Source organism: Streptomyces sp. V2I9 (genome assembly GCF_030817475.1).
Classification (GTDB): Bacteria; Actinomycetota; Actinomycetes; order Streptomycetales; family Streptomycetaceae; genus Streptomyces.
This window is the reverse complement of sequence record NZ_JAUSZJ010000002.1, coordinates 3,969,410-4,081,686: the sequence shown is the minus strand read 5'-3', so window position 1 is coordinate 4,081,686 and position 112,277 is coordinate 3,969,410. Positions and strand designations below refer to the sequence as shown.

The 112,277-nt window shown below is 72.8% G+C and carries 97 protein-coding genes and 6 pseudogenes (2 of these 103 running past the window's edge); 44 read left to right on the top strand and 59 right to left on the bottom strand.

Annotated features, from left to right (window positions below; genetic code table 11):
• The 5 genes and pseudogenes from QFZ71_RS18090 to QFZ71_RS18070 all read left to right on the top strand — a co-directional run.
• A protein-coding gene (locus QFZ71_RS18090; RefSeq protein ID WP_307669244.1) for a 2-oxoacid:acceptor oxidoreductase subunit alpha crosses the window boundary here: on the top strand, positions 1-1,458 show its 3' portion. 507 nt of this gene lie to the left of the window's left edge; the window shows 1,458 of its 1,965 coding nt (coding positions 508-1,965); its start codon lies off the left edge, out of view; the stop codon is at positions 1,456-1,458.
• The gene (locus tag QFZ71_RS18085) at positions 1,451-2,524 is read left to right on the top strand and encodes a 2-oxoacid:ferredoxin oxidoreductase subunit beta (RefSeq protein ID WP_307669243.1); all 1,074 of its coding nucleotides are present in this window, start codon (positions 1,451-1,453) and stop codon (positions 2,522-2,524) included. The genes QFZ71_RS18090 and QFZ71_RS18085 overlap by 8 nt, the downstream gene beginning before the upstream one ends.
• Before the next feature lie 258 nt (positions 2,525-2,782).
• A complete protein-coding gene (gene rarD / locus QFZ71_RS18080) occupies positions 2,783-3,832 on the top strand; it encodes an EamA family transporter RarD (protein WP_307669242.1) in 1,050 nt (349 codons plus the stop codon).
• Positions 3,833-3,927: 95 nt separating this feature from the next.
• A pseudogene (locus tag QFZ71_RS18075) lies at positions 3,928-5,815 on the top strand (FAD-dependent monooxygenase).
• Positions 5,816-5,823: 8 nt separating this feature from the next.
• Positions 5,824-6,321 (top strand): hypothetical protein, encoded by a 498-nt coding sequence (locus QFZ71_RS18070; RefSeq protein WP_307669241.1) that lies wholly within the window; start codon positions 5,824-5,826, stop codon positions 6,319-6,321.
• A gap of 69 nt (positions 6,322-6,390) precedes the next feature.
• Here QFZ71_RS18070 and QFZ71_RS18065 read toward each other — a convergent pair whose 3' ends face one another.
• Positions 6,391-7,077, bottom strand: a complete 687-nt coding sequence (locus tag QFZ71_RS18065) for an ABATE domain-containing protein (RefSeq protein WP_307671501.1) — start codon at positions 7,075-7,077, stop codon at positions 6,391-6,393.
• Positions 7,078-7,188: 111 nt separating this feature from the next.
• On the opposite strand from QFZ71_RS18065, the gene QFZ71_RS18060 reads away from it, so the two are divergent.
• Both QFZ71_RS18060 and QFZ71_RS18055 read left to right on the top strand, forming a co-directional pair.
• On the top strand, positions 7,189-7,644 hold the full coding sequence (locus QFZ71_RS18060) for a VOC family protein (RefSeq protein ID WP_307669240.1): 456 nt from the start codon (positions 7,189-7,191) through the stop codon (positions 7,642-7,644).
• Positions 7,645-7,934: 290 nt separating this feature from the next.
• Positions 7,935-8,072, top strand: coding sequence for a hypothetical protein (locus QFZ71_RS18055; protein WP_199876356.1), 138 nt, complete (start codon positions 7,935-7,937; stop codon positions 8,070-8,072).
• A gap of 113 nt (positions 8,073-8,185) precedes the next feature.
• On the opposite strand, the gene QFZ71_RS18050 is transcribed toward QFZ71_RS18055, so the two are convergent.
• Complete coding sequence (locus QFZ71_RS18050; RefSeq protein WP_307671500.1) at positions 8,186-8,656, bottom strand: flavodoxin family protein; 471 nt, start codon at positions 8,654-8,656, stop codon at positions 8,186-8,188.
• A gap of 176 nt (positions 8,657-8,832) precedes the next feature.
• On the opposite strand from QFZ71_RS18050, the pseudogene QFZ71_RS18045 reads away from it, so the two are divergent.
• Positions 8,833-9,112, top strand: a pseudogene (locus QFZ71_RS18045) (transposase); the annotation flags it as partial.
• Positions 9,113-9,295: 183 nt separating this feature from the next.
• Here QFZ71_RS18045 and QFZ71_RS18040 read toward each other — a convergent pair.
• The 5 genes and pseudogenes from QFZ71_RS18040 to QFZ71_RS18020 form a co-directional block, all read right to left on the bottom strand.
• Complete coding sequence (locus tag QFZ71_RS18040; protein ID WP_307669239.1) at positions 9,296-10,885, bottom strand: MFS transporter; 1,590 nt, start codon at positions 10,883-10,885, stop codon at positions 9,296-9,298.
• Positions 10,886-11,113: 228 nt separating this feature from the next.
• Positions 11,114-11,584 (bottom strand): MarR family winged helix-turn-helix transcriptional regulator, encoded by a 471-nt coding sequence (locus tag QFZ71_RS18035; protein WP_307669238.1) that lies wholly within the window; start codon positions 11,582-11,584, stop codon positions 11,114-11,116.
• Between the two features lie 162 nt (positions 11,585-11,746).
• Positions 11,747-13,093: pseudogene (locus QFZ71_RS18030) on the bottom strand (TROVE domain-containing protein).
• 443 nt (positions 13,094-13,536) lie between these two features.
• Positions 13,537-13,968: pseudogene (locus tag QFZ71_RS18025) on the bottom strand (hypothetical protein); the annotation flags it as partial.
• Positions 13,969-14,127: 159 nt separating this feature from the next.
• A pseudogene (locus QFZ71_RS18020) lies at positions 14,128-14,355 on the bottom strand (hypothetical protein); the annotation flags it as partial.
• 315 nt (positions 14,356-14,670) lie between these two features.
• Between QFZ71_RS18020 and QFZ71_RS18015 the strand changes: the two are divergent.
• Genes QFZ71_RS18015 through QFZ71_RS18005 form a run of 3 tightly spaced genes read left to right on the top strand, consistent with a single transcriptional unit; the run spans position 14,671 to position 15,959 of the window.
• Positions 14,671-15,507, top strand: coding sequence for a helix-turn-helix transcriptional regulator (locus QFZ71_RS18015; protein ID WP_307669237.1), 837 nt, complete (start codon positions 14,671-14,673; stop codon positions 15,505-15,507).
• Positions 15,504-15,713 carry a DUF397 domain-containing protein gene (locus QFZ71_RS18010; RefSeq protein WP_307669236.1) on the top strand — a complete coding sequence of 70 codons (210 nt, stop codon included), beginning with the start codon at positions 15,504-15,506 and terminating at the stop codon, positions 15,711-15,713. Before QFZ71_RS18015 ends, QFZ71_RS18010 begins: the two co-directional genes overlap by 4 nt.
• A gap of 36 nt (positions 15,714-15,749) precedes the next feature.
• Positions 15,750-15,959: a DUF397 domain-containing protein gene (locus tag QFZ71_RS18005; protein ID WP_307669235.1), complete on the top strand. Its 210-nt coding sequence runs from the start codon at positions 15,750-15,752 to the stop codon at positions 15,957-15,959.
• Between the two features lie 118 nt (positions 15,960-16,077).
• Here QFZ71_RS18005 and QFZ71_RS18000 read toward each other — a convergent pair whose 3' ends face one another.
• From QFZ71_RS18000 to QFZ71_RS17990, 3 genes are all read right to left on the bottom strand, one after another.
• Positions 16,078-16,521: a hypothetical protein gene (locus QFZ71_RS18000; RefSeq protein ID WP_373465127.1), complete on the bottom strand. Its 444-nt coding sequence runs from the start codon at positions 16,519-16,521 to the stop codon at positions 16,078-16,080.
• Positions 16,522-17,022: 501 nt separating this feature from the next.
• Positions 17,023-17,799 (bottom strand): SDR family NAD(P)-dependent oxidoreductase, encoded by a 777-nt coding sequence (locus QFZ71_RS17995; protein WP_307669234.1) that lies wholly within the window; start codon positions 17,797-17,799, stop codon positions 17,023-17,025.
• Positions 17,800-18,067: 268 nt separating this feature from the next.
• Entirely contained in the window at positions 18,068-18,865 is a 798-nt protein-coding gene (locus QFZ71_RS17990) for an enoyl-CoA hydratase-related protein (RefSeq protein ID WP_307669233.1), read from the bottom strand.
• Between the two features lie 85 nt (positions 18,866-18,950).
• On the opposite strand from QFZ71_RS17990, the gene QFZ71_RS17985 reads away from it, so the two are divergent.
• Entirely contained in the window at positions 18,951-19,979 is a 1,029-nt protein-coding gene (locus QFZ71_RS17985) for a 3-oxoacyl-ACP synthase (protein ID WP_307669232.1), read from the top strand.
• A gap of 54 nt (positions 19,980-20,033) precedes the next feature.
• On the opposite strand, the gene QFZ71_RS17980 is transcribed toward QFZ71_RS17985, so the two are convergent.
• Together QFZ71_RS17980 and QFZ71_RS17975 are read right to left on the bottom strand one after the other, a co-directional pair.
• Positions 20,034-20,519, bottom strand: a complete 486-nt coding sequence (locus tag QFZ71_RS17980; RefSeq protein WP_307669231.1) for a MarR family winged helix-turn-helix transcriptional regulator — start codon at positions 20,517-20,519, stop codon at positions 20,034-20,036.
• 24 nt (positions 20,520-20,543) lie between these two features.
• On the bottom strand, positions 20,544-20,918 hold the full coding sequence (locus tag QFZ71_RS17975; protein WP_307671499.1) for a hotdog fold thioesterase: 375 nt from the start codon (positions 20,916-20,918) through the stop codon (positions 20,544-20,546).
• A gap of 187 nt (positions 20,919-21,105) precedes the next feature.
• Here QFZ71_RS17975 and QFZ71_RS17970 point away from each other — a divergent pair, with 187 nt between their 5' ends.
• A complete protein-coding gene (locus tag QFZ71_RS17970; protein ID WP_307669230.1) occupies positions 21,106-22,065 on the top strand; it encodes an aldo/keto reductase in 960 nt (319 codons plus the stop codon).
• Between the two features lie 101 nt (positions 22,066-22,166).
• The gene (locus QFZ71_RS17965; protein ID WP_307669229.1) at positions 22,167-23,168 is read left to right on the top strand and encodes an aldo/keto reductase; all 1,002 of its coding nucleotides are present in this window, start codon (positions 22,167-22,169) and stop codon (positions 23,166-23,168) included.
• 122 nt (positions 23,169-23,290) lie between these two features.
• Here the strand turns inward: QFZ71_RS17965 and QFZ71_RS17960 are convergent, their stop codons facing one another.
• Entirely contained in the window at positions 23,291-23,824 is a 534-nt protein-coding gene (locus QFZ71_RS17960; protein WP_307669228.1) for a cysteine hydrolase family protein, read from the bottom strand.
• Between the two features lie 65 nt (positions 23,825-23,889).
• On the opposite strand from QFZ71_RS17960, the gene QFZ71_RS17955 reads away from it, so the two are divergent.
• The 3 genes from QFZ71_RS17955 to QFZ71_RS17945 all read left to right on the top strand — a co-directional run bounded on the left by QFZ71_RS17955 (position 23,890) and on the right by QFZ71_RS17945 (position 29,770).
• Entirely contained in the window at positions 23,890-24,750 is an 861-nt protein-coding gene (locus QFZ71_RS17955; RefSeq protein WP_307669227.1) for an alpha/beta fold hydrolase, read from the top strand.
• Between the two features lie 230 nt (positions 24,751-24,980).
• Positions 24,981-28,430, top strand: coding sequence for an AfsR/SARP family transcriptional regulator (locus QFZ71_RS17950; RefSeq protein ID WP_307669226.1), 3,450 nt, complete (start codon positions 24,981-24,983; stop codon positions 28,428-28,430).
• Positions 28,427-29,770 carry an MFS transporter gene (locus tag QFZ71_RS17945; protein WP_307669225.1) on the top strand — a complete coding sequence of 448 codons (1,344 nt, stop codon included), beginning with the start codon at positions 28,427-28,429 and terminating at the stop codon, positions 29,768-29,770. Before QFZ71_RS17950 ends, QFZ71_RS17945 begins: the two co-directional genes overlap by 4 nt.
• Before the next feature lie 68 nt (positions 29,771-29,838).
• Here the strand turns inward: QFZ71_RS17945 and QFZ71_RS17940 are convergent, their stop codons facing one another.
• From QFZ71_RS17940 to QFZ71_RS17890, 11 genes are all read right to left on the bottom strand, one after another.
• The gene (locus QFZ71_RS17940; RefSeq protein WP_307669224.1) at positions 29,839-30,228 is read right to left on the bottom strand and encodes a PPOX class F420-dependent oxidoreductase; all 390 of its coding nucleotides are present in this window, start codon (positions 30,226-30,228) and stop codon (positions 29,839-29,841) included.
• A 19-nt stretch (positions 30,229-30,247) separates the two neighbouring features.
• Positions 30,248-31,909 (bottom strand): FAD-dependent monooxygenase, encoded by a 1,662-nt coding sequence (locus QFZ71_RS17935; protein WP_307669223.1) that lies wholly within the window; start codon positions 31,907-31,909, stop codon positions 30,248-30,250.
• Positions 31,906-33,501: an MFS transporter gene (locus tag QFZ71_RS17930; RefSeq protein WP_307669222.1), complete on the bottom strand. Its 1,596-nt coding sequence runs from the start codon at positions 33,499-33,501 to the stop codon at positions 31,906-31,908. Before QFZ71_RS17930 ends, QFZ71_RS17935 begins: the two co-directional genes overlap by 4 nt.
• A 219-nt stretch (positions 33,502-33,720) precedes the next feature.
• Positions 33,721-34,428 (bottom strand): HAD family phosphatase, encoded by a 708-nt coding sequence (locus QFZ71_RS17925; RefSeq protein ID WP_307669221.1) that lies wholly within the window; start codon positions 34,426-34,428, stop codon positions 33,721-33,723.
• Positions 34,425-35,168, bottom strand: coding sequence for an SDR family NAD(P)-dependent oxidoreductase (locus QFZ71_RS17920; RefSeq protein ID WP_307669220.1), 744 nt, complete (start codon positions 35,166-35,168; stop codon positions 34,425-34,427). Before QFZ71_RS17920 ends, QFZ71_RS17925 begins: the two co-directional genes overlap by 4 nt.
• Positions 35,169-35,185: 17 nt before the next feature.
• A complete protein-coding gene (locus tag QFZ71_RS17915) occupies positions 35,186-36,169 on the bottom strand; it encodes a 3-oxoacyl-ACP synthase III family protein (protein ID WP_307669219.1) in 984 nt (327 codons plus the stop codon).
• Positions 36,170-36,205: 36 nt separating this feature from the next.
• Positions 36,206-36,919 (bottom strand): 3-oxoacyl-ACP reductase FabG, encoded by a 714-nt coding sequence (gene fabG, locus QFZ71_RS17910; protein ID WP_307669218.1) that lies wholly within the window; start codon positions 36,917-36,919, stop codon positions 36,206-36,208.
• On the bottom strand, positions 36,916-38,154 hold the full coding sequence (locus QFZ71_RS17905; RefSeq protein WP_307669217.1) for a beta-ketoacyl synthase: 1,239 nt from the start codon (positions 38,152-38,154) through the stop codon (positions 36,916-36,918). Before QFZ71_RS17905 ends, fabG begins: the two co-directional genes overlap by 4 nt.
• A complete protein-coding gene (locus tag QFZ71_RS17900) occupies positions 38,151-38,393 on the bottom strand; it encodes a phosphopantetheine-binding protein (protein ID WP_307669216.1) in 243 nt (80 codons plus the stop codon). Before QFZ71_RS17900 ends, QFZ71_RS17905 begins: the two co-directional genes overlap by 4 nt.
• Complete coding sequence (locus QFZ71_RS17895) at positions 38,390-39,547, bottom strand: 3-oxoacyl-ACP synthase (RefSeq protein ID WP_307669215.1); 1,158 nt, start codon at positions 39,545-39,547, stop codon at positions 38,390-38,392. The genes QFZ71_RS17900 and QFZ71_RS17895 overlap by 4 nt, the downstream gene beginning before the upstream one ends.
• The gene (locus QFZ71_RS17890) at positions 39,547-40,569 is read right to left on the bottom strand and encodes a ScbA/BarX family gamma-butyrolactone biosynthesis protein (protein ID WP_307669214.1); all 1,023 of its coding nucleotides are present in this window, start codon (positions 40,567-40,569) and stop codon (positions 39,547-39,549) included. Before QFZ71_RS17890 ends, QFZ71_RS17895 begins: the two co-directional genes overlap by 1 nt.
• 487 nt (positions 40,570-41,056) lie before the next feature.
• Between QFZ71_RS17890 and QFZ71_RS17885 the strand changes: the two genes are divergently transcribed.
• From QFZ71_RS17885 to QFZ71_RS17875, 3 genes are all read left to right on the top strand, one after another.
• On the top strand, positions 41,057-41,863 hold the full coding sequence (locus tag QFZ71_RS17885; RefSeq protein WP_307669213.1) for an HAD-IIB family hydrolase: 807 nt from the start codon (positions 41,057-41,059) through the stop codon (positions 41,861-41,863).
• A 273-nt stretch (positions 41,864-42,136) separates the two neighbouring features.
• On the top strand, positions 42,137-42,652 hold the full coding sequence (locus QFZ71_RS17880) for a lytic polysaccharide monooxygenase auxiliary activity family 9 protein (RefSeq protein ID WP_307669212.1): 516 nt from the start codon (positions 42,137-42,139) through the stop codon (positions 42,650-42,652).
• Positions 42,653-42,785: 133 nt separating this feature from the next.
• Positions 42,786-43,559 (top strand): calcium-binding protein, encoded by a 774-nt coding sequence (locus QFZ71_RS17875; protein ID WP_307669211.1) that lies wholly within the window; start codon positions 42,786-42,788, stop codon positions 43,557-43,559.
• 102 nt (positions 43,560-43,661) lie between these two features.
• Here the strand turns inward: QFZ71_RS17875 and QFZ71_RS17870 are convergent, their stop codons facing one another.
• Positions 43,662-45,746, bottom strand: a complete 2,085-nt coding sequence (locus tag QFZ71_RS17870; RefSeq protein WP_307669210.1) for a SpoIIE family protein phosphatase — start codon at positions 45,744-45,746, stop codon at positions 43,662-43,664.
• A gap of 438 nt (positions 45,747-46,184) precedes the next feature.
• Here QFZ71_RS17870 and QFZ71_RS17865 point away from each other — a divergent pair, with 438 nt between their 5' ends.
• The gene (locus tag QFZ71_RS17865; RefSeq protein ID WP_307669209.1) at positions 46,185-47,519 is read left to right on the top strand and encodes a serine/threonine-protein kinase; all 1,335 of its coding nucleotides are present in this window, start codon (positions 46,185-46,187) and stop codon (positions 47,517-47,519) included.
• A 77-nt stretch (positions 47,520-47,596) separates the two neighbouring features.
• Here QFZ71_RS17865 and QFZ71_RS17860 read toward each other — a convergent pair whose 3' ends face one another.
• From QFZ71_RS17860 to QFZ71_RS17850, 3 genes are all read right to left on the bottom strand, one after another.
• Positions 47,597-48,187, bottom strand: coding sequence for a TetR/AcrR family transcriptional regulator (locus QFZ71_RS17860; protein WP_307669208.1), 591 nt, complete (start codon positions 48,185-48,187; stop codon positions 47,597-47,599).
• Positions 48,188-48,677: 490 nt separating this feature from the next.
• The gene (locus QFZ71_RS17855; protein WP_307669207.1) at positions 48,678-49,931 is read right to left on the bottom strand and encodes a DUF2092 domain-containing protein; all 1,254 of its coding nucleotides are present in this window, start codon (positions 49,929-49,931) and stop codon (positions 48,678-48,680) included.
• Positions 49,932-50,219: 288 nt separating this feature from the next.
• On the bottom strand, positions 50,220-51,230 hold the full coding sequence (locus QFZ71_RS17850; RefSeq protein ID WP_307669206.1) for a polyprenyl synthetase family protein: 1,011 nt from the start codon (positions 51,228-51,230) through the stop codon (positions 50,220-50,222).
• A 359-nt stretch (positions 51,231-51,589) separates the two neighbouring features.
• On the opposite strand from QFZ71_RS17850, the gene QFZ71_RS17845 reads away from it, so the two are divergent.
• From QFZ71_RS17845 to QFZ71_RS17835, 3 genes are all read left to right on the top strand, one after another.
• Positions 51,590-53,584, top strand: a complete 1,995-nt coding sequence (locus QFZ71_RS17845; protein ID WP_307669205.1) for a CocE/NonD family hydrolase — start codon at positions 51,590-51,592, stop codon at positions 53,582-53,584.
• Positions 53,585-53,745: 161 nt separating this feature from the next.
• The gene (fahA, locus tag QFZ71_RS17840; protein WP_307669204.1) at positions 53,746-54,975 is read left to right on the top strand and encodes a fumarylacetoacetase; all 1,230 of its coding nucleotides are present in this window, start codon (positions 53,746-53,748) and stop codon (positions 54,973-54,975) included.
• Positions 54,972-55,691, top strand: coding sequence for a GPP34 family phosphoprotein (locus QFZ71_RS17835; protein WP_307669203.1), 720 nt, complete (start codon positions 54,972-54,974; stop codon positions 55,689-55,691). Before fahA ends, QFZ71_RS17835 begins: the two co-directional genes overlap by 4 nt.
• Here QFZ71_RS17835 and QFZ71_RS17830 read toward each other — a convergent pair.
• Positions 55,688-56,098, bottom strand: coding sequence for a VOC family protein (locus tag QFZ71_RS17830; protein WP_307669202.1), 411 nt, complete (start codon positions 56,096-56,098; stop codon positions 55,688-55,690). The genes QFZ71_RS17835 and QFZ71_RS17830 overlap by 4 nt on opposite strands.
• Before the next feature lie 116 nt (positions 56,099-56,214).
• Between QFZ71_RS17830 and QFZ71_RS17825 the strand changes: the two genes are divergently transcribed.
• Together QFZ71_RS17825 and QFZ71_RS17820 are read left to right on the top strand one after the other, a co-directional pair.
• The gene (locus QFZ71_RS17825) at positions 56,215-57,183 is read left to right on the top strand and encodes a tetratricopeptide repeat protein (protein ID WP_307669201.1); all 969 of its coding nucleotides are present in this window, start codon (positions 56,215-56,217) and stop codon (positions 57,181-57,183) included.
• A 111-nt stretch (positions 57,184-57,294) separates the two neighbouring features.
• Positions 57,295-57,903, top strand: a complete 609-nt coding sequence (locus QFZ71_RS17820) for a Uma2 family endonuclease (RefSeq protein WP_307671498.1) — start codon at positions 57,295-57,297, stop codon at positions 57,901-57,903.
• A gap of 36 nt (positions 57,904-57,939) precedes the next feature.
• Here QFZ71_RS17820 and recQ read toward each other — a convergent pair whose 3' ends face one another.
• From recQ to QFZ71_RS17745, 15 genes and pseudogenes are all read right to left on the bottom strand, one after another.
• Entirely contained in the window at positions 57,940-60,051 is a 2,112-nt protein-coding gene (gene recQ / locus QFZ71_RS17815; protein ID WP_307669200.1) for a DNA helicase RecQ, read from the bottom strand.
• Positions 60,052-60,209: 158 nt separating this feature from the next.
• Positions 60,210-61,874, bottom strand: a complete 1,665-nt coding sequence (gene nuoN, locus QFZ71_RS17810) for an NADH-quinone oxidoreductase subunit NuoN (protein ID WP_307669199.1) — start codon at positions 61,872-61,874, stop codon at positions 60,210-60,212.
• Positions 61,871-63,442, bottom strand: coding sequence for an NADH-quinone oxidoreductase subunit M (locus tag QFZ71_RS17805; protein ID WP_307669198.1), 1,572 nt, complete (start codon positions 63,440-63,442; stop codon positions 61,871-61,873). Before QFZ71_RS17805 ends, nuoN begins: the two co-directional genes overlap by 4 nt.
• Positions 63,443-63,446: 4 nt before the next feature.
• Complete coding sequence (nuoL, locus tag QFZ71_RS17800) at positions 63,447-65,342, bottom strand: NADH-quinone oxidoreductase subunit L (protein WP_307669197.1); 1,896 nt, start codon at positions 65,340-65,342, stop codon at positions 63,447-63,449.
• 12 nt (positions 65,343-65,354) lie between these two features.
• Positions 65,355-65,654, bottom strand: a complete 300-nt coding sequence (gene nuoK / locus QFZ71_RS17795; RefSeq protein WP_307669196.1) for an NADH-quinone oxidoreductase subunit NuoK — start codon at positions 65,652-65,654, stop codon at positions 65,355-65,357.
• Complete coding sequence (locus tag QFZ71_RS17790) at positions 65,651-66,520, bottom strand: NADH-quinone oxidoreductase subunit J (RefSeq protein ID WP_307669195.1); 870 nt, start codon at positions 66,518-66,520, stop codon at positions 65,651-65,653. Before QFZ71_RS17790 ends, nuoK begins: the two co-directional genes overlap by 4 nt.
• Positions 66,517-67,215, bottom strand: coding sequence for an NADH-quinone oxidoreductase subunit NuoI (gene nuoI, locus QFZ71_RS17785; RefSeq protein WP_307669194.1), 699 nt, complete (start codon positions 67,213-67,215; stop codon positions 66,517-66,519). The genes QFZ71_RS17790 and nuoI overlap by 4 nt, the downstream gene beginning before the upstream one ends.
• On the bottom strand, positions 67,208-68,611 hold the full coding sequence (gene nuoH / locus QFZ71_RS17780; protein ID WP_307669193.1) for an NADH-quinone oxidoreductase subunit NuoH: 1,404 nt from the start codon (positions 68,609-68,611) through the stop codon (positions 67,208-67,210). Before nuoH ends, nuoI begins: the two co-directional genes overlap by 8 nt.
• Positions 68,608-71,118 carry an NADH-quinone oxidoreductase subunit G gene (locus QFZ71_RS17775; protein ID WP_307669192.1) on the bottom strand — a complete coding sequence of 837 codons (2,511 nt, stop codon included), beginning with the start codon at positions 71,116-71,118 and terminating at the stop codon, positions 68,608-68,610. The genes nuoH and QFZ71_RS17775 overlap by 4 nt, the downstream gene beginning before the upstream one ends.
• The gene (gene nuoF, locus QFZ71_RS17770) at positions 71,115-72,491 is read right to left on the bottom strand and encodes an NADH-quinone oxidoreductase subunit NuoF (protein WP_307669191.1); all 1,377 of its coding nucleotides are present in this window, start codon (positions 72,489-72,491) and stop codon (positions 71,115-71,117) included. Before nuoF ends, QFZ71_RS17775 begins: the two co-directional genes overlap by 4 nt.
• Positions 72,491-73,366: an NADH-quinone oxidoreductase subunit NuoE gene (gene nuoE / locus QFZ71_RS17765; RefSeq protein WP_307669190.1), complete on the bottom strand. Its 876-nt coding sequence runs from the start codon at positions 73,364-73,366 to the stop codon at positions 72,491-72,493. The genes nuoF and nuoE overlap by 1 nt, the downstream gene beginning before the upstream one ends.
• 29 nt (positions 73,367-73,395) lie before the next feature.
• Positions 73,396-74,719, bottom strand: a pseudogene (locus QFZ71_RS17760) (NADH-quinone oxidoreductase subunit D).
• Positions 74,719-75,444: an NADH-quinone oxidoreductase subunit C gene (locus tag QFZ71_RS17755; RefSeq protein WP_307669189.1), complete on the bottom strand. Its 726-nt coding sequence runs from the start codon at positions 75,442-75,444 to the stop codon at positions 74,719-74,721. The pseudogene QFZ71_RS17760 and the gene QFZ71_RS17755 overlap by 1 nt, the downstream one beginning before the upstream one ends.
• Positions 75,441-75,995, bottom strand: a complete 555-nt coding sequence (locus tag QFZ71_RS17750; protein WP_030112935.1) for an NADH-quinone oxidoreductase subunit B family protein — start codon at positions 75,993-75,995, stop codon at positions 75,441-75,443. The genes QFZ71_RS17755 and QFZ71_RS17750 overlap by 4 nt, the downstream gene beginning before the upstream one ends.
• Before the next feature lie 18 nt (positions 75,996-76,013).
• Positions 76,014-76,373, bottom strand: coding sequence for an NADH-quinone oxidoreductase subunit A (locus tag QFZ71_RS17745; RefSeq protein WP_003967084.1), 360 nt, complete (start codon positions 76,371-76,373; stop codon positions 76,014-76,016).
• 837 nt (positions 76,374-77,210) lie between these two features.
• Between QFZ71_RS17745 and QFZ71_RS17740 the strand changes: the two genes are divergently transcribed.
• Positions 77,211-78,065: a C40 family peptidase gene (locus tag QFZ71_RS17740; protein WP_307669188.1), complete on the top strand. Its 855-nt coding sequence runs from the start codon at positions 77,211-77,213 to the stop codon at positions 78,063-78,065.
• A gap of 82 nt (positions 78,066-78,147) precedes the next feature.
• On the opposite strand, the gene QFZ71_RS17735 is transcribed toward QFZ71_RS17740, so the two are convergent.
• Positions 78,148-78,630, bottom strand: coding sequence for an ATP-binding protein (locus QFZ71_RS17735; protein WP_307669187.1), 483 nt, complete (start codon positions 78,628-78,630; stop codon positions 78,148-78,150).
• Between the two features lie 265 nt (positions 78,631-78,895).
• Between QFZ71_RS17735 and QFZ71_RS17730 the strand changes: the two genes are divergently transcribed.
• The 3 genes from QFZ71_RS17730 to QFZ71_RS17720 all read left to right on the top strand — a co-directional run bounded on the left by QFZ71_RS17730 (position 78,896) and on the right by QFZ71_RS17720 (position 80,606).
• Positions 78,896-79,750, top strand: a complete 855-nt coding sequence (locus QFZ71_RS17730; RefSeq protein WP_307669186.1) for a helix-turn-helix transcriptional regulator — start codon at positions 78,896-78,898, stop codon at positions 79,748-79,750.
• Positions 79,751-79,761: 11 nt separating this feature from the next.
• Positions 79,762-79,959: a DUF397 domain-containing protein gene (locus QFZ71_RS17725; protein WP_307669185.1), complete on the top strand. Its 198-nt coding sequence runs from the start codon at positions 79,762-79,764 to the stop codon at positions 79,957-79,959.
• Between the two features lie 191 nt (positions 79,960-80,150).
• On the top strand, positions 80,151-80,606 hold the full coding sequence (locus QFZ71_RS17720) for a hypothetical protein (RefSeq protein WP_307669184.1): 456 nt from the start codon (positions 80,151-80,153) through the stop codon (positions 80,604-80,606).
• On the opposite strand, the gene QFZ71_RS17715 is transcribed toward QFZ71_RS17720, so the two are convergent.
• Both QFZ71_RS17715 and QFZ71_RS17710 read right to left on the bottom strand, forming a co-directional pair.
• Complete coding sequence (locus QFZ71_RS17715; RefSeq protein WP_307669183.1) at positions 80,503-81,723, bottom strand: Cmx/CmrA family chloramphenicol efflux MFS transporter; 1,221 nt, start codon at positions 81,721-81,723, stop codon at positions 80,503-80,505. The two genes, QFZ71_RS17720 and QFZ71_RS17715, sit on opposite strands and share 104 nt — an antisense overlap.
• Positions 81,724-82,391: 668 nt before the next feature.
• The gene (locus tag QFZ71_RS17710) at positions 82,392-82,568 is read right to left on the bottom strand and encodes a hypothetical protein (RefSeq protein WP_307669182.1); all 177 of its coding nucleotides are present in this window, start codon (positions 82,566-82,568) and stop codon (positions 82,392-82,394) included.
• Positions 82,569-82,921: 353 nt separating this feature from the next.
• Here QFZ71_RS17710 and QFZ71_RS17705 point away from each other — a divergent pair, with 353 nt between their 5' ends.
• Together QFZ71_RS17705 and QFZ71_RS17700 are read left to right on the top strand one after the other, a co-directional pair.
• On the top strand, positions 82,922-83,536 hold the full coding sequence (locus tag QFZ71_RS17705; protein WP_307669181.1) for an ABATE domain-containing protein: 615 nt from the start codon (positions 82,922-82,924) through the stop codon (positions 83,534-83,536).
• 139 nt (positions 83,537-83,675) lie between these two features.
• Positions 83,676-85,001: an MFS transporter gene (locus QFZ71_RS17700; protein WP_307669180.1), complete on the top strand. Its 1,326-nt coding sequence runs from the start codon at positions 83,676-83,678 to the stop codon at positions 84,999-85,001.
• Here the strand turns inward: QFZ71_RS17700 and QFZ71_RS17695 are convergent.
• Positions 84,967-86,250 (bottom strand): geranylgeranyl reductase family protein, encoded by a 1,284-nt coding sequence (locus QFZ71_RS17695; protein ID WP_307669179.1) that lies wholly within the window; start codon positions 86,248-86,250, stop codon positions 84,967-84,969. The genes QFZ71_RS17700 and QFZ71_RS17695 overlap by 35 nt on opposite strands.
• Before the next feature lie 97 nt (positions 86,251-86,347).
• On the opposite strand from QFZ71_RS17695, the gene QFZ71_RS17690 reads away from it, so the two are divergent.
• Positions 86,348-86,875 carry a GNAT family N-acetyltransferase gene (locus tag QFZ71_RS17690; RefSeq protein WP_307669178.1) on the top strand — a complete coding sequence of 176 codons (528 nt, stop codon included), beginning with the start codon at positions 86,348-86,350 and terminating at the stop codon, positions 86,873-86,875.
• Positions 86,876-86,890: 15 nt separating this feature from the next.
• On the opposite strand, the gene QFZ71_RS17685 is transcribed toward QFZ71_RS17690, so the two are convergent.
• Positions 86,891-87,583 carry a demethylmenaquinone methyltransferase gene (locus QFZ71_RS17685; RefSeq protein ID WP_307669177.1) on the bottom strand — a complete coding sequence of 231 codons (693 nt, stop codon included), beginning with the start codon at positions 87,581-87,583 and terminating at the stop codon, positions 86,891-86,893.
• A 378-nt stretch (positions 87,584-87,961) separates the two neighbouring features.
• On the opposite strand from QFZ71_RS17685, the gene QFZ71_RS17680 reads away from it, so the two are divergent.
• Genes QFZ71_RS17680 through QFZ71_RS17670 form a run of 3 tightly spaced genes read left to right on the top strand, consistent with a single transcriptional unit; the run spans position 87,962 to position 90,384 of the window.
• Positions 87,962-88,471, top strand: coding sequence for a SigE family RNA polymerase sigma factor (locus QFZ71_RS17680; RefSeq protein WP_307671497.1), 510 nt, complete (start codon positions 87,962-87,964; stop codon positions 88,469-88,471).
• A gap of 9 nt (positions 88,472-88,480) precedes the next feature.
• Entirely contained in the window at positions 88,481-89,407 is a 927-nt protein-coding gene (locus QFZ71_RS17675; protein ID WP_307669176.1) for a hypothetical protein, read from the top strand.
• Positions 89,404-90,384, top strand: a complete 981-nt coding sequence (locus QFZ71_RS17670; RefSeq protein ID WP_307669175.1) for a DUF3152 domain-containing protein — start codon at positions 89,404-89,406, stop codon at positions 90,382-90,384. Before QFZ71_RS17675 ends, QFZ71_RS17670 begins: the two co-directional genes overlap by 4 nt.
• Before the next feature lie 120 nt (positions 90,385-90,504).
• Here the strand turns inward: QFZ71_RS17670 and QFZ71_RS17665 are convergent, their stop codons facing one another.
• The 4 genes from QFZ71_RS17665 to QFZ71_RS17650 form a co-directional block, all read right to left on the bottom strand.
• Positions 90,505-91,194: a hypothetical protein gene (locus QFZ71_RS17665; RefSeq protein ID WP_307669174.1), complete on the bottom strand. Its 690-nt coding sequence runs from the start codon at positions 91,192-91,194 to the stop codon at positions 90,505-90,507.
• 7 nt (positions 91,195-91,201) lie between these two features.
• Complete coding sequence (mqnC, locus tag QFZ71_RS17660) at positions 91,202-92,401, bottom strand: cyclic dehypoxanthinyl futalosine synthase (RefSeq protein ID WP_307669173.1); 1,200 nt, start codon at positions 92,399-92,401, stop codon at positions 91,202-91,204.
• Between the two features lie 72 nt (positions 92,402-92,473).
• Positions 92,474-94,528: a serine/threonine-protein kinase gene (locus QFZ71_RS17655; protein ID WP_307669172.1), complete on the bottom strand. Its 2,055-nt coding sequence runs from the start codon at positions 94,526-94,528 to the stop codon at positions 92,474-92,476.
• A gap of 377 nt (positions 94,529-94,905) precedes the next feature.
• Positions 94,906-95,787 carry a menaquinone biosynthetic enzyme MqnA/MqnD family protein gene (locus tag QFZ71_RS17650; RefSeq protein ID WP_307669171.1) on the bottom strand — a complete coding sequence of 294 codons (882 nt, stop codon included), beginning with the start codon at positions 95,785-95,787 and terminating at the stop codon, positions 94,906-94,908.
• A gap of 401 nt (positions 95,788-96,188) precedes the next feature.
• Here QFZ71_RS17650 and QFZ71_RS17645 point away from each other — a divergent pair, with 401 nt between their 5' ends.
• The 4 genes from QFZ71_RS17645 (at position 96,189) to QFZ71_RS17630 (ending at position 101,069) form a co-directional block, all read left to right on the top strand.
• Positions 96,189-96,392, top strand: coding sequence for a cold-shock protein (locus QFZ71_RS17645; protein ID WP_003967102.1), 204 nt, complete (start codon positions 96,189-96,191; stop codon positions 96,390-96,392).
• A 196-nt stretch (positions 96,393-96,588) separates the two neighbouring features.
• Positions 96,589-97,416 carry a MerR family transcriptional regulator gene (locus QFZ71_RS17640; RefSeq protein WP_307669170.1) on the top strand — a complete coding sequence of 276 codons (828 nt, stop codon included), beginning with the start codon at positions 96,589-96,591 and terminating at the stop codon, positions 97,414-97,416.
• Between the two features lie 317 nt (positions 97,417-97,733).
• Positions 97,734-100,688, top strand: coding sequence for a BTAD domain-containing putative transcriptional regulator (locus QFZ71_RS17635; protein ID WP_307669169.1), 2,955 nt, complete (start codon positions 97,734-97,736; stop codon positions 100,686-100,688).
• Between the two features lie 204 nt (positions 100,689-100,892).
• Positions 100,893-101,069: a hypothetical protein gene (locus QFZ71_RS17630; protein ID WP_307669168.1), complete on the top strand. Its 177-nt coding sequence runs from the start codon at positions 100,893-100,895 to the stop codon at positions 101,067-101,069.
• A 324-nt stretch (positions 101,070-101,393) separates the two neighbouring features.
• Here QFZ71_RS17630 and QFZ71_RS17625 read toward each other — a convergent pair whose 3' ends face one another.
• The 3 genes from QFZ71_RS17625 to QFZ71_RS17615 form a co-directional block, all read right to left on the bottom strand.
• A complete protein-coding gene (locus tag QFZ71_RS17625; RefSeq protein ID WP_307669167.1) occupies positions 101,394-102,104 on the bottom strand; it encodes a TetR/AcrR family transcriptional regulator in 711 nt (236 codons plus the stop codon).
• 70 nt (positions 102,105-102,174) lie between these two features.
• Positions 102,175-103,392 (bottom strand): serine hydrolase, encoded by a 1,218-nt coding sequence (locus tag QFZ71_RS17620; RefSeq protein WP_307669166.1) that lies wholly within the window; start codon positions 103,390-103,392, stop codon positions 102,175-102,177.
• Positions 103,393-103,505: 113 nt separating this feature from the next.
• Complete coding sequence (locus QFZ71_RS17615) at positions 103,506-104,036, bottom strand: hypothetical protein (protein ID WP_307669165.1); 531 nt, start codon at positions 104,034-104,036, stop codon at positions 103,506-103,508.
• A gap of 205 nt (positions 104,037-104,241) precedes the next feature.
• Here QFZ71_RS17615 and QFZ71_RS17610 point away from each other — a divergent pair, with 205 nt between their 5' ends.
• Positions 104,242-104,928, top strand: a complete 687-nt coding sequence (locus QFZ71_RS17610; RefSeq protein ID WP_307669164.1) for a hypothetical protein — start codon at positions 104,242-104,244, stop codon at positions 104,926-104,928.
• A 48-nt stretch (positions 104,929-104,976) separates the two neighbouring features.
• Here the strand turns inward: QFZ71_RS17610 and QFZ71_RS17605 are convergent, their stop codons facing one another.
• Both QFZ71_RS17605 and QFZ71_RS17600 read right to left on the bottom strand, forming a co-directional pair.
• Complete coding sequence (locus tag QFZ71_RS17605; protein WP_307669163.1) at positions 104,977-107,406, bottom strand: PQQ-binding-like beta-propeller repeat protein; 2,430 nt, start codon at positions 107,404-107,406, stop codon at positions 104,977-104,979.
• A 391-nt stretch (positions 107,407-107,797) separates the two neighbouring features.
• A complete protein-coding gene (locus QFZ71_RS17600; RefSeq protein ID WP_307669162.1) occupies positions 107,798-108,607 on the bottom strand; it encodes a VOC family protein in 810 nt (269 codons plus the stop codon).
• Positions 108,608-109,035: 428 nt separating this feature from the next.
• On the opposite strand from QFZ71_RS17600, the gene QFZ71_RS17595 reads away from it, so the two are divergent.
• Positions 109,036-109,683, top strand: a complete 648-nt coding sequence (locus QFZ71_RS17595; protein WP_307669161.1) for a TetR family transcriptional regulator — start codon at positions 109,036-109,038, stop codon at positions 109,681-109,683.
• Positions 109,684-109,869: 186 nt separating this feature from the next.
• Here the strand turns inward: QFZ71_RS17595 and QFZ71_RS17590 are convergent, their stop codons facing one another.
• Complete coding sequence (locus QFZ71_RS17590) at positions 109,870-110,148, bottom strand: type II toxin-antitoxin system Phd/YefM family antitoxin (RefSeq protein WP_307669160.1); 279 nt, start codon at positions 110,146-110,148, stop codon at positions 109,870-109,872.
• 84 nt (positions 110,149-110,232) lie between these two features.
• Between QFZ71_RS17590 and QFZ71_RS17585 the strand changes: the two genes are divergently transcribed.
• Both QFZ71_RS17585 and QFZ71_RS17580 read left to right on the top strand, forming a co-directional pair.
• The gene (locus QFZ71_RS17585) at positions 110,233-110,928 is read left to right on the top strand and encodes a pyridoxal 5'-phosphate synthase (protein WP_307671496.1); all 696 of its coding nucleotides are present in this window, start codon (positions 110,233-110,235) and stop codon (positions 110,926-110,928) included.
• Between the two features lie 173 nt (positions 110,929-111,101).
• Positions 111,102-112,277 carry the 5' portion of an NAD(P)/FAD-dependent oxidoreductase gene (locus QFZ71_RS17580; protein ID WP_307669159.1) on the top strand. Its footprint extends 36 nt past the window's final position, so only the first 1,176 of its 1,212 coding nucleotides appear in the window; it begins with the start codon at positions 111,102-111,104; the stop codon falls past the right edge of the window.

Genomic DNA, 112,277 nt, shown 5'->3' with positions numbered 1-112,277 from the left:
TACAACGTGCATCCGGTGCCGTTGACAACGCTGACGCTGGAGGCGCTGAAGGAGTTCGGGCTCCCCCGCAAGGAGGCCGAGCGCTCCAAGAACATGTTCGCGCTGGGTCTGCTGTCGTGGATGTACCACCGTCCGACCGAGGGGACGGAGGCGTTCCTGCGGCAGAAGTTCGCGAAGAAGCCGCAGATCGCGGAGGCGAATGTGGCCGCGTTCCGGGCGGGGTGGAACTTCGGCGAGACGACCGAGGACTTCGCGGTCTCCTACGAGGTCGCCCCGGCCTCCCATGCGTTCCCCACCGGCACGTACCGCAACATCTCGGGGAACCTGGCACTGTCCTACGGTCTGATCGCCGCCGGGCAGCTGGCGGACCTGCCGCTCTACCTGGGGTCGTATCCGATCACCCCGGCCTCGGACATCCTGCACGAGCTGTCACGGCACAAGAACTTCGGCGTGCGGACCTTCCAGGCGGAGGACGAGATCGCCGGGATCGGTGCGGCGCTCGGTGCGGCGTTCGGCGGGTCGCTGGCGGTGACGACCACCTCCGGGCCGGGGGTGGCGCTGAAGTCGGAGACGATCGGCCTCGCGGTCTCCCTGGAGCTGCCCCTGCTGATCGTCGACATCCAGCGCGGCGGTCCGTCGACCGGGCTGCCGACCAAGACCGAGCAGGCCGATCTGCTCCAGGCGATGTACGGGCGCAACGGCGAGGCCCCGGTGCCGATCGTGGCCCCGCAGACCCCGGCCGACTGCTTCGACGCGGCGATCGACGCGGCCCGTATCGCCCTGACCTACCGCACCCCGGTCTTCCTGCTCTCCGACGGCTATCTCGCCAACGGCTCCGAGCCCTGGCGCATCCCGGAGACGGACACGCTGCCCGACCTGAAGACCCCGTTCGCCACCGGGCCCAACCACACGGCGGCCGACGGCACCGAGGTCTTCTGGCCCTACAAGCGCGACCCGCAGACGCTGGCCCGCCCCTGGGCCGTACCGGGGACGGCCGGTCTCGAACACCGCATCGGCGGAATCGAGAAGCAGGACGGCACCGGCAACATCTCCTACGACCCGGCCAACCACGACTTCATGGTCCGCACCCGGCAGGCCAAGATCGACGGCATCGAGGTTCCCGACCTGGAGGTCGACGACCCGGCCGGCGCCCGCACGCTGGTGCTCGGCTGGGGTTCGACGTACGGGCCGATCACCGCCGCCGTACGCCGTCTGCGCGCCGCCGGGGCACCCATCGCCCAGGCGCATCTGCGCCACCTCAACCCCTTCCCGAAGAACCTCGGCGAGGTGCTGAAGCGCTATGACAAGGTCGTCGTCCCGGAGATGAACCTCGGTCAGCTCGCCATGCTGCTGAGGGCGAAGTATCTGGTGGACGCCCACAGCTACAACCAGGTCAACGGAATGCCGTTCAAGGCCGAGCAGCTCGCCACGGCTCTCAAGGAGGCCATCGATGCCTGACACCCAAGAACTGCGGCACAACGAACTGCTGCAGCTGGTGCCCAAGGCCGAGGCGAAGCAGTCCATGAAGGACTTCAAATCCGACCAGGAAGTGCGCTGGTGCCCCGGCTGCGGCGACTACGCGGTGCTCGCCGCCGTCCAGGGCTTCATGCCGGAGCTGGGCCTCGCCAAGGAGAACATCACCTTCGTCTCCGGCATCGGCTGCTCCTCCCGCTTCCCGTACTACATGAACACGTACGGGATGCACTCCATCCACGGCCGTGCCCCGTCCATCGCGACCGGGCTCGCCACTTCCCGCCGCGACCTGTCGGTCTGGGTGGTCACGGGTGACGGCGATGCGCTCTCCATCGGCGGCAACCACCTCATCCACGCCCTGCGGCGGAACGTCAACCTGAAGATCCTGCTGTTCAACAACCGGATCTACGGGCTCACGAAGGGCCAGTACAGCCCCACCTCCGAGCTGGGCAAGATCACCAAGTCGACGCCGATGGGGTCGCTCGACGCGCCCTTCAACCCGGTGTCCCTCGCGCTCGGCGCGGAGGCGACGTTCGTGGCCCGGACCGTCGACTCCGACCGCAAGCACCTCACCAGCGTGCTGCGCGCCGCCGCCGAGCATCCGGGCACGGCGCTGGTGGAGATCTACCAGAACTGCAACATCTTCAACGACGGCGCGTTCGAGGTGCTCAAGGACAAGGAGCAGGCCGCCGAGGCGGTCATCCGCCTCGAACACGGGCAGCCGATCCTCTTCGGCTCCCAGGAGCCCAAGGGCGTGGTCCGCGACCAGGCCACCGGTGACCTGGAGGTCGTCGCCGTCACCGACGAGAACCGTTCCCGGGTCCTCGTCCACGACGCCCACGCCGACTCCCCCACCACGGCGTTCGCGCTCTCCCGGCTCGCCGACGCGGACACCCTGCACCACACCCCCATCGGGGTGCTGCGCAGCGTCCAGCGGCCCGTCTACGACACGCTGATGGCGGACCAGCTGGACGCCGCCGTGGAGCAGAACGGCAAGGGCGACCTCGGTGCGCTCCTCGCCGGGGCCGACACCTGGACCGTCGTCGGCTGAGGCAGGGCGGAGGCGGGGGAAGCAGGACGGAGACGGCCGCGACCGCCCGCCCACCCACCCGTCCGGGGCCCGGAACCGATCCCTCAGCGGATCGGCTCCGGGCCCCGCCTCGTGAGGGTTCCGCCCCATGTCATGAGTGTTCCGCTCCCTGTCATGAGTGTTTCCGTGAGACGGCTATGACACGGAGTCCTTCCGGCGCTACCGTCGTGCCGTCGGCCGGTCGGCCGGCACAGGCGGGGTGGGCCGGGAGGACACACGGTGAAGGGGAAGAACGAACAGCGGGCTGGCCTGCTGTACGGAATCGGCGCGTACGCGATGTGGGGCCTGGTCCCCCTGTTCTGGCCGCTGCTCAAACCGTCCGGGGCGATCGAGATCCTGGCCCACCGGATGGTCTGGTCGCTGGGCGTCGTGGCCGTCGCGCTGCTGGCGGTACGCCGCTGGGCCTGGATCGGCGAGCTGGTCCGCGACCGGCGCAAACTGGGGCTGATAGCGGTCGCGGCGGCGACGATCACGGTCAACTGGGGCCTCTACATCTGGGCTGTGAACAACGGCCAGGTCGTCGAGGCGTCGCTCGGCTACTTCATCAATCCGCTGGTCACCATCGCCATGGGCGTCCTGCTGCTGGGCGAACGCCTGCGGCCCGTCCAATGGACCGCCGTGGCCACGGGCCTGGCGGCCGTTCTCGTCCTGGCGATCGGATACGGCAGGCCGCCGTGGATCTCGCTGGTGCTGGCCTTCTCCTTCGCCACGTACGGCCTGGTGAAGAAGAAGGTCAACATGGGCGGCCTGGAGTCCCTGGCCGCCGAGACCGCCGTGCTCTTCGTGCCCGCGCTCGGCTTCCTGCTCTGGCTCGCCGCGACCGGGAGGTCGACGTTCACGGCCGGCGGGGCCGGGCACGGGTTCCTGCTCGCCGCGACGGGCATCGTCACGGCGGTCCCGCTGATCTGCTTCGGCGCGGCGGCGATCCGGGTGCCGCTGTCCACCCTGGGGCTGCTCCAGTACCTGGCCCCGGTCTTCCAGTTCGGGCTGGGCGTCCTCTACTTCAAGGAGTCGATGCCGCCCGAGCGGTGGGCCGGGTTCGCCCTGGTCTGGCTGGCGCTGTCGCTGCTGACCTGGGACGCGTTGCGGACCGCGCGGAACAACCGGGCCCTGGCGGTGAAGCTGCTGGCGACGGCGGCCGCCGCACCGGCGACCGCGACCCCGGCGGCCGAGACGACCGGGACGGCCGCACCGCCGACGACCGGGACCCCGAGTGCCGGGACCGCCCTGTCCGACGCCCCGGACCCGACCCAAGAAAAGGTTACCTAGTTGCTTTTCTGACTGGGCTACTTTTCCCTGTTTCCGTGGGGACGCCGGGAGGGCGTGCCCGGAGGAGTGGCATGGGGTTGGCGATGGACCCGGACATGGGCGTGACCGACGTACTCGTCGTGGGAGCGGGTCCCACCGGACTGGTGCTGGCCTGCGATCTGGCACGGTGCGGTGTCGCCGTACGGATCGTGGACCGGTCCCCCGCCCCGCCACGCACCTCGCGCGCCAAGGGCCCCAACCCCCGTTCGCTGGAGATCCTGGCCGATCTCGGGGTGGCGGATGAGGTGCTCGCCGCCGGTTCGGCCCCGCCGCCGATGCTCAAGTACCGCGACCGCGCCCCCGTCGAGGCGGTCGATCCGTGGGCCGGCTCCTCGCCGTCCCCGGACGCCCTCGACGACCGGGGACGGCTGATCGCCCAGTGGCGGCTGGAGGAGATCCTGCGCGAGCGCCTGGCCGGGTACGGCGTACAGGTCGCCTACGGCCGCGAGGTCGTGGGGCTCGCACAGGACCCGGACGACGCCGGGGACGAGGGCCGGGTCGAGGTCACGTTCGCCGAGGGAAGCGAACGGACCGACGGAGACGCGAGCAGGAGGGTGCGGGAAGGGGCGGGCGTGCGGGCCCGGTACGTCGTGGGCTGCGACGGTGCGCACAGTTCCGTACGGAAGCTGCTCGGGATCGGGTTCGAGGGGACCACCGAGGAGGACCAGGTGATGGTCTGCGGCGATGTCGATCTGGCGGAGGACGCCCTGGACCGCGGCCTCTGGCACCAGTGGTTCGACGAGGACGGCGCGGTGATGCTCTGCCCGATCCCCGGTACGCGGACGGGCTGGTGGTTCCAGGCCGGGCCCGAGCGGGACGGGCGGGGGCGGCCCCTCGCACCGACCGCCGACGGTTTCCGGCGGCTGCTCGCCCACCACACCGGGCTGCCCGGCCGGACCCTCACGCGGGCCGAGCTGCTGTCGACGTACCGGGTCGACGTGCGGCTGGCGGACCGGTTCCGCGCGGGGCGGGTCTTCCTCGCGGGCGACGCGGCGCACGTGCACGCCATCGCGGGCGGCCTCGGGATGAACACCGGCATCCAGGACGCGTTCAACCTGGGCTGGAAGCTGGGCCTGGTGCTCGCCGGACACACGGACCCCGCGCTGCTGGACACGTACGAGGAGGAGCGCCTTCCAGTGGCCGTCCGGACGCTGGACCTCACGTCGGAGCGGCTGCGGGCCACCCTGGCGGCGATCCGCCGGCCCGGCGGCGGCCTGGACACGGCGATCACCGCCGACACCACCGGCCCGGGCATCGGCTACCGCTGGAGCTCCCTGGCCGCCCCCGCCCGCACGGGCACCGCCGACGACGGAGCCGACACCGCCGCCGTTCCGCCCGCCGGAAAGGGGGCCGACGGGCGGGGCGAGGCGCGGGCCGAGGCGGGCCCGCTGCCCGGCGACCGCGCGCCGGACGCCCCGTGCACGGACGCCGCGACCGGGGCGCGCACCCGGCTGCACCGCGTCCTGGCGGGTCCCCGCACCACTGTCCTCGGCTTCGGCGACGGGAGCGCGGCGGTGCTGCGCGAGGTGGCGGAGGCGTACGGCGACACGGAGGTACGGGTCTGCCGGGTCTACGCGGTGCACGAGGACCGGGGGGGACCACCGGACCGGCGCGGAAGCCGGGCCCGCGCCCCGCGCGGTGGTCGACGACGAGGGCCACGCGGCAGCCGCGTACGGAACGGGTACCTCCGGAGGTACGCGGACGGGTACGGGAGCGGGCACCGGCACGGCTGCGGGCGTCCCCGCCCCTCCGCGCACGGGCACCGTGGTGGTCGTCCGGCCCGACCACCACGTGGGCCTTCTCGTTCCTGCCGACGACGTCCGCTCCGTACGGGAGTATCTGCGTCGCCTGTACGGAACGGGCCGCTCCGGCGCGCGGTTCCCGGAACGGTCCCACGGACCGGTCCCCGGACATGGTGGACGCCGTGCGGCAAAGGCTGATTGAGTGCCCGGATGGGGACTGTCCTGGGCGCCATGAGGAACGTGCGGTGGCACGAGTTGCAGCACGCGTACGGCTCCGCCTCCCAGGTTCCCGTGGTGCTGTCCCGCATCGCCTGGGGGGACGCGCCGAACTCGGACGAGGCCCTGAGCGACCTGGAACGCTGGATCGGCACCCCGCCCGTCTTCGATTCGACGGCGGCGACGGTGCCGTTCCTCTGGGAACTGGCGCGGACGGACACGGTCAGGAGCCGGGCAGGCGTCCTGGACCTGCTGGCCAGAGTCCTGGCCACCGGGAATGCCGACCATCCGGCATGGACCCGTGCGGCCCACGACGCCGTGGCGGCGGGCCGGGAGACCGCCGCACGCCTCGCCGGCCCCCCGGCCCTCACCGCCGCCACGCCCCCCGCGTCCCCCGCGCCGGCCGTGCGTACGGCCGCCGCCCGCCTGGCGGCCGCGATCGACCGGCACGCCTGCCCGGCCTGCCCGGCTCCCGGCCCGCGCGGGGCGTAGGGCCCGTCCGGCCCGGGCGTGGGGCGGAAGCGCTCCGCTACGGCGACGACCACCATGGGCGGGGGCCGCTCATTCGTCGGCTGCGGTGAGCCGGGCGCGGTGAGCACGGACCTTGTGGCGGTTGCCGCACCGTTCCATCGAGCACCAGCGACGTCGGCCGGGCCGGGACGTGTCGACGAACAGCAGGCGGCAGTCGTGCGCGCCGCAGACGCGGATGCGGTGGGCGTACGCCCCGGTGAACAGGTCCACCGCGTCGCGGGCCACGGTGGAGAGCAGCCCTGACCCGGTGCCGCCGGGGGCCCACGCCCACGTCCCGTCCGCCGTCAGCCGGGGCGTCAGCGGCGGGTGCGCCGCCGCGTCGTTCAGGGTGGCGAGGTCGTCCGGGTCCGGCCGCCCGCCCCCCGCCCGCGCTTCCGCCAGCCGCCACAGCGCATCGCGCAGCGCCCGCGCGCCCGCCACCTCCGCCGCGCTCACGACCAGCGTGGCCCCCGCACCGGAACCGGAGCCGGAGCCCTCCACTTCCTCCGCGCCGGACCCGGCCCCCTCCCCCGAACCGGAGGCGGAACCCGGCTCATCCGTCGCCCCCGCACCGAGTCCCCCTGGCAGCCGGCTCTCCTCCGCCCAGCGCACCAGGTCGGCCGGCTCGCGCAACACCTCGAAGTACGCCAGGGGCCCCGGCCCTCCGGTCGGCAGCAACTCCAGGCAGAGCGCGCCCGGATCGAACCGGAACGAGCTTCCGTCCGGATGCCGCAGCACCAGCCCGGCGGGCCCCGGCCGCTCCTGACGACCGCTCTGCTCAGGTCGCCCCTCGGGCAGTTGCGGCGTGTCCGTTGCACTTCCACTCATGTAACCACTATAAACGGTTCCATGACGCAGACACTCTCCTGGAAGCTCGTGATCGACAGCGCCGACCCGCATGCGCAGGCCGGGTTCTGGGCGGAGGCCCTGGGCTATCTCGTCGAAGACAACAGCCCGCTGATCGAACGGCTGCTGACGGCCGGTGCGGTACCGGAGGCCGCGACGACCCACTCCCACGGCCGCAGGGCCTGGCTCGACCTCGCGGCGGCCCGGCACCCTGACGACCCGTACGACGAGGTCAGCGGGACGGGGCAGGGGCGGAGGCTGCTGTTCCAGCGGGTGCCGGAGCCGAAGACGGGGAAGAACCGGTTGCACATCGACGTGCACTCCGCGCCCGGACAGCGCGACGCGGAGGCGGAGCGGCTGGTGGCGCTGGGCGCGCGGGTGGGGCGTACGGTCGACGAGCAGGGCGGGAGCTGGATCGTCATGACGGACCCCGAGGGCAACGAGTTCTGCCTGTCCTGACCCCGTGGTCCTGTCCTGACTCCGTGAGCCTGTCCTGACTTCCTGCCCTGACTCCGTGAGCCGCCCCGCCTCCGCGCGCTGACCTGACTCCACGACGAACGTCCCGCCCGCTCGCGCCGCGCAGCGGCCCCGCCCGCCGGGTGATCCAGGCCGTCGCGCGCGGGCGGGCGCGCACTTCTGCCGTTCGGCAGGCCCCCGGACCACCGCGACGCACCCGGCCGGAGCAACCTGCCTTACGGTAGGTGCGTCATACAGGAAGACGACGCACAGCGGAGAGAGAGACACACGCGATGGATGAGCAGCTGGTCAGGGCGTTCAGGTGGGCCGCTCGCGGCGTGGGCAGCGCCCTCGACTACATCGCGCTGCGCACCGGCGTCGGCACGCTGACCAACGGCGTACGGAACGCGGTCGGCCGCAAGCGCCGCTAGGCACGGCCCGCTCCGGCTACCCCTGACGGCTCCGGGACTTCGCCAGGATCAACCGCGCCTCGCGGAGCGCGATCTTGCTGGTGGGGACGCGGGAGAGCTCCCGGGGGCAGGTGTCAGGACACCGACTGCCGCCCGCCCCGCAGTCGCGCGGCGAACGCCCGCGCAGCGGCCAGATCCCCGTCGTTCGGCCGCTGTTTCTGGATGCCGCCGACGAGCGTGAAGGGCATCATGGTGTCCAACGCCCGACACGAGAAGGTCCCGACCACCTCGAAGCCCTTGCCTTCGAGGAGCCGGGCCAGGGGGCGGGTGAAAGGCACCAGCGGCAACTCGGGGAGCCCGCTGGTGGCGAACACGAATGCCTGGCCCCGCCGGGTGGGAAGCGCCTTGACGCACTCGGTCAGTCGGGGGTGGAGCCTCTGATAGAAGACACCCGAGCCGAATCCCACAAGGTCGGCTCCGGCCAGCTCCGCCAGGTCGGCCTGCTCCGGCAGGACGACCTTCGCACCCAGTACCTGGGCCATGCTGTCGGCGACACGTCGCGTATTTCCGTGCGACACGGAGGCGCACACGATGACGGCCTTCATCTTCACGATCCCTTCTTCGGCTTCAGCACTAGGACAGGACAGCGGCCCCGGACATGACACCTCCCGAGTGTGATGGCCGCCACACCATGCCGGAGTGGCGTCACGTCCTCGTGATCTCGGTGCGGACGGGCTTGATGTCGGGCCTGCCGCGCAAGAACTGCGGGACACCGTCGGAGGTCCAGCCGCAGTACACGGGCACCGTCGGCCGGATCGAGAACTCCAGGTCGCCGTCCACCTCGTCCATGCGGGGATGCGTGGGCACGCGGCGGTGGACCGGGAGGTGGACGTCCCGCGTTCGTGGACCGATCCGCAACGGTGCCGGGCGGCCGGGCCCGGCGAGGAAGCCGTCTTCGCCACCGGCCGGAGCCGGTCCGCGTGATGATCGAACGGTTCATGGACGCCGGACACCGCATCGGCTCGGTGACCGGCGACGAGCTCTACGGCCGAACGGCCTTGCTCAACTGCTCGGCCGGTGCGCCTGGCGACACCGCCACCAGGCGCGATCACAGACCGGCCGTCACCGGCGGCAACCGGAATCAGGGCCGACATCCTCCGACCGCCGACACCCTTGCCGCCATCCTGAAGGCCGGCACCGTCATCCGGTGCCGGAACGGCAGAAATCCACCGTCGGAAATCCCCCTACCGCTGGTGGGCGTGGCCAGGGGCTCGCCGGACGCCCACGACGGCCAGGACGGCGCCGGCGACGCAGAGCACTCCGGCGGTCAGGACGGCCGTGTGGACGCCGTTCATGAAGGCGTTGTGGCTGCCCTCGACGATGGCCGCCGCGAGCTGCGCGGGCGTACCGGTGGCGACGGGTGCGACGCCCATGGACACCGCGTCCTTCGCCTCCAGGAGTGCGGTGGCGGCGGGGGCGGGGACGCCTGCCGAGGTGAGTTCACCGGTGAGGGTCGTGCCGACGCGGCCGGCGATGAGGGAGACGAGGACGGAGGTGCCCAGCGCACCCCCGACCTGGAGGGCCGTGGCCTGGAGCCCGCCGGCGACACCGGCGTCCCGGACGGGGGCGTTGCCGACGATGGCGTCGGACGAGGAGGCCATCACCATCCCGACGCCGAGGCCGAGGGCGATGAACGGCGGCCACATGAGGCCGTACGCGCTGTGGGCGTCCCAGGTGAGCATGGCGAAGCAGGCGACGGCCTGGAGGCCCATACCGAGGGGCATGGTGAGGCGCGGTCCGAACCTGTCCGTGAGCGCGGCGCCGAGCGGGGAGGCGACGACGGACGCGAGGCTGAGGGGAAGGGTCCGGACACCTGCCTCGACGGGGGTGAAGCCCCGGACGTTCTGTAGGTAGATCATGACGAAGAAGATCACGCCGAGCAGGACGAAGAAGTTCAGCGCGGTGATGATCGTGCCGATGGTCAGCGCCGGGTTGCGGAACAGGCGCATCGGCAGCAGCGGTGAGGCGACCCGTGTCTGCCACCAGCCGAAGACCACCAGGACCAGGAGTCCCGCGCCGATGGCGCCGAGGGTTCCGCCGGACGTCCAGCCCCAGGTCTCCCCCTTCACCACGCCGAAGACGAGCGCGAGAAGCCCGACGGCGAGCAGGACGACGCCGGGGACGTCGAACCTCTCCCGGGCGGCGTGCTCGTTCCGGCTCTGCGGCAGGACGGCCGCGCTGAAGGCGAGGGCGATGACGCCGATCGGGGCGTTGATGTAGAAGACGGACTCCCAGCTGACGTGCTGGACGAGGAAGCCGCCGACGATGGGGCCGAGGGCGGTGGAGACCGAGGAGACCATGGCCCAGATACCGACGGCCATGCCGAACTTCTTCGGCGGGAAGACGGCGCGGAGCAGGCCGAGGGTGTTGGGCATCAGCAGGGCGCCGAAGAGGCCCTGGAGGGCCCGGAAGGCGATGACGCCCTCGATGGAACCGGCCAGCCCGATGGCGACGGAGGCGAGGGTGAAGCCGACGACTCCCACCAGGTAGAAGGTGCGGCGGCCGAAGCGGTCGCCGAGTTTGCCGCCGAGGATGAGGGCTCCGGCGAGGGCGAGCAGGTAGGAGTTGGTGACCCATTGCAGGTCGGAGGTGGAGGCGTTGAGGTCGCGGCCGATCTCGGGGTTGGCGATCGAGACGACGGATCCGTCGAGACCGACCATGAACAGGCCGAAGGCGACGGCGATCAGGGTCAGCCACGGGTTGGAGCGACGGTCGCGTGCCGTTGCGGCGGGCGGGGCGGGGGACGGTTCGGCCAGGGTGCCGACGGGTGCCATGAGGAGGTGTTCTTTCGTCGTGACGCAACGCCGAGTCGGCGCGCGGCGCCTCGGGGGCGGCCGGTTGCGGCTGGCGAGCAGGGAAGGGGGGAAGAGAGGCGCGAAGGCCCACGGCGTACTGACGGGCGCACCACCGGCGTGCTGACGGGCACACCGTGGCGGCTCCGTGAGCACGCCGCGCGCCGGCGAAGCTCAGTGCGCCGCAGAAGTCGGCGCGTCGGAGGAAGGTCAGCTCGCGGTGTGCAGGTGCTCGCTGAGCGACCGGAGGGACCCCAGGGCGGAGCCGAGGGCGTCGAGTTCGCCGTCGGTCATCGACCGCAGGACCTGCGCGGCACGGTCCCCCATGAGCCGCGTGACCTCGACGAGCCGCTGCCGCGCGGCCGGGGTGAGGTACAGGCGGGCGATCCGCTTGTCGGCGCCGTCCTGACGGCGTTCGAGGAGCCCCTGTTCGGTGAGCTGGGTGACCAGTGCGCTGACGTTGTTCGGCTTCATCCGCACCGCGTCGGCGGCCTCACGGACCGTGGTGCCGCCGTGGGTCTCGACGTACCGCAGCAGCGTGAGCTGGGCGTCGGAGGGCTTGGGGTGCGGATAGTGCTGGTCGACGTGTCGCTCGAAGGCCCTGGTCAGCGCGGGCAGGCACGCCACGAGGCCGAGGGCCAGGCGGTCGATGTCCCGGGGGGACGCGCTGTGCGGGGGCATACGCGGGACTTTAGCTATCCAGAGATACGTATGTCAAAGGATCCATTGGCTCCGGCGAGCGGCGCGTCGGCCGAGCCGGACAGCACCGCACCCCCGCACCTCGCTCCCCGCTCCCCGCTCCCCGCGATGCGCCGAGGGGAGCGGGGGCGCGGACGCGGTCGTTCAGGCGGGCCGGTGCTCCCACGGCCAGGTCGCGTCGCGGCCCGCCTCCAGGAGCGGGATCGCGTGGAACGCCTGGTCGGTCAGGCCGCCCGTGGCGTGCCGGTTACCGGTTCCGCTGGGCATCGCGCCGGCCTTGTAACCGGCCATGTTCCACAGGTAGACGGGAACGTCCTTCGTGACGAGGGCGTCAATATCCGTCTCGCGCATCCCGCCATGGCCCGACATGTTGGAGGGCAGCCAACCGGGACGGCTCTGTTCGTCGGTGACGATGACGATGCGGTCGTGGGCGGCCCCGTGCTTCTTGACGGCGGTGGGGATGTCGGTGCCGTCGATCTGCCCGTACCGCTCGATGAGCCGGAGGACGCTTCCGCCCGCTGGAACGTCGATCTTCCGGGAGTCGCCGCCGAACTCGACCAGCGTCGGCTTCTCGGCCCGCAGCGCGAGCGCGGACCCGAAGACGGCGGCCTGCTCGGCCAGGGTGATGTCCGACCGGTTCGGGGTCGAGAAGCCGAAACCGGGGAACATCGACGGCGACCGGTCCACGAGGATCAGGGTGCTGCCCGTGAGCCGCGGCACGTTGGCCAGGGCGTGCCCGAGGGCCTGTTCCAGCGCGTGGCCCCACCGCAGCGACGGCGCGTGCTTGTACGCCGCCCACCAGCGGAACGGGAACATGCGGGACCGGCCGACCTGCGCGGGGTCGGCGAACCGGGCGCAGATACGGGCGGCGACCGCGTCGGAGACACCGGCCTCGTCGAAGTTCCGCAGGTTCCGGGCCAGTGCCATCAGGCCCATGGAGGGGATGACGGCCTCCCATGCCGCCGCGTCCATCGGCCCCTGGAGCCAGCCGGCCAGCCGCTCCCACGTGAACCCGCGCCCGCGAGCCCGCCGGGTGACGTGACCAGCGCGGGGTCCCGCACGGAGGAGCGGCGCTCCTGGACGGGCAGGGAGGTGAGCATCCGGCTGGCCCGGAGAAGCGGAAGGGTGTCGGGGATGGGTCCCTCGCGCTTCATCCTGCGGTCGAGGGCGTGCTGGAACAGGTCTCCCTGCCACGGCTTGTCGTCGGCGGGGCCGGGGTGGACGAGGTTGAGGACGTCGCCGAACCGATCGCTTCCCCTCCCCCGTAAACGGGGGAGCACTGCGATTATCCCGGTAGCGGTCGTCGCGCTGCTCGCCCCGCTCGTAGAAGGTGTCGGTGCCGACGAAGTTGCCGACCGCGAGCAGGAAGAGCTCGGACCTGGCGTCGCGGAGGTGGCCGGCGCCGCCCTCGTGGGTGGTGGCGCGCTCCCCGGTCGTGGCCACGGGCGAGCCGGCGGCAGACCGCGCACGGCGCCGGTTGAAGCGGGACATGGAGAACCCCTCACGTGGAGGGGAGGTCCAGCAAGGGGGTGCCCGAGATCGAACTGGCGATCCGGACCAAGCGCTCTGGCCCGCTGAGCTACCAGCCCGCAAGGGCTGGACGGGATGCGAACCCGCGTCTCTCTCTTCACAGGAGAAGTAAGGATCGCCTGCGCACCGGGCACCCCGATGCCGTGCCTCCCGAGATCAAGGTGGGCGGTTCGGCGTGATTCATGAGAAGAAGTAGCCGAGGTTGCCCTGCGCACCGGGAGGTGCAAGAAGTCGTGCCGCCACGGTAATCCGTACGGTTGACAACGCCACGGCATTTTCGCGGCTCCGCCGACGCACCCGCCGTGCCCCAAAACGCCCTAGGATTCCTCTCCTTGGGCTCCCTCGCCACCGCCCCTGCCCCGCTCCCGCCCGTCACGGTCACCACCCTTCCCGTCCCGGTCGCCCCCGGCCCCGCCATCGCCCTCACGGTCCCGCCGCACCTCGTCCCGGATGCGCTCGGTCATCAGATCGGCGAGCGGGTCCTCCACGTCCCAGGAGTGCGCGCCCGGGTGCCGGTCGTACAGCACGCACGCCTCGCCGTCCTTGACGGACAGCCGGTGGATGACGGCCGGGCACGGCAGCAGCTCGGCGAACCGGAACGTCCGGCTCTCCTCGCCGTCGAGCCAGAACATCCACAGGTCCCGGCCCGCCCGGGGCGCGGCCGACCAGAGCTGGGCCGCGTGCTCGGTCGCCTCGTCGTGCTCACCGAGTTCGCAGAGCAGGAAGGTGTCCAGGTCGGGCGCTTCGACCTCGTGGCCGGGCAGATCCTCCAGCCCCATCAGCGCGACGCGCGCGCCCATCTCGGGGAGTTCACTGACTGCGGTGCACTGCAACATGGGTCTCATCCTTGCCGGTTACGGACGGGGGCATGCGGGAAGCGGGCGGCGCGGCGGGGACACCCGGCGGGGCGACTGCGACACGACGGCACCGGGGCGGAGTCGGGGCCGCGTCGGGGCCGCGATGCGACGGCGTCGCGGTCGCGTCGGGCCCCGCGTTCACAGGACCTCGCCCCGGCTGCGGGCGTTGAGGCGGGCGGTCCGGGCCCGGAGTTGCTCCATGAGGAGGGCGGGGCGGACCCGGTGCGGCTCCGCCTCCCACTCGGTCCCGCCACCCACGGGGCGCAGCGACCAGTAGGGACCGGCGAGCCCGCGGAACTCCCCCACCCGGTCACGCCGACCGGTGTCCACCACGAGCGCACCGAGAGCAGGCGGGGCGGGAGGCTCCGGTTCCGGGGCCGAGGACGCGGCCCGGGTCGCGGCCGAAGCCTGAGCCGCGAGGCCGGCCGGGGTCGGACTCGCAGGGCCGGCCGGGGCCGGGGCCGGGAGATCGGCCGGGGCCGAGGGTTCCGAGGGTTCCGGGGGTTCGGCAGGGGTCGGGTTCTGGGGGTCGGGAGGTTCCTGCGCGTTCGGGCAAACGTTCTCGCCATACACCTATCGCTCCTCTCTGTAGCCGAACGACTACCGGGGCGATTCAGCGTGACCTACCGTGAGAGGGCATTCAACTTGCCCGTTCCGCACGGAAGATTGGGTCCGCAACCCATGAACATCAAGCCGTTAAATCCGGAAAGTTCCGCGAAGGCCGCCTACGGCGCACGTCTGCGCGGTCTCCGCATCGAGCGAGGCTGGACGCAGGAGGGGCTGGGCATCGAGATCGGCTACTCCAGCACGCACATCTCGTCCGTCGAAACTGGCCGCAAACTTGCTACCTTGCGCTTTTCGCGCAGTACGGACCGCGCGCTCGGACTCGTCGGAACGGAGGCCTCGTTCGAGCGCGAGCTGAGCCGGATCAAGCACGGCAGCCTGCTGGAGGGCTTCCCGGAGTTCCTCATCTACGAGGGACGGGCGGCGGAAATCCGACTGTACGAGGTCGGCGTGATGCCGGGCCTGCTCCAGACCCCGGAGTACGCCCGGGTCCTAGCCGACAGCGCGGTCAAGCGGAAGGCCATCACGCCCGCCCAGGCGGAGGAGCGCGTCGCGCTGGTCGCGGAGCGCCAGGCGGCCCTGGTCCGGGACAAGCCCCCGCTCGTCTTCGCGCTGCTCGACGAGAGCTGCCTGCGCAGGCCGGTGGGCAGCCCGGCGGTCATGCGGGCGCAGATGGAGCGGCTGATCGAGTTCGCCGAGCAGCCCAACACGGTGATCCAGGTGGTGCCGTTCACCATGGGCGAGCACCGCCCGTTCGATCTGCCGATCACCATCCTGACCATGCCCGACCGCTCGCTCATGTCGTACGCGGAGTCCGCGCAGCAGGGGTACCTGGAGCGTGAAAGTGGCTCGGTGGTAACGCATCTGACGGCCTACCATCAGTTGCAGGCGGTTGCGCCCTCCCAGGCCGCGTCCGTTGACATGTTCAGGCAGTTGCGAAAGGGCACACCGTGACAACCGAGACCCCCCGTTGGTTCACGTCCTCGTACAGCAACAACGGCGGCCAGTGCGTCGAGGTCGCCACCAACCTCGCCGCCCCGCACGGCATCGTCCCCGTCCGCGACTCCAAGGACGTGGCCCGGCCCGCCCTGAGTGTGCGGTCCGGTGCGTTCTCCGCCTTCGTGACGGGTATCAAGTCCGGCGAGATGCAGCACCCGTAACGACGGACCCCGGTATCGACGGAAGGGCAGCTACCCATGACGGCCGAGACTCCCCGCTGGTTCACGTCCTCGTACAGCGACAACGGCGGCCAGTGCGTCGAGGTCGCCACCAACCTCGCCGCCCCGCACGGCATCGTCCCCGTCCGCGACTCCAAGGACGCGGCCGGGCCGGTCCTCACCGTCCCCGCCGCCGCGTTCCGCACCTTCGTGGCGGGCGTCCGGGCCGGAGACCTCGGCACGGTCTGAGCCGCCGATCCGCCCGCCGTACAGCGGGCTCCGTACGGAGGTCTCCGTACGGCGTACTCGTACACCGGCGCCCCACCGCGTTCGACCCGCGCGGTGGGGCGTTGCCGTGGGCCCGTCCTCATCCCTCGGCGGCGGGGCCGCCGGCCCTGCGGCGGCGCTGGTAGTACCCGACCGTCAACACGGCCAGCAGCGGCCCCCAGAGGAGCAGCGGCGTGTAGCAGAGGTGGAACCAGACCCCTTCCCAGCCACCGGCCAGACCGGGGAAGTCGCTCGGCAACGCGTCGCCGCGGATCGTGGTGCCCCGGACCTCGCTGACGACGGTCAGGGCGGTGAACACGAAGGTGACGGCGGCGGCTCCGAGGGCGGCGGGGACGACCGCGGCCGGGGTCGGCACCCGCCGCCCGCCCAGGTACGGGACCCAGCGCGGGACGACCTCGCCCCAGCGGGCGACCAGGCCGATCGCGGTGAAGGCGAGGAGTTCGGAGACGACCGAGAGCAGGACGACGTACATCCGCTCCCCGAAGGTGATCCCGTGGTCGAACGCCGCCGGGATTCTCCACACGCTGGACGGAAGGACCACGAGGGGCACCGCGCAGGCGGTCAGCCACCAGCCTCGGGACACGCCGGGCGCCGGGGCGTGAGCGGCCCGCCAGGCGGCGCGGAGACGTCCGGGAGGAGGGGTGGCAGGGGTGGCCGGGGTACCAGACGGGCCAGAGGTGCCAGAGGTGGCCGGGGTACCAGAGGGGCCAGCGGTGTCGGTGCGGGTGGCGGCGGCACGGTGGTCGGTACGCGTCGGAAGGGGCACGGGGACTCCTCGGTGGTGGCCGGCCGGGGTGGCTGGTCCGTTCAGTCACCGACGATCGCAACCGGGCGGGCGCACGGAATCGCGCCGCGGACGGACTCCGCTCCCCCGCGCGGCGGAGGGCGGGTCCGGCTGAGGGGTGAGGGGCGGCGCGCTGCCGTGCGGCTCTCCGGGGAGAGCGGAAACCGGGCGTGGGTCAGGTGCCGGTCCGAGGCGCGGATGAGCCGGGGCGGGTGAGTCCCACGTCGTCCTCGTGCCCGGCTATTCAGGGAAGGGGCCGCGGACCGAGACTCCGCCGTCCAGCACGATCTGCTGGCCCGTGATGTAGCGGGCCTCGTCCGAGGACAGGTAGACGGCCGCAGCAGCCATCTCCTCCGACGTGCCGTAGCGGCCCGCCGGGATCTCCGGAACCCAGGTGTCGGAGTGGCCGGTGTTGACGGCAGTGCTGATCGCCCCGCCCGCGACGACGTTCATCCGGATGCCGTCGGCCGCGTACTCGGCGGCGACGGTCCGGGCCAGGCTGTACAGGCCGGCCTTGGCAGCGCCGTAACCGGCCTGCTTCGGAGCGGCCATGAATCCGGTGACAGAGCCGATGCTGACGATGTTCCCACCGGTGCCCTGTTCCAGGAACAGCCGCAGCACGCGCCGCACCGCGCGAGCCACGTAGCGCAGATTCACGTCATAGACGGTGTCCCAGTCGTCGTCGGTCATCTCATGCAGCCTGACCGCGGGGACGAACGCGACTTGCCCGCCGACCACCGTGATCAGGGTGTCCAGTCCACCGAGTTGATCGGCCGCGCCGACGATCACGCCGTCGAGCTGCTCGATGGAGCGGACGTCGCCGCTCAGCGCACAGGAGACGTGCCCGGCCGCACGCAACTCGTCCGCCGCCTCGGTTGCCCGCGCGGGGTCCACGTCGGCCACCGCCACCGCCGCCCCCGCGGCCGCACAGGAGCGGACGATGGCTCGGCCGATCCCGGCGCCGCCGCCCCCGATCACCAGAATCCGTTTGCCGTCGAGCCCGCTCAACCCGGCCATGTACCCTCCACCCTCACTCAAGTCGCCCCAAGCTAATCGCAACGAGGCGGACGAAGAAACAGGAAAGCGGTGGCGGTCCACGACACCGCCGCACTGATCGCGCTCAGCGACGGCCGTACGTCCGCACCCCGCCACGCAGGGCACCACGCCACCGAACCGTGGCCGACGACGACAACGGATATGCCCGGCGGGGGGGCAGGCACGGCTCGTCCGAACATCGGCCCGTCACGGTATCGGTCGGGGTCGCGCACGAGGCCCCGACCCCGCGTCAGCGCGGTGTGAAGTCCGGCCTGCGGCGCTCCCGGACGGCGGCCATGGCCTCGGGGAAGTCGGGGCGGGTGAAGGACTCCCGCATCAGCGCGACGGATTCGGTCACGGCGTCGGCCGCGGGCATGCGCAGGCCGTCCAGGATCTGGCGCTTGATGACGGCCATGGACGTCGGGGAGCACGTCTCGGCGAGCTGGCGGGCGTACTCCTGGGCGGCCGACAGCAGGGTGTCGCGCGGTGCGGTGTGCTGCACCAGCCCCATCCGCAGCGCCTCCTGCGCGCCCACGGCACGGGAGGAGAGCAGCAGGTCCGTGGCGTTGCCGACGCCCACCAGGCGCGGCAGCAGCCAGGCCGCGCCGTACTCGGCGATCAGGCCGAAGCGGCTGAACACGGCCGAGACCTGCGCCTCGTCCGCCATGAACCGGACGTCGGCGTACAGGGCGTGCACGAGCCCGAGGCCCGCGGCACTGCCGTTGATCGCCGCGATCAGCGGGGTCCGCATCGTCAGCGGGAGGTGCGCCGGGTGCCCGAGGAACCCGTCCGGGTCCTCCTCCGACGCGTCCTGCGGGGCGGAGAGCTGGGCCAGCAGGTCGGGGGTCGCGCCGGAACAGAAGCTGCTGCGCGCGCCCGTGACGACGACGGCGCGGACCGCGTCGTCGGCGTCGGCCTCGGCCAGGGCGTCGTAGTAGGCGCCGAACATGGCCAGATCCATGCCGTTGCGGCGCTCGGGCCGGGCGAAGGTGAGGGTCCGCACGGAGCCCTCGGTGTGTATCTCGATGCCCGTCGCGCTCCTGGACATGTCTTCCCCCTCCATATAACAGACTACTGACTTTACTTAGGGACCTGCTTATCATGAAGCCCCTGATGATGAGCGGAGCATTGTTGTGCGACTTCCGAGGCCGCTGGGTCTGTCCGGCCTGAGCACGTGGATACCCGAAGCACGCCAGACCGCCCGCGACGCCGTGGAACTCGGCCTGGTGGAGGCGGACACGGCCGAGGAACTGGGCTACGCGGCCCTGCCGGTGGCGGACCAGGCCCCTCCCGAGATGGCGGTGCTGGCGGCGCGCGCGGCCCTGGAGAGCACCGGGACCCCGCCGGCCGGACTGGGCATGGTGCTGCACGCCTGGATGTACTACCAGGGGCACGACCTCTGGTCGCCTCCGCACTACATCGCCGACCAGCTCGGCGCGCGGCAGGCGGAGCCGCTGGGCATCCAGCAGGTCTGCAACGGCGGAGCGGCGGCCGTCGAGGTGGGCGCGGCCCGGCTGCTGGCCGACCCCGGTCTCGGCCCCGTGCTGGTGACGACGGCCGACCGGTTCGCGGCGCCGGGCTTCGACCGCTGGCGCGGGGACTACGGGATCGCCTACGGGGACGGCGCCACCGCGCTGCTGCTGCACCCGCTCGACGTACGCCCCCCGGACCTGCTGCTGCACGCGATCACCACCGTCGCCGCACCGCAGCTGGAGGGGATGCACCGGGGGCGGGACGCGTTCGGCGCGATGCCGCGCTCCGTGAGCGACCGGGTGGACATGCGCCGCACGAAGAAGGCCTTCCTCGAACGCGAGGGCATGAATGCCTTCACCCGCGCCAGCTCGGAGAGCCTGACGGCGGTCGTGGAGCGCTGCCTCGCCGCCGGCGGGCTGGCGGCGGACAGTCCGCTGCTGCGCTGTGTCGTACCGCCGCGGCTGGGCGCGAAGACCATCGGCCTCGCCTACGCACCGGCCCTGCGCACGCTGCTGCCGGCCGAGATCCGGACGGTGGGCGGGGACACGGGTCACCTGGGCGCGGGGGACGCGGCGGCCAGTCTGGCCGAGCTGGGGGCGGGCCGCGTCCTGGCGTCGGGCGAGTACGCCCTGGTGGTGAGCGCGGGGGCCGGGTTCACCTGGTCGTGCCTGCTGGTGAGCGCCGCCTGACCGCAGGACGCCGGGACGGCCGGAACCGGGTGGCCCGCCGAGGAGCCACCCGGTTCAGCGCGTCTCGCCCAGCTTCTTGATGGCCCGCTCCAGGAAGTTCTCGAACTGCTCGAACTCCTCCGGGGTGTACTCGGCCCGCAGCCCGTCCTCGACGCGCACGGCCTCCTTGTCCGCCTTCTTCAGCACGGCGCGTCCGGCCCTGGTCAGCTTGTTGACGATGACCTTCTGGTGGAGCGGAGAGGGCTCCCGCTCCATCAGGCCGTGCTTCTCCAGGTTGGCGAGGACCGTCGACATCGTCTGCGGCGTCACCATGCTCTCGCGGGCGAGCTGCGCGGCCGACATCCCGCTCGGGAAGAGCGAGAGCAGCAGCAGTACGGAGTACTGGGGCACGGTCAGGTCGAACGCGCGCATCGCCTGCGTCTTGCGCGCGATCAACGCCTGCTCGGCCCGCTTGATGGTGTTCCCGAGCCGGTCCCCGACCGCCGCCGTCACGACCGCGCTGGGGTCCTGGGCCTGCTTCGTCGTTCTGGTTTCCGCCATATCAGTAGTCTCCCATGAGTGAGCCTACGAATCCCTCGCGGGACGCGCCTGCCGCCGCGGCTGGGGAAGGGCGCAGGTGAGCCGGGCGGTGCAGACCCTGCGCTCCCGCTCGTCGGAGATGACGATCTCGTACGTGGCGACGCCGCGCCCCACGTGCAGAGGGCGGCAGACCCCCGTCACGAGTCCGGAGCGCACCGCCTGGTGGTGGGTGCAGGAGAGTTCCTGGCCGACGATGATCCGGTCCGGCCCGGCGTGCACCCAGGCGGCGAGCGAGCCGAGGGTCTCCGCGAGGACCGCGTTGGCACCGCCGTGCATGATCCCGATCGGCTGCCGGTTGCCGCGCACCGGCATGGTGCCCACGACGAGGTCCGGCTCGCAGCGGAGGATCTCGATCCCCATCCGGGTCACGAGCTGTTCGTCCAGGTAGTTGGGAAGGACCGGCACGGGCCCCAGTGTCGCCGCCGACTGCGTCATTCGACTCTCCATGATCGTACGAGTCCGCATGAGTGTACGTGTTCTGTCTTATGGTAGCCATAGTGATCACGTCTGTGTACTGTGACAATCCGTCGAGAAGAGGGAGGCCGCGATGCGCGGTACCGCACTGGGGACGTCCGGCCCGGACGTCGGCGTCGTGGGCTTGGGCTGCATGGGCATGTCCTGGGCGTACGACGAGCTGGGCAGGGACGACACGGCCTCCGTGGCGGTCGTCCACCGTGCCGTGGAGCTCGGCTGCACGCTGATCGACACCGCGGACATGTACGGCCCGTTCACCAACGAGGAACTCGTCGGCCGGGCGCTGCGCGGACGGCGTGACGAGGTGGTGCTGGCGACCAAGGGCGGGCTGGTGGTGGACGACCCCGCGACGTACGCCAGCCACCGCGACGGACGCCCGGAGCACCTGCGCGCCGCTTTCGAGGCCAGCCTCAAGCGCCTGGGCGTCGACCACGTGGACCTCTACCAGCTCCACCGGGTGGACCCGGACGTACCCGTGGAGGAGAGCTGGGGCGCCATGGCGGAGCTGGTGCGGGAGGGCAAGGCGCGGGCCATCGGCCTCTCGGAGGCGTCGGTCGAGGACATCCGCCGCGCCCAGACGGTGCACCCCGTGGCCTCCGTGCAGAGCGAACTGTCCCTGTGGAGCCGGGACACGGTCGAATCGGGCGTCCTGGACCACTGCCGCGAGCAGGGCATCGCCCTCATCGCCTTCTCGCCGCTCGGCCGGGGCTTCCTCTCCGGCCGGATCAGCTCCGCCGACGACCTCCCGGAGGTGGACGGCCGCCGCCGGCTGCCCCGCTTCCAGTCCGAGGCGCTGGCCGCGAACCTCGGCATCGTCGACCGGGTCCGCCAGGTCGCGGACCGGCTGGGGGCCACGCCGGCCCAGGTGGCGCTGGCCTGGGTGCTCGCGCAGGGCGAGAACGTCGTGGTGATCCCCGGCACGAAGAATCTGCGCTACCTGGAGGAGAACGCGGGCGCGGCGCGGGTGGAGCTGGACGACGCCGCGCTGGCGGCGCTCCAGGACGTTCCGGCCGCGGTGGGCACGCGCTACTGACCGCGCCGGCGGCGGGGCACCGGACGCGTCGGTGCCCCGCCGCCGGATTCCCGGCGTCCGTCCGAGCACGGCGAGCGCGGCAGCGGAGATGAGGGGGAACGGTGCGCCTGCGGCGTCTGGGCAACACGGGAACCGAGGTCGGCGCCATCGGCCTCGGCTGCTTCGGCACGGGCGGGCCGCACCAGGGGCCCGCCCATGACGACGCGTGGTCCCTCCGGGTCGTCAACGAGGCCCTGGACCTCGGCGGGAACCTTCTCGACATCGCCGGTTTCGACACCGCCGACCCGCGCACCACCGTCCTCCACGGTGCCGGGCACCACGAAACCCTCCTCGGCAAGGCCATCGCCGGACGCCGGAAGGAGGCGGTCGTCGCGACGAAGGCCGGGGCGATCCTGAACGGCCCCCACCCGCGGGCCGCCCGCCGGGACGGTTCACCGGCCCGTCTGGGCCAGGCCGCGGAGGCGAGCCTGCGACGCCTGGACACCGACGTCATCGACCTCTGCTACCTCCACCACGACGATCTCGCGGCACCGTTGGCGGAGACCTGGGGCGCCCTGGCCGACCTCGTCCGGCAGGGCAAGGTGCGGTGGCTGGGGCTGTCCGGGGCGACCGTGGAGCAGGCCCGCGAGGCCCATGCGATCCACCCGGTGACGGCGGTGCGGTCCGAACTCTCGCTGTGGACACGCGACGCGCTGGCCGGCGGGCCGGACGGACTGGTCGGCTGGTGCGAGAGCGTGGGAGCGAGCTTCATCCCCACCGCGCCCCTGGGGCGCGGCTTCCTCACCGGGACCCTGCGCGCGGGCGGGCTCCGCAGCGGCGACCACCGGGCCCGCGACCCGCGCTTCCACCGCACCGCGATGGAGGCGAACCTGCCCATCGTCGACGCGATCAGAGAGGTGGCCGACCGCCGGTCGGTCACCCCCGCGCAGGTCGCCATCGCCTGGCTCCTCGCCCGCGGCGAACAGGTCGTGCCGGTCCCCGGCACGAGCAACCCCCGCTATCTGCGGGAGAATCTGGCCGCTGCCGACGTACGGCTGACCGAACAGGACTTCGCGGACCTCCGCGCGCTGCCCGACCCCGTGGGCGCCGGCGCCGGGCCGTGAGCACCGACGCCTCCACGCCCGTACGCGGGCCGTGCCGCCCCGCCCGGCGGCGGCTCCCGGACCTCCGGGGCCCGTGCGGCGCGACGGGCCGCCGGACACGGCGCGCCCCGCCCGCCGGCGGGTCAGCCACCGGCGGCCTCGGAGGCCACGAGGGCGTCGACCGGGCACGTGCGCGCGCCGAGCACGGTCAGGCGGTCCAGCGTCTCGCGGTGCTGCGCGTCGCTCTCGCTGGCGGTGGCGTCGGGGACGACGGTCACCTCGTAGCCGAGGCGCAGCGCCGTCGCCGCCGTGGACGCGACGCCGTGCGCGGTGGTGAGACCGGCCAGCACGACCTTCGTCACCCCCGTCCGCCGCAGGTGGTCGTGGAGGCCGGTGCCCTCGAACGCGTCGAGGCCGTGCTTGGTCACCACGTGCTCCCCGGCACGGGCCGCGCAGGCGGGGACCAGGTGGTTGGGGGCCGCGGCCAGGCCGCCGTCGGCACCGTCGGCGCGGACGTACCGGACGTGGACGACGGCCGCGGAGTCCGCCGCCGCGAAGTGCTCGCGCAGCCTCCCGCAGGCGTCCGCCACGGTGGCGCCGCTCACCGGCTGCCAGGGCCTGTCGACGATCCACCGTTGCAGATCGATCAGGACGAGTGCCGTGTGGGCGCGGGTCATGAAGTCTTCCCCCGGGAAACGATGAACAGCGTCCACGGCACACTAGCAAGGAGGAACTCGGGCCCGTGGAGAGGGCGATCACGGCCGACGACGGTCTGCTCCTGTGGGCCGAGACGTTCGGCGACCGTCACGATCCCGCCGTGCTGCTGGTCATGGGCGCCACCGCGCCGGGCCTCGTGTGGCCGGACGAACTGTGCCGGCTCCTCGCCGCGGCGGGGTACCACGTGGTGCGCTACGACCACCGCGACACCGGGAGGTCGGGCAAGTCCGCTGCCGCGTACGACCTTTCGACGCTGGCGGCCGATGCCGCCGCGGTGCTCGCCGGGCTCGGCACGGGCCCGGCGCATGTGGTCGGCCAGTCGGCGGGCGGCATGGTCTCCCTGCTGCTCGCCCTCAGCCGTCCCGGACTGGTCCGCTCCCTGGTGCTGCTGTCCAGTTCGCCCGGCGCCGACACCGGTCCGCCCCGGCCGCGCACCGGCCCTCCGGACGCGTCCGGGCCGGAGGCGGACCCGCCCGGCACCGGGCCGCAGGAGCGCCGGGCCGCCGGGGCAGGGGCGCGCCGGGCCACGGCGGTCGAGGGCTGGCGGGGGCTGGTGGGGGCCGCCGTGCCGTTCGACCGCGCCTACTGGACGGATCTGGTCGACCGCGTGGCGGAACACAGCCACGAACCCGACACCTCCGCCCGCCACGTGGCGGCGATGGCCCGTACGCCCGCCCTCACCGACCGCATCACGGCGCTGCGGGTGCCGACGCTGGTGGTGCACGGCGAGCAGGACCCGGTCTTCCCCGTGGAGCACGGCGAGGCGCTGCGCCGGGCGATTCCGGAGGCGCGGCTCCGCCGGATTCCGGGCATGGGCCACATCTTCCCTCCGCACTGGTCGTCGACGATCGGCGCGCTGATCGTCGACCATCTGCGGCGGACATGACGCCCGGACGCGGACGGGCGGAGGGGCGGAAGGTGAAGGCCGGACGGCTCACGCGGAAAGCCGGACGGAGGAAGTGGCCTTCCCCGAGGTTGCGTACACATTTCAACGGGGCGTCGGGGAGCGGACCTTCGGCCCGTTCTCGATGCGAAGTCGGTGACAAACGTCACGCTGACGCCCCACTCCCGTAAATCCTTTGGCCAAAACATGGCGTCCACTAGTGTGGCACCCGCATGAGTGAAGTCCCCTCATGGAATGCGCAATTCCGGCGACGAAGCCGCACCTGCGCACGGAAAACCGGGCACGAGCAAGTCAACACAGGCCGACGGGGGAAGGTGAGCTGTGTGGCGGGAACGACCACGGTCGCGGCGGACAATGCCGCGACATCCGGCTACGGAAACAACTTCGGGATTCTCGGACCGCTTTCGGTGACGGTCCAAGGTAAAGAACTGGCATTGGAATCCGCAAAACTTCGTATTCTGCTGGCAGCCCTGCTGGTTCGCAGCGGAACGGTCGTGAGCAACGAGCGTCTCGCCGAATGGCTCTGGGATGAACGGCAGCCGTCCAATCCACGCGGAACACTGCACACCTACGTACGCCGCCTGCGTATGCAGCTCGGTGACGCGCTCCCGCTGGAGACGGCCGCGGGCGGCTACCGGATCGACGTCCCGGCGGGCGAACTGGACCTCCAGCGCTTCCGCCGGCTGGTCAGGGCCGCCCAGCGGTCCGACGCGCTGGAGGAGCGGGCCCGCCTGCTCGCCTCGGCGCTCGCCACCTGGCGGGGGGCGCCGCTGGAGGACGTCCCGGCGAGCTTGCCGCACCAGGAGGAGTGCCGGGCCATGGAGGACGAGCGGCTGGACGCGCTGGAGGCGTACTTCGACACCGACCTCCAACTGGGCCGCCACGCACAGCTGGTGCGGGAGCTGCGCGCCGAGGCTCTGGAGAACCCGCTGCGGGAGAACTTCTGGAGCATGCTGATGCTCGCCCTCTACCGCTCCGGCCGGCAGGCCGAGGCCCTGGACGTCTACCAGCAGGCACGGCGCAACCTGGTCGAACAGCTCGGCATCGAGCCGGGCGAGCGGCTGCGCGCCCTGCACACCGGAATCCTCGAATCGGACCCGGCGCTCGCGGCTCCGGACGGGCCGGGCCCCGGCACCGGCGACAGCCGCCCGGTTCCCGCCCAACTCCCGCCCCTGAGTTCGGGTTTCGTGGGACGTACCGAGGTGATGGACCGGGTCGCGGCCGCACTCCCGCCCGCGGCCGGGCGCACCAGCGTCCCGGTCGTCGTGCTGTCCGGGCCGCCGGGAGTGGGCAAGACGGCGCTGGCGGTGAGTGTCGGCAGACGCGTGCGGCCGGCCTTTCCGGACGGCCAGTTGTATGTGGACCTGAGCGGCTACGACCAGGGAGCCTCGCGTGAGCCGCTGCCGGCCGAGCACGTGCTCTCGCAGTTCCTGCGCGCGCTCGGCGTGCCGGCGAAGCAGATCCCGGTGGACCTCGTGGAACAGGCGAACCTGTACCGCTCGAAGCTGACCGGCAGGAAGGTGCTGGTGGTGCTGGACAACGCCGCCGGCGCCGAACAGGTGGTCCCGCTCATACCCGGCGACGGCGGCTGCTCCGTGCTGATCACCAGCAGACGGCAGCTGCGGTCCCTCGTCGTCACGCACGGGGCCCAGCTGATCCAGGTCGGCACGCTCACGCCGCCCGAGTCGGCGGAGCTGGTCACGGGCATGATGCGCCAGGCCGCGATGGCGATCGATCCGGGGACGGTACGCGAGATCACCGCCCTGTGCTCGTACCTGCCGCTGGCCCTGCGGATCGCCGCGGCCAACCTCATCGGCGCTCCGGGCGGGCAGACCGACGCCTACCTGGAGTGCCTGCGGCGCGGCAACCGTCTCGCGGCACTGTCCGTCGACGGCGACACGACGTCCGCCGTCTCGACCGCCATCGCCCTGTCGTACTACGCGCTCGGACCGGACGAGCGCGCCGTCTTCCGGCTGGCCGGGCTCTTCCCGGGCTCCGACTTCTCCCCCGTCGCCGTCTCGGTGCTCGCCGACATCAGCGAGGCGCAGGCGCGGGCGGGTCTCAGCCGCCTGGAGATGGCGAGCCTGCTCCAGCAACCCGCTCCGGGCCGCTACCAGTTCCACGACCTGCTGCGCGACTACGCGCGGGACCGCGCCGCCGAGGAACACACCGAGCGGGAGCGGTCCGAGGCGGTGGAGCGGCTCGGCCGGTGGTACCTCGCGGGCGTCTGCGCCGCGGCCGACGTCCTCCACTCGGAGTTCGTCCGGCTCGCGGAACCCCCCTCGCCGCCGGGGGCGTTCGACGCGCCGAGGCATCACGACGAGAGCCACTCGATGGCCTGGCTGCTGGCCGAACGGCTCAACCTGATGGCGTGCGTGCGCTACTTCGCCGCCCACGGGCCGCACTACCTCTCCTGGCACATCGCCGACGCCCTGCGCGGCTTCTTCTGGACGGGCAAGTACCGGACGGAATGGCGGGAGACCACCCGCACCGCCCTCGCCGCCGCCGAGGCGCACGCCGACGACCGGGGCATCGCGGCGATGCACCGCAGCCTCGCCAACCTCGCCAACACGCTCGGCGACTACGAGTGGGCCCTCGTGCACCAGGAGAAGAGCCTGGCGGTGCACGACCGGCTCGGCATGGCCGAGGAGGCCGCGGCCACGCTCAACAACATGAGCCTCGCCCACCTCAGCCTCGGCCGCGGAGGGCGGGCCCGGGAGGCCGCGCAGCGGGCGCTCGACATCGCGCACACCATCCTCTCCTCGCGCCTGGAGGCCACCGCCAAGGGAGTCCTCGGCTTCATCCACTGGACGCGCGGGGACATCGAGGACGCGACCGAGTTCCTCACCGCGTCCCTGGCCACCGCCGAGGCCCTCGGCCTGCACCACATCAGCTCGTACAGCCTGCGCAACCTCGGTCTGGTGCACCAGGCGACCGGAGAACTCACGCAGGCGCGCTCCTGCTTCAGCCGGGCGCTGGAGGTCTCCGAGGCCATCGACTCCTCGTACGACCGCAGCGTCTCGCTGTACGGGCTCGCGCTCGTCGATCTGGACACCGGCCACTACGACAGCGCGAGCGAGGCGGCGCAGCGGGCGCTGATCTCCTTCCAGGAGTGCGGCGACCGTACGTACGAGGTCGAGACGCTGTGCCTGCTGTCGGCCATCAGCGGCAGTCTGGGCGCACCGCTGCGGTCGGCGCGGTACGCGGCCGCGGCACTCGACGGGGCCCGGCAGATCGGCTACGTGGACGGTGAGGCGTACGCGCTGGCACGCCTCGCGGTCGCCGACGGGCTTCTCGGCCGCGACGCCTCCGAGCACGCCGAGTCGGCCCGCTCGCTGGCCGACTCCAGCACCAACCGGATGGCCCGCAGCAAGATCCTGCTGGACCTCGCCCAGCTCCACCTGACGCTCAGAGCCCCGGAGCGGGCCGAGGAGTGCGCACGGCAGGTGCTGCGGCTGTCGCAGCCGGGAGCGCAGCGGCTGAACATCGCCCGCGCCGAGGAGGTCCTGGGCGTCGTGGCCGCTTCCGGCGGCGACCACGCGCGGGCGCGCACGCTCCGCAGCAGGGCGTGGGCGACCTTCACCGAGATCGGCGTCCTCGCGGACGCGGGACCGCCGGCCCGGCTGGACGCGTCCTCGGGCCAGGAGAGGGCGGCGTCATGAGCACCACCGCCCCACCGGTCGCGGTGCGTCCGGCGAAGGAGCCCGGACGCCCGCGCCAGATCCTGCTCGCCTCCCTCGGCAACGCCGCGGAGTGGTTCGACTGGACCGTCTACGTGACGTTCGCCGCGGTGCTCGGCCCGCAGTTCTTCCCGTCCGGCGACGGCGCGACGAACGTCCTGGAGACCCTCTCCGTGTTCGCCGTCGGCTTCCTGTTCCGGCCGGTCGGCGGGCTGCTCATCGGCGCCTACTGCGACCGGCGCGGCCGGGGCGCCGGGCTGCGGCTGTCGCTGCTGCTGATGGCGGGCGGCAGTCTCCTGATCGCGCTCGCCCCGGCCCACCGGACCGCCGGGGTGCTGTCCCCGGCGCTGCTGGTGGCGGCCCGTGCGCTGCAGGGGCTGTCGGCGGGCGGCGAGGGCACGGCGATGAGCACCTACGTGATCGAGACCGCGCCGAGGCGGCGGCGCGGGCTGTACTCCAGCGCCATCTACATCAGCACCACGCTGGGCACGCTCACGGCCACCTTCCTCGCGCTTTTGCTGCGGAACACGCTCACTCCGGACCAGCTGGCCGACTGGGGGTGGCGGATTCCCTTCGCGCTCGGCGCCCTGTTCGCCTCGTACGGCTGGTGGATGCGCCGCGGGGTGCGGGAGACGCCGGCCTTCGGCGCGGTGCGCGAGCGGGCGCACCGGCCGGCCGGGGAGGTGCTGCGCGCGTATCCGCGCCGGGTCGTCCGGGTGGCCGGCTTCACCCTGGGCGCGACCGTCGTCTACTACACCTTCGCCGCCTACCTGCCGCTGTACGCGCAGGTGCACGACGGGGTGCCGGCGGACTCCGCGCTGTGGGCGTCCGTCGCCGCGCAGGTGGTGTTCATGGCCGCGCTGCCCCTGCTCGGGATGGCCACCGACCGCTTCGGGCCACGGCCCATGCTGCTGGTGTTCGGCGGCGGATTCGTCTGCCTGACGCCGGTGCTGTTCGCGGTCATGTCGGGTTCGGCCGTGCGGCTGTTCGCGGTGATGGCCGCGGCGCTGCTGCTGTTCGGCTGCTACGCGACGGCCGCACCGGCGGCGACGTCGCAGATGTTCCCCACCGCGGTGCGCTCCACCGGTGTGGGGCTGCCGTACGCGCTGACGGTGGCGCTGTTCGGCGGCACGGCGCCCTATCTCAACGAGTACCTCGCCGGACGCGGCCACGCCGCCTGGTACCCCTGGTACGTCGTGCTGCTCTCCGCGGCGAGCACGGTCTTCTTCCTCCGGTTCCGGGGGACGGCCGACGCGGACCTCACCGCCGTCGAGGACACCGGCCGCGCCGGCGCGGGGGACGGCGGCACCGCGCGGGGCTGATACCGGAGGGGGCCGCAGCGGGCCCGGCGTCCTGCCGTACGGCAGGACGCCGGGCCCGTGCCGCGTCCTCACTGCTTGCTGGTTCCGGTCGGACGGATCACGTACACCACCCGGTGCTCGGCGTCGGCGGGCGGGCCGTCGAATTCGAGGGAGTAGCGGTCGGCGAGCTTGAGGAAGAACGTGCCCTCCGGGTCCGGGTCGATGCGCTCGACGGCGCCACGGACCTCCAGGTAGCGGTAGGGCTGCTCGGGGTCGTTGACGGACACCGACACGACCGGGTTCCGGGTGACGTTGCGGTACTTGTAGCGGGTCGTGGTGTTGGTGAAGTACAGGAACTCGCCGTCCCAGTCGAACCACATGGGGTTCACCTGCGGCGTGCTGTCCGGCCTGATGGTGGCCAGGTGCGCGAAGAGGGGGCGTTCCAGCAGGTCGCGGTGGCTCTCGGGGATGATCGACATGGTGTCTCTCCGGGGGACGTCAGGCGGCTTCGTACGGATGCGGGAGCGCTTCGGCGCGGTTCCCGTGGGGGTCGGCGGGTGTGAGCAGCGGTGCGAAGAGCTCTTCGAGCCGCCGCCGTACGCGCCAGGACTCGCGCGCGGGGCAGACCAGGTCGGCGATCCCGTCCGGGCGGACCAGGACGATCCGGGCGGTGTCCGGTCCGCTCCGCGCGGCGGGCCGTCCGGCCGTCCACGGCCGCAGCGTCCCGGCGCGGGTTTGCAGCACCTGGACCTCGACCGTCTCGGCGCACCGGTCGGCGGCCCAGGCGGCCAGCCGGGCGGACGGGCCGCCGGGGGCCGGGTCGCCCAGCAGGAGGAGCGTGTGGCGGAGGTCGGAGAGGGCGGAGCGCAGCGGCGTCCGGCGGGAACCGGTGGCGTCCCAGATCCTCCGCTGCGGGACGAGCCCGCCCTCGGTGAACCCTCCGGAGCCCGGCCAGGGCCGTCCGGCGGGCAGGGCGAGGCGCCGCCGGGAGCCGGGCCGCGCGTAGACGGTGCGCTGGCCGGCCAGCCAGGGCAGGTAGTCGAGGTGGAAGAGGCGCAGCGCGGAGGCGAGGCGGAGCGCGTTGTCGCGCAGGGCCACCTGGTGCGGTTTGTCCAGCAACCAGATCCTGGTCTGGGCGTCCGCCTGCCGGATGGCGGCCCGTGCGGTCTGGGCGCGCTCGTGCTCGAAGCTGTCCAGCAGGTCCGTGCCGCTGCGGCCGTGCCAGCACAGGGCCAGCTTCCACGCCAGGTTGTGCGCGTCCGCCATGCCGATGTTCAGCCCCTGGCCGCCGGCCGGACTGTGGATGTGCGCGGCGTCGCCCAGCAGGAAGACCCGTCCCTCGCGGGTGCGGTCCGCGTGCCGGGAGTGCACCGCGAACACGCTGATCCAGTCCGGGTCGCGCAGTTCGATGCCGCCGGGCCCCCGCTCGTCGACCAGCTTCTGCACGGCCGCCAGGTCCACGTCGTCACGTCGCAGGCCCGGCGGCGCGGAGGTGAAGACCCGGAAGCGGCCGGAGGGCAGTCCACAGGTCACGAGGATCCCGCGCGGTGAGCAGAAGTAGTGGGTGACGTCCGGCTCCAGCGGTCCGTCGAGGTCGATGTCGGCCACCACGAAGGAGAGTTCGTGCGTGGCGCCCTCGAAGGCGATGTCCAGGTGTTCCCGGACCCGGCTGCGCGCGCCGTCGGCACCCACCACCCAGGAGTACTCCTCCGTCCGCTCCGTTCCGTCACGGTCGCGGAGGACCGCCTTGACCGCCGGACCGTCCTGCTGGAAGCCGGTCAGTTCGGTGCCCCACGCGATCCGGCCGCCGGCCTCGGCCAACGCGTCCCTGAGCATGGCCTCGACGTCCGGCTGCGGCAGGCAGACCGGTTGCACGTCGGGGTCCTCGAAGCGCAGGTCGGCGATGACCCGGCCCTCGGAGTAGTACCGCATGGCCCGCTGCGGCAGGGCGCGCCGCCGTATCTCCTCGTCGGCCCCCATGCGGCGCAGCAGTTCCAGGGTGCGGGGCCAGACGCCGAGGGCCTTCGTCGAGGTGCTCGGGCCCTCGGCGCGGTCCACGCAGTGGACCGGGACGCCGCGCCGGGTCAGTTCCACCGCGGCGGTGAGGCCGGACGGGCCGGCGCCCACCACCAGGACGGGGCGCTGGTCTCGGGTCGTCATACGCGGCTGTCTTCCCGGGCGGTGGCGTCCTCGGCGTCGTCGGCCTTCCCGGTGGCCGGGGCGGCGGCGGGAGCCTTGGGCTCGCGCAGCATCAGGTAGACGACGACGGTGGCGACGGCGCAGATCGCGGCCAGCAGCCAGAGCACGGAGTGCATGGCACCGGTGTAGCTGTCCGCGAGGAATCCGCCGAAGTTCTCGCGCAGGCCCGGTTCGACGCTCTGTCCGGCGCGTTCCAGGTCGCCGCTGGCGACGCGGTTGGCCACGCCGGCCGCGTCGGAGGCGGGGAGCCCGTAGTCGCCCAGGCCGTCGGCCACCCGGTTCTGCAGAAGGGAGACGAGGACGGTGCTCATCACCGTGATGGCGACCGCTTCGCCGGCGAGCCGCATGGTGTTGAACATGCCCGCGGCCATGCCGGCGCGCTCCGGGGCGACCGAGGTGATGGCCACGCCGTCGATCAGCCCGGCGGAGAGTCCCATGCCGACGCCGATCAGCAGCAGCGGACCGGCCAGCTCCAGCGTGGGGATGCCCGGACGCAGCACGGTGAGCCAGGCTCCGCCGAGCGCCACCAGCAGCAGGCTGAGGCTGAGGACGACACGGGTCGACACGCCGAGCTTCACCAGGCGGCTGACGCCGAGCGGCACCACCAGCACCGGCAGGGTGAGCAGCATCATGGTCGCTCCGGCGGCGTCCGCCGAGGCCCCGTTGGCCGCGCTGAACCACGAGGGCAGCAGCACCAGCAGGCAGACGAAGCCGAAGGCGATGGCCACGGGCAGCAGGCAGACGGCCAGGAAGCGGGACTGCCGGAAGAGCGCCAGGTCGAACATGGGGTGCTTCTGACGGCTCTCGGCGACGAGGAACAGGGCGATCAGCAGCACCGCTCCGGCGAACATGCCGATCACCTCGGCACTGGCCCAGCCGGTCTGCGGCCCCTGGACCACGGCCAGCATCAGCAGGAAGAGGCTGCTGGTGAAGGTGACGGTGCCCCACCAGTCGATCCTGGCGCCCTCGCTGTTGCGGGACTCACGGATCGAGGGCAGCGCCAGCAGGGCCAGGGCGGCGACGAGGGCGTGCGTGAAGAACACCCACCGCCAGCCCAGCGTGCCGACGAGGAAGCCGGACACGGACGGGCCGAGGGCCAGGCCGGCGCCTGCGGAGGAGCCGAGGATCGCGAAGGCCCGGCCGAGCGCGGCTCCTTGGAAGGTGGTGGCCAGGATCGCGCTGCCGCTGGTCATCACGGCGGCGGCGCCGAGCCCGGCCAGGCCGCGCATCACGTCGAGCAGCAGCACGTTGCCGGCCAGGCCGCTGGCCACCGAGGCGAGGACGAACACGGCCGTTCCGGCGGCGAACAGGCGCCGGCGGCCGACGATGTCGGCCAGGGAGCCGCAGGCGAGCATGAAGGAGGCGAACGCGAGGTTGTAGGCGTTGACCACCCACTGCAGCGGAACGATGTCGGCGTGCAGGTTGGAGGCGATGTCGGGCAGGGCCACCGAGCTGCCGGTCAGTGAGGCGGGCAGGATCAGGACGGCCACGCACACCGCGGCGAGGACGATCGTGGGCCGCGCCGTGGCGCGGTCCGAGGTCACAGTGCTCATGTGAGCTGCAATCCCTCCGTGGATGGCTTGAAGAAAGGTCCCTTGAGTCAGGACTCAAGTTTATATCAGCACTCTGTCACTCACGCGAGCTTTACCTTGAGTGAATAGGCTGCGTTGCTGCGCGCGGGCGGCCGGGAGCCGCTTCCGGGCGACCCCGAGAGTCACCGGCCGGGCCGGAACGGAACGGTCGGGCCGGAACGGGCCGGAACGGACGGACGGTCAGACGGGGATGCGCTCGGTGCCGGCCACGAGCGCGTTGGACAGCACCCGCCAGCCGTGCTCGGCGGCCATCCCGGCGAGCACCGGGTGGTCGCCGACGACGGTGGGCCTGCCCACCAGCCGAAGCATGTCGAGATCGCTCGGGTCGTCGGCGTAGGCGAAGCACTCCCCCGCCGCCGCGCCCCGCTCCGCGAGGACGTCGCGCACGGCGGCCCCCTTCGCCGGGCCGAACATCGCTCGGGCGATCCGTCCCGTCAGCCGCCCGGCGGAGTCCACCTCGGGCTCGGTGCACAGCACCACGTCGATGCCCAGGTCCTCGGCCATCGGCCGCAGACTCGCGGCCCATGCTCCGGAGACGGCCACGGTGAGGTGGCCCTGGCTCTGGTGGTGGCGCAGCTCGCGCAGCGTGGCCTCGACGAACGGGACTCCCCCGCCGCGCAGACCCGCGTACCAGTCGCGGCCCTGGTGCAGCAGTTCCTCCCACGCGACGCCGGCGACGGAGCGGTAGAACATCGCGCTCACCTCCGCGGGGGTGCCGCCCTCGGACGCGAACCTGCGGAGGGGGTCGGCCAGGGCCCGGTACGCCGAGCCGTCCAGGTCGCCCTGTTCGCGCAGCCGGTGGCGCAGCATCGCGAACGGGCTCTTCATCGCGACCAGCGTCTCGTCGACGTCGAAGAAGGCCACCACCGGAGCGGACGAGGAGGTCATGCCGCCCACTGCAACCCCCCGTTGACCTCCAGGACGTGACCGTTCACGTAGGAGCTGTCCGAGGCGGCGAGGAAGACGGCGGCCGCCCCCACCTCCTCCGGACGTCCCAGCCGTCCGGAGAGCAGCCGCTTGCGGTAGCTCTCCCAGATGCGGTCGTCGGCGGCGACCTGCTTGCCCATGCCCTCGTCGATGTAGCCGGGCGACAGGCAGTTGACCGTGATGCCCTTGTGCGCCAGTTCGAGGGCCGAGGCGCGGGTGAACATCTCCACGGCGGCCTTGCTGGCGCTGTAGGCGGCCGCGCCGGCCACGGCACGGCTGGCCACGCAGGACGAGAGGTTGATGATCCGGCCGCCGCCCTGCGACTGCATCGGGCGGATGGCCGCACGGGTGCACAGGAAGACCCCGTTGAGATTGGTGGCGACGGTGGTGTTCCAGTCCGCCGTCGAGAGCCGGCTGATCGTGCCGTCGCGGCTGACTCCGGCGTTGTTGACCAGCACGTCGATCCGGCCGAAGGCGGCCACCGCCGCCTCCATCAGCTCCGCCACGGAGTCCTCGTCCGTGACGTCGGTGCGCTGGTAGTGGACCCGGCCGGGATGCAGGTCGAGGAGTTCCTTCACGTCGTACGGGTTGCGGGCGGCGCAGACGACGTTCGCGCCTTCGGCGAGGAAGCTCTCCGCGATGGTGCGGCCGAGGCCACGTGTGCCGCCCGTGATGATGGCGGATGTTCCGTCGAGTCTCATGGGGTGCTCTTCCGTCCTCAGTACCAGGTCATGAGCGCGGCGGCGGCGGTCATGCCACCGCCGATGGAGGCCAGCAGGACGCGCTCGCCGCGTTCCAGGGGCCGTTCGTGGTGGGTGTGGTGGAGCGTCAGCGGTACCGACGCGGCGGCGGTGTTGCCCAGGCTCGGCGCCGTGAGGGCGACCCTGGCCGGGTCGATACCGGCCTCGGCCGCGAAGGACTCCAGCAGCCGGGTGTTGGCCTGGTGGAAGACGAAGCGGTCCACGTCCTCGATCCGGGCGCCGCACTCCGCGAGAGTCTGGCCGACCACCTTGTGCAGCGTGGTCATCGCGTACTCCCGCACGGCCCGGCCGTCCATCCGGAAGAGGTGCTCGCCCGCCGCTCGGGCCCGCTCGTCCAGCGGGGTGCGGGTGCCGCCGGCCTCGACCTTCACGTAGTCGTGCAGTTCGCCGTTGGCCAGCAGGGTGCTGCCGTGGATGCCGTACCCCTCCGGCACCGGGCCGAGCACGACCGCGCCCGCGCCGTCGCCGAAGAGGCTGACGGTCTTGCGGTCGCCGCGGTCCATGAGCGTGGAGAACAGGTCCGCCCCGACCACCAGGGCGTACTGTCCGGGCTGCCCGTGGAGCAGCCCCTTGGCGACGGTGAGCGCGTAGAGGAAGCCGCTGCACACCGCGTTGACGTCGAAGGCGGGCAGGGCCGGCAGACCGAGACCCGCCTGCACGATCGCCGCCGTCGACGGCTGCGGGTGGTCGGGGGTGCAGGTGGCGACGATCAGGGCGGCGAGCCGTTCCCTGGCCTCCGGCCCGGCCTCGTCGAGCGCCGCGCGGGCCGCGGGCAGCGCCAGGTCGGACGTCGCCTCGCCGGCCGCGGCGTAGCGCCGCTGAAGGATGCCGGTCCGCTCGGCGACCCACTCCTCGGTGACGTCCGCCCAGGCGGCGATCTCCCGGTTGTCCACGATGCGTTCGGGAAGGTGGGCGCCGACCGATATCACGCCGATTGCCATGGTTTCAGCCTCTTCTTCCTACTGCCTGACGGGTGGTCATATGCCCATGCCGAGTCCGCCGCCCACCGGCAGCACCGCGCCGGTCACGTAGCCGGCCTCGGCACTCGCCAGGAAGCGGACGGCGGCGGCCACTTCCTCGGCCCTGCCGGGCCGGCCCAGCGGTGTCCGGCTCAGGAACTGCTCGCGCCGGGCGTCGCTGAGGCCGCGGGTCATGTCGGTGTCGATCAGTCCGGGGGCCACGACGTTGACGGTGATGCCGCGCGGCCCCAGCTCCCAGGCCAGCGAGCGGGCCATGCCGACCAGTCCGGCCTTGGCGGCCGCGTAGTTCGTCTGGCCCGGCGAGCCCGTGAAGGCGGCCGAGGAGGAGACCAGCACGAGCCGCCCCCAGCGCTCGGCGAGCATGCCGCGGGACGCGTGCTTGACCAGCCGGATCACCGCCCGCAGGTTGGTGTCGAGCACCTCGTCCACGGCGTGGTCGGCCATCGACAGCAGGAGCGCGTCGCGGGTGATGCCGGCGTTGGCCACCAGCACCTCCACCGGCCCCTGTTCGGCGGCCACCTCCTCGAACAGCCGCGCCACCGCCTCGGGATCGGTGATGTCGCACGCCACCCCGAAGAGGCCGGGGGGAGCACCGGTGCTGTGGTGGGTGACCGCCACCCGGTCGCCCTGAGCGGCCAGGTCGCGGGCGATGGCGAGGCCGATACCGCGGTTCCCCCCGGTCACCAGGACGGAGCGGCCGGTGCGCGTCATGCCGCCGTCACCACCACGGCGGCGTTCTGCCCGCCGAACCCGAAGGAGTTCGACATCGCCGCACCGATGGTCGCGCTGCGCGGCGCCCCGGCGACGACGTCGATCTCCACCCGCGGGTCGAGGCGCTCCAGGTTCGCGGTCGGCGGTACGGAGCCCTGCTCCACCGCCAGCACCGTGTACGCGGCCTCGACGGCTCCGGCGGCGCCGATCAGGTGGCCGATCGCCCCCTTGGTCGAGGTGACCAGGGGATGGTCGCCGATGACCCGCCGGATGACGGCCGCCTCGGTGACGTCGTTCTTCGGCGTCGAGGTGCCGTGCGCGTTGACGTGCGCCACCTCCGCCGGGCCGAGCCCGGCGTCGGCCAGCGCGGCGCGCATCGCCCGCTCCGCCCCGTCGCCCGTCGGATGCGGGGCGGAGGCGTGGAAGCCGTCGGCCGACGCGCCGAAGCCGCTGATCCTGGCGCGGACCCTGGCCCCTCTGGCGTGGGCGTCGGCCACCCGTTCGAGCACCAGGACGCCGGCGCCCTCCCCGGCGACGAAGCCGTCCCGGTCCGCGTCGAACGGGCGGGACGCGCCCGCCGGGTCCTCGGCCCGCCGGGAGAGCGCGCCCATCTTGTGCAGGCTCGCCATGCCGGTACGGGTGAGCGCCGCCTCCGAACCGCCGGCCAGCACCACGTCGCAGAGTCCGGCCTCCAGCAGCATCCGGCCGATGCCGATGGCGGTGGTGCCGGAGGCGCACGCGGTCGACACCACCTGGTTGGGACCCAACGCCTGGCAGTCCATGGCGATGTGACCGGCCGTCATATTGACCGGCGCCGTCACCATGAGCTGCGGCGAGACCACGGTGGGGCCACTGCTCAGATAGGTCTCGTGCTCGCGCTCGAAGCTGGCGGAGCCGCCGAACGAGGTGCCGATCACCACGGCGACCCTGGCCCCGTCCCAGACCTGCGGGTCGAGGCCGGCGTCCGACACGGCCAGCCGCGCGGCGGTGACGCCGAGCTGGCTGACCCGGTCCATCCGCAGCGCCGTACGCCGGCCGAGCTCCGCCGCCGGGTCGAAGTCCTCGACCCGGCAGGAGAAGTCGACCGCCATGCCCTCCAGTCCGGGACTCCTGGTCGCGGTGGACCGTCCTTCCCAGATCCGGGCCACGTTGGCCTTCACCCCGGTACCGGCCGGTGTGATGAGCCCCAGTCCGGTGACGGCCACATCGAAGCGGCCACGGCGTCCGGCGGTCACGAAGCCGCCTCGAGCTGGCCGTCGAGGGTGCCGAGGACCTCTCCCACGGTGCGCTCGGGCGCGAGCTGGAGCTCGTCGAGCACCACGCCGAACTCCTTCTCCACGGCGACGCTGACCTCGACGAGCAGGAGCGAGTCGAGGTCGAGGGATTCGAGGGTGGTGTCCTCGGTGAGCGACTCGGTCTCCACGCCGATCTTCGCGCTGAGCAGGGAGTAGAAGCGGTCCTGGACGTCGTTCATGTCGGTTCTCCTGTCGATGGATCGGTGGTCCGGGCGGGTCTCCGCCCGGAGGTCTCTTCGGTCGCGGCCGGGTTCTCCCCGGCCCCGGCCCGGCTCTCCCCGGCCCGCCCGGTCCGGGCGGCGGGCCCGGGGCGGCTGACCACGGCCGCGGTGAAGGTGAACCCACCACCGCCGTTCAGCACGAGGGCGTACTGCCCCGGCTCCAGCCGGTCGCCGTGCGCGAGGTCGGCGAGCGAGGCGTTCAGGTCGCCGGCCCCCAGGTGGCCGGTGGCCCGCCCGAGGTCCAGCAGCGGCGCTGCGACGGACTCCGCCAGGGGCGGTGCGTACGCCTCCGCCATCGCCTTGGAGCCCAGCCGCGGCAGCACGGCGTGCCGCAGCCGCGGATCGTCCGGCGCGAGGCCGCAGGCGGCGAGCGCTTCGGAGACGGCTCCCCGGATGCGGTCGTGCGCGAGCTTGGTGAAGTGGTCGACGCCGACGTACCGCACGAAGTGCCGCTTGGGACGCCGGACGTCGATCATCGGGCCGTGTCCGAGCGGGTCCGCGTTCAGCTCGTCCTCGCCCCGGTGCATGACCTCCAGCTCGGACGCCACGGTGGTCGCCAGGGCGTGCAGGGTGAGGTCCGAGGGCAGTTCGCCGCCGCGGTGCACCAGCACCGCCGTGCCCGCGTCGCCCGCGGCCATGCCGTAGTCGGTGCGCCAGCGGTGCCAGCTCGGCATGAGGAACCGGTCGCCGGTGGTCACCAGGGCCGGCCCGGCCTGCGGGTCGCCCTGGAGCCGGGTGACGGCCAGCTCGATGCCGATGGCTCCGCCGTTGCACTGCTGGAGCAGTCCGATCGGCACCGCGTGGTGCGCGCCCAGCCGGTCGGCGATGTAGTGGGGCGCCGACCACGCGTCGTGCCCCTGATGGTGCACGCTCGCGTGCAGCACCATCGACAGCGTCCGCGCCGGGCAGTCGCCCCGCTCCAGCACGCGCCGTCCGGCGGCCACGGCCATGTCCGGCGGCGCGGTGTCCGCGCTGACCGGCAGCGCCGTGTACCCGAGGTCGGCGGCGGTGCGCCGGTCCACGTCCCCGGCGGCCAGCGCCTCCTCGACGGTCTGCCTCTCCGACGGGTACCAGGCCGCGCACACGAGCCCGTACGTTCCGTTCAGCCGCATCAACGGCCACCGGAGGCAGTGGTCGTGGGGACGGGAGCCGCGGCCGGTGCGCGGACCGTGACCTCGCACGCGCAGGCGGTCGCTCCGTCCTGCTCGAACAGCACGTGCACCGAGCGGCTGTCGCCGGCCTGTTCCACGCGCACCGACACCTCGGTCGGCCCGTCCAGTTCGACGAAGCGCTCGAACCGGGCGTGCACCGCGCTCACCTGCCACGGTCCGGCCGCCGCAGCGGTCTCCTCCGCCGTCTCCGGCGCGATCGCCAACAGGGCGGCCTGCCGGGCGGCTTCGAGCAGCGCGGTCGCCGGCACGTGGTCGAGCGGGTGGTCGTAGAACACCGGGTGCGCGACCGGTACGTCGAGCTCCGCGACGGTCCGTCCGCCGGTGCGGCGCACGGAGGCCAGGACGACGTTCTCCTCCCGCGCCCGCCCCACCCGGCGGCCGTCCGCCGGAGTGCCGCCCCCGCGCGGCGGCATGGCGTCGGACAGCGGCGCCACCGAGCTGCGCTGCCGGGTCCGGAAGCTCTTGTAGCCGGCACGTGACGGGTACCCGGCGACCACCGTGCTGCTGGCCACCCGACGCCCGGCGAGGTACAGCTCGGTCATCAGCGTCGCCCCGAGCAGCGCCTCGCCGCGCTGCTTCGCGTCCTGGACCTCGATGACCATCGTCAGCTCGCCGGAGCCGGGCCGGGGCAGCGGGAGCGCCGTCGCGCCGTCGAGCGCGACGGACCACTCCGCGATGAGGAACGCCGTGTCCGTCGGCACGCCGAGATGACGGTGGGCCACCACGGTTCCGGCCTGCCGCGAGCACTCCAGGAGCAGCATCGGATCGACCCGGGCCGAAGCCCCCGGACCGTCGTGGAAGTAGCGGTGGGCGGACGGCAGCCGCGCCGCGACGGCGAAGCGGCCGTCCTCCAGCGCGACGTGATCGGTGACGAAGACCTCGTCGTCCGCGTGCCGGTGCACCAGCGACCGCTCCAACGGCCGGTCGAACCGCAACCGCCGCTCACCCTCGGTCGGAGTCATCGACCTGCTCCCTTCTCGCTGTCCCGTCGTGGTGTGCCGCGTGCCTCGAACTCCGCGGCCGACAGGTCGAGAAGCTAGTTCGGCCGTCTTTCGCGCTGCTGTCGGAGCGTGTAAGCGACGGCCGCGAACGTCGGATCGACGCAGGTCAGACACTTGCGAGGCGCGGTCGCGGCGAAGCCGGTCAGACGCTTGCGGGGGCACGGTCGCGCCGTGGCCGGTCAGACGCTTGCGGGGGCGCGGCCTCGCCGTGGACGTCGGGCGAGGTCCCGCCGCACGCGTCCGGCCTCCGGGGGCCGGGGGCGCCCGCCGCTACACGAGGGCCGGGCCGGGGCTCTCGTTCGGATCGGGCCGGGCACGTGGTCCGGCACGCCTTCGCCACCTCCGACCAGCGCCTCACCGCGACGGGGACGGCCGCCCCGCCATGGCCTCCGCAGCCGATCCCGCCTTGGCGCGCAAGCGGCCGTTCGGGGCCTTCTAGGGTGGGGCCATGCCCACGCCACCCGCATATGCCCTCGTCGCCACGGACCTGGACGGCACCCTGCTGCGCCCCGACGACACCGTCAGCACCCGGTCCCGTACCGCGCTCGGACGCGCCGCCGCCGCCGGCGCCCGGCATCTGATCGTGACCGGGCGGCCCGTCCCCGGCATACGGGCGCTGCTCGCGGATCTCGCGTACAGCGGGCTCGTCGTCTGCGGCCAGGGCACCCAGCTCTACGACGCCGACGCGGGCCGGCTGCTGCGCTCCGCCACCCTGGACCGCGAGGCCGCCGCCACCGCGCTCGGCAAGATCGAGGCCGAGGCCGGGGCCGTGTTCGCCGCCGTGGACCAGGACGGCGTGGACGGGGCAACCCTGATCGAGGCCGGCTACCGCATGCCGAACCCGACGCTCCCCGCCCGACGCGTGGACTCCCGCGAGGCGTTGTGGGAGCTGCCCGTGATCAAGGTCCTGGTACGCCACCCGGAGCTGGGGGACGACGCGTTGGCCGCCGTCGCGCGCGGAGCCGTGGGCGATCTGGCGACGGTCACGATGGCGGGGCCCGGCACGGTGGAGCTGGCTCCGTACGGGGTGGACAAGGGCACCGGTCTGGCGGCGGCCGCCGCGCTGCTGGGCGTCGGGGCCGAGCGGACGGTGGCGTTCGGCGACATGCCCAACGATCTGCCGATGTTCGCCGGTTCGGGCCTCCGGGTCGCCATGGGCAACGCCCACCCGGAGCTGCGCGCGGCGGCCGACGAGGTGACCCTGTCGAACGCGGAGGACGGGGTCGCGGTGGTCCTGGAGCGGCTGTTCGGCTGAGCCGCAGGCACCCCCTCCCCCACCGCCCGCTCGCCCCGCTCCCCCGGCCCCGGGGTTCGCCCTTGGCTCGTCCCTGCCGACCCCGCACCCCCGCTCGGCGGCCGACTTCGCACGCCCTCGGCCAACTTCGCGCACCCTGGCTTGGTCTAGACCAAGCGGGGTACGCTCCCCTTGCCGCACAGGGCAGCCCCACCACCCTGTACGACATCGCTTGTCATGTACACGCTTGCCTGTTCCGTGCGGGCAAGTGCCAACCCCCACAAAGGAGTTGTCATGAAGAGCAAGAAGTCGCTGGCTGCTGCCATCGGAGCGGGGATCGCCCCGCTCCTGGCCGTCAGCCTGCCCGCCGGCAGCGCGAGCGCGCACGGCTACATCTCCTCGCCGCCCAGCCGGCAGGCCCAGTGCGCCGCCGGCACCGTCGCGTGCGGCTCCATCAAGTACGAGCCGCAGAGCGTCGAAGGCCCCAAGGGGCTGACCAGTTGCAGCGGCGGGAACGCCGCCTTCGCCGAGCTCGACAACGACAGCAAGGGCTGGAAGGTGACCCCGGTCAGCCGTACGACCAGCTTCAACTGGCGGCTGACCGCCCGCCACGCCACCAGCACCTGGCAGTACTACGCGGGCGGCCGGAAGATCGCGGAGTTCAACGACGGCGGCGCGCGGCCCGGCGAGACCGTCACGCACCAGGTGAACTTCGGCAGCCTCTCCGGCAAGCAGAAGGTCCTGGCCGTGTGGAACATCGCCGACACGCCCAACGCCTTCTACGCCTGCGTGGACGTCAACGTGAGCTGACCCGCCACGGCACCACGGCACCACCGCCCCACCGCACGAAGGCACCACCGCACCACCCGGCTCCACCGGCGCCCGGAGCGGACGAGCACCGTCCGCTCCGGGCGTCCCCGGCCCCCCACCGAGATGAGGTCCCATGTACCGCCGTCGAGTCACCGTCCGTGCGGCCGCCGTGGCCCTGCTCGCCACCGGCCTCGCCGCCGCCCCGGCCGTCGCGGCCCCCGCCGGCTCCGGGGGCAAGGCCCGCGTCGGCGCCGACCGGGCGAAGCAGTCCATCACCTTCACCGCGGCGCCGGGGCAGGCCAACGACCTCCACGTGGTCCCGATGGACGAGGGCGGCGGGGTCCGCCGCATCGGCTTCCGCGACGTGGTGCCGCTCCGGCCGGGCGACCACTGCGCGTACCTGGAGCCCGGCGTCGAGACGTACGTCGTCTGCGAACTCCCCACCGGCAGCGGCCGGCCGGACCGGATCGACGTGCTCCTCGGCGACGGCGACGACGAGATCGCCACCAGCGACCCCGGTGTCGCCACCGTCAGCGGCGGGCCCGGCGACGACACCCTGCACGCCCACACCGCCCACACGGTCCGGGGCGACGAGGGCGACGACATGGTGATGGCGCGCGTCGTCCTGGACGGCGGCGACGGCATGGACCACCTGATGGGCGACGGCGGCGACCAGCGGATGTACGGCGGCCGGGGCGACGACATGGTCGAGGGGTACGAAGGACGGGACCTCGTGCACGCGGGCTCCGGCGACGACCACGTCATGGGCGGGGAGGGCGGCGACCTCCTGCTCGGCGGCCCCGGTGACGACGTGCTGCACGGCGGGGAGGGCGACGACCTGCTCCTCGGCGGCCCCGGAAAGGACCGGGGCGACGGCGGTCCCGGCCGGAACATCGTCCTGCCGTAGAGGACGCCCGGACCTCCCGCCCGCCGCCGGGGCGGCCCGGCCGCTCCGGCGGGGTCGCACCGGCTGCGGCGACGCCGGGCGCGAGGGCGGCCCCGACGACGGCTACCCGCCGTCCGGCAGCTCCTGTTCGGTCCACAGCACCTTGCCGTCCCGACCGCGGCGGGCTCCCCAGTGGGAGGCCAGGCGGGAGACGATGAACAGCCCCCGGCCGTCCTCGTCGACGGTCCGCGCGTGGCGCAGGTGCGGGGCGGCGGTGCTGCCGTCGTGGACCTCGCAGGTGAGCGTGGCGTCCAGGAGGAGGCGCAGCCGCAGGGGCGGGGTGCCGTAGCGGACGGCGTTGGTGACCAGTTCGCTGACGATCAGCTCCGTGGCCTCGACGGTGTCCTCGTCGAGGCCCCAGTCCCGGAGCCGGTCGCGTACGAGCGCCCGGGCGGTGGCGGGGGCGGTGAGGTCCTGGTCCAGGTCCCAGGTGGCGACCCGGTGGTCGGAGACCGCACCCGTACGGGCCAGGAGCAGGGCCGCACCGGCGGAGCGGGTGTCCTCCGGCAGCGCGTACACGATGTCGTCCCCGAGTTGCCGCAGGCTGCGGTCCGGCCGGGCGAGGGTCCGCGTGATGCGCTCCGCCGCCCGGTCGCCGGACAGCAGCTCGGCGGTGCAGAGCGCGAGGACGCTGCCCTCCTCCAGGGTGACGGTGGCCGGCGCGAAGAGGGCGCTGTCGGCCGAGAAGAGGCCGGGGCCCTCCGGTACGTCGAGGGCGACCGCCCGCCCGTCCGGGCCGACGGCCAGGGGCGCGGGGTGCCCGGCCCGTGCGACGGTGCAGGTGCGGGTGAACGGGTCGTAGACCCCGTACACGCAACCGGCGATCAGGGGCTCGCTCTGGAGGGAGTCGCCCGCGGGCAGGGCGGTGCGTTCGTGGGCGAGGCGGTCCGTGGTGTCCTTGAGCCGGGCGAGCACCTCCTCGGGTTCCAGGTCCAGGCCCGCCAGCGCCTGCACGACCGTGCGCAGCTGTCCCATCACGATGGCCGCCTGGAGCCCCTCGCCCGCGACGCCGCCCACCACGAGGGCGGTCCGCGCGCCGGACAGGGGGATCGTGTCGTACCAGCAGCCGCTGTCCCGGCCGGGCAGCAGGACGTGGGCGGTCTCGACGGCGGTCTGCTCCCGCTCGACCTGCGGAAGCAGCCGCCGCTGGACGGTCGAGGCGATGATGTGCTCCCGCTCGTAGCGGCGGGCGTTGTCGATACCGAGGGCCACCCGTGTCCCCGCGGCATCGGCCAGGGAGACGTCGTCCTCGTCGAAGGGCTCGGCCGCGCAGCAACGGTAGAGGCTGACCAGCCCGAGGACCGCGCCCCGCAGGGTGAGGGGCACGACGATCAGGGAGTGCGCACCGGACTCCGCGACGGCACGGGCCCCGTCCGGGTCGGCGTCCAGCCACGGGGTGTCGCCGGTGAGCGGGACGAGCCGGGGCCGCAGATCCGCGACGGCGAGCGCGTACGGCGTACGGAGGGGGAGGCGGCGGGTCGCCCCGTCCAGGCTGCGCCGCGCGTCCTCCCCGGCCCTCCCCGTATCCCGGACGGTGCCGCACCGGCCGCTCGCCGCACGGCGCAGCGGGGTCTCGGGCGGCAGCGGGCCCACCGGCGGATCGGCGCCGCGCAGGACCTCGTCCACCACCTCGATGACGGCGAGGTCCGCGAAACCGGGCACCAGGGCGTCGACGAAGGCGCGGCAGGTGGCGGCGACGTCGAGGGAATGGCCGACGGCGTCGCGCACGGCGGCGAGCGCGGCTTCGCGGGTGCGGGCCCGTTCCCGCTCGGTGACGTCGACGACCGCGGCCAGCAGGCCGAGGGCGGGGGCGTCGCCGCCGCCGGGACCGTCCAGGCGGTAGGCGGAGACCAGGAACATCCGGTCGCCGGGGATGCGGCGCAGCCGGCCCCGGACCAGGTGATCGCGCACGGGCCCTTCGCCGGCGAGCGCCCGCTTCATGAGCTGTTCCGTGGCGTCCGGGTCGTCGAGCCGGAAGACGTCGGTGATCCGGCTGCCGAGGTACTCCGCCGTGTCCACGCCCTCGACGAGCGAGTTGGCGTGGACGAGCCGGAGCTGCGGATCGAGCACGGCCAGGCCCACGGCGCGCTGGGTGAACAGCGCCGCCAGTACGGCATCGTCCAGGTGGTCCGGCCCGTCCTGTGGCATTCCGGCCCCTGCCCTTCCCGTCCTTCCGGCCTCGGCCGCCGTTCCGCGACGCCCGGCCGGAGTCCCGGCGTCCGCCCCGGTTTCGTCCGCTCTCCGGTTTCGGCGCTCCGGTTTCGGCGCTCCGGACCAGCATCACCCGGTGCGCCGGGCTCGGCCACCGGTGGAACGGCGGGGGTGTGGGCGGCGGGGCGTGGGTGGGGGGTGAGAGCGGCCGGGGCGAGCGCGAGGGCGTGCCCGGCCGGTGCGTGCACGGCGGGCCCCGCCCCCCACGGAACGGCGGATCGTGCCTCACACGACGCAGCGGGACCACCGAAACAGCGGGTCCGCGCCCCGCGCGAAGAGCGGGTCCGTGCCCCGCCGGCCCGGCGTCATGTCTTCGTCATGTCCGCCTTCCCTGCGTCATACTGATCCGCCGGAGCACAAGGGGGCGTGCGGCACATGGAGCACGGGACGGACGGCGGCAGCCTGCCGCAGCGCATCGGCGGGTACGCCGTGGAGCGGGAGCTGGGCGCCGGCGGGATGGGCACCGTCTATCTGGCACGGTCCCGCGGCGGACGAGCGGTGGCCGTCAAGGTGGCCCGTTCGGAGCTGGCGGGCGACCCGCACTTCCGGGAGCGGTTCCGCGCCGAGGTCGCCGCCGCCCGCAGTGTGGGCGGCTTCCACACGGCCCCCGTGGTGGACGCGGACCCGGACGCGGCCGCCCCCTGGCTGGCGACGGCGTACATCCCCGGTCCGACGCTCTCCGCGCTCCTGGAGGCCGAAGGGCCGATGGACGAGGCGAGGCTGCGGCGGCTGGGGGCGGCGCTCGCCGAGGCGCTGGCGGCGATCCACGGCTGCGGGCTGGTGCACCGCGATCTGAAGCCCGGCAACATCATCATGGCGTCGGACGGCCCGCGGGTCCTGGACTTCGGCATCGCGCGGGCCCTGGAGTCGACCCGGCTGACGGCCACCGGCACGGCCTTCGGCACTCCGGGGTTCCTCGCGCCGGAGCAGGCGCAGGGGCAGGAGGTCGACGGAGCCGCCGACGTGTTCGCACTGGGCGCGGTGATCGTCGCGGCGGCGGGCGGCAGCGCGTTCGGGGCGGGTACGCCGATGGGGCTGATGTACCGGTCGGTGCACGAGCCGCCGGACCTGGCCGCCGTGCCGGAGGGGTTGCGCCCGGTGGTCGCGGCGTGCCTGGCCAAGGCCCCGGAGGAGCGGCCCACCCCGGCGTCGCTGCTGGACCTGTTCGTCCCGGATGCCGTGCCACCCTCCCCCGCCCCGGCGTACGCCCCCACGGTGGCCGTGCCTCCGCCGCCCCCGGCGTACACCCCCTCGGCGTACACCCCGTCCCAGGACTACCCGCCGTACCAGCACCAGGGCCCCACCAGTGGCTTTCCGCCGTACCAGCAGGGCCCGCCCGGCGGCTTCCCGCCCTACCAGCAGGGCCCGCCCGGCTCCTTCCCGCCGTACCAGGCCGCGACCTGGCCCGTCGCGGCGGGCGGCGGGCCGGCCGGGGCGGACGCGGACCCGTCGTTCGTGGCGGTCGGACCGGGGAGTTCCCTGCTGATCGACGCGACGGGCGTGACGCTGGGCCCGGAGGACGCGGAGACCCACTACCCCTGGGCCGACATCCGCACCGTGACGTACGCGGCCGAAGGCCCCAAGCACCTCGCGGTCGTCGTCCACCTCCACCACGGCACGGCCCACCCGTGCGTCATCGCCGCCCGCCGCCGGGGCCGCCTCCAGGAGTGGCTCCAGGACCTGCCGCTGATCCTGGGCTGCTTCCGGTAGCGGCCCCGACCCGCTCCGGAGCGGTCCGGCCCCGCCCCGGCGCCGGACCACGGCGGCAGCACGGGCAGGACAGGACCTCAGTACCCCGGCGCGCGGAGTGAGCGCAGGACGTGGTCCACGAGGGCGGCGATCGTCTCCTCGTCCTGGACGGGCTTGCGCAGCACATGGCGGTAGTAGAGCGGGCCGTAGAGCATCTCCACCGCCAGGGGGAGGTCCGCGCCGGGCGGGATCTGGCCATGCTCCTGAGCGCTGCGCAGCCGGCCGATCGCCTCCTCCACGCGCGGATCGACCAGTTGCTCCCGCAATTGGCGGGCCAGGCGGACGTCGTGGTGCAGTTCGGAGAGGATGCCCGCGTAGGCGGGGCCGAACGGCGGCACCGAGAGCAGCTTCACCGCTCCCGCGAGATGGGCACGCAGATCCGCGCCGATGTCCCCCGTGTCCACGAAGGGGGTGGCGTCGATCAGGGCGTCCGTGAACGCCTCCAGCAGCACCGCGCCCTTCGACGGCCACCACCGGTAGATCGTCTTCTTGCTGACCCCGGCGGCGGCGGCGATGCCCTCTATCGTGACGTGCCCGTACCCCCGCTCCGTACAGAGGTCGAGAGCGGCCCGCAGGGTCGCACGGCGTGACCGTTCGCTGCGGCGCACACTGCTCGGCGATGTGGTCATTCGGTGAGCATAGGGGGGTTCCAGCCAATCTCTTATTGACATCTCGTCGCCAAAGACCGAACAATACCCAGGCGGAAACGGAACGTACCGTGTCGTGTCGTTCGCGTAGCCGCACCGTTCGTGCCGTTCGTGCCGCGACGAGCCGATCGGGGGACGGCTCGCCCGGCCGACGGCGCGTGCGGACCCCGCCGGTCCGTTCCAGCCAGTCGGCGCGCCGCCCGGTTTACGGGCCGCCCGTGGCGCACCGGCCATCCGGCCTGACGGCCGCTCCTGAACCACCAGCCTTCTCCGGTCCGTCGCCGGTCCGCGGGCCGCCCGATCCGATCCCGCCCGATCCGATCCCGACGGTGGCCCTCCGCAGGCGTCCCCCGGCTCCCCGACTCTCCGACTCCCCGTCCACGCGTCTCCCCGCGCCCGGGCGCACGTCCGCCCCGCCACGCGGATGCGTGACGGGGCGGGCAGGCGGACGGGCCGGAAGGGTCGGACGGTCCTACTGGGCGGCGGCGTCGGCGGCGCGTACCAGCGCGTCCTTCGTCACCGCTCCGACGTACACCGAGCCGTCGTCCGTCAGCAGGGCGTTGACCAGGCGCGTCGTGAAGACCGTGCCCGAGCCGAACTTCCCGGTGACCTTGTCGCCGAGCGCGTCGAGGAAGCCCTGCGCCTCGGCCGGGACGTCGCCCGAACCGGCTTCCGGCAGGCCCTCACCGCCGGGGGTCCTGATCTCGGCGATCGAGGTCCAGCCCTTCCCGATGACGTTGAAGCCGCCCTCGCCCGCGAGGCCCTCCAGCTCGGCGAGCTGTCCGGGCAGCGCCTTCTGCACCGCGCCGCGCTCGTCCTTGCCGGTCTCGAGCTCGTCGGCCTCGGTGACCTCGGCGCCCCGGGGCGGGGCGTAGTCGAACGTGGAGGCGGCGGGCCGGGAGAAGTCGACCTTGGTGAACCCGGCGTCGACCACGGCCTTGCCGCCGCTCGCCGCGGACAGGGTGAACTTCAGCGGTACGCCGTTCTCGGCGTCCACGGCGATCCGGATCGAGCCGACCGTCGAACCCGACTGCTTCGGCTTGATCAGGAGCTGGTACGCGTCCCGCCCGGCGACCTGCGCCGTGCCGTCCACGGTGACCGAGGTGGTGTCGCCGGCCGCCGCGAGCGCCTGTTCGGCGAAGTCCTGCGGGGTGGCCGGTGCGCCCTCGGGGGCATTCGGGGCCTTCTCCGCGTGGCCGCCGTCCCGGCCCTCGGGGGCCTCGGCGTGGTAGACCTCGTCGGACGTGCTGTCGTACGCCCAGACCTCGCCCTGGTTGTGGATGACGCTGTACTCGGACGCGTCCCCGAGGATGGAGAGCTTCTGCCGCTCCGGTCCGTCGGCGGCCACCCGCAGCGTGTGCGTGCCGGACGTCAGCTCCATGAGCTTGTCCCGCGGAGCGGCCGCGCCGCCGTCCTCGCCCCCGCGCTCGCCGCCCGGAACGAGCGAGCCCGCGAGGCCGTCGAGGGGCAGGCCCAGGTCGGTGCTGATCTTGAACGTGCCGGAGAGCTGCTCCTCGTCGGAGGCGGCGATCTTCTCGACGAGTTCCCGGGCGCTGATCTTCGGCAGATCCGGGTCGCCGGAGTCCGCGAGCGCCGGAACGAGGCCGATGGTCGCGGCCGCCACCCCCGCGACCGCGAAGGGGACGATGTAGCGCGCCGCCTTCCGGCGGCCCACGACAGTGCTCGTGGCCTCGCCGGTGATCTCTGCGCTGTCGTTGGGTGCCATGATGTGCCCTACCTCCGTGGTCGGCGGCTTCCGTTGGTACCCATCTGACCAAATCGGGCGGCCCGAAGCGTCAGCCCGGGGAATCAACTCCGCCTACTGCTCCGGTATGACAACCGGCAGGGGCATGTACGCCGCCCCGTAGGGGTAACGCCCCCACGCGGCTGACCCGCCGTCACACCCCCCGCGCACGACAGGATCGGCCGCGTGCACCCCGTACCACCCGCGTACACCCCGGCCCGTCACCCCGCACCACCGCGCGCTCACCCCGCGCCGGGCACCACCGCGCACTCATCCGGCGCGGTGCACCACCGCGTCGCACAGCTCCTCCAGCGCGGACTTCGCGTATCCCTCGGGCAGCGGCGCCAGCGTGGCGCGCGCTTCCTGGGCGTAGCGCACGGTGTCCTGGCGGGCCTGCTCCAGTGCCGGATGGGCGCGCAGCCGGCGCAGCACCTCGTCCAGCGCCTCGTCGCCGCTCAGGTCACCGTCGAGCAGCTCGACCAGCTCCAGGTCGTCGGGCTTGCCGTCGGCCGCCGCCAGGGCGCGCAGCCGCAGAACCGGGAGGGTCGGGATGCCCTCGCGCAGGTCGGTGCCGGGGGTCTTGCCGGACTCGTGGGAGTCGGAGGCGATGTCGAGGACGTCGTCGGCGAGCTGGAAGGCGATGCCGAGCCGTTCCCCGTACTGGGTGAGCACGTCCACGGTCCGCTCGTCGGCCCCGGACATCAGCGCGCCGAACCGGCCCGAGACGGCGACCAGCGAGCCGGTCTTGCCGCTGAGCACGTCCAGGTAGTGGTCGACCGGGTCGCGCCCGTCGCGCGGGCCCGCGGTCTCCAGGATCTGACCGGTGACCAGGCGCTCGAACGCCTCCGCCTGGATGCGGACGGCCTCGGGGCCGAGGTCGGCCAGGATGTGGGAGGCGCGGGCGAAGAGGAAGTCGCCGGTGAGGACGGCCACCGAGTTGCCCCAGCGGGTGTTGGCGCTGGGCACCCCGCGCCGCACGTCGGCCTCGTCCATCACGTCGTCGTGGTAAAGGGTGGCGAGGTGGGTCAGCTCGACGACGACGGCGGCGGGGACGATTCCGGGTGCGCCCGGATCGCCGAACTGTGACGCGAGCATGACCAGCAAGGGGCGGAACCGCTTGCCCCCGGCCCGCACCAGGTGCTGGGCGGCCTCCGTGATGAAGGGGACATCGCTCTTGGTGGCTTCGAGCAGCCCTGCCTCGACAGCGGCCAGGCCCGACTGGACATCGGCCTCAAGAGCCTGGTCCCGCACGTGCAGTCCGAACGGCCCGACGACGGTCACGGGGACATCTCCTGTCTGCTGACGATCGCACGCAATGTCGATGTGTCGCTGTCTCTCCTTGCAACTTCAGCGTATCCGGTCCGCTGTGGATCACCGTGGGCGGCTTCCCATGACCGCCGGTATGTTCAGGATCAGCCCATACGATCAGCAGTATCCGTTTCGTCCCGGCAGCGCCCGCCACCGCTCCGCGCACCCTTCCCCCGCCGCACGCCCCGACTTCCCTCCCCTCGCCCGGTCCCCAGCTCCCCTCGCCCGGTCCCCTGCCGCACGCCCCGGTACCCCTCCCCGACCCGCACCCCCGGCTCCCGCCCCCGCGCCGCACCCGCTCCGCACACCCCGTCCCCCACCGAGGTGGCCCCATGAACATCACGACCGCGTTCCCGTACGAGACCACCCGCGAGGACGTGTACATCCCGCTCCCCGACGGCACGCGGCTCTACGCCCGGATCTGGCGGCCGCTGACCGACGAACCGGTCCCCGCCCTGCTGGAGTACCTGCCCCACCGGCTCAGCGACGGGACCGCGCCCCGCGACCGGCAGCGCCACCCCTGGTACGCGGGCCACGGCTACGCCTCCGTACGGGTCGATGTGCGGGGCCATGGCAACAGCGAGGGCCTGCCGGGCGACGCGTACGGCGCGCAGGGACTCGGCGACGGGGCCGCCGTCGTCCACTGGCTGGCCCAGCAGGAGTGGTGCTCGGGCCGGGTGGGGATGTTCGGGATCTCCTGGGGCGGCTCCATCGCGCTCCGGATCGCCGCGCTCGCCCCCGAGCCGCTGAAGGCGATCGTCACCGTCTGCGCGGCCGACGACCGCCACGGCGAGGACGCGCCCGTCGCGGACGGCTCGCTCCTCGCCGTGGACACGCCCGCCCGTGCGGCCACCCCGCTCGCCTTCGTCTGCCGGCCGCCGGACCCGGCCCACGCCGGCGACGACTGGAAGCAGATGTGGCTGGAGCGGCTGGAGTCCGTCGAGCCGCGCGTCCACACCCGGGCGTCCCGCCGGAACCGCGACGCCGACGGGACGCCCGGCGGCACCGCCGAGGGCCACGGCGCGATCAAGGCCCATGTGCTCGCGGTCGGCGGCTGGCACGACCCGTACCGGGACACCGTCCTGCGGCTCGTGGAGCACCTGGACCCCGGACAGGTGCGCGGGATCATCGGACCCTGGTCGCACCAGTACCCGGACCAGGGACTGCCGCCGGGGCCCGCGATCGGCTTCCTCCAGGAGACGCTGCGCTGGTGGGACCAGCATCTCAAGGGCAAGGAGACGGGCGTGATGCGGGAGCCGCTGCTGCGGTCCTGGATCAGTGGCCCGTACCCGCCCGCCACGGTGTACGAGACGCTGCCGGGCCGCTGGGTCGGGGACGCCTCCTGGCCGTCGGAGAACGTCACCCCGGTGGCGTACGCCCTCCAGGGCGGTGAGCGGATCGTCGCGTCGCCGCAGCAGACCGGACTCGACGCGGGCCGTTTCGTCCCGCTCGGCGACGACGCGGACCTGCCGCCGGACCAGCGGGACGAGGACGCCAAGTCGGTGTCGTTCGAGTTCCCCGTCGCGGACGCGCCGATCGAGATCCTCGGCCGGCCCCGCGTGAAGCTCCGCATCCGGATGGACGTGCCGCACGGCCAGGCCGTCGCCCGGCTCTGCGACGTGGCACCCGACGGCGCCTCCACACTGATCACCCGAGGAGCCCTCGACCTCACAGCCCGGCACGGCAGCGACCGCGCCGACGGCTGGACACCGGGGGAGACCAGGACGGTGGTCTTCGACCTCGACGGCGTCGGGCACGCCTTCGCCCCCGGCCACCGCATCCGGATCGCGGTCTCCTCCGCGTACTGGCCGTGGATCTGGCCCCGCGCGGAGTCGGCGGGCTTCACCCTCGACGCGGACGGGAGCTTCGTCGAACTGCCGGTGCGCCGTCACACCGAGGACCCGGCGATCACCTTCGGCGAACCGGAGCAGTCCGCACCGCTCGGCGTGGCCCACCCCGTCACCCTGGAGGAGCCGCGCCCCGAACGCCTCGTCGTCCGGGATGTCGGCCGGGGCGAATGGAGGCTGGAGGTGGCCCCCTGCCACGGCGGTACGCGGGTCCACCCCGACGGCCTCGAATGCACCGAGGAGGCCCTGGAGACGTACACGATCCAGCAGGACGACCCGCTCTCCGCGCGAACCCGCTCCGACTGGCGCATCCGGCTGCACCGCCCGGAGGCCGCCTGGGACGTCTCGGTCGAGAGCCGCTCCGAGATCACCGCCGACGAGCACGACTTCATCGCCTCCGACGAGGTGGTCTGCAAGGACGGCGAGGAGATCGTCTTCCACCGCACCTGGGAGAGGCGCATCCCGCGCACGACGGGCTGAGCGGGCCCACGCGTTCCGCGTTCGGCCCCCCGGCTCTCCGGGCGGGCCGACGAACTTTCCGGGCAATACGCACAGTTGGGGATGGTCAGGGCACTGCCGCTGGGTAGGAGCCCCGACGTAACGTGTCCTCCAACGCGACCTGGAAAGCGAGGCAGCACCACATGCCCGAGCAGAGCAGCCCGCTCGACCTGGCCGAGGGCGATCCCTTCGGCCCGCACAACCTTCCGTACGGGGTGTTCTCCGCCCCCGACCACCCCGGCGTCCGCCGGGTCGGCGTCCGTATCGGCAACCACGTCCTGGACGCCGGGGCAGCTGCCCACGCGCTGGGCTCCCCCTACGCGGGACTGCTCGCCCAGCCGAGTCTGACGCCTCTCCTCGCGGCGGGCCGCACCGCCTGGAGCGACGTCCGCCGCGCGCTCACCGCCTGGCTGACCGTCCCCGCCCACCGCGCCGCCGTCGAACCGCTGCTGCACCCGGTGGACGCGGTGACCCTGCACCTGCCGTACGAGGTGGCGGACTACGTCGACTTCTACGCGAGCGAGCACCACGCCACCAACGTCGGGAAGATCTTCCGGCCGGACGGCGACGCGCTCACCCCCAACTGGAAGCACCTGCCGATCGGTTACCACGGCCGCTCCGGCACCGTCGTGGTCTCCGGCACCGACGTCGTGCGTCCCAGCGGCCAGCGCAAGGCCCCCACCGACCCGGCTCCCGTCTTCGGGCCCTCGGTGAAGCTCGACATCGAGGCCGAGGTCGGCTTCGTCGTCGGCGTCCCCTCCGCGCACGGCGCCCCGGTGCCGCTGGCCGACTTCCGCGAGCACGTCTTCGGCCTCTTCCTGCTCAACGACTGGTCCGCGCGCGACCTCCAGGCGTGGGAGTACGTGCCGCTCGGCCCGTTCCTCGGCAAGTCCTTCGCCACCTCCGTCTCCGCCTGGGTCACGCCCCTGGAGGCCCTGGACGCGGCCCGCACCGCCCCGCCGGCACGGGACTTCCCGCTCCTGCCCTACCTCGACGACGCCGGGGAGGAGGAGCCGGGCGGCTTCGACATCCGGATCACCGTGGAGATCAACGGCCAGGTCGTCGCCGAGCCCCCGTTCGCCTCGATGTACTGGACGGCGGCCCAGCAGCTCGCCCACATGACGGTCAACGGCGCGTCGCTGCGCACCGGCGACCTGTACGGCTCCGGCACGGTCAGCGGCCCCGAGCCCGGCCAGCGCGGCTCCCTCCTGGAGCTGACCTGGAACGGCAGCGAACCGCTCGAACTGGCCGAGGGCAAGCGGACGTTCCTGGAGGACGGCGACACCGTCACGCTGACCGCCTGGGCCCCCGGCCCGCACGGCACCCGCGTGGGCCTCGGCGACGTGACCGGAAGGATCGTCACCGCGCCATGACGGACGACGCCTCCGCGCTGACGCTGCCCGAGGAACTGGTCCTGCTCACGCTGGACCCCGAGCGCGGCAAGCCGCTCTGCGCCCGCTCCTTCCTGCGGTTCGCGGTGGCGGGCGCGGTCCTCGCCGAGCTGGAGCTCCAGGGCCGGATACGCGAGGAACGCGGCCGGGTCCGGGTGGTCAACCCCCTGGACCCGGCCCACCCCTTGCTGGCCTCGCTGCTGGGCACGCTCGGCGCGCCGGCCAAGAAGAACCGCTTCCTCTCCAACACCAGCCCCAAGGTCTGGATACGGCAGTACGGCCGCAGCGCCGAGGAACGCCACCTGGACCACCTGGTCGAGCGGGGTCTCCTGCGCCGCGAGCCCCGACGCATCCTCGGCGTCTTCCTCCACCACCGGCACTTCCCCGGCGACCCCGACCTCACCGGCGCCGCCCGGTGGCGCTTCGGCCAGGCCGAGGCGCGGGGCTTCCCGGACCGGCGCAGCCGCGCCCTGGCCGGTCTCGTCTCGGCGACCGGCCTCGCCGGCACCCTCACCGCCCGGGGGCGCGAGGGCCGCGCGGCGATGAAGACCCTGCGCCGCACCCACTGGATCTCCTCGGCCGTCCACCACAACGTCCGCCAGAGCCGGTCGAGCGGCAGCGGGGGCGACGGCGGTGGCTGGAGCGACAGCGGCGGGGGCGGCTGCGGAGGGGGTGGCTGCGGAGGGGGTGGGGACTAGGACCTCTCGGGCCACGTGGGGCCCTGGTCCGTCCAGACGACGCCCTTGTTGCGGCAGAGGCAGAAGGGGTGGCCGATGGGGTCGGTGTAGACGCGCCAGCCGTAGCCTTCGGGGCCGACGCAGTCCTGCCGCAGGGTCGCGCCGAGGGCCAGGACGCGGCGCTGTTCGGCCTCGATGTCGTCGACCTCGAAGTCGAGGTGGAACTGCTTGGGGTGCTCGCCGCCGGGCCACTGCGGCGCGCGGTAGTCATCGACCCGGATGAAGGCGAGTTCGACCTCGCCGAACCGGATACCGGCCCAGTCCTCGTCACTGCTCTTCTTGACCGGACGCCCGGTCACCTCGGAGTAGAAGGCCGCCAGTTCCATCGTGTCGGGGCAGTCGATGATGAAGTCGGTGAGTCGCAGCATCCGGTGATGATGCCACAGGGCCCATCGGACCGGGTACGGCCCGGTTCCGCGAGAGGGGAGCCGGGGTGCCGGGGGCCTTCGGCTGCGGATACGCTCCCGGTCTGTCGAATCACTCTGTGGCGGCGGGAGTCGGCCTCGCCGGTGTGATGGCGCACTGCGGCGGAAGCCCGGTCGCCGCCGTGGAGCTTCTGGTGGGGACGATCGCCTCGACGCCTGCGGCCCCGGAGCCGGACGCGGCCCTCGCCGAGCTGTGGCGGGAGCACCGCCCGGAACGGGAGAAGGGCCTCGCGGGGGACGGCTCCATCAGCGCCGTCACCGCTCGGGCGTACTTCTTCTTCCTCGACGGGAGCATGGACGACGCGGCGATGGCCCTCGGTTCGGTCACCGGCGCGCGGCCCGACGTGGGCTGGGGGGCGGCGCCCTGGTTCGGCGACGACCGCTTCCTCGGCACGGTGAGCCCCGAGGCACTGGCCGAAGCGTGTCTGCGGACGCTGGACCACGGCCACGACCTGGACACCGACGCGATGCGGGAGCGGTTCGCGCCCTGGTTCCACGCCATCGAGGCGGTCGGCGGACGCCGTCCCGTTCCGGAGTCGCCGGCGGCCATGTCCCGGCTGCCCCGGGCGTGCGGCCGCTACGAACTGGCCCTCGCCCTGTGCGACCGCGCCGACGCCGTCGAGCCGGTCATGTGGACCGCCGTCGCCCGCGGGTCCACCTGGCGCGCGAGGGGCGACCTGGACCGGGCCGCCGCCGCCTTCGAGAGCGCGGTCGCCCTGGCCCCCGCCAACTGGTCCCTCTTCCTGGACCTGGCGGACATCCGCGCCGCGCAGGGCGACTTCGGCGCGGCGGCGGACCTCGCCGGACGCGGCCTGGAACACGGGCCCGGCGAGATCACCCTGCGCGCCGCCCGCGCCGCCTACCGCACCCGCCTCACCGGCTCGCCCGAGGACCTGAAGGCCCTGATCGCCCTGGCCCCGGACCTCACGAACACCACGTACCGGAACCAGCTGATCGACCACGCGTGCGCGGGCCCGAAGCTGCCCGGCCTGCTCGTGGCCCGGGCCCGCGACCTCCGGACGAACTGACAGCACGCGGGTCAGCGACGCGGGAGCCGTTCACGCGTTCGGGTCATCCGGATCCGGTTCCCGGCGGATACGCTGGTCGGGCCCGCGAGACTCCTCCCCATGGGAGCAATGATGAGCATCGAACCCGAGGCGTCCGAGCCCCGGTGGGCGGTCCCGCCCGAGGGCGGCTGGACCGCCGATGACCTGGACACACTCCCGAATCTGCCTCCGCACACGGAGCTGATCGACGGGAGCCTCGTCTTCGTGAGTCCGCAGACCCTTTTCCATGCGCGAGCGGTCAGTTTCTTCGAATGGCAGCTGCAGTCCTTGGTGCCGCCCGATCTGGAGGTTGTGCGCGAGTTCACCATCGACATCGACCGCTACAACCGGCCCGAGCCCGATGTGATCGTCATCGACGGTGCCGTCATCAAGGACGCGGACCAGACCCGGTTCCCCGCCGAGGCGGTGCGCCTGGCCATCGAGGTCGTCTCACCGGAGTCCCGGTCCCGCGACCGGGAGACCAAGCCCGTGAAGTACGCCCGCGCGGCCATCCCCCACTACTGGCGGGTGGAGAACCACGACGGGCGGGCCGTGGTGTACGTCTTCGAGCGCGAGCCGGCCACCGGCGCCTACACCTCGACCGGGATCTTCCACGACCGCATGAAGGTGCCGGTGCCCTTCGCCGTGGACCTGGACCTGACGGCGATCACGCCCCGCCGCCGGGCGGCGGACCCGACGTAGACCCCGCCGCCCTTCCACCTCACCGCCCGGTACGGCTCACTCGTACTCGGGCGGTTCCTCGTCCCAGGCGAACTCGGGGTCGCCGTACTGCTCCGCCGGGGCGGCCGACGTCTGCGGACGGGCCGGAGCCGGGCGGGACGCGGGAGCCGACGCCGGGCGCGACGCCGGAGCCGGGGCCGGGGGTGTCCGGGGAGCCGGGGCCGTCGGTGCTTCGGCGGGTGCCGGGGCCCGGGGCGCGTCCGGAGCCGCCGGGGCCTCGCCGCCCGCCGTCCGGGCCAGGACCTCCAGCACGCCCTCCCCGTACGTCGCCAGCTTCTTCTCGCCCAGGCCGCTGACGCCCCCCAGCTCCCCGATCGTCGTCGGGTGGACGGTGGCGATCTCCCGCAGCGTCGCGTCGTGGAAGATCACGTACGCCGGGACGCCCTGCTCCTTCGCCGTCGCCCCGCGCCAGGCGCGCAGCGCCTCGAAGACCGGGACGGCGGAGGCGGGAAGGTCGGCGGCGGCCGCCCTGCCCTTGGCGCCCTTGCCGCCGCCCGCCGAGGACGACGAGCGGGACGTGGGCTTCTTCGGCTCCTTGCGGAGCAGCACCTCCCGCTCCCGGCCGAGCACCGTGGCGCTCTCCTCGGTCAGGACCAGCGTGCCGTACTCCCCCTCGACCGCGAGCAGCCCCTGCGCCAGCAGCTGGCGGACCACCCCGCGCCACTCCGCCTCGGCCAGCTCCTCGCCGATGCCGAAGACGGAGAGCTGGTCGTGGTCGAACTGGATGACCTTGGCGGTCTTCCGGCCGAGCAGGATGTCGATGATCTGGCCCGCGCCGAACTTCTGGTTCCGCTCGCGCTTGAGCCGCACCACCGTGGAGAGCAGCTTCTGCGAGACCACCGTGCCGTCCCAGGTCTCCGGCGGGGCGAGGCAGGTGTCGCAGTTGCCGCAGGCGGGGGCCGTGGGCTCCTGGCCGAAGTAGGTCAGCAGCTGGGCCCGGCGGCACTGGACCGTCTCGCACAGGGCGAGCATGGAGTCCAGGTGGGAGGCGGCCCGGCGGCGGAACGCCTCGTCGCCCTCGCCGCCCTGGATGAGCTTGCGCTGCTGGACGACGTCCTGGAGTCCGTACGCCATCCAGGCCGTGGACGGCTCCCCGTCACGGCCCGCACGGCCGGTCTCCTGGTAGTAGCCCTCGACGGACTTGGGCAGGTCCACGTGGGCGACGAAGCGGACGTCCGGCTTGTCGATGCCCATGCCGAACGCGATCGTCGCAACGACGACGAGCCCTTCCTCACGGAGGAACCGCGCCTGGTGGGCGGCGCGCGTCCGGGCGTCCAGACCCGCGTGGTACGGAACGGCCTCCACGCCGTTGCGGCTGAGGTATTCCGCGATCTTCTCGGTGGAATTGCGCGAGAGGCAGTAGACGATGCCCGCGTCCCCGGCGTGCTCCTCCTGGAGGAAGGAGAGGAGCTGCTTCTTGGGGTCGGACTTCGGCACGATGCGGTACTGGATGTTCGGCCGGTCGAAGCTCGCGACGAAGTGCTTCGCGTCCGGCATGCCGAGGCGGCGGGTGATCTCCTCGTGCGTGGCGTTCGTCGCGGTCGCCGTCAGGGCGATGCGCGGCACGTCCGGCCAGCGCTCGCCGAGCACGGACAGGGCCAGATAGTCCGGGCGGAAGTCGTGGCCCCACTGGGCGACGCAGTGCGCCTCGTCGATCGCGAAGACGGAGACCTCGCCCCGCGCCAGCAGGGAGAGCGTGGAGTCCAGGCGCAGCCGCTCGGGCGCCAGATAGAGGATGTCCAGCTCGCCCGCGAGGAACTGCGCCTCCATCGAGCGGCGCTCGTCGAAGTCCTGCGTGGAGTTCATGAAGCCGGCCCGGACGCCGAGCGCGCGCAGGGCGTCGACCTGGTCCTGCATGAGGGCGATCAGCGGCGAGACGACGACGCCGGTGCCCCGGCGGACCAGGGACGGGATCTGGTAGCAGAGCGACTTCCCGCCGCCGGTGGGCATGAGCACGACCGCGTCGCCGCCCGCCACCACGTGCTCGATGATCGCGCCCTGCTCGCCGCGGAACGACTCGTACCCGAAGACGCGGTGGAGTGTCCGCCGCGCCTCGCTCTCGTCGCCCGTGCCGGCGTCGGCGCCGGCCACCGTCGCGGTCTCATCCATGCTCACGCCCCATGCTCTGTTCCCCCGGGGGTCCGCATGCCCGGCCCCTTTCCGTCCTGCTCTCGTCCCCGTCCACGATAGGCGGAGGGAACGACAACGCCGGACGGTCTGTGGATATCCGACCGTCCGGCGCTGTTGACACGCATTACCGCGCGGGGCTACCGCACGAAGACCCCGGCCTGGCTCGCCAGGTCCAGGAAGTACTGCGGGGCCAGGCCCAGCACCAGGGTGACGGCGACGCCGACCGCGATCGTCGTCATGGTCAGCGGGGACGGGACGGCGACCGTGGGGCCGTCCGCCTTCGGCTCGCTGAAGAACATGAGGACGATCACACGGATGTAGAAGAACGCCGCGACGGCCGAGGAGATCACACCGACGACGACCAGCGCCCCGGCCCCGCCCTCGGCAGCCGCCTTGAACACCGCGAACTTGCCCGAGAACCCGGAGGTCAGCGGGATGCCCGCGAAGGCCAGCAGGAACACCGCGAAGACCGCCGCGACCAGCGGCGAGCGGCGGCCGAGCCCGGCCCACTTCGACAGGTGGGTGGCCTCCCCGCCCGCGTCCCGCACCAGCGTGACGACGGCGAACGCGCCGACCGTCACGAAGGAGTAGGCCAGCAGGTAGAAGAGGACCGAGGAGATGCCCTCCGGGTTGGCCGCGATGACGCCCGCGAGGATGAAGCCCGCGTGCGCGATCGAGGAGTAGGCCAGCAGCCGCTTGATGTCGGTCTGGGTGATGGCGACGATCGCGCCGGCCAGCATCGTGACGATGGCCACCGCCCACATGACCGGCCGCAGGTCCCAGGTGAGGCCCGGCAGCGCCACGTACAGCAGGCGCAGCAGCGCGCCGAACGCGGCGACCTTCGTCGCGGCGGCCATGAAGCCGGTGACCGGGGTCGGGGCGCCCTGGTAGACGTCCGGGGTCCACATGTGGAACGGAACCGCGCCGACCTTGAAGAGCAGACCGGTCAGGATCATCGCGCCGCCGATGAGCAGCAGCGCGTCGTTGCCCATGGTGTCGGCGAGCGCCGGGTCGATCTCCAGGACCGAGCCGTCGACCACGCCTGCGATCTCGGCGTACGACAGGGAGCCCGCGTAGCCGTAGATGAGCGCGATCCCGAAGAGCAGGAACGCCGAGGAGAACGCGCCGAGCAGGAAGTACTTCACGGCCGCCTCCTGCGACATCAGCCGCTTGCGGCGGGCGACGGCGCACAGGAGGTAGAGCGGGAGCGAGAAGACTTCCAGCGCGATGAAGAGGGTCAGCAGGTCGTTGGCGGCCGGGAAGACCAGCAGCCCCGCCACCGAGAACAGCAGGAGCGGGAAGACCTCGGTGGTGGTGAACCCGGCCCGCACCGCGGCCTTCTCGCCCTCGCCGCCGGGGACGGCTCCGGGCTGGGCGGCGAAGGAGTCGACGCGGTTGCCGTCGCTGCCGGGGTCGAGCCGGCGTTCGGCGAAGGTGAACACCGCCACCATGGCGACCAGGAGGATGGTGCCCTGGAGGAACAGGGTGGGGCCGTCGATCGCGATGGCGCCCATGGCCGCGATCTGCGCCTTCGTCGTGCCGTAGCCTCCGGCGGCGAGGCCGACGATCGCGGCGAACGAGGCGGCGACCGCCACCACGCTCAGGAAGAGCTGGGAGTGGTAGCGGGCCCGGCGCGGCACGAAGGCCTCCACCAGGATGCCCAGGACGGCCGCGACCACGATGATCAGGACCGGCATGAGCTGGGTGTACTCGATCTTCGGCATGGTGAACGAGTCGCCCGGCGCCGCCGATGTCACCCCGCTCGCCGTCGTCCACAGGCTGTGGACAGCTGTTGCGCTCACTTGGCGGCCTCCACCTCGGGCTGGGGGTCCTTCTTCTGTACGTCGGACATGGTGTGCTCCACCGCCGGGTTGACGACCTCGGTGAGCGGCTTCGGGAAGACGCCGAGGAAGATCAGCACGGCGATCAGCGGCACCGCGACCGCCAGCTCACGGGCCTTGAGGTCCGGCATGGACCGGACCGACTCCTGGACCGGGCCGGTCATCGTGCGCTGGTAGAGGACCAGGACGTAGAGCGCGGCGAGCACGATGCCGGAGGTGGCGACGACACCGGCCACCGGATACGCGCTGAACGTGCCGACCAGGACCAGGAACTCGCTGACGAACGGGGCGAGTCCGGGCAGCGACAGGGTGGCGAGCCCGCCGATGAGGAACGTCCCGGCCAGCACCGGGGCGACCTTCTGCACCCCGCCGTAGTCCGCGATGAGCCGCGAGCCGCGCCGGGTGATGAGGAAGCCGGCGACCAGCAGCAGCGCGGCCGTCGAGATGCCGTGGTTGACCATGTAGAGCGTGGCGCCCGACTGGCCCTGGCTGGTCATCGCGAAGATGCCCAGGATGATGAAGCCGAAGTGCGAGATCGAGGCGTAGGCGATGAGCCGCTTGATGTCGCGCTGGCCGACCGCGAGGAGCGCCCCGTACACGATGGAGATCAGCGCCAGGGTGATGACCACCGGCGTCGCCCACTTGCTGGCCTCCGGGAAGAGCCCGAGGCAGAAGCGGAGCATCGCGAAGGTGCCGACCTTGTCGACGATCGCCGTGATCAGCACGGCGACCGGGGCGGTCGCCTCGCCCATGGCGTTGGGCAGCCAGGTGTGGAGCGGCCACAGCGGGGCCTTCACCGCGAAGGCGAAGAAGAACCCGAGGAACAGCCACCGCTCGGTGCTGGTCGCCATCTCCAGCGAGCCGTCGGCGCGGGCCTCCGCGATCTCGGAGAGCGAGAAGCTGCCCGCGACCACGTAGAGGCCGATGACGGCGGCCAGCATGATCAGCCCGCCGGCCAGGTTGTAGAGGAGGAACTTGACCGCCGCGTACGAGCGCTGGGTGGCGGCGCTCTCGTCGGTGCCCGCGTGGGCCCGGTCGCCGAAGCCGCCGATGAGGAAGTACATCGGGATGAGCATGGCTTCGAAGAGGATGTAGAAGAGGAAGACGTCGGTGGCGACGAACGACAGGATCACCATGGCCTCGACCATGAGGATCAGGGCGAAGAAGCCCTGCGTCGGACGCCAGCGCGTGGACGTCGTCTCCAGGGGGTCGGCGTCGTGCCAGCCGGCGACGATGACGAACGGGATCAGCAGCGCGGTGAGGCCGAGGAGCGCCACCCCGATGCCGTCCACGCCCAGTTCGTAGCGGACGCCGAAGTCCGCGATCCAGGCGCGGGACTCGGTGAGCTGGTAGCGGTCGCCGCCCGGTTCGAAGCGGAGGAAGACGACGGCCGCCAGGACGAGCGTCCCGAGCGAGAAGAGCAGCGCGAGCCATTTGGCCGCCGTGCGCCGCGCGGCGGGGACGGCGGCGGTGGCGATCGCGCCGATCGCCGGGAGCGCCGCCGTCGCGGTCAGGAGGGGAAAGGACATGGGATCAGACCGCCCTCATCAGCAGGGTCGCGGCGATGACGACCGCCGTACCGCCGAACATCGAGACCGCGTAGGTGCGGGCGTAGCCGTTCTGGAGCTTGCGCATCCGGCCGGAGAGCCCGCCGACCGAAGCGGCCGTGCCGTTGACGACGCCGTCGACCAGGGAGTGGTCCACGTAGACCAGCGAGCGGGTGAGGTGTTCGCCGCCGCGGACCAGGACCACGTGGTTGAAGTCGTCCTGGAGGAGATCGCGGCGGGCGGCCCGGGTGAGGACCGAGCCCCGCGGGGCGACGGCCGGGACGGGCTTGCGCCCGTACATCGCCCAGGCGATGCCGACGCCGACGACCAGGGCCACGACGGTGGCTCCGGTGACGGTGGCCGCGCTCAGCGGGGAGTGCCCGTGGTCGTAACCGGTGACCGGCTTCAGCCAGGTGATGAACCGGTCCCCGATCGCGAAGAACCCGCCCGCGAAGACCGAGCCGAAGGCCAGCACGATCATGGGGATCGTCATCGACTTCGGGGACTCGTGCGGGTGCGGCTCGTGGCCCTCGGCGTCCGGCTGCCAGCGCTTCTCGCCGAAGAACGTCATCAGCATCACGCGCGTCATGTAGAACGCGGTGATCGCGGCGCCCAGCAGGGCCACGGAGCCGAGGATCCAGCCCTCGGCGCCGCCCTTGGCGAAGGCCGCCTCGATGATCTTGTCCTTGGAGAAGAAGCCGGACAGGCCGGGGAAACCGATGATGGCCAGATAGCCGAGGCCGAAGGTGACGAAGGTGACCGGCATGTACGTCCGGAGGCCGCCGTACCTGCGCATGTCGACCTCGTCGTTCATGCCGTGCATGACGGAGCCCGCGCCGAGGAAGAGACCGGCCTTGAAGAAGCCGTGCGTCACCAGGTGCATGATCGCGAAGATGTAGCCGATGGGGCCGAGGCCCGCGGCCAGGATCATGTAGCCGATCTGCGACATCGTCGAGCCGGCGAGCGCCTTCTTGATGTCGTCCTTCGCGCAACCGACGATCGCACCGAAGATCAGCGTGACCGCGCCGACGATGACGACGACCGTCTGGGCGTCCGGGGCGGCGTTGAAGATCGCGCCGGAGCGGACGATGAGGTAGACGCCGGCGGTGACCATGGTCGCGGCGTGGATGAGGGCGGAGACCGGGGTCGGGCCCTCCATCGCGTCGCCGAGCCAGGACTGCAGCGGCACCTGGGCCGACTTGCCGCAGGCGGCCAGCAGCAGCATCAGCCCGATGGCCGTCAGCTTGCCCTGGCCCGTCTCGCCCGCCGACTCCAGCACCGGCCCGAAGGCGAAGGTGCCGAAGGTGGTGAACATCAGCATGATGGCGATCGACAGGCCGACGTCACCGACCCGGTTGACCAGGAACGCCTTCTTCGCGGCGGTGGCCGCGGAGGGCTTGTGCTGCCAGAAGCCGATGAGCAGGAACGACGCCAGACCGACGCCCTCCCACCCGACGTACAGCAGCAGGTAGTTGTCGGCGATGACCAGGATGAGCATCGCCGCGAGGAACAGGTTCAGGTAGCCGAAGAAGCGGCGCCTGCGCTCGTCGTGCTCCATGTAGCCGATGGAGTAGATGTGGATCAGCGTGCCCACACCGGTGATGAGCAGGACGAACGTCATCGACAGCTGGTCGAGCTGGAAGGCGATGTCGGCCTGGAAGCCCTCCACCGGAATCCAGCTGAACAGGTGCTGGTGCAGGGCCCGGTCCTCGGCGCCCTTCCCCAGCATGTCGGTGAAGAGGATCAGTCCGACGACGAACGAGGCGGCGGCGAGGACAGTACCGAGCCAGTGGCCGGTCCTGTCCAGCCGACGGCCGCCGCAGAGCAGGACCGCCGCTCCGAGCAGGGGCGCCGCGACGAGCAGCGCAATCAGGTTCTCCACGTTTCCGACCCCTTACAGCTTCATCAGGCTGGCGTCGTCGACCGAGGCCGAGTGGCGGGAGCGGAACAGCGACACGATGATCGCGAGTCCGACGACGACTTCCGCCGCGGCGACGACCATCGTGAAGAACGCGACGATCTGCCCGTCGAGGTTGCCGTGCATCCGGGAGAACGTGACGAACGCCAGATTGCAGGCGTTGAGCATCAGCTCGACGCACATGAACACCACGATCGCGTTCCGCCGGATCAGCACCCCGGAGGCGCCGATCGCGAACAGCAGGGCCGCGAGGTAGAGGTAGTTGACCGGGTTCACTGGGCGGCCTCCGAATTCTCCGCCGCCGACGCGGGACCGGCCCCGCGCGCCACGGCGTCCGCGTCCTCGCGTCCGAGCCGCTCCCCGGAGCGCTGCTCCAGGGCCTTGAGGTCGGCGAGGGCTTTCCGCGAGACGTCGCGGACCTGGCCGCGCTCCCGCAGCGTCTGCATGACGGTCAGCTCGGACGGCGTGCCGTCGGGGAGCAGACCGGGGATGTCCACCGCGTTGTGCCGGGCGTAGACGCCGGGGGCGGGGAGCGGCGGAAGGTGCTTGCCCTCGCGGACCCGCTGCTCGGCCATCTCCCGCTGGGTTTTGGCCCGTTCGGTGCGCTCGCGGTGGGTGAGCACCATCGCGCCGACCGTGGCGGTGATCAGCAGGGCGCCGGTGATCTCGAAGGCGAAGACGTACTTGGTGAAGATGAGGTTGGCCAGACCCTCGACGTTGCCCCCGTGCCGGGCGTTGGCGGTGCCGAGCCCGTTGAAGGTGGAGAGCGAGGCGTTGCCGATGCCGGCGATCAGCAGGACGCCGAACCCGAGGGCGCACCCGAGGGCCATCCAGCGCTGGCCCTTCAGGGTCTCCTTGAGGGAGTCCGCCGCGGTGACGCCGACGAGCATGACGACGAAGAGGAACAGCATCATGATCGCGCCGGTGTAGACGACGATCTGGACGACGCCCAGGAAGTACGCCCCGTTGGCGAGGTAGAACACCGCGAGGACGATCATGGTGCCGGCGAGCGAGAGCGCGCTGTGCACGGCCCTCTTCAGCAGGACCGTGGCGAGCGCGCCGATCACGGCGACGGTGCCCAGGATCCAGAACTGGACGGCCTCGCCGGTGGAGGTGGCGGTGGCTGCGGCCAGCGCGTTCACGCGTCCACCCCCTTGCCCGGACGGGTGGCGTCGGCGGCGCGGGTGGACTCGACGGGGTCCTCGTCGAGCTTGTCCGGCTCGCCCCGCGAGACGGCCGGCTGGGGGACCGTGCCGGGGGCGGCCTCGGTGACCAGGCCCCGGTAGTAGTCCTGTTCGTCCATGCCGGGGTAGATCGCGTGCGGGCTGTCGACCATGCCGTCCTCCAGGCCCGCGAGCAGCTCGTCCTTGGTGTAGATGAGGCTCTCGCGGGTGGTGTTGGCCAGCTCGAACTCGTTCGTCATCGTCAGCGCGCGGGTGGGGCACGCCTCGATGCACAGCCCGCACAGGATGCAGCGCGCGTAGTTGATCTGGTAGACGCGGCCGTAGCGCTCACCCGGGGAGTAGCGCTCCTCCTCGGTGTTGTCCGCGCCCTCCACGTAGATCGCGTCGGCGGGACAGGCCCAGGCGCACAGCTCGCAGCCGACGCACTTCTCCAGGCCGTCCGGGTGGCGGTTGAGCTGGTGGCGGCCGTGGAAGCGGGGCGCCGTCACCTTCGGCGTCTCCGGATACTGCTCGGTGAGCCGCTTCTTGAACATGGCCTTGAAGGTCACGCCGAAGCCGGCCACGGGGTTCTGGAACTTCTCCCCCGATCCCTCCGCCCGGCCCGAGGACCCAGCGGATCCCGATGAGCCCGTGAGCTCTGGTTTCTCAGACACCGCCGGCCTCCTTTCCGTCACTCGCGTTTCCGTCACTCTGAGTATCCGGCCCACCACTGACAACGAGCTCCCGCTCGCGCCGTGGAGTGCGCCTGGGCACCGGCGGCAGGGTCTGGCCGGGCAGCGGCGGCACCGGGAACCCGCCCGCCATCGGGTCGAAGGCGGGCTCCGGTCCGGCCGCCTCCGCCTCGGCCCGGTTCTTCCGGTCGCGGAACATGTCGACGACGAAGGAGATCAGCAGGACCGCGATCACGGCCGCCCCGACGTACAGCACGATCCGGGAGAAGTCGTAGCCCTCGTTGCGCAGGGCGCGGACGGTGGCGACGAGCATCAGCCAGACCACGGAGACCGGGATGAGGACCTTCCAGCCGAGCTTCATCAGCTGGTCGTAACGGACCCGCGGGAGCGTGCCGCGCAGCCAGATGAAGAAGAACAGCAGCAGCTGGACCTTGAGGACGAACCAGAGCATCGGCCACCAGCCCTGGTTCGCGCCCTCCCAGAAGGTGCTGACCGGGTACGGGGCCCGCCAGCCGCCGAGGAAGAGGGTCACGGAGACCGCGGAGACGGTGACCATGTTGACGTACTCGGCGAGCATGAACATCGCGAACTTGATCGAGGAGTACTCGGTGTTGAACCCGCCGACGAGGTCGCCCTCGGACTCCGGCATGTCGAACGGCGCGCGGTTCGTCTCCCCGACCATCGTGATGATGTAGATGATGAAGGAGACCGGCAGCAGGACGACGAACCAGCGGTCCGCCTGCGCCTCCACGATCGCCGACGTCGACATCGACCCGGAGTAGAGGAAGACGGAGGCGAACGCGGCGCCCATGGCGATCTCGTAGCTGATCATCTGGGCGCAGGAGCGCAGACCGCCGAGGAGCGGGTACGTCGATCCGGAGGACCAGCCCGCCAGGACGAGCCCGTAGATGCCGACCGAGGCGACCGCGAGGATGTAGAGCATCGCGATCGGCAGGTCGGTGAGCTGCATCGCCGTACGGTGGCCGAAGATCGACACCTGGTTGTCGGCGGGGCCGAACGGGATGACCGCGATCGCCATGAACGCCGGGATCGCCGCGACGATCGGCGCCAGGACGTAGACGACCTTGTCGGCCCGCTTGACGATGACGTCTTCCTTGAGCATCAGCTTGATGCCGTCGGCGAGCGACTGGAGCATGCCCCAGGGGCCGTGGCGGTTGGGGCCGATGCGCAGCTGCATCCAGGCGACGACCTTGCGCTCCCACACGATGGAGAACAGCACGGTCACCATCAGGAAGGCGAAGCAGAAGACCGCCTTGACGACCACCAGCCACCAGGGGTCGGTGCCGAACATCGAGAGATCCTCGGCGGCGAGGACGACGCCCTCGGGCGCCGTCGTGAGTGCGGCGAGGCCAGTCACGCTCGTACCTCCGATGGTTCGACGGGTGCGCCCGGTGCGGTGGCCGGGCCGATCCGCACCAGGCCGCCCGGGTTCACGCCGGTGTCGGCGGGGATGCCGCGTCCCACCGAGTTCAGCGGCACCCAGACCACCCGGTCCGGCATGTCGGTGACGGCGAGCGGCAGTTCGACGGTCCCGGCCGGGCCGGTGACGGCGAGCGGGTCGCCGTCCTTGACGCCGGTCTCGGCGGCGGTGGCCGCCGACAGCCGGGCGACGGCCGCGTGCCGGGTCCCGGCGAGGGCGGTGTCGCCCTCCTGGAGCCGCCCGAGGTCGAGCAGCATGCGGTGGCCCGCGAGGACGGCCTCGCCGTCGCCGGGGCGGGGCAGCGGCCGCGCGCCCTCGCGCGGGTCGTCCGCGCGCCCGCCCTCCCAGCCGCCGAGCCGGTCCAGCTCGCGGCGGGCGGAGGCCAGGTCCGGCAGGGCGAAGTGCACGTCCATGGCGTCGGCCAGCATGTGCAGCACCCGCAGGTCGGTCGGGGCGAGCGTCCGGGTCATCTGCTCGGGCTTGAGCGCCGCCTCGAACATCCGGACCCGGCCCTCCCAGTTGAGGAAGGTGCCGGACTTCTCCGCGACGGCGGCGACCGGGAGGACCACGTCCGCGCGGGCGGTGACCGCGCTCGGCCGCAGCTCCAGGGAGACCAGGAAGCCGACCTCGTCCAGCGCCTGGAGGGCACGGGCCGGGTCGGGCAGGTCCTCGACGCCGACCCCGGCGACGAGCAGCGCGCCCAGTTCGCCGGTGGCCGCGGCCTCGACGATCTGGCCGGTGTCGCGGCCGTGGCGGGAGGGCAGTTCGGCCAGCCGCCACAGCGCCGCGACCTCGTCGCGGGCGCGCGGGTCGGTGGCCGGACGGCCGCCGGGCAGCAGCGTGGGCAGGGCGCCGGCCTCGACCGCGCCCCGGTCACCCGCCCGGCGCGGAATCCACACCAGGCGCGCGCCGGTGGCGGCGGCGGTACGGATCGCGGCGGACAGGGCGCCGGGCACCCCGGCCAGCCGCTCGCCGACGATGATCAGGGAGTGCTCGGTGCGGAGCGCCTCGGCCGCCGCGGCCCCTTCGGCCTCCAGGCCGACGCCGCCCGCGAGCGCGTCGAGCCATTCGGTCTCGGTGCCGGGGGCGGCGGGCAGCAGGGTGCCGCCCGCCTTCACGAGGCCGCGCGTGGCGTGCGAGGCGAGCGCGAAGGTCTTCTGCCCGCCCTTGCGGTGGGCCTTGCGCAGCCGGAGGAAGACGCCGGGGGCCTCCTCCTCGGACTCGAACCCGACGAGGAGGACCGCGGGGGCCTTCTCCAGCGCGGTGTACGTGACGCCCTCGCCGTCCAGGTCCAGGCCGCGTCCGGCGACCCGGGCGGCCAGGAAGTCGGCCTCCTCCGCGCTGTGGACGCGGGAGCGGAAGTCGATGTCGTTGGTGCCGAGGGCGACGCGGGCGAACTTGCTGTACGCGTAGGCGTCCTCGACGGTGAGCCGGCCGCCGGTGAGGACGCCGGTACGGCCGCGGGCGGCGAGGAGTCCGGCCGCGGCGGCTTCCAGCGCCTCGGGCCAGCTCGCCGGTTCCAGCTCACCCCCGGCGTTGCGGACGAGCGGGGTGGTGAGGCGGTCGCGCTGCTGGGCGTAGCGGAAGCCGAACCTCCCCTTGTCGCAGACCCACTCCTCGTTGACCTCGGGCTCGTTGGCCGCGAGGCGGCGGACGACCTTGCCGCGCCGGTGGTCGGTGCGGGTGGCGCAGCCGCCCGAGCACTGCTCGCACACCGAGGGGGTGGAGACCAGGTCGAAGGGGCGGGAGCGGAACCGGTACGCCGCCGACGTGAGCGCGCCGACCGGGCAGATCTGGATGGTGTTGCCGGAGAAGTACGACTGGAAGGGGTCGCCCTCGCCGGTGCCGACCTGCTGGAGCGCGCCGCGCTCGATCAGCTCGATCATGGGATCGCCGGCCACCTGGTTGGAGAACCGGGTGCAGCGGGCGCAGAGCACGCACCGTTCGCGGTCCAGGAGGACCTGGGTGGAGATCGGGACGGGCTTCTCGAAGGTCCGCTTCTTCCCCTCGAACCGGGAGTCGGCGTCGCCGTGCGACATCGCCTGGTTCTGGAGCGGGCACTCGCCGCCCTTGTCGCAGACGGGGCAGTCCAGCGGGTGGTTGATCAGCAGCAGCTCCATCACGCCCTTCTGCGCCTTCTCGGCGACAGGAGAGGTGATCTGCGACTTGACGACCATGCCGTCGGTGCAGGTGATGGTGCAGGAGGCCATGGGCTTGCGCTGCCCCTCGACCTCGACGATGCACTGGCGGCAGGCGCCGGCGGGGTCGAGGAGCGGGTGGTCGCAGAAGCGCGGGATCTCGATGCCGAGGAGTTCGGCGGCGCGGATGACCAGGGTCCCCTTGGGGACGCTGATCTCGATGCCGTCGATGGTCAGCGTGACCAGGTCCTCGGGCGGGATGGCCGCCTCGCCGCCCCCGGAGGGCGCACTCGTGGTGACTGTCATGCGTTCACCCCCCGGTGAGCGTTCTTGCCGTCGGTGTTCTTGTCGTCGGCCCAGGCCGTGGACCGGGCGGGGTCGAAGGGGCAGCCCTTGCCGGTGATGTGCTGCTCGTACTCCTCGCGGAAGTACTTCAGCGAGGAGAAGATCGGCGAGGCCGCGCCGTCGCCGAGCGCGCAGAACGACTTGCCGTTGATGTTGTCGGCGATGTCGTTCAGCTTGTCGAGGTCGGCCATCTCGCCCTTGCCGGCCTCGATGTCGCGGAGCAACTGGACCAGCCAGTACGTCCCTTCGCGGCAGGGCGTGCACTTGCCGCAGGACTCGTGGGCGTAGAACTCGGTCCAGCGGGTGACGGCCCGCACGACGCAGGTCGTCTCGTCGAAGCACTGGAGCGCCTTGGTGCCGAGCATGGAACCGGCGGCTCCGACGCCCTCGTAGTCGAGGGGGACGTCGAGGTGCTCCTCGGTGAACATCGGGGTGGAGGAGCCGCCCGGCGTCCAGAACTTGAGCCGGTGGCCGGCCCGCATGCCGCCGCTCATGTCGAGGAGCTGGCGGAGCGTGATGCCGAGCGGGGCCTCGTACTGGCCGGGGCTGGTGACGTGGCCGCTGAGCGAGTAGAGCGTGAAGCCCGGGGACTTCTCGCTGCCCATCGACCTGAACCAGTCCTTGCCCCGGTTGAGGATCGCGGGAACCGAGGCGATGGACTCGACGTTGTTCACCACGGTGGGGCAGGCGTACAGACCGGCGACCGCGGGGAAGGGGGGACGCAGCCGGGGCTGGCCGCGCCGTCCTTCGAGGGAGTCGAGCAGCGCGGTTTCCTCACCGCAGATGTACGCACCGGCGCCCGCGTGCACCGTGAGTTCCAGATCGAGTCCCGAACCGAGGATGTCCGTCCCCAGATAGCCCGCCTCGTACGCCTCCCGGACCGCCTCGTGCAGCCGCCGCAGTACGGGGACGACCTCACCGCGCAGGTAGATGAAGGCGTGCGAGGAACGGATCGCGTAGCAGGCGATCACGATGCCCTCGATGAGGCTGTGCGGGTTGGCGAAGAGGAGCGGGATGTCCTTGCAGGTCCCCGGCTCCGACTCGTCGGCGTTGACGACGAGGTAGTGCGGTTTGCCGTCGCCCTGGGGGATGAACTGCCACTTCATCCCGGTGGGGAAGCCGGCGCCGCCGCGTCCGCGCAGACCGGAGTCCTTGACGTACGCGATCAGGTCGTCGGGGTCCATGGCGAGCGCCTTGCGCAGGCCCTCGTACCCCTCGTGGCGGCGGTAGGTCTCCAGGGTCCAGGACTCGGGCTGGTCCCAGAAGGCGGAGAGCACGGGGGCGAGCAGTTTCTCGGGGCTCGTCCCGTTGTGGATCTCGGCGGCCAAGGTCATCACTCCCCCTCCTCGGCTGCGGGCCCGGCCGGGTGCTCCGGGTCGGAGGCCGAGGTCTGCTGCGAGGTGTTCGGTGTCCCGGAGGGACTCGTTGAGGGGCGGGGGTCGGGTGACGGGCGGGCGTGCGAGCTGAGGTGCTCGGACGGCGAAGGGTCGTGCGGCGGGGTGGCCTTGGGCTGCCCGTCGCGCGGGGAGACCACGCGCGCCTTCGGGAGCGCCTCGCCCTTGGCGAGCTTGAGCCCGACGAGGGAGGCGGGGCCCGCGCCGCCGGTCGCCTCGACGGCGCCGGGGCGCTCGTCGGGGAAACCGGCCAGGATGCGGGCGGTCTCCTTGTAGGAGCAGATCGGCGCGCCGCGGGTGGGTTCGACGGTGCGGCCGGCGATCAGGTCGTCCACGAGCCGCGTGGCGCTCTCGGGCGTCTGGTTGTCGAAGAACTCCCAGTTGACCATCACGACGGGCGCGAAGTCGCAGGCGGCGTTGCACTCGATGTGTTCGAGGGTGACCTTGCCGTCCTCGGTGGTCTCGTTGTTGCCGACCCCGAGGTGCTCCTTGAGCGTGTCGAAGATGGCGTCGCCGCCCATGACCGCGCAGAGCGTGTTGGTGCACACGCCGACCTGGTAGTCGCCGCTCGGCCTGCGCCGGTACATGGAGTAGAAGGTGGCGACGGCGGTGACCTCGGCGGTGGTGAGGTCGAGCGTCTCGGCGCAGAAGGCGATGCCCGTACGGGAGACGTACCCCTCCTCGGACTGCACGAGGTGCAGCAGCGGCAGGAGGGCGGAGCGGCTGCCGGGGTAGCGGGCCAGCACCTCCTTCGCGTCCGCGTCGAGCCGGGCGCGCACCTCGGCCGGGTAGGGGGCGGCGGGGAGCTGCGGCATCCCCAGACTGACGTCTTGGCGTGAGGTGGTCACCGGTCGACGCCTCCCATCACGGGGTCGATGGACGCGACGGCGACGATGACGTCGGCGACCTGGCCGCCTTCGCACATCGCCGCCATGGCCTGCAGGTTGGTGAACGACGGGTCACGGAAGTGGACCCGGTAGGGGCGGGTGCCGCCGTCGGAGACGACGTGCACGCCGAGTTCGCCCTTGGGGGACTCGACGGCGGTGTACGTCTGGCCGGGCGGGACCCGGAAGCCCTCGGTCACCAGCTTGAAGTGGTGGATCAGGGCCTCCATGGAGGTACCCATGATCTTCCGGATGTGGTCGAGCGAGTTGCCGAGTCCGTCCGGGCCGAGGGCGAGCTGTGCGGGCCAGGCGATCTTCTTGTCGGCGACCATGACCGGCCCCGGCTCCAGGCGCTCGATGCACTGCTCGATGATCCGCAGCGACTGGCGCATCTCCTCCAGGCGGATGAGGAAGCGCCCGTAGGAGTCGCAGGTGTCGGCGGTCGGGACGTCGAAGTCGTACGTCTCGTAGCCGCAGTACGGGTCGGTCTTGCGCAGGTCGTGCGGGAGTCCGGCGGAGCGCAGCACCGGGCCGGTGGCGCCGAGCGCCATGCAGCCGGCGAGGTCGAGGTAGCCGACGTCCTGCATGCGGGCCTTGAAGATGGGGTTGCCGGTGGCGAGCTTGTCGTACTCCGGCAGGTTCTTCTTCATGGTCTTCACGAACTCGCGCAGCTGGTCGACCGCGCCCGGCGGCAGGTCCTGGGCGAGGCCGCCGGGGCGGACGAACGCGTGGTTCATGCGCAAGCCCGGTGATCAGCTCGAAGAGGTCGAGAACCAGTTCACGATCGCGGAAGCCGTAGATCATGATCGTGGTCGCGCCCAGCTCCATACCGCCGGTGGCGATGCAGACCAGGTGCGAGGAGAGCCGGTTGAGCTCCATCAGCAGGACGCGCAGGACGGTGGCCCGGTCGGGGATCTGCTCCTCGATGCCGAGGAGCTTCTCGACGCCCAGGCAGTACGCCGTCTCGTTGAAGAACGGCGTCAGGTAGTCCATGCGCGTGACGAAGGTGGTGCCCTGCGTCCAGCTGCGGAATTCGAGGTTCTTCTCGATGCCCGTGTGGAGGTAGCCGATGCCGCAGCGGGCCTCGGTGACGGTCTCGCCGTCGATCTCCAGGATGAGGCGGAGCACGCCGTGCGTCGACGGGTGCTGAGGGCCCATGTTGACGATGATGCGCTCGTCGTCGGACTTCACCGCGGATTCGACGACCTCGTCCCAGTCGCCGCCGGTGACTGTATATACAGTCCCCTCGGTCGTGGCACGGGGCGTTGCATGGGGAGTGGTCATCAGGAGTACGACCTCCGCTGGTCCGGAGCCGGGATCTGGGCGCCCTTGTACTCGACGGCGATGCCGCCGAGCGGGTAGTCCTTGCGCTGCGGGAAGCCCTGCCAGTCGTCCGGCATCATGATCCGGGTGAGGGCCGGGTGCCCGTCGAAGATGAGCCCGAAGAAGTCGTACGCCTCACGCTCGTGCCAGTCGTTGGTCGGGTAGACCGTGACGAGCGACGGGATGTGCGGGTCGCTGTCCGGGGCGGAGACCTCCAGCCGGATGATCCGGCCGTGGGTGAGCGAGCGCAGGTGGTAGACGGCGTGCAGCTCGCGGCCCGTGTCGCCGGGGAAGTGGACGCCGCTGACGCCCGTGCAGAGTTCGAAGCGCAGGGCGGGGTCGTCGCGCAGGGTGCGGGCGACCTGGACCAGGTGTTCGCGCGCGATGTGGAAGGTCAGTTCGTCGCGGTCGACGACGGTCTTCTCGATGGCGTTCCCGGGGAGGAGGTCCTGTTCCTCCAGGGCCCCTTCGAGTTCGTCGGCCACCTCGTCGAACCAGCCGCCGTACGGCCGCGAGGCGGCACCCGGCAGGGTGATGGTGCGGACGAGGCCGCCGTAGCCGGAGGTGTCGCCGCCGTTGTTCGCGCCGAACATGCCCTTGCGGACGCGGATGACCTCGCCGGCGGTGTCGCGCGGGGCGGGTACGGCGTTGCCCTCGCCGCCGTTCGCGTGGGGGTTCTCGGTCACCGGAGCAGCCCCTTCATCTCGATCAGGGGCAGTGCCTTGAGGGCCGCTTCCTCCGCCTCGCGGGCGGCCTCCTCCGCGTTGACCCCGAGCTTGGTGCCCTGGATCTTCTGGTGGAGCTTGAGGATGGCGTCCATCAGCATCTCAGGACGTGGCGGACAACCCGGCAAATAGATATCGACCGGGACAATGTGATCAACACCCTGCACAATGGCGTAATTGTTGAACATACCGCCCGATGACGCGCAAACCCCCATGGAGATGACCCACTTGGGATTCGGCATCTGGTCGTAGACCTGCCGGAGGACGGGCGCCATCTTCTGGCTGACCCGTCCCGCGACGATCATCAGGTCGGCCTGGCGCGGCGATCCGCGGAAGACCTCCATCCCGAACCGGGCGAGGTCGTAGCGGCCGGCGCCGGTCGTCATCATCTCGATGGCGCAGCAGGCCAGTCCGAACGTGGCCGGGAAGACGGAGGACTTCCGCACCCAGCCCGCGGCCTGCTCGACCGTGGTCAGAACGAAGCCGCTCGGCAGTTTCTCTTCGAGTCCCATGGTGTGCCCCTCAGCCCCTCAGTCCCATTCCAGGCCGCCGCGACGCCATACGTACGCGTAGGCGACGAAGACGGTGAGCACGAAGAGCAGCATCTCCACGAGCCCGAAGATCCCCAGGGCGTCGAACGAGACCGCCCAGGGATAGAGGAAGACGATCTCGATGTCGAAGACGATGAAAAGCATCGCCGTCAGGTAGTACTTGATCGGAAAGCGGCCGCCTCCGGCGGGAGTCGGGGTGGGTTCGATGCCGCACTCGTACGCTTCGAGCTTTGCCCGGTTGTACCGCTTGGGGCCGATAAGCGTGGCCATGACCACGGAGAAGATCGCAAACCCTGCCCCGAGGGCGCCGAGCACGAGGATGGGCGCGTAGGCATTCACGCTCCTCGCTCCTTCCAGTCGTCCTTGACCTGTGGACCGCATCGGGCGACCGGCTCGCCGCCTCACCAAGATCGTGCACATGTGAGGCAGTTCACAAGCCCGACTGCCCCGCATCCTATGCCTGGCCCCCTGTGATCTGCGACACGGGGTGCGGTAACGACTTTGTGATCTCCACCACCTGACGAAGGATCATGAAGTCGTATGAGCGGTGATCTTCGTACGCGAAGCGGCCGAGTGATCACGAGACGTGACATTCGACGGTGTTACCGCTGGTCAAAGGCGTGGTGCGCTATCAATGGACAGCCACTACAAGCAAATTGGCGGTGGGCGCCCGCGAGGTGATAAGGGCTCCGCTCGATCCTCACACCCACCCGGACGAGCGACAGCGGGGACCGATGCGGACATGTGCGCGCATTCACGAAGTTCCGGGGAGCGACACCTCGGACCGTCGGGAGCGAGCACCTCACGGCCGGTCAGGTCGCACACCTCACGGACCGGTGACCCGAACTCCACCGGCCGGCCGGGGCGGGGAGGGGCGACGCGGACCGCACCCGCGCGGGTTGCCCGGACCGGCCGACCCGCGCCGTGACCTGCGCCACACTCGGCGGCTTCACAGAAAAGCGGGCTTGGCCATCGGCGTGAACGGGTGGTAAGCGAGGGGCAATTCGGGCGTATTGCCGAAAGGCGGTGATCACCGCCTTGATCGCGCCTGCCCGATTTGCCCGTTACGGCGTCAATAAAGGCGCCCAGAAAGCGGATTCGGAGATTCCGAACGTAACTGTGTCGCAACACACGTTTCTTGATGGGACCCCTACAGCCCTGATAGCGCTAGTACCCATGTCCCACACCGCTCACATACCCAGCCACCGGAAGCCCCGCCAGCGCGCCTCGAAGACGGCTCTGCGAGCCGGAGTTGCCGGTGGCTTCCTCAGCACCATCGCGGTCGCGGGTGCCGCCGGTCCGGCCCAGGCCGAGCCGGTGACCCAGACGATCGAGATGCCCACCATCGCCTCCGGCTTCTCCGCCGCCGCTGCCGCCTCCGCTGAGGCCACGCAGCAGCTCGCGCTCGACATGGAGAAGCAGGCGGACCAGGACGCCGCGGCCGAGAAGGCCGCGAAGACGGCCAAGAAGGCCCACGCCGAGGCCGTCCGCAAGGACGAGGCCAAGAAGAAGGCCGAAGCCGCCGCGAAGGCCAAGGCGGAGGAAGAGGCCAAGGAGCGTGCGGAGCGCGCTTCCCGGTCCACCGAGCGCACCACGCTCAGCGCCTCCACCGGCACCTCGGGCTCCTCCTCCTCGGACAGCTCTGCCTCCGCCCCGTCCTCCTCCTCGAACGTGAGCGGCTCCGCCGCCTCCATCGTGGCGTTCGCCAAGGCCCAGGTCGGCGACGCGTACGTCTCCGGCGGCACCGGCCCGAACGCGTGGGACTGCTCGGGCCTGGTCCAGGCCGCCTACCGCACGGCGGGCATCGACCTGCCGCGCGTCTCCCAGGCCCAGTCGACCTACGGCACGCAGGTCTCCCTGGACAACCTCCAGCCCGGCGACATCCTCTACTGGGGCGGCGCGGGCAGCGCCTACCACGTCGCGATCTACGTCGGCGGCGGCCAGTTCGTCGGCGCGCAGAACTCCAGCACCGGCACGGTGCAGCGCTCCATGGACTACGACCGGCCGACCGGCGCGGTCCGCGTTCTCTGATTCACAAGCGCCCACGGGCGCCCCGGTGCACGGCCGAGGCCGCCGCTCCCCCGCTCGGGGGCGGCGGCTTCCGCCGTTGCCGCTACGGGGACTCGCGGTCGGGGGCGGATGCCGGCACCGAACGGGGCTCGGGGTGGGCCAGGACGAACCAGACCGTCTTGGTGCGCCGGGACTTCACCTTGCGGGTGGTGCTCCCCCAGCTGGTGGCCAGGCCGTTGACGACGAGGAGGCCGCGCCCGCCCTCGCCCTCCGGGCGGGCCAGGGGTTCGGGCGGCGGACCCACGTAGTCGTTGGTCACGTGGACCGAGACCTGTTCCCGGCCCACCAGGACCTCGACCCGGACCAGCTTCGACCGCGTGTGGCAGTACACGTTGGCCACCACCTCGCTCACGCAGAGCCGGGCGTCGTCCGCGACCCCGGAGTGCGCGCCGCTCCGGAGCAGCGCCCCGACGAAGTCCCGCGCGATCTTCGCGGCGACGGCGGAGTTGGGCATCGCGAGCTGATAGCCCTCGCAGGACGGGGGGACGTACGGGAACGGGGCAGGTGGCGCGATAGCGGCCGGCATGGAGGTCTCCCTACGTGAGCCAGAGTCGATGGGTGCGCCATTCCGGTCGGCCACCGTGGCTCCGGTCGCATACAGGTACCGGTCAAGCCCCCCGCATACGGCTGCACTTCGGCGTCGATGCCCGGCGCATCGGTCTCCGAGGCAGGCTAGGGTCAATAAATGTTCCGGAACAAGAATGCACTCACCTCGTTCACTCGCATGGGCGAACGGACGGTCGGCCGCGCCGAGCCCTGCGACACTGCACACGCAGACAGGGGAAGGTGACATGCCACCAAGGGACAACCCGACCGCTCGCCAGGTCCGCCTGGGCGCCGAGCTGAGGAAGCTTCGGGAGCGCGCGGGCAGGACCGCCCGCGAGGCCGCCGGGCGCATCTCGACCGATCAGGCCAGGATCAGCAACATCGAGGCCGGACGCAGCGGTATCAGCGAGGAGCGCATCCGCCGGCTGGCGAGCTTCTACGCCTGCGACGACGAGGCACTGATCGACGCCCTGTGCGCGATATCCCGTGAGCACCGGGGGCAGTTCTGGTGGGACGAGTACCGCGGGGTGCTGCCGCCCGGATTCCTGGACATCGCAGAGCTGGAGCACCACGCGCGCTACATGCGGAGCCTCCAACCGGTGAACATGCCGGGATTGCTCCAGACACCCGAGTACGCGCGGGCGATGTTCGGGCTGGCGTTGCCCAAGCTGCCCGATGACGAGGTGGAGGCCAGAGTGGAGCACCGCATGCGGAGGGCGGGCATTCTCGATCGGGAGGACCCGCCGGAGTTCGCGCCCATCGTGCACGAGGCGGCGCTGCGGATGCGGGTGGGCGGACGCAAGGTCGCGCGTGCCCAGTTGGAACACCTGCTGGAAGCAACGGACCGGCCCAACGTCTCCCTGCGCGTCATCACGTTTTCCAGTGAGCAGAGTGTGGACATGACCCACACCGCTCTGTACGCGGGCGGCGTGGTGCCCCAGCTCGACACCGTGCACATTGACGCCCCTACGCGCACGTTCTACTTGGACGCGGAGGCCGAATTGCACCGCTTCCGCCTCCTCCTCGACCTGGGACAGACGGTCGCTCTGGACCCAGTGGAGTCGCGGAGCTTCGTCCGTCACCTCGCACGGGATATGTGAGAATTCCCCGCATGAACGAAGCACTTGAGTGGCAGAAGTCCTCCTTCTCCGCCTCACAGGACCAGTGCGTGGAGATCACCGAGAAGGCCGGTCGGATCCTCATGCGCGAGAGTGACGACCCCGGCACCGTGACCGCCACCTCCCGCGAGAAGTTCGCCGCGTTCATCAAGGGTGTCAAGGCGGGCGAGTTCGACCACTTCGCCCAGTAGGGCGGTCCGAACTCTCCTCGCCACAAAGGCCCTCCACCCCGCGGTGGAGGGCCTTCGCACGTATGAGCCAGCATATTTGTACCGGCGCATGGTTGCGCCGTAGCTGCGCGTGACGCTACCGTCACCGACGTTGGACCGGGCCGCCCTGTGGAGCGCCCGGTGCCCCGGACGCTGCGATCGGACGGTCGACCATGCGCACTTCTCCCCGCCCCCACCCCCTCGTTCAGGCCCAGCGGCAGTGCGGGTTCCGGTACGAGGTCCTGCGGTACGGGCCTGCCAACGGGTTCGTCCCCGAACCCGTCGACCTGCGCGTCCTGGCCACCCCCCGCGACGCCATCCGGGTCCTGCGCGTGCAGCTCCGCTCCAGCCACGTCCTCGGGCTCGCCCCGCACGAAGCGGGGCGAGCCCTCCACTGGGCCGAGCAGGGCGGCTGGGTGCACGCGCTCGGTGCCCTGCACCGGGGCGAGGACTGCGGGTTCACTCTGATGCTCCGCAAAGGGCGGCACATCGAGTGGCACGTGCGGCCCCTCACGTACCTGAGCCTCAGTGCCCCGCCTCCACCTCCGCATGGCCCCGCGCACGCCCACCCGTACGGCCCCGCGCACTCCCCCGCGCCCGGCGTACCAGCCACCCCGCTCCGGCCGTGAGCAGGGCCAGGGCCATGAGCAGGGCGCTCACCCACACGGGTCCCCGGTAGCCGAGCCCGGCGTCCAGCGTCAGGCCGCCCGCCCACGGGCCCACCGTCGCCCCGAGGTTGAAGGCCGCCGTCGAGAAGGCCCCGGCCAGCGTCGGCGCTCCGGGAGCCAGCCCCAGGACCCGGGTGATCAGTGCGGTACCCGTACCGAAGGCGAGCAGGCCCAGCAGCGGGATCAGCGCCAGCGCGAACACCGGGCGGCCCGCCGTCAGGGCGAGCGCCGTCCAGCCGACGACGAGCGCGGTCATACCCGTGGCGACGACCGCGACGGGGTGGGCGTCCGTGAACCGGCCCGCCACCGTGACCCCGGCGAACGCCCCCGCCCCGAAGAGGGCCAGGGCCACCGGCACCCAGACCGCCCCCAGGCCCGTCTCGCGGGTCAGCAGCGGCTCCAGGTAGGAGAACGCGCAGAAGGTCGCCCCCTGCACCAGGGCCATCGTCAGCAGCACGGGCCGCAGCCGGGGGCCGGTGAGCACGCGCAGTTCGTCGCGTACGGGCACGGGCGCGGCGCCCTCCTCCGTGCTCCGGCCGCCGGGAAGGGAACGCAGCACCGCGACGACGGCGGGCAGGGAGACGAGCGCGACGGCCCAGAAGGCGGACCGCCACCCCCAGTGCTCCCCCAGCACCGCTCCGGCCGGGACGCCCACCACGCAGGCGATCGTCACCCCTCCGACCACCACGGCCGTGGCCCGGCCCTTCAGCCGGTCGGGGACCAGCGCGACGGCGGTCGTCAGGGCCACCGCCCAGAAACCCGCGTTGGCGAGAGCCCCGACGAAGCGGGTCGCCAGGAGCACTCCGTAACTCGGGGTGAGAGCGCCGACGACATGGACGGCGATGAACACCGCGAGGAAGAACAGCAGGGCGCGGCGGCGCGGCCAGGTGCGGCCGGCCAGCGCCATGAGCGGCGCGCCGACGACCATCCCGACGGCGAACGCCGAGGTGAGGAGACCGGCGGCGGAGAGGGAGACGCCGAGGTCGGCGGCGATGCCCGAGACCAGCCCGGACAGCATGAATTCGGAGGTGCCCTGGGCGAAGACCGCGAGCCCCAGGACGTATACGGCGAATGGCATGGGTGGGTACCCCTTGGACGGAACCGTCGCGTGGACAGACAGACCGGAGTGCGGGATACGGGTCGCGCGGACGCCCGCCGCCGAAGCCGGACGGGCCTGGCGGACTGCTTCCGGAGCGCCGGAGAGGGCCGGGCCTGAAGGGGCGGCGCGGAGACGTGCCCGGCGGCGACCGGCCGGCGGTGTGCCGGTGGTCGGCCGGTCGGCACGAACCCCGCGTACGGCGATGGATCAGCGCGTACGCGGAAGGGGAACGGCCCGCACCCGCGGTGGGCCGGGGGACGTGGAACCGTGGCGAAGGGGGCCGGGGACCTGAAGGGTCAGCCGGCGACGCTCAGCGGGAACACGGCCACCGGCGCACCGGTGGCCGGAGTCTGTCGGACTCGGGGCTGGACATGGAACGGGAGCCTACCGTCCCGCCGCCACGGCCTCCAGCGGCTTTCGCTCCGGAACGGAACGGGGCGGAGGCGCGCGGAACGGCCAGCTCCGTGGCGAGGCGGCGCGGCCCGCGCCGGGGCCGCAAGGGGGCCGCGCAGCCGTGACGGACCTGCGGGGCGCGAACCCGCGCGGCAAGCCCGCTCCCCGGCGACCGGGGGCTCGTCGTCGTCCAGGTCAACCGCGACCAGGGCTTGTCGCGCGGGTCAGCGGCGGCCGGGGCTTTGGCGTCCGGGTCAGCGGCGGCGGGGGCGGTGGTGGGACCGCTCCGGCTCCCTGGCCGAGGTCGTGGGCGCGGGCAGAGCCTCGTACGCGGCGTCGAACTCTTCGTCCTCGTCCGGCGCGGTCGGGTCCACGGCGAAGCGGGGCTCCAGGAAGAGGTCCTGGTGCTGGGGCAGGGAGGCGGTCGTCATGGCTGTCTGTCCTTGGGGTCGCAGCGCTTTACCGGCTCTCTGTACCCCGCCGGCCTGCGTTCGATGTGATCGTGCATCAAGAAAAAGTGGTGCGCACCGCGTGCCGCCTCTGAGGGCGGGGCGGGGGCGGACGCCGGCCGGTCGGTCCGTACGGTCGGCGACCGGGGGCGCGCAAATCATCGCACACGATCACCCGCGGTGCCGGAGATTAACCCTGAGCAGGAAGCGGAATGGCGGGTTCAAGGGTGTGACCGCCCCCCCACCCTCGCCATCTGACGCATGTCTCGCATTGCCCATCAGGACTTTAGGCTGGAGTGTGCACGCGTTCACCAAGGCGGCGAGGGGAGCCACCGATGGCACAGCGGCCCGTGACAGCACTCGCGAGCACCATCCGCCACGGCGGGGACGGCGGTGTCCTCGACGAGCTGGAATCGGTCGAGGCGACCGCCCGGTGGCTCCGCCGCCAGGCCAGGGGTGTCGGCGGCATCGGAGAGCTCGTCGTGGACGAGGAGCTGAGAGAGGCCGTCCTCCTGGTGCGCCGGGCGGTACGGACCCTGTTCGCACGGGCGGTCGGCCCCGCCCCGCCCAGCCCGGTCGACGCTCACCGTCTGATGCCCGCCGACGAGGCCCTGGCCGCTCTGAACGCCGCCTCCGCACGGGAGTTGGTGGTGCCGCAGCTCCACTGGCCCGCCGAAGGAACGCCCACGGCCACGCTGGCGTCGGCCGAGGCCGATCCGCGCGTGCGGCTGATCGCCCTGCTGGCGCGCGACGCCGTCGACTTCCTGAGCGGGCCGCAGCGCGAACACCTGCGGGCCTGCCACGCGCCGCGCTGTGCCCGGTACTTCATCCGCAGCCACGGACGGCAGGAGTGGTGCACCCCCGCCTGCGGGAACCGCGCGCGGGTGGCCCGCCACTACGGGCGGGCACGCGAGGCTGCCGCCAACACGGCTTCCCGCCCGTACACCTGACACGCCCTCAGCGGGGATGCGCACAATGGCCCAGCCATTCGACCTCCAAGTGGCCCACCGCCGAGGCCACTCGCTCCCCTAGGTTCGATCCCGCGCAGGTGGCTGCCCATGCCACCCGCCGGGACGGGGTCGGTACGTCATGCACGCACGATGGTTTCCCGCCGCCGGGCCGGCGCGCGGCCTGGCGGTCGCGCAGCTGGTCAACTCGTGCGGAGACGGGGCCTATTACGTCTGCTCCGCGCTGTACTTCTCGCAGGTGGTCGGTCTCCCGGCCCCCCGCATCGGGCTCGGGCTGACGGTCGCCTGGGGCGTCGGAGCGATCGCGGGGGTGCCGCTCGGGCAGCTCGCCGACCGCGTCGGCCCGCGCCGGACGGCCGTCGTGCTGGCCGCCGCCACGGCGCTCGGCGTCGCCGCCTTCCTCGTCGTCCGGTCGTTCCCGGCGTTCCTCCTGGTGGCCTGCGCCTACGCCACCGCGCAGTGCGGGCTCGCCGCCGCCCGGCAGTCGCTGCTGGCCGGACTGGTGGACCGGGACGCCCGGACCGGTGTGCTCGCCCATCTCCAGTCGGCGCTCAACGCGGGCCTGGCGCTGGGGGCCGCCGTCGGCGGGGTGGCCCTGCACCTCGGGACGGCCGGTGCGTATCTCACCGCGCTGGCGCTGGACGCCGCCGCGTTCGCGGGGTGCGCCCTGCTGCTCGCCCGGCTGCCGGAGCCGCCCCGGAGCCCGGCGACCGCGCCCCGGCGGGGCGCGGACCCGACCGCGCTGCGTCCGACCGTGCTGCGGGACCGGCCGTACGCGCTGGTCGCCCTCCTCAACATGGTCATGCTGCTGCGGATGCCGCTGATCAGCCTCGCCGTCCCGCTCTGGATCGCCGAGCGCACCGCCGCTCCGGGCTGGGCCGTCTCGGCGCTCCTGGTGCTCAACACGGGGGCCGTGATGCTCTTCCAGGTCCGTACGGCCTCCGTCGTCCGCGATCTGCCGAGCGCCGTCCGGACCGTACGCAGCGGCGGGGTGCTGCTGCTGGCCTCCTGTGCGGCCTTCGCCCTCACCGCGCTCACCGCGCCCCTGTGGGTGCTGTTCGCCGTGCTGCTCCTCGCCGCCGGGCTCCAGGTGTGGGGCGAGATGCGGCAGTCGGCGGGGGCATGGCAGATCAGCTTCGACCTGGCCCCGGCGGGGCGGCAGGGGCAGTACCAGGGCCTGTTCGGGGCGGGGGTCCCGGTGGCGCGCATGCTCGGGCCGCTGCTGCTGACGGCGCTGATCGTGTCCTGGGGCGTCCCCGGCTGGCTGCTGCTCGGAGCGCTGTTCCTCGCGGCGGGGCTGGCGATGGGGCCGGCAGTGCGGTGGGCGGAACGGAGCCGCCCGACCGCACCGGGGCCGGGACGCCGCGCACCGGGGCCGGTCCCGACCTCGTCGGCACCGGCCCCGGCCGGGGTCACGCCTTCGGAGCGACCTTCGACAGGCCGTTGATGATGCGGTCCATCGCGTCGCCGCCCTGCGGGTCGGTCAGGTTGGCCAGCATCTTCAGCGTGAACTTCATCAGCAGCGGGTGGGTCAGGCCGCGCTGGGTGGCGACCTTCATGACCTTCGGGTTGCCGATCAGCTTCACGAAGGCGCGGCCCATCGTGTAGTAGCCGCCGTAGGTCTCCTTGAGCACCTTCGGGTAGTTGTTCAGGGCCAGTTCGCGCTGGGCGGGGGTGGCGCGGGCGTGCGCCTGGACGATGACGTCGGCCGCGATCTGGCCGGACTCCATGGCGTACGCGATGCCCTCGCCGTTGAACGGGTTGACCATGCCGCCCGCGTCACCGACGAGCAGCAGGCCCTTGGTGTAGTGCGGCTGGCGGTTGAAGGCCATCGGGAGCGCCGCGCCCCGGATCGGCATCGTCATGTTCTCCGGGGTGTAGCCCCAGTCCTCCGGCATCGAGGCGCACCACGCCTTGAGGACCTCGCGCCAGTCCAGCTCCTTGAAGGCGGAGGAGGAGTTGAGGATGCCGAGGCCCACGTTGGAGGTGCCGTCGCCCATGCCGAAGATCCAGCCGTAGCCGGGCAGCAGCCGGTCCTCGGCGCCGCGCCGGTCCCACAGCTCCAGCCAGGACTCCAGGTAGTCGTCGTCGTGGCGGGGCGAGGTGAAGTACGTCCGCACGGCGACGCCCATCGGGCGGTCCTCGCGGCGGTGCAGGCCCATCGCCAGGGAGAGCCGGGTGGAGTTGCCGTCGGCGGCGACGACGAGCGGGGCGTGGAAGGTGACCGGGGTCTTCTCCTCGCCGATCTTCGCCTCCACGCCGGTGATGCGGCCGGTGCGCTCGTCGCGGATGGGCGCGCCCACGTTGCAGCGCTCGTACAGCCGGGCACCCGCCTTCTGCGCCTGCCGGGCGAGCTGCTCGTCGAAGTCGTCGCGCTTGCGGACCAGACCGTAGTCCGGGTAGGAGGCGAGTTCCGGCCAGTCGAGCTGGAGCCGGACGCCGCCGCCGATGATGCGCAGGCCCTTGTTGCGCAGCCAGCCCGCCTCCTCGGAGATGTCGATCCCCATCGAGACGAGCTGCTTCGTGGCACGGGGCGTGAGCCCGTCGCCGCAGACCTTCTCGCGGGGGAACGCGGTCTTCTCCAGGAGCAGGACGTCGAGTCCGGCCTTGGCGAGGTAGTAGGCGGTCGTGGAGCCGGCTGGGCCCGCTCCGACGACGATCACGTCCGCGCTGTTCTCGGAGAGGGGCTCGGTCACGGTCGGATCTCCCGAAGACTCGAATTCGCGTGCCGCGCGGCACATGTCCCGTGCAGTCTATGGGGGCCTGCAGACCAACCCTCCGAAGGGCTCCCACATGTCGATCGCGCCTGCCACGCCCCACGCCTCGGCCCCCGCCGTACGCCTCCGTGTTCCGACCGACGAAGACGCCCTGAGCTGGTACCAGGTGTTCGACGACCCCGAGGTGATGGAGTTCTTCGGGGGCCGCCGGGCCGACCTCTGCGTGTACGAGGAGCTGACCGCGCGCCAGCGGCGGCACGACGCGGAGCTGGGCTACTGCCTGTGGACGCTCACCGACGAGAACGACGCGGTCCTCGGCTTCACCGGGGCGCAGCCGTGGCCGCACACGCACTACGGGCCGGTCGGCGCGACCGAGATCGGCTGGCGGCTGGGGCGCGCGGCGTGGGGACGCGGGTACGCCTCCGCCGCCGCCCGCACCACGCTGGAGCGGGTACGGACGGCGGGGGTGGGCGAGGTCGTCGCAATGATCCACGCGGAGAACGCCCGGTCGATGGCGGTCGCGGAGCGGCTCGGGATGCGGCGCGCCGAGTCGTACGACACCCCGCGCGGCCAGGTGGCCGTCTGCTTCCGCCTGGAGCTGTGAGACCCCGGAGGTGACTCAGGCGCGGGTGGCCCGGTGCAGGGCCACCACGCCGCCGGTCAGGTTGCGCCAGGCGACGTTCGACCAGCCCGCCTTCTGGAGCAGTGCGGCGAGGGCGGGCTGGTCGGGCCAGTCGCGGATGGATTCGGCGAGGTAGACGTACGCGTCCGGGTTGGAGGAGACCGCGCGGGCGGCCGGCGGGATCGCCCTCATCAGGTACTCCGTGTAGACCGTGCGGAACGGGGTCCAGGTCGGCTGGGAGAACTCGCAGATCACGACCCGTCCGCCCGGCTTCGTCACCCGGTACAGCTCGCGCAGCGCGACCTCGGTGTCCTGGATGTTGCGCAGCCCGAAGGAGATCGTGACGGTGTCGAACGTCTCGTCCTTGAATGGCAGCTTCATGCCGTCACCCGCCGTGAACGGCATCCACGGGTGGCGCTCCTTGCCGACCTTGAGCATGCCGAGCGAGAAGTCGCACGGCACGACGTAGGCGCCCGCCTTCACGAAGGGCTGGGAGGAGGTGGCGGTGCCCGCCGCCAGGTCGAGGATCTTCTGGGCGGGGCGGGCGTCGACCGCCGTCGCGACCGCCTTGCGCCACAGCCGGGCCTGGCCGAGCGAGATCACGTCGTTGGTCAGGTCGTAGTTGGCCGCCACACCGTCGAACATCGAGGCGACTTCGTGCGGCTGCTTTTCCAGGGAGGCTCGGGTCACCCATCCATTCAAGCAGCCGGGCCGCCGGGATCGATGAGGGCGGTCGCCCGCGAGGGCGACGGTCTCCGCGACCCGGCGGTGCGGGACCGGCCGACGTACTCGTCCGGGCCGCCGACGCGGACGCGGTGTCGCCCGGGACGGGGACGGGGTGGCGTAGGCCGGGCCGACGCGGGTGGGCGCGGGGGCATGGGCCCCGCCGGCGCCTCCTCGAACTGATCTTCACCGCTCTTCAACCTTTTCGGCACACGGTTGCTCTGTAAGGAGTGGGACCCCGGCCGGGGGCGGTCGCCGGGAGTTGGTCGCCGGGGGTGGTCGCCGGGGGCAGGGAAGCAGCACGACGAGAGGGGAGGGCGCATGGCGGCCGGGGCTGAACCCGCCATGGCGGACGGCGAGCGTGCCGCGTTCGAGGCGTACGCCCGGACCGCGCAACGCCGCCTGTACCGGACGGCCTACCTGCTGTGCGGAGACGTCGAGGGCGCACAGGACCTGACACAGACGACGCTCGCCAAGCTGTTCCAGCACTGGCGCAGGGCGAGCCGGGCCGACCATCTCGACGCCTACGCCAAAACCGTGCTCGTCCGCACCTTCGTCGCCGAACGCCGCCGCTCCGTACGGGATCTGCTCGCCCACAACCGCACCGTGCCCCGGTCGCAGCCCAACCCCGCGCCGGGCGCCGACCTCCGGATCACCCTGCTCGCCCTGCTCGCCGAACTGCCGCCGCGCGCACGGGCGATGGTCGTCCTGCGCTACTGGGACGACCTGAGCGTGGAGACCGTGGCCTCGCTGCTGCGGTGCAGCGAGTCGACGGTCAAGAGCCAGTGCTCGCGTTCACTCGTCCGCCTCCGCGCCCGGATGGGCGATATCCAGCTCTACTCCACCGGAAGCTGAGGGCCGGTCATGACCCCTGAACCGCACGAGCACCTGCCGCCCCGCACGCCCGGCGCGGACGCCCACGCCGTGAGCACGTCCGACGAGGAGCTGTTCCGGGACTCCCTGCGCCGGACCGTCGACCCGTTGTCCCTCCCGTCCGATCTGGTTCCCGAGGCCGTACGCGAGGGCTACCGCCGGCGTGCCCGAAGCCGGGCGTACACGGTCGCGGGCGCCTTCGTCGCGGTGACCGGCCTGACTCTCGGGCTCTCGGTGCTCGGCCCCCGGCTGTTGCCGGGCCCGGACCGGGAACCCGCATCACCCGTCGTGCCGTCTCTCTCCCTGCCCGCCCCCACACCCACCCCGTCCCCCCGACGTACGGAGCCACGCCCCGACATGCCGAGTCCCACCGCCACCCCCATACCCCCCGGCCCGCCCACACCCTCCCTGTCGGCCCCGCCCGTTCGCGGCTCCCGAGAGGCCCGGCGTCCGGAGGACTTCCGGCAGCAGGCGTCCGGGACGCTGGACGCCCTGCTGCCCGCGTCGGTGGGGACCGTCCTGCCGGTCGGCGGCGACCCGACGGGCTACCAGGCGCGGCGCGGTTCCGTCGTCCGCGCCGTCCACCTGGCGGTGCACCCGGAGGCGGGAAGCGCGGCCCCCGTCTGCCGCGACCTCCCGGAGAAGGGGCTGACCTGCGAGAACATCGTTCTGGACGACGGAACGCCCGCGCGGGTCCACCGGCACGCCGGCGAGGGCCGGACGGGCACGGAGGTGTCCATCCACTACCGGTACGGCCGCAGCACGGTGTCGCTGTCCGTCTCGCCCGCACCGGCCGGCGCGGGCGACGCTCCCGTCACCGCCGGGGACCTGCTCCGGGTCGTCCAGAGCCCGCGGTTCCGGGAGTTGATCGCGTACGCCGACGAGAATCCGGTGCCGTGGAGCGGGGCCGCCGCGTGACGCGTCGCCGCACGACCGGCACCCTGCCGCCCGCGCCCGGTGCGCCCGCCCGCGACGAGGAAACGTTCCGGCTCCGGGTGCCGCCGCCCCGGCCCCCGGAGGGCGTCGGGACCGGCTTTCCGTCCGCCCCCCGCTCCCGGTCGGCCGCGCGGTCGCGGGTGCGGCGGCGGCAGCGGAACCGGCGGCGGGCGGTCTCGTTCGCCGTGCTGGCGCTCGCGGTGGTGGCAGGCGCGGCGCTGCTCCTCGGCCGGCCCTGGCTGAACGGGGGCGGTCCGGCGGACGCGGCTCCGGCCGCCACGGCTCCGGCGGGCGGACCGGACAACGCGTCCGAGCCGCTGGAGGACGCTCCCGCGCCCCCTCCCCCGCCGACCCCGTCCGCGTCCTCCTCGCCCAGCGGCGGTCCGGGCGCCGAGGACATCCCCGCCTCGGGGCCCGGCACGTTCACCGTGGCCCGTGCGGGCGTCACTCCGAAGGGCGAGGGCAGCGCGTACCGGGTCGAGGTGGAGAACGGCATCGGCGTGGACCCCGACCGGGCCGCCGAGGAGATCGCCGCCGTCCTCGCCGATCCGCGCGGCTGGGGCCACGACGGTGAGCGCTCGTTCCGCCAGGTCGCCGACGGGTCGGCCGGGCTGGTGATCCGGATCGCCACCCCGGCGACCACGGACCGGATGTGCGGCGCGTACGGCCTCAGGACGCGCGGCGAGGTCAACTGCCGGGGCGGCGAGAAGGTCATGGTCAACCTGAAGCGCTGGCAGCTCGGTTCGCCGCAGTTCGACGGGCCCGTCGCGGAGTACCGGGCGCTGATCGTCAATCACGAGGTCGGGCACTGGCTGGGGCGCGGCCACGAGACGTGTCCGGGGAAGGGGCGCCCCGCGCCCGCGATGATGCAGCAGATCGACGGGTTGAAGGGGTGCGTCGCCAACGCCTGGCCGTACGACGCGAAGGGACGCTACCTGGGTGGTCCGAAGGTGCCGTGAGCCGGCCCGCACCGGACGGAGGCGGCCCCGGCGGACGCGGTGCACCAGCCGGCCCGCACCGGACGGAGGCGGCCCCGGCGGACGCGGTGCACAGCCGGCCCTCACCGGACGGAGGCGGCCTCAGCGGGCGCGGTGCACCAGCCGTCCCGCGAGCACCGTCGCCACGCAGGGCCGGGGCCCTGCGCCGTACAGCGCCGCCTCGTCGGGCACGTCGAAGACGGCCAGGTCGGCCCGGCCGCCCACCCGCAGCGGACCGTGCGCGGTACGGGCCAGATCGCCACCCGCCGCGAAGGGGTCCAGCTCCGGCACCCGGCCGCCCACGGGCGGCGGCTCCCCGGTCCCCTCCCGTACGGGCGCGGGAGGAGGCGGGAGCCGGACCAGGCCCGACCGGGCGACGGCCGTGCGGAGCGCAGGGTCGTCGTCCGCGCCGAGGGGGCCCGCCAGGTGCGTGGTGCCGTGGCGCAGCATCCGCTGGAGGCCGCGCCGGACGCTGCCGGCCCGCCGGGTCGCGTCCATGGTCGCCGCGATCCGGTCGAACTCCTCACCCCGCAGTGGGAGTTCACCCAGTTCGTCGGCCTCGCGGGGGTCCGGGTGGTAGCAGCGGGTGAGGAGTTCGGCGGCCCGGTCCTGGCGTAGTCCGGGGGTGAGGAGGCCGGGCCAGCGGCGGACGCGGGCGGCCGGGTGCGCGGCGGCGACCTCCGCGTACGGGCCGAGGGCGGCGATCCGGTCGCCGTCCACCGCCACCGCCCCGTCCACGACGGCCGCCGCGCCCACCGGGAGGACCAGGGGCGCGGCGTGGATCGTCAGCACAGGGGCGTCAGTTGGCGTTGAGGAGCTTGAGCTCCGGGTGGGCCGTGCCGCCCTCGATCGCGGTGGACGAGATGTGCGAGACGACGCGCTCGTCGACCGGGTCCATCGCCGGGTCGTCGTGCACGACGAGGTGCTCGTACGTCGTGGCGCGCTGGGCGGGGACCCGGTCCGCCTTGCGGATCAGGTCGATGATCTCCAGCCGGTTGGAGCGGTGCCTGGCCCCGGCCGAGGAGACGACGTTCTCCTCCAGCATGATCGAGCCGAGGTCGTCCGCGCCGTAGTGCAGCGACAGCTGGCCGACCTCCTTGCCGGTGGTCAGCCAGGAGCCCTGGATGTGGGCGACGTTGTCGAGGAAGAGCCGGGCGATGGCGATCATCCGCAGGTACTCGAAGAGGGTGGCCTGCGTCTGCCCCTTCAGCTTGTTGTTCTCCGGCTGGTAGGTGTACGGGATGAAGGCGCGGAAGCCGCCCGTGCGGTCCTGCACGTCCCGGATCATCCGCAGGTGCTCGATGCGCTCGGCGTTGGTCTCGCCGGTCCCCATCAGCATGGTGGAGGTCGACTCGACGCCGAGGCCGTGGGCGATCTCCATGATCTCCAGCCAGCGCTCGCCGGACTCCTTGAGCGGGGCGATGGCGGTGCGCGGCCGGGCGGGCAGCAGTTCGGCGCCCGCGCCCGCGAAGGAGTCGAGCCCGGCGGCGTGGATGCGGCGGATGGCCTCCTCGGCGGAGACCTGGGAGATCCGGGCCATGTGCTCGATCTCGGAGGCGCCCAGCGAGTGGATGACGAGCTGCGGGAACGCCTTCTTGATCGCGGAGAAGTGCTCCTCGTAGTACTCCACGCCGAAGTCCGGGTGGTGGCCGCCCTGGAACATGATCTGGGTGCCGCCCAGCTCCACGGTCTCCGCACAGCGGCGCAGGATGTCGTCGAGGTCGCGGGTCCAGCCCTTGGCGGTGTCCTTGGGCGGGGCGTAGAAGGCGCAGAACTTGCAGGCCGTCACGCACACGTTGGTGTAGTTGATGTTGCGCTCGATGATGTACGTCGCGATGTGCTCCGTACCGGCGTAGCGGCGGCGGCGTACGGCGTCGGCGGCGGCGCCCAGGGCGTGCAGCGGCGCGGACCGGTAGAGGTCGAGCGCCTCCTCCGGGGTGATCCGACCGCCTTCGGCGGCTCGGTCGAGGACGGGCTGAAGGTCGGCCTTCTCGGTCACCGGGCTGTCACCTTTCGGCGGTATTTTCGACGATCCACGGACCGATCCAGCGTACGCCAGCCCCCTGCGCGATCAGTCGCCGGACCGGGTGAGCCTCCCGTACGGGAGACCGGCGGCGCGTTCCTTCGAGCGGTAGTCCAGGGCGCCGTCGCCGGTGAGGCGGAAGACCAGGTCGGCCTCGGTGGTGGTGCACAGGCCGGGGGTGCTGGGGCGGTCCGGGTCGGTGGCCTCGCGGATGTTCAGCTCCTTCGCGGTACCGGAGACGAGCGTGCCGACGCTGTTGCAGGTGACGCTGACGCCGAGCTGGGAGATCGTCGTGCTCATCCGGACGACCCGCTCACCGCGTTTCCCCTCGGTGAAGACGGCGGTGAGCGTGCCGTGGGGCTGTCCGGTCGTCCGCTCGGTGACCGGGCCCTTCCAGGTGCCGACGTACGCCTTCGGCAGCGCGCCGGCCGGGGCCTCGCTCGCGTCGCCGGACCCGGTGGGCGTCGGCTTCCCGGCACCCGGCGGGGAGTCGGAGGCGGACGGCTTCGCCGCCGCGTCCGTGCCCCGGTCGGCGTCGCCGTCCGGGAAGAAGCCGTCGAGCAGACCGGTGCCGAGGGTGACGACGGCGAGCGCGCCCGCCACGGCCAGGGCGACGGTGCAGCTGACCCGGCGGCCGCGGCGCTCCCCGGCGCCCGGCCCGTCCTCGGCGCTGACGGTGACCGAGAAGCGGGGGTCGGTGGTGCGCTGCCCCGGCAGCCCGCCCGCGCCGGCCCCCCGGTCGCCGTTGCTCTGCCGGTAGGTACCGGCATGCGTGGGAGGCGGGGGCGAGGTGGAGGCGGGCCTCGCGCGCGGAGGCGTCGGGGGCGGGGGCGGGGGCGGCGTCCCGTACCCGTCGTCCTGCGGATGCGGGGTGCCGTACGCGTCGTCCTGCGGATGCGGCGCCCGGAACGGCGCGTCCTGCGGCGCCTCCTGCGGGCGGGGCGTCCCGTACGCGTCGTCCTCCTGCGGGCGCGGTGATCCGTACGGCGCTTCCCGGGAGCGCGGCGATCCGTACCCGTCGTCCCGGGGGCGCGGCGATCCGTACGACGCTTCCTGGTCGGGGCGCCGGGTCCGGTACGCCGGGTCCTGCGGGGCCGGGGCGGGCGGTCCGAACTCCCCTGCGGCCCGGCCCGGCAGGGCGGCTCCCGGCCCGGCGCCCAGCGAGGCGCTGCTGAACGGCACGGGCCCCGACTGCACCGGCCCGTCCTGCGGCTCCAGATCCAGCAGCGCCACCGCGGACCGGCTGACCTCGCTCACCAGCGGGCCCGGCAGCCAGCCGCCCGCCACCATCGCCGCCGCCCCGTCCGGGGCGAGCGCCCGTGCCAGGTCGGCCGGGGCGGGGCGGGCCGCCGGGTCCTTGGCCAGGCAGCCCGCGACCACCTCGCGCAGTTCGCCCTCCAGATCGCCCAGCTCGGGTTCCTCGTGGACCACCTTGTAGAGGAGGACGGCGGAGGAGTCACCGGGGAAGGGGGCCTCGCCCGTCGCCGCGTACGCGAGGACCGCGCCCAGCGAGAAGACGTCGGCGGCGCCGGAGACGTCCACACCCCGGATCTGCTCGGGCGCCATGTAACCGGGCGAGCCGACCGACACCCCGGTGGAGGTGAGCGAGACGGTCGCGCCGAGGGCCCGCGCGATGCCGAAGTCGATGAGGCGGGGCCCGTCGAGGGCGAGCAGCACGTTGGACGGCTTCACGTCGCGGTGGACGATGCCCTGGCCGTGCACGGCGGCCAGCGCCTCGGCCAGACCCGCGCCCAGGGCGCGTACCGCGTGCTCGGGCAGCGGGCCGTGCTCGGTGACCGCCTGGGAGAGCGGCGGCCCGGCCACGTAGCCGGTCGCCACCCACGGCACCGGCGCGTCCGGGTCCGCGTCCAGGACGGGGGCGGTCCACTGGGCCCCGATGCGCCGGGCGGAGTCCACCTCGCGCCGGAACCGGGCGCGGAACTGCTCGTCGAGCGCGAAGTGGGGGTGGACGACCTTGACCGCGACCGTGCGCCCGCCCGCGCTGCGCCCCAGATACACCCGGCCCATGCCGCCCGCGCCGAGCCTGCCGAGCAGTCGGTAGGCACCGATGGTGCGCGGTTCGCCCGCTTCCAGCGGCTGCATCGTTGGACTCCCCCTGTGAACCCTGCGGACGGTGGGCCCGTGAACCCGTGGACGGTAGAGCCTGTGGGCGGTCCGGCCCGGACCGAAGCCTAGGGGGCGTCACCGGCGCGGTCACCGGGAAACGGCCGGACCATTCCCCCTTCTCCGGTCAGGACGGGATCTTTACGCCACAGGGAAAGGCGCGAATGTGCTGGTGCACCGCCCCCATTCCCTCTCCCGGAAAGGATTCCGGAGCGGTGAACGGAGCGGGATTCGCGCACGCTTTCCCTGAGCGCGGTCGTGGGATGCCTATCCAAGATCCTCTACCCGGGCACCCCTCCGGTACTCCTCCCGGGCGCCCTCGTGGAAGGCGCAAGCGAATTCCCCCACGGAGCGGCTCAGCCGCCGAGCAGCTCCACCCGGACGTCGGCCGGGTAGCCGGTGTCCCGGCCCGTCCGGCGGGCGAACTCGCGGACGCCGGCGAGCTGGGCGGGGCCGAAGCGGAAGTCGAGCGTCGTGAAGTACTCCTCCAGCACCTCCGCGTCGAAAGCCTCCCAGCGGGCGGCCTGCTCCGCGACCTTGGCGACCTCCTCCAGGGAGAGGTCCCGCGAGGCCAGGAACGCCTGGTGGACCTGGGCCGCCTGCTCCGGGTGCGCGGCGAGGTAGTCCTTGCGGGCCGCCCAGACGGCGAAGACGAACGGCAGCCCCGTCCACTCCTTCCACATCTGGCCCAGGTCGTGGACCTGGAGCCCGAGCCGGGGGGCGTCGTGCAGATTGGCGCGGAGCGCGGCATCGCCGATCAGCACCGCGGCGTCCGCCTCCTGCATCATCAGCCCCAGATCGGGCGGGCAGGTGTAGTAGTCGGGCCGGACCCCGTACCGCTCGGCCAGCAGCAGCTGCGCCAGCCGCACGGAGGTGCGGGAGGTCGAGCCGAGCGCCACCCGCGCCCGGTCCAGCCGCTCCAGCGGAAGCTGGGAGACGATCACGCAGGACATGACCGGCCCGTCGCAGCCGACCGCGATGTCGGGGAAGGCCACCAGGTCGTCGGCGTTGCGCAGGTACTCCACGAGGGTGACCGGGCCGATGTCCAGGTCTCCCCTGACCAGCTGCTCGCTGAGCCGCTCCGGGGTGTCCTTGGAGAGCTCCAGGTCGAGCAGGGTTCCCGTGCGCGCGAGGCCCCAGTAGAGCGGGAGGCAGTTCAGGAACTGGATGTGGCCGACGCGGGGCCGGCTGCGACGGTGCTCGTCGCCGTCACGGGGGGAGACGGTTGAATTGTCCACATCGTGAGGCTAGACCCGCCTCCGCCCGGAGGCACCACCGGGGCCGCCCGCCCCCTCCGCGCCGACCCCGCGCGCCCCTCCCGCGCCCGGGCCCGTACAGCGGTCCGCCCGCCCCCTCCGCGCCGGGCCGGGACGCCCCGCCGCGCCCGCTCCGAACCCCTCCCGGAAGGGGCTCCGGGACGCCACTCCCCGAACGCCCGGCAGGGCCGTCAAACCTACGGGTGAAGTGATCTTTCCCTCTACCGCTCCGCGGAGACCCCATGCTAGGCTCGCCGCCAAGTTGCAGTTTGGTTTCCCTTGCAGTACAGAGCCTGCGGAGCATGTAACCCGCAGGCTTTTGTAGTTTTCAGACTTGTTTGCAGGTTCTGGAGCAGGGCAACCCTTTGGCCCAAGGAGGGCTTATGGCTACCGGAACCGTCAAGTGGTTCAACGCTGAAAAGGGCTTCGGCTTCATCGCCCAGGACGGCGGCGGCCCGGATGTCTTCGTTCACTACTCCGCGATCAACGCGTCCGGGTTCCGCTCCCTCGAGGAGAACCAGGTCGTGAACTTCGACGTCACTCAGGGGCCCAAGGGTCCGCAGGCTGAGAACGTCACCCCGGCCTAGTTGCCCGGGTCGGCCGATCGCGGTCGCACAGAGCAGTACCCAAGGAGCCCCGCTCCTTCGCTCCGGCGGAGGAACGGGGCTCCTGCCTGTGTACGGCCCGGTGTCCGGGTCCGCCCCCGGTCGGGCGCGGGAAGCGAACCGGGGCGCGGCGGCGCTTGACCTTGACCCCGTGTGAAGCCGTGCAGTGGGAGCCATCATGTTCACCATCGGAGACTTCGCCAGGTACGGGCGGGTGTCGCCCCGGATGCTGCGTCACTACGACGCCGTCGGGCTGCTGCACCCGGACCGCACCGACCCCGCCACCGGCTACCGCCTGTACGGCGCGGCCCAGCTCGCCCGGCTCAACCGGATCATCGCGCTCAAGGACCTCGGCTTCACGCTCCGGCAGGTGGCGGCGGTCCTGGACGAGCAGGTGGGCCCGGAGGAGCTGCGCGGCATGCTGCGGCTGCGCCGGGCCGAGCTGGAGGAGGCGATGGCCGCCGCGGCGACGCGGCTGGCCGGGGTCGAGGCGAGGCTCCGGTCGATCGAGAGCGAGGGGCGCATGCCTGCCGACGACGTCGTGATCAAGACCGTTCCGGCGGTCCGGGTGGCCGAACTGACCGGGACGGCGGACAGTTACGAGCCGCACCACATCGGGCCGGTGATCGGCCCGCTGTACGAGCGGCTCCTCCCGCTCCTGGAGGGCGCGGGCCTGCGGCCCGCCGGTCCCGGGATCGCCCGGTACGAGGACGCCCCCGGGGGCGGGGGCGCGATCACCGTGCACGCCGGAGTGACCGTCTCGGCCCCGGTGGGCCCGGTCGGGGACACCGGGGTGAGCGTGGTGGAGCTGCCACCGTTCGAAGCGGCGACGATCGTGCACCGGGGCGCGATGGACGACGTCCTGCCGGCCGCCCAGACCCTGGCCCACTGGCTCGACACCCACGGCTACCGCTCCACGGGCTACGCCCGCGAGGTCAACCTGGAGTGCCCGCCGGACCGGAGCGCGTGGGTGACGGAGCTCCAGGAGCCGGTGACGAGGGCCTGACGCGGCGCCCGTACGGGGAGGGGCCACCGGCTCCTCCCCGTACGGGCGCGGTCTCCCGGTTCCCCCGCGCGCGGGAACACGGGGCACGGCGCGGCACGTCGTTCCCGGATCGTTGTCGAAGCCTTGTGCAGAGCATCACCCACTGCTGACGAGTCCGCCCGGAACAAGGCAGACTGTTGAGCGCGATACCAGCGGTACCGCGCCGTCCGGATGCGTCGACGCCCTTCCCCGCGCGGGCGGGCATCACGGACCGCGGGCACCACCGGCTGGGTCCGCAGACGAGCGGGACCGGCAGGCGAGCAGGACAGGGGGCATCAATGGACCGTGACGACGGGCCACGCGTGCGCATACCGGAGCAGCGCGCTCCGGAGCAACCGGCTACCGCGGACACCCTCAGGTTCACCGTGCTCGGGCCCGTACGGGCCTGGCGCGGCTCGGAGTTGCTCCCCTCCGGCTCTCCCCAGCAGCGCGCCCTGCTGGCCGCCCTGCTGCTGCGCGAGGGCCGGACGGCCACCGCGAACGAGCTGATCGCCGCGTTCTGGGGCGAGGACCCGCCCTCGCAGGCACTGGCCACGATCCGCACGTACGCCTCCCGGCTGCGCAAGACGCTGGGCCAGGACACCCTGGTGAGCGAGTCCGGCGGCTACGCGATCCGCACCGACCGGGGCGCGCTCGACCTGACGCTGGCCCAGGACCTGGCCGCCGAGGCGGAGAAGGCCCGCGCGTGCGGCGACCGCGGCCAGGCCCGCACCCTGATCGACAAGGTGCTGGGGCTGTGGGACGGCGAGGCGCTGGCGTCGGTGCCGGGGCCGTACGCGGACAACCAGCGGACCCGGCTGGAGGAGTGGCGGCTCCAGCTCACCGAGACCCGGCTCGATCTGGACCTGGAGGTCGGCTGCCACGCGGAGGCCGTCTCCGAGCTGACCGCGCTCACCGCCGCGCACCCGTTGCGGGAACGGCTGCGGGAGTTGCTGATGGTGGCGCTGTACCGCAGCGGCCGGCAGGCCGAGGCGCTCGCGGTGTACGCGGACACCCGCCGGCTCCTCGCGGAGGAGCTGGGCGTCGACCCGCGCCCCGAACTGGCCCAGCTCCAGCAGCGCATCCTGCGCGCCGACGAGGAGCTGGCCCGCCCCGCGGACGAGCCGGCGCCCGCGCCCGCGCCGCTGCGGCCCGCACAACTCCCGGCGACGGTGCCCGACTTCACCGGGCGGACCGCGTTCGTGTCGGAGCTGGGCGGCCGGCTGGCCACCGCCGAGGGCTCGGTGATGGCCGTCTCCGCGCTGGCCGGGATCGGCGGCGTCGGCAAGACCACGCTGGCGGTCCACGTCGCCCACCAGGCCCGCCCGCACTTCCCGGACGGGCAGCTCTACGTGGACCTCCAGGGGGCGGGCGCGCGCGCGGCGGAACCGGAGACCGTGCTCGGCTCGTTCCTGCGGGCGCTCGGGACGGCGGACTCGGCGATCCCGGACACGCTGGACGAACGGGCCGCGCTGTACCGCTCGACGCTGGACGGCCGTCGCGTCCTGGTCCTCCTGGACAACGCCCACGACGCCGCCCAGATCCGCCCCCTGCTGCCCGGCACGCCGGGGTGCGCCGCGCTGGTGACGAGCCGGGTGCGGATGGTGGACCTGGCCGGGGCGCACCTGGTGGACCTGGATGTGATGTCGCCCGAGGAGGCGCTCCAGCTGTTCACGCGGATCGTCGGCGCGGAGCGGGTGGGCGCGGAGCGCGAGGCGGCCCTGGACGTGGTGGCCGCGTGCGGCTTCCTGCCGCTGGCCATCCGTATCGCCGCCTCCCGGCTGGCCGCCCGCCGCACCTGGACGGTCTCGGTCCTCGCCGCGAAGCTGGCCGACGAGCGCCGCCGCCTGGACGAGTTGCAGGCGGGCGACCTCGCGGTGAAGGCCACGTTCGAACTCGGCTACGGCCAGCTGGAACCGGCCCAGGCCCGCGCCTTCCGGCTGCTGGGCCTGGCGGACGGCCCGGACATCTCCCTCGCCGCGGCGGCGGCCCTGCTGGACCGGGACCCGCACGCGGCGGAGGACCTGCTGGAGGCGCTGGTCGACACGAGCCTGGTGGAGTCGGCCGCTCCGGGCCGCTACCGCTACCACGACCTGGTCCGCCTCTACGCGCGTGCGTGCGCGGAGCGGGACGAGGAGCCTGCGGCACGGGAGTCGGCACTGTCGCGGCTGCTGGACTTCTACCTGGCGACGGCGGCGGGGGTGTACGCGCTGGAGCGGCCGGGGGACCGGCTGGCCGACCACCGCGAACCCACCCGGTACAGCGGGCTGACGTTCGCCGACCGGCACAGCGCACAGGACTGGCTCTACGCGGAGGCCAACTCCCTGCTCGCCTGCGTACGTCAGACCTCGGGGGCCGGAGCTGTGCGCCGCGCGGTCGACCTGCTCTGGGCCACCAAGGACCTCGCGGAGTCGGGCGCGAACTCCAAGCAGTACGAGGCCGCGGCGATCATGATGCGCGATCTGGCGCAAGCCACCGGCGATGCGCGGGCCGAGGGCCGGGCGCTGATCACCCTCACCAACGCCCGCCTCGTCGCGGGCCGGTTCGACCAGGCGGAGCGCGACGCGCAGCGCGCCACGCGGCTCGCCCGCGCCGTGAACGACCCCCTGCCCAGTTGCTGGGCCCCGAACGACCTCGGCATCATCGCGCTGTACCAGAACCGGCATGCGGAGGGGGAGAGCTACCTGGAGCAGGCGATCGCCAACTTCCGGGCCGACGGCAACCGCCCCGGTGAGGCGAGCGCCCTGTGCAACCTCTCCCGCATCCACCTCGCCATGGGGAACACGGCGAGCGCGGTGGCCCTCGCCCAGCAGGGCATCGACATCTACGACGAACTCGGCCACGCGCTGCGCGGCGCGAACGGTCGTTACGCGCTGGGCCTCGCCCTCACCCAGAGCGGGCGGCTTGCCGATGCGACGGACCAACTCCACGACGCGCTGGCGGTGTTCCGGGACAGCCGGCAGCGCCTCTGGGAGGGAATGGCGACGTTCCGCCTGGCGGAGGTCGATCTGGCGGCGGGCCTGCCGGCGCAGGCGGCCACGAAGTCCGAACAGGCTCTCGCCATCCTGCGCGGCATCGGCGGGGAGTGGCGACGCGGCAATGTCCTCACCGTCCTGGGCCGGGCGCTGAACGAGATCGGGCAGCCGGGCCGGGCCCAGGTGTGCTGGCGCGAAGCGCTGGACATCTATGAAGCGCTCGGATCGGCGGAGATCGAAGGTGTTCGGAAGCTGCTGGTGCCGACCCTGCCCGGATGAGCTCCTGAGGAGCGTTCATCATTCGTTTATCGCGCCCCGACATGGTGGTCCCAGCCGTACCGTCGCATCGGGGGGCAGACGGAACGGCCTCGGCCGCACGGGTAGGTTGAACGGCCGAACGACACCCGCTCGGCAGCCCACGGGGGAGTTGCCGGGCGGGTTCGTCGAATCCGAGCACAGCCATTCAGGAAGCTGGAGAACACCATGAGCGATGCGCAGAAGAAGCCGGTCGTGAAGCCGCTCGACAACCACGCCACCGGCGGGGATGCCACGACGCAGGACAACCACGCGACGGGTGGCGTGCTGAAGCCGCTGGACAACCACGCCACCGGCGGCACCGCCCAGCCGCTCGACAACCACGCGACGGGCGAGACCGCCTAGACCTCTCCGAACGGGGGGACGGGGGGACGCGGCCGCGGCGACGCCGAGGGGGAGCCGTCGCGGTCGCGGTACGGGGGAATGTGTGAGGGGCCCGGGACGGGGGAAACGCTCGGGCCCCTCCCGCGTGTCCGGAGCGCATGGCTCCATGCCTCGCTCCTCGAACCACCGCTCGATGTCACGCGGCTCGGCGGCGGACGCGTGCTCGTCCTCGGCAGCCGGACCGCACTCCTTCCGCATCCGTGCCGCCAGGACCCGTCGGGGCCCGCTCCTCCCACCCGTCGGGTGCGAGCCGGACGGACGTCGCCCCGCCCCCGGGGGCGAGCGCTACGACCCGTCCCCGGCGCGGGCCTCCACCGCGTTCAGGAGCAGGTCCATGACGAACTCGAACTGGTCGTCCTCGTCGGCGTGCGCCAGATGCGGGGCCACGGAGGCCAGGTGCGGGAAGCGCCGGGGGGAGGCGGCGAGGTACTCGCGCTGCCAGGCCATCCGGTCGCCTTCCCGGTCCGCCCCGTCCGGAACCGCCGAGGCCGCCTCGAAGGAGCTCATCGCCAGGGTGACGTCGACCAGCGCGCGGTAGTAGCGGGCGGCCTCCCGCGGTGCGAAGCCCGCCTCCAGCAGCGCGCCGATCACCAGGTCCGCGCCCCGGAACTCCGCGTCGCGCCGGGAGACCCGCGAGGCGACCAGGACGGCCAGGGCGGGGTGCGCCAGGCAGGCCCGGCGGACCCTGCGGGCCAGGTCGGTCAGGGTGGCCCGCCAGGTCGGGCCGGGCCCGAAGCCGTCGACGGCCTCCGCGATCAGCCGCTCGGCCAGGCCGAGGAGGATGTCGTCCTTGCCGGAGAAGTAGCGCAGCACCGCCGTGTGGTTGGAGCCGAGGTCGGCGCCGAGCCTGCGCAGCGTGAGCGCCTCCGGTCCTTCCCGCTCCAGCACCGCCAGGGCGGCGTCCAGGATGCGTTCCCGGCTGAGCGCGTTCGACGGGGGACGCCCTCGCCTGGCGCCGGCGGAACGGGGGGCCGGGCTGTCGGGATCGTCCGTCATGCCTTCATCCTAGGGAGCCTCCGACGGGTGCGGTCGGGCCCCTCACGGCTCCCGACCGTCCTGGCACCGGCTACGCGTCCGCCGCGAGGTGGGCCACCAGCGCCGTGAGCGCCGTCGCGGTCTCGCCGTCCAGCGCGGGGTCGTCGGCCACCGGCCAGGCGCTGGTCTTCACCACCACCGCGTCGGCGTCCGGGTCCACCCACAGGTACTGGCCGTAGATCCCGAGGCCGGTGAAGGCGCGGCGCTCACCGCCGTGGGTCCACCACTGGTTGGCGTAGCCGTAGTGGCCGGGGTACCGCTCGCCGAGCGCGCCGGCCTCCAGATGCGGCAGGCCCGCGCCGCGGCCGCGCTCGACCCACGAGCGCGGTACGACCTGCCGCCCGTCCCACCGGCCGCCGCGGGCCATCAGCAGCCCGAACCGGGCCATGTCCCGCACCGACGCGTTGAACGATCCGCCGCCGACGGCCGTACGCGGCAGGCCCCGCGACAGGGCGTAGTACGCGTCCGACTCCGCCCCGATCGGCCCCCAGAGCCGCTCGGCGGCGTACCGCGCCAGCGTCCGGCCGGTGGCCGCTTCCAGGACCCAGCCCAGCACCTGGGTGTCGAGCGTCGAGTAGTTGAACCGGGTCCCCGGCGCGCTGTGCGGACGGACCGACCGCACGGCCTCCAGCACGGTGCCGCCCTGCCCGGTGACCGCCCGCATCAGCCGGTTGACGGGGGCGTCCGGGTCCTCGTAGTCCTCCACCCCGCCCGCGCCGCTGCTCATGTGCAGCAGGTCCTCGATCGTCGGGCCGTCGAACGCCGAGCCGGCCAGCTGCGGGCAGTACACGACGGCTTTGTCGTCCGCCGAACCGATCGCACCCTCCTCCAGCGCGATACCGATCAGCGCCGAGGTCACCGACTTCGTCAGCGAGAAGAGCTGGAACCGGCGGTCCGGCCCCGCGAACCGCCCCGGATACTCCTCGTGCACCAGCCGCCCCCGGTGCACCACCGCGAACCCGGTCGTCCGCGTCCGGGCGTGCAGGTCGGACAGCGTGCGCCTCGCCCCGTCCCACGTGTACGTGAACTCCAGCGGGCGGGGGGCCCCGGGCAGCGGGCTCGGGCGGGCGGCGCGCGGCACCGTCTCGGTCGGCAGCAGCAGCGACATGTGCGTGAACGTCCACTCGTTGACCGGCGGCCGCAGCACCAGTTCGTCCTGGTGCCGCCACACCCACCGGGCGCCCGCTGCCGCCGCCCCGACCGCGGCGACCACCCCGGCCCCGGTCACCCATGCCCTGTCGCCCGCCATGACACCACACCTCGCAGAAGCTCGTCCGACCTTTATGAACCAATGGTGACACCAATGGTTCAACCAGGCAAGCACTGCCCTCGCCGCTCCCCCTTCACCACCGCGCCGCTCGCTCAGAGCGCCACGGCGGTCACTTCGCAGCGCTTGACGCGGGACACCTTGCCGGGGCTCTCCATCCGCACGGTGAGGGTGCGCACCTCACCGCCGTCGAGGACCGTGGTGGTCTCGGCGGTGTCCACGGTCCTGCCCAGCCCGTCGAGGAACCGCACGTCGATCTCGTACTCCTGCGAGCCCGGCTCCTTCGCGCGCAGCTCCACCAGCGACGAGGTCATCGCCCTGCGCTTGCCCTTGCGGGGCACGGCGCAGCGGATCACCCGCACGGCGGGGGCGTCGGACGCGGCGGGGGTCGGAGTGCCGTAGGAGGAGCCGGACGAACCGGAGGACGAGGAGTCGCCGTAGTCGTCGCCGTAGTCCGTGTCGCGGTAGCCGTTGTTGCTCTTCTTCGAGCTGGAGCAGCCGCCGCCCGAGCTGCTGCCGCTCTTGCCGCTCCGGCCCTTGCCACCGCTGCCGGAGGTCGAGAATCCGGTGAGCGCGAGCACCACCACGACCAGAACCGCCGCGAGTTTCATCTGTCGCCGCATCATGGATGCAGCCCCCCTTGCATGTTGTCGGCCGTGGGCCGCGCCGATGGCGCGTGTCGTCGCCCTCAGCTTGCCGTGCGCGACCCCCTGTCTGGGTCATGACCCTGTCACGGTCCGGTCATGGTCCGCGTGGCGGGGGTGAGCGTCCGGGCGTAGCGTCGGCTGCGGGCACCCGTGTACGCGCCGGACGACTCCCTGGAGGCCGACGATGATCCGCACCGTCCTCGGCTCCCTCGTCGCCCTGGCCGGGGCGGCCTCCGCCGTGCTGAGCCCGTTCCGCGACTGGTACGACGGGCGGGTCGGGCGCGCCTACCGGGTGCGGGACCTCTTCGAGGGGATCACTGCCACGGAGTCGGGGGTGCTGGTCTCGATCCTCCTGCCGTTCCTGGCGGCGGCGGTGCTGGTGGCCCTGGGCGTGGTGCTCCGGTCGCGGGCCGTGGTCGCGTTCGCCGGTCTCGTGGTGCTGGGCTTCACCGCGCTGTGGATGATCCGCCAGGGGCAGGCGAACGGGTCGCTGGTGGTGGCCGGGGACGGGTCCGGGTTGCAGGTGGGGGTGGTGAACGCCCTGGCGGGCGGGGTGCTGATGCTGATCGGGGCGGTGCTGATGGGGGGCCGCCGGAGCCGGCGGGAGCGGAAGGCGGGCCGGGGACCGGAGCGGGAGACCGTGGAGCCGTACGCCGCGCCGGTCCCGGACCGGGTGGACACGTGGCCGCCGACACGGGAGCCGGGGATGTCCGTGCAGACGTCGCCGTGGCCGGAGCCGGAGGTGGACCCGTACACGGGGCCGGACCCCCGTGCCCCCGGTACGCGGCCGTGTCCGCGGGTACCCCACCCGGAGGACGACCCCCGCGACCCGGTACACCCACCGCACCCGCCGCCGCCTCCGCAGGGCTGACGCCGCCCCGCCGGGGGTTCCGTCCTCGAACGGGGGGACGGGAGTGGCTCAGGCCCTCGCCCGGTTCCCCGTGCCGGTGCCCTTCAGCGCGTCCAGTGCGTACACGCAGCGGTCCTTGCTGCACGCGTACACCACACCCGCCTGCGCCACGGGCGACCCCGTGATCTCCCCGCCCGTCGCGAGCTTCCAGCGCAGCTGGCCCCCCGCCGCGTCCAGGGTGTACAGCACGTGGTCCGCCGAGCCGAAGTGCACCCGGCCGTCCGCCACGACCGGCGCGCCCACGACGTCGCCGCCCGCGGCGAAGCGCCACTTCGGGGTGCCGGTGACCGCGTCCAGCGTGTACAGCGCGCTGCCGCTGCCGACGTGCACGTTGCCCACCGCCACCAGCACGGGCTCGATCGAGGAGCGGGCCTCCGTGGCGATCCGCCAGCGGTCCTTGCCGGTCGTCGCGTCCAGCGCGTACACCGTGCCGAGGTAGTCCGCGAGGTACACCCCGCCACCGGTCACCGCGGGGCCCGGCGCGAACGCGGGCGGCGACAGGAACACCGCGGGGGCCTCGAAGTGCCAGCGCACCCGCCCGGAACCGATCTCCACCGCCAGCACGCGGGTGCCCGCGGCGATGTAGACGTAGCCGTCCAGGGCCGGGGTGACCCGGACCGGGACGCCGCCGCAGGAGGCCGCGTCGCCGATGGGGTACGACCAGCGCTCGATGCCCGTACGGGCGTCCAGCGCGCGCAGCCGGGCGTCCTGCCAGACGTACACCGTGCCGTCGTGGATGACCGGTCCGGCCTCCGCCGTCTCGAAGTCGCTCTGCGCGCCGGTGACTTCCCACAGCTTGTCACCGTTGGACGCCTCCCAGCCCTGGACGCCGCCGCCGCGGGTCGCGGTGAGGACCGTGCCCCGGTCGGCCTTGAGCGCGTACACCCACGCGTCGGTCGACAGGCGCCACTGCTCGGCACCGCTCGCCGCGTCCAGCGCGTACAGCGACGGGCCGTCCGACGCGTGGATGCGGCCGCCCTCCACGGCCATCGCCCAGGCCACGTCCCGCGTCTTGAACTGGCGCCGCCCGTTGCCCACGTCCAGCGCGTGGACCTCGAAGGACGTCACGTACAGCAGATCGCCGGAGACGACGGGCGTGCCCCACACGTCGTTGGACATGCGGAAACGCCAGGGCCGCCAGCGGTCCGGGACCGGGGCCGTGCCGTCCGGGGAGGTCCCGGGCGCCGGGACGGGAGCCGTGGCGGCGGGGCCGGTGGCGAGCGAGGAACCGTTCACTCCGGCGGGCGGGCGGACCCAGCCGGTCGCGGCGGCCGGGTGCGCGGCGGCGACCCCGCGCCCCTCCCGCGCACGCGGGCCGGGTCCGATCGGCACCTTCGCGCCGGGCAGCCGGACGGGGCCGCCGTCGGGGGCGGCCACGGCCGAGGCCGGTCCGGGCCCTCCGGACAGCGGGGAGGTCGAGGCCAGCGGGGAGGTCGAGCGCAGGTCGGCCCCGTTGCGCCAGGCGGTGTCCCGCGGCGGGGGTCCCGGAGGGTTGTCCGGCGGCGGGGGGCACGCCAGGACCGGCGGGGCGGGCCGGGCCGGGCGGCCGCCCCGGCGGGCCTCGATCATCGCGGTGGCCCGCGACGGCAGCCAGGCCGATGCCGTACCGCTGTCGTCGCTGCCCGAGGCGAAGAGGTGCGGGGACAGCTGGGCCTGGAGGTCGGCGGGGCTGGGCCGCCGGCCGGCGTCCATCTGCATGCAGGACTCGATGAGCGGCCGCAGGTCGTCGGGCAGCCCTTCCAGGTCGGGACCCTCGCGCAGCAGCATGAACACCGTCTCGACCGGGTTGGCCCCGTGGAAGGGGGCGTGCCCGGTGGCGGCGAAGACGAGGGTGGAGCCCAGCGAGAAGATGTCGCTGGCCCCGGTGACGCTGCGGGAGTCACGGGCCTGCTCGGGCGACATGTACGCGGGTGTGCCGACGGCGACGTTCGTCATGGTCAGCCGGGTGTTGGAGACGCCGGACGCGATGCCGAAGTCGATCACCCGCGGGCCGTCCTCGACGACCAGGACGTTGGAGGGCTTCAGATCGCGGTGGACGAGGCCCGCTCCGTGGATGGACTGGAGTGCCTCGGCGATGCCGGCGGCCAGCCAGCGCACGGCCTGGGTCGGCATGGGGCCGCACTCGTTCACTATCTCTTCGAGCGAGGGCGCGGGCACGTAGGCGGTGGCGAGCCAGGGCACGGCGGCGCGCGGGTCGGCGTCGACCACGGCGGCGGTGTAGAAGCCGCTGACCGCACGGGCGGCCTCGACCTCGCGCGTGAAGCGGACCCGGAAGAGCTGGTCCTCCGCGAGCTCCGTCCGCACCGTCTTGATCGCCACCCGCCGGCCGGACGCCGAGCGGGCGAGATAGACCAGCCCCATACCGCCGGCGCCGAGCCGTCCCAGCACCTCGAACGGGCCGATCCGTCTCGGGTCGTGCTGCGTCAGCTGCTCCACCACGTGCCTGCCACCTCCCCGTAACGGACCTCGGCGACGAAGTCCGCGGATTACCGCCGGTCGAATCCCGCCCTGTTCAGCGCGTCCCCCGTGCAGGATCTCACCACGGGGCATCACCTGGCGGTACGCACCCCGATTCTTCCTGGCTCGGCCGCCGGTTGCGAACCGGGGGCGGATCGGGGTGTCCCCTGTCACTTCGTCCCGTATCCCCGCACACCGGGCCACGCGCCGGGCCGCTCGGCGCGCCCGCTCCCGGTGGGCGGCGGGGCGGCCACCGGGAGCGGGCGGGGTGCCGGCAGCGGGGCGGGCAGCGAGCCGGGCGACCGGCGGGCGGGCGAGGTGGCCGGGGTCCGGAGTGGGCCGGAGGGGGCGGGCGACCGGGGCGGTTCGCCGGTTACGGGAGCAGTTCGCGGGGCTGGAGCACGGCGAAGACGGCCCCCTGGTCGTCGTGGAGCACGGCCATCCGGCCGTAGGGGATGTCGAACGGCGGCTGGGCGACCCGGCCGCCGAGTTGTACGGCGAGTTCCGCGGCGGCGTCGCAGTCGGCGACGGCGAAGTAGACGAGGAAGTAGCTGGGCAGCTCGGCCGGGAACGCGTCCGTGAGGACGCTGCGGCCGCCGACCACGGTGTCCGGGCCCGGTTCGACGCCCTCGGGGGACCACATGCGGAAGTCGACCAGCGCCTCCGCGTCGCCGGAGACGTCCTGGCCGGCCTCGTCCAGGTCGGTGCCCTGGAAGCCGAAGACCTTCTCGTAGAAGGGGTCCACCCGGTCCGGCTGCCGGGTGTAGACCTCGGTCCAGCAGAAGGAGGCGGGGTCGTTCTGCTTCTCGAAGCCCTCGCGCTCCTCCGGCTGCCAGAGCCCGAAGACCGCGCCTCCGGGGTCGACCGCCTGGGCCACGATCCCGGCGCGCCCGGCCCGTACCGGGTCGGTGATGATCTGGCCGCCGTGCTCGCGGATCGCGGCGACGGTGGCCCGGATGTCGTCGGTGGTGAAGTAGACGCCCCAGGCCGTGGGCATCCGGCCGTCCTTCTTGGCGGCGAGCCCGGCGACCAGGCGGCCGCCGCTCAGCGCGTCCGCGAAGGGCATGCCGTCGCCCGCCCGGAAGGTCCAGCCGAAGAGCCCGCCGTAGAAGCGCTTGCCCGCTTCGAGATCGGAGAGCTGCACGTCCGCCCAGCACGGCGCGGAATGCGCGAATGCGGCCATGGGACCGGATCCTTCCGTAGCGGTGGCGCGGTGACACCCGTCACAGTCAACGTAGCGTCGCGCCCCGTCACGCGCGCCCCGAACGCACCCATAGGGAACGTTTGCCCGATCAGTGAAGGGCGCTTCCACTTCGTGGACGAAAGTTGTCCACCGGCGTTGTCCACAGGCTGTTGATAACATTTACCGCGACGACACCCCGCCCCTCCGAGCCTCCTTCGGGCCGCCTCGGGGCCGCTTTCGGGCCGCCGCCCACCCCTCCCGCACCCCGGCGAAACCCTCGCGCCAGCCCCTCACGCACCCTTCGCACAGGCGGCTGAAAATCGCCGTTCTACGCCCCGCATACCCCCCACACCCCCGCATTTCCGGCGGCGTTCCCCATTTGCAGTCGGCCGAATCGCGCTCCCGACACCCCTCGGTAAGCTGACGGCATGACAGGACAAGTACGCACCGTCGACGGCCGCGTGGCCGGTCGGCGCGGTCAGGCGACGCGGCAGAAGTTGCTCGACTGCCTCAGCGAGATGCTCAGCTCCTCGCCGTACCGGGACGTCAAAGTCATCGACGTCGCCCGGAAGGCCGGGACTTCACCCGCGACTTTCTACCAGTACTTCCCCGACGTGGAGGGCGCCGTCCTCGACCTCGCCGAGGAGGTCGCCAAGGAGGGCTCCGGACTGACCGAACTGGTCGCCGGACGCTCGTGGGTCGGCAAGGCCGGCTGGACGACCTCCGAACAACTCGTGGACGGATTCCTCGACTTCTGGCGGCAGAACGACGCGATCCTCCGCGTGATCGATCTCGGCGCGGCCGAGGGGGACAAGCGGTTCTACAAGATCCGCATGAAGATCCTGAACTCGGTCACCAACTCCCTCACGGATTCCGTGAAGGAGCTCCAGAGCAAGGGCAAGGTCGACAAGGACGTCAGCCCGGCGGCGATGGCCGGCTCCCTGGTGGCGATGCTGGCAGCGGTCGCCTCGCACCAGAAGGGCTTCACCACCTGGGGCGTGAAGCAGACCGAACTACGCCCCAACCTGGCCCTGTTGGTCCACCTCGGCATCACCGGCAAGAAGCCCACGAAGTAGGCGGACCGGGGCACGGGGCCCTCGGCCCCGTACACCCCTGGCACCGGGCGGGCGCACGTCCCGCCCCGATGCCCCGTCGTCCGCGTCCTGTCTCACCGACGGCGGACCGCCCCCCACCCGGCGGGCGGTCCGCCGTCGGCGTATCCGGGCGGCGTTCAGGTGTCGAGCAGGCCCGACCGGTGCCGTTCAGCCAGGGTGGCGCTCCCGGACGCCGTCGTCGCCCACCCGGTCCTCCGCGCCGGAGAACGCGTCGGCGTCACGACGCAGCAGCGCGCCGTCCACGCGTGGCAGCCGACGGTGGCGGGCCACGAGCTCTTCCGCGCCGAGCCGCCGCTTACGGCCGGGCGGGCGCAGTTCGGCGACCTCCATGCCGTTCCGGGTGACGCGGAAGGTCTCACCGCCCTCCACCGCGTCCATGACCTCGGCGGACCTGTTGCGGAACTCCCGCTGCGTGATGGTCCTCATCGCTCCACCGTTGCGTGCCGTGTCCCGTTACGCCCCACCCCCGGGTACGGGGGCGCGTGCGGTCCAATGGCGTCCATGCCCTCCATGAACGGCCCCACCGCTCACCCCTCCCCCGCCACGGCCTTCCCGGACCTGCTGCACGCCCAGCGCGTGTGGGACACCGACCTCCCGGACTTCGACCCGGCGGACGTGCCGTCCGCGCCGCTGCCGCTCTTCCACGCCTGGTTCGCCGGGGCCGTGGCGGCGGGACAGACCGAGCCGCACGCGATGTCCCTGGCCACGGTGGACGCCGAGGGCCTGCCCGACGTCCGCACGCTCCTCCTCCACGACGCGGACGAGCGGGGCTTCCACTTCGCCACCCACGCCACCAGCGCCAAGGGCCGCCAGCTCGCCGCACGCCCGTGCGCCGCACTCGGCTTCTACTGGCCCGCGCAGGGCCGCCAGGTACGCATCCGGGGCCCGGTCGTGCGCTGCACACCCGCCGAGAGCCACGCCGACCTGCACGTCCGGTCCACCGGGGCGCTCGCCGCAGCGCTGACCGGGGCGCAGAGCGAGGTGGTCGGCTCGGTGGCGGAGCTGCACCGGGCGGCGGACGCGGCCCGCGAGCGGGCGACGGCGGAGCCGGACGCGGAGGCCCCGACCTGGACCCGGTACGTGGTCGAGCCGGCCGAGGCCGAGTTCTTCCAGGGCGACGCCCACCGCCGCCACATCCGCCTCCGGTACCGCCGCACCAGGGGCGGGACGGACGGCGGCTGGACCCGCGAACTGCTCTGGCCCTGACCGGTACGGCCGGAATTCGTTCGGGTGGCCGCCTGCGACCGCCCGCACCTGACGATGCATCAGCTCGGGCGGCACCGGTCCGCCCCCGCACCCCGCCCCCTCGTGATCAATTCGCAATCGATTTCCCTCTTGACCGAGACCCATCAACAGAGCGGACGATTACGCTCCGAACCATGCCCAACAGCCCCTCCCCCGCAGGCAGTCGCGCCGTCGCCCTCACCGACCGCACGGACGACCGCCCCGTCTACGTCGTCGGCGGAGGTCCTGGCGGCCTTTCCACCGCCGCCGCGCTGCGCGCACGGGGCGTACGGGCGGTGGTCCTGGAGAAGGCGGACCGGGTCGGCGCGTCCTGGCGCGGCCACTACGACCGGCTGCGTCTGCACACCACCCGGCGCTGGTCGGCGCTGCCGGGGCTGAGGATGCCGCGCGGGTTCGGGCGTTGGGTGGGCCGGGACGACATGGTGCGGTACCTGGAGAAGTACACCGAGCACCACGAGCTGGAGGTGGTGACCGGCGTCGAGGTGACCCGGATCGACCCGGCCCCCGACGGCTCCGGGGACTGGCGGCTCACCGCGACCGGCGGGCGGGTTCTGCGCGGCCGGGCGGTCGTCGTCGCCACCGGGTTCAACCACACCCCGCGCATCCCCGACTGGCCGGGCCGCGACACGTACACGGGCGAGCTGCTGCACGCGGCGCGGTACCGCAACCCCGCCCCGTACGCGGACCAGGACGTCCTCGTCGTCGGCATCGGCAACACGGGCGCGGAGATCGCGGCGGACCTGGCGGAGGGCGGGGCCTCCCGCGTGCGGATCGCGGTGCGCACCGCCCCGCACATCGTGCGCCGCTCCACCGCGGGCTGGCCGGCCCAGGCCACCGGCATCCTGGTCCGCCGTCTGCCGGTACGGCTCGTGGACCGCCCGGCGGCCGTGCTGTCCCGGATCGCCGTGCCCGACCTGACCGCCCGGGGCCTCCCGCGCCCCGACAGCGGCCTGGCCTCCCGCGCCCGCCAGGGCGCGATCCCGGTCCAGGACGTGGGGCTGATCGACGCGGTGCGGTCCGGCCGGGTGACTCCGGTGGCGGCGGTCGCCTCGTTCGACGGGGACACGGTGGTGCTGGCGGACGGAACCCGGCTCACCCCGGACACCGTCATCGCCGCCACCGGCTACGACCGGGCCCTGGAGCCGCTGCTCGGCCATCTCGGCGTCCTGGACGGGCGGGGCCGCCCGGTCGTCCGCGGCGACCGCTCGCCCGCGTCGGCGCCGGGGCTCTACTTCACCGGGTTCACCAACCCCATCAGCGGGATGCTCCGCGAAATGGCCCGCGACGCCGAGAAGATCGGCCGCCGGATC

Excerpts from the sequence above, each read along its gene's own strand:
- QFZ71_RS18085 (WP_307669243.1), top strand. The coding sequence starts at position 1,451 with ATGCCTGACACCCAAGAACTGCGGCACAACGAACTGCTGCAGCTGGTG.
- QFZ71_RS18070 (WP_307669241.1), top strand. The coding sequence starts at position 5,824 with ATGGGGACTGTCCTGGGCGCCATGAGGAACGTGCGGTGGCACGAGTTG.
- QFZ71_RS18060 (WP_307669240.1), top strand. The coding sequence starts at position 7,189 with ATGACGCAGACACTCTCCTGGAAGCTCGTGATCGACAGCGCCGACCCG.
- QFZ71_RS18055 (WP_199876356.1), top strand. The coding sequence starts at position 7,935 with ATGGATGAGCAGCTGGTCAGGGCGTTCAGGTGGGCCGCTCGCGGCGTG.
- QFZ71_RS18050 (WP_307671500.1), bottom strand. The coding sequence starts at position 8,656 with ATGAAGGCCGTCATCGTGTGCGCCTCCGTGTCGCACGGAAATACGCGA.
- QFZ71_RS18040 (WP_307669239.1), bottom strand. The coding sequence starts at position 10,885 with ATGGCACCCGTCGGCACCCTGGCCGAACCGTCCCCCGCCCCGCCCGCC.
- QFZ71_RS18035 (WP_307669238.1), bottom strand. The coding sequence starts at position 11,584 with ATGCCCCCGCACAGCGCGTCCCCCCGGGACATCGACCGCCTGGCCCTC.
- QFZ71_RS18015 (WP_307669237.1), top strand. The coding sequence starts at position 14,671 with ATGAACATCAAGCCGTTAAATCCGGAAAGTTCCGCGAAGGCCGCCTAC.
- QFZ71_RS18005 (WP_307669235.1), top strand. The coding sequence starts at position 15,750 with ATGACGGCCGAGACTCCCCGCTGGTTCACGTCCTCGTACAGCGACAAC.
- QFZ71_RS17995 (WP_307669234.1), bottom strand. The coding sequence starts at position 17,799 with ATGGCCGGGTTGAGCGGGCTCGACGGCAAACGGATTCTGGTGATCGGG.
- QFZ71_RS17990 (WP_307669233.1), bottom strand. The coding sequence starts at position 18,865 with ATGTCCAGGAGCGCGACGGGCATCGAGATACACACCGAGGGCTCCGTG.
- QFZ71_RS17980 (WP_307669231.1), bottom strand. The coding sequence starts at position 20,519 with ATGGCGGAAACCAGAACGACGAAGCAGGCCCAGGACCCCAGCGCGGTC.
- QFZ71_RS17975 (WP_307671499.1), bottom strand. The coding sequence starts at position 20,918 with ATGGGGATCGAGATCCTCCGCTGCGAGCCGGACCTCGTCGTGGGCACC.
- QFZ71_RS17970 (WP_307669230.1), top strand. The coding sequence starts at position 21,106 with ATGCGCGGTACCGCACTGGGGACGTCCGGCCCGGACGTCGGCGTCGTG.
- QFZ71_RS17960 (WP_307669228.1), bottom strand. The coding sequence starts at position 23,824 with ATGACCCGCGCCCACACGGCACTCGTCCTGATCGATCTGCAACGGTGG.
- QFZ71_RS17950 (WP_307669226.1), top strand. The coding sequence starts at position 24,981 with ATGAGTGAAGTCCCCTCATGGAATGCGCAATTCCGGCGACGAAGCCGC.
- QFZ71_RS17945 (WP_307669225.1), top strand. The coding sequence starts at position 28,427 with ATGAGCACCACCGCCCCACCGGTCGCGGTGCGTCCGGCGAAGGAGCCC.
- QFZ71_RS17940 (WP_307669224.1), bottom strand. The coding sequence starts at position 30,228 with ATGTCGATCATCCCCGAGAGCCACCGCGACCTGCTGGAACGCCCCCTC.
- QFZ71_RS17935 (WP_307669223.1), bottom strand. The coding sequence starts at position 31,909 with ATGACGACCCGAGACCAGCGCCCCGTCCTGGTGGTGGGCGCCGGCCCG.
- QFZ71_RS17930 (WP_307669222.1), bottom strand. The coding sequence starts at position 33,501 with ATGAGCACTGTGACCTCGGACCGCGCCACGGCGCGGCCCACGATCGTC.
- QFZ71_RS17925 (WP_307669221.1), bottom strand. The coding sequence starts at position 34,428 with ATGACCTCCTCGTCCGCTCCGGTGGTGGCCTTCTTCGACGTCGACGAG.
- QFZ71_RS17920 (WP_307669220.1), bottom strand. The coding sequence starts at position 35,168 with ATGAGACTCGACGGAACATCCGCCATCATCACGGGCGGCACACGTGGC.
- QFZ71_RS17915 (WP_307669219.1), bottom strand. The coding sequence starts at position 36,169 with ATGGCAATCGGCGTGATATCGGTCGGCGCCCACCTTCCCGAACGCATC.
- fabG (WP_307669218.1), bottom strand. The coding sequence starts at position 36,919 with ATGACGCGCACCGGCCGCTCCGTCCTGGTGACCGGGGGGAACCGCGGT.
- QFZ71_RS17900 (WP_307669216.1), bottom strand. The coding sequence starts at position 38,393 with ATGAACGACGTCCAGGACCGCTTCTACTCCCTGCTCAGCGCGAAGATC.
- QFZ71_RS17895 (WP_307669215.1), bottom strand. The coding sequence starts at position 39,547 with ATGCGGCTGAACGGAACGTACGGGCTCGTGTGCGCGGCCTGGTACCCG.
- QFZ71_RS17890 (WP_307669214.1), bottom strand. The coding sequence starts at position 40,569 with ATGACTCCGACCGAGGGTGAGCGGCGGTTGCGGTTCGACCGGCCGTTG.
- QFZ71_RS17885 (WP_307669213.1), top strand. The coding sequence starts at position 41,057 with ATGCCCACGCCACCCGCATATGCCCTCGTCGCCACGGACCTGGACGGC.
- QFZ71_RS17880 (WP_307669212.1), top strand. The coding sequence starts at position 42,137 with ATGAAGAGCAAGAAGTCGCTGGCTGCTGCCATCGGAGCGGGGATCGCC.
- QFZ71_RS17875 (WP_307669211.1), top strand. The coding sequence starts at position 42,786 with ATGTACCGCCGTCGAGTCACCGTCCGTGCGGCCGCCGTGGCCCTGCTC.
- QFZ71_RS17870 (WP_307669210.1), bottom strand. The coding sequence starts at position 45,746 with ATGCCACAGGACGGGCCGGACCACCTGGACGATGCCGTACTGGCGGCG.
- QFZ71_RS17865 (WP_307669209.1), top strand. The coding sequence starts at position 46,185 with ATGGAGCACGGGACGGACGGCGGCAGCCTGCCGCAGCGCATCGGCGGG.
- QFZ71_RS17860 (WP_307669208.1), bottom strand. The coding sequence starts at position 48,187 with ATGACCACATCGCCGAGCAGTGTGCGCCGCAGCGAACGGTCACGCCGT.
- QFZ71_RS17855 (WP_307669207.1), bottom strand. The coding sequence starts at position 49,931 with ATGGCACCCAACGACAGCGCAGAGATCACCGGCGAGGCCACGAGCACT.
- QFZ71_RS17845 (WP_307669205.1), top strand. The coding sequence starts at position 51,590 with ATGAACATCACGACCGCGTTCCCGTACGAGACCACCCGCGAGGACGTG.
- fahA (WP_307669204.1), top strand. The coding sequence starts at position 53,746 with ATGCCCGAGCAGAGCAGCCCGCTCGACCTGGCCGAGGGCGATCCCTTC.
- QFZ71_RS17835 (WP_307669203.1), top strand. The coding sequence starts at position 54,972 with ATGACGGACGACGCCTCCGCGCTGACGCTGCCCGAGGAACTGGTCCTG.
- QFZ71_RS17830 (WP_307669202.1), bottom strand. The coding sequence starts at position 56,098 with ATGCTGCGACTCACCGACTTCATCATCGACTGCCCCGACACGATGGAA.
- QFZ71_RS17820 (WP_307671498.1), top strand. The coding sequence starts at position 57,295 with ATGAGCATCGAACCCGAGGCGTCCGAGCCCCGGTGGGCGGTCCCGCCC.
- recQ (WP_307669200.1), bottom strand. The coding sequence starts at position 60,051 with ATGGATGAGACCGCGACGGTGGCCGGCGCCGACGCCGGCACGGGCGAC.
- QFZ71_RS17805 (WP_307669198.1), bottom strand. The coding sequence starts at position 63,442 with ATGTCCTTTCCCCTCCTGACCGCGACGGCGGCGCTCCCGGCGATCGGC.
- QFZ71_RS17775 (WP_307669192.1), bottom strand. The coding sequence starts at position 71,118 with ATGACAGTCACCACGAGTGCGCCCTCCGGGGGCGGCGAGGCGGCCATC.
- nuoF (WP_307669191.1), bottom strand. The coding sequence starts at position 72,491 with ATGACCTTGGCCGCCGAGATCCACAACGGGACGAGCCCCGAGAAACTG.
- nuoE (WP_307669190.1), bottom strand. The coding sequence starts at position 73,366 with ATGCCGCAGCTCCCCGCCGCCCCCTACCCGGCCGAGGTGCGCGCCCGG.
- QFZ71_RS17750 (WP_030112935.1), bottom strand. The coding sequence starts at position 75,995 with ATGGGACTCGAAGAGAAACTGCCGAGCGGCTTCGTTCTGACCACGGTC.
- QFZ71_RS17740 (WP_307669188.1), top strand. The coding sequence starts at position 77,211 with ATGTCCCACACCGCTCACATACCCAGCCACCGGAAGCCCCGCCAGCGC.
- QFZ71_RS17735 (WP_307669187.1), bottom strand. The coding sequence starts at position 78,630 with ATGCCGGCCGCTATCGCGCCACCTGCCCCGTTCCCGTACGTCCCCCCG.
- QFZ71_RS17730 (WP_307669186.1), top strand. The coding sequence starts at position 78,896 with ATGCCACCAAGGGACAACCCGACCGCTCGCCAGGTCCGCCTGGGCGCC.
- QFZ71_RS17725 (WP_307669185.1), top strand. The coding sequence starts at position 79,762 with ATGAACGAAGCACTTGAGTGGCAGAAGTCCTCCTTCTCCGCCTCACAG.
- QFZ71_RS17720 (WP_307669184.1), top strand. The coding sequence starts at position 80,151 with ATGCGCACTTCTCCCCGCCCCCACCCCCTCGTTCAGGCCCAGCGGCAG.
- QFZ71_RS17715 (WP_307669183.1), bottom strand. The coding sequence starts at position 81,723 with ATGCCATTCGCCGTATACGTCCTGGGGCTCGCGGTCTTCGCCCAGGGC.
- QFZ71_RS17710 (WP_307669182.1), bottom strand. The coding sequence starts at position 82,568 with ATGACGACCGCCTCCCTGCCCCAGCACCAGGACCTCTTCCTGGAGCCC.
- QFZ71_RS17705 (WP_307669181.1), top strand. The coding sequence starts at position 82,922 with ATGGCACAGCGGCCCGTGACAGCACTCGCGAGCACCATCCGCCACGGC.
- QFZ71_RS17700 (WP_307669180.1), top strand. The coding sequence starts at position 83,676 with ATGCACGCACGATGGTTTCCCGCCGCCGGGCCGGCGCGCGGCCTGGCG.
- QFZ71_RS17690 (WP_307669178.1), top strand. The coding sequence starts at position 86,348 with ATGTCGATCGCGCCTGCCACGCCCCACGCCTCGGCCCCCGCCGTACGC.
- QFZ71_RS17680 (WP_307671497.1), top strand. The coding sequence starts at position 87,962 with ATGGCGGACGGCGAGCGTGCCGCGTTCGAGGCGTACGCCCGGACCGCG.
- QFZ71_RS17675 (WP_307669176.1), top strand. The coding sequence starts at position 88,481 with ATGACCCCTGAACCGCACGAGCACCTGCCGCCCCGCACGCCCGGCGCG.
- QFZ71_RS17655 (WP_307669172.1), bottom strand. The coding sequence starts at position 94,528 with ATGCAGCCGCTGGAAGCGGGCGAACCGCGCACCATCGGTGCCTACCGA.
- QFZ71_RS17645 (WP_003967102.1), top strand. The coding sequence starts at position 96,189 with ATGGCTACCGGAACCGTCAAGTGGTTCAACGCTGAAAAGGGCTTCGGC.
- QFZ71_RS17640 (WP_307669170.1), top strand. The coding sequence starts at position 96,589 with ATGTTCACCATCGGAGACTTCGCCAGGTACGGGCGGGTGTCGCCCCGG.
- QFZ71_RS17635 (WP_307669169.1), top strand. The coding sequence starts at position 97,734 with ATGGACCGTGACGACGGGCCACGCGTGCGCATACCGGAGCAGCGCGCT.
- QFZ71_RS17630 (WP_307669168.1), top strand. The coding sequence starts at position 100,893 with ATGAGCGATGCGCAGAAGAAGCCGGTCGTGAAGCCGCTCGACAACCAC.
- QFZ71_RS17625 (WP_307669167.1), bottom strand. The coding sequence starts at position 102,104 with ATGACGGACGATCCCGACAGCCCGGCCCCCCGTTCCGCCGGCGCCAGG.
- QFZ71_RS17620 (WP_307669166.1), bottom strand. The coding sequence starts at position 103,392 with ATGGCGGGCGACAGGGCATGGGTGACCGGGGCCGGGGTGGTCGCCGCG.
- QFZ71_RS17615 (WP_307669165.1), bottom strand. The coding sequence starts at position 104,036 with ATGATGCGGCGACAGATGAAACTCGCGGCGGTTCTGGTCGTGGTGGTG.
- QFZ71_RS17610 (WP_307669164.1), top strand. The coding sequence starts at position 104,242 with ATGATCCGCACCGTCCTCGGCTCCCTCGTCGCCCTGGCCGGGGCGGCC.
- QFZ71_RS17600 (WP_307669162.1), bottom strand. The coding sequence starts at position 108,607 with ATGGCCGCATTCGCGCATTCCGCGCCGTGCTGGGCGGACGTGCAGCTC.
- QFZ71_RS17595 (WP_307669161.1), top strand. The coding sequence starts at position 109,036 with ATGACAGGACAAGTACGCACCGTCGACGGCCGCGTGGCCGGTCGGCGC.
- QFZ71_RS17590 (WP_307669160.1), bottom strand. The coding sequence starts at position 110,148 with ATGAGGACCATCACGCAGCGGGAGTTCCGCAACAGGTCCGCCGAGGTC.
- QFZ71_RS17585 (WP_307671496.1), top strand. The coding sequence starts at position 110,233 with ATGAACGGCCCCACCGCTCACCCCTCCCCCGCCACGGCCTTCCCGGAC.